This window comes from Sphingomonas sp. 2R-10 (genome assembly GCF_030062225.1).
Lineage (GTDB): Bacteria > Pseudomonadota > Alphaproteobacteria > Sphingomonadales > Sphingomonadaceae > Sphingomonas.
In genome coordinates, this window is the sequence record NZ_JASCXF010000019.1 from 1 (window position 1) to 81,855 (window position 81,855).

Consider the following 81,855-nt stretch of genomic DNA (forward strand, 5'->3'; position numbering starts at 1 on the left):
GGCGGGGTGGTGGCGGCGCTGCGCGGCGCCATCGCGCCGATCGTCGTGGTGACCGCATCGATCGCCGCCTGTTGCGTGACATCGCCGAACACCTGCACCTCGACCGGGCCGGAGGCGAGCAGCGGCGCCCACAGCGCCTTGAACGCCTGCGGGGTCAGCGCCTCGATCTCCTTGCGGTCGGGCGTGCCCCAGCGCGGATCGCCCGCGTGGAGCAACGCGTCGAGATCGCGCGCCATCACCCCGTCGGGCGAGGCGCCGAGCGCGTCGTAGCTGGCCAGCATCACCGCGCGGGCGCGGGCGACCGGTGCCGGGTCCCATGCCGGCGACTGGAGCTTGGCTGCGATCAGTTTCAGCTGGTCGGTCAGGTCGGCGGCGGTCGTGATGCCCGACAGGGTGAAGGCATCGTCGCCCATCCCGAACGACAAGCCGATCTGCCGCCCGCCGGTCAGCCGGTCGAGCTCCTCCTGCCCCAGCACGCCCTTGGGCGTCTGGATGCCCGAGGCGACCAGCGCGAGGTCGGCGGCGAAGGCCGGGGTGCGGCGATCGGTCGGCAGCGCGTTGACGCCACGGCCGAAGCGGACGCTGACATAGACCTTCCCCGTCTCCGATTCATTGGGGAAGAGCAGCAGCGACGACCCGTTGGCGAAGTCGACGCGTTCGACCGGCGGATCGGCCAGCGCCATGCTGCGCTGGGTGATCGTGCCGGGCTTGCCGAGCGGAGCCAGCCGGTCGAATCCGATCGCCCCCTGCCCGCCGCGCCGGGCCGCGCTGCCCGCGATCTTTTCCGACAGCGCGGCGGTCAGCCTGGCCTGCGCCGCCGGATCGGGGGTGCGGGTGTTGACGATGGCGCGGGTGGCGGTGCCGTCGAACACCTTCTTCGTCGCCGCCTGTACGCGCGCGGGGGTGAAGAACTTCTTCGTCACCGCGCCTTCGAAGATGCGCAGCGAGGTTTCGGGACCGGCCACCGTCTCGCGGATGTCGGTCGCGGAGATGAGGTTGTCGGCCAGTAGCGCCCCGGCGGTCACGGGCGCGGTGCGGACCTCGTTTTCCATGCCCGCGCGGATTTCGGCGACCTCGCGGTCGATCTCCGCCTGGGTCGGGGGGGTGCGCATCGCGTCGGCGATCGACTGGCGGACGTCGCGCAATGCCGCCGCCCAGTCGTCGCCCAGCGGGAGGATCGACAGCTGGGTGATGTTGGCGGATCGCGACACGTCGTCGAGGTTCGCACCCGCAGAGATATAGCTGCCCCCGGCGCGCGCGCGGCTTTCCAGCCGGCGGTTGAGGATGCGCAGCGCGATCTGGTCGATCATCCGTTCCTGGTTGAACAGGATCGTGTCGTCGCCGACGGTCCATGGCCGCAGGACCGCCATCTGGACCAGCGTCGGCATGGTCGGTTCGCTGACCGCCGCCGCGACCGGTTCGTTCGCCTTGGGCGCGCCGAATTTCGGGTCGGCGGGACCCGGGCCGGTGCCGGTCCAGGCGGAGAAATGCTTCTTCACCATCGCTTCGAGGATGGCGGGATCGGCGTCGCCGGCGATGACGATTATGGTGCGGTCGGGGCGGTACCAGCGGTCGTGGAACTTCTTTACGCTGTCGGCGGTCGCGGCCTGGAGCGTTTCGACGTTGCCGATCGGCGAGCGGTCGGACAGCGGCTGGCCCGCGAAGAACAGCTTGCGCACCGCATCGCCGAAGCGGACCTGCGGCCCGGGTTGCTCGCGCTGTTCAGAGAGGACGACCGGCCGTTCGGCGTCGAGCGCCGCCTGGCTGAGCGTCGGTTCGGCCATCATGCCCGACAGGATCTTCATGCTCTCGTCCAGCCCGGTGGGCGTCGCCGAGGGCAGGTCGAGCTTATATACGGTCTGCGTAAAGCTGGTCGAGGCGTTGCTGTCCGAACCGAACGTAACGCCCAGACGCTGCCACACCCGTTTCGATTCGCCGTCGGGCACGTGCACCGATCCGCGGAAGCTGAGATGTTCGATCAGGTGCGCGAAACCGCGCTCGCTGTCGGTTTCCATCAGCGAACCCGCGCCGATCGCGACACGGATCGCGACCTGCCCCGGCGGCACGCCGTTCCTGCGCACGGCATATTTCAGCCCGTTGGGCAGCACGCCGTACATCCACGACCGGTCGGGCGGAATATCGCTGCCCCTGAACAGCCACGGCGTGTCGGGCCCCTGCGCCACCGGTTCGAGCGGCGGCAATTGCCGGGCGGGAGCCGGCGACGCGGGCGCGGGCGATGCGGGCGGGGTCTGCGCGGCGAGCGGCGCGGCGATCAGGGCCAGGGTCGTGAAGCCACCCGTGGCCAGTCGATACAGGGATGCCATGGGCCAGGGTGTAGCGTCGTTGCAACGCCGCGACCAGTATCGACGGGATGACGGAAATATAAAGCTGCGAAGCGGCGTGCGTTCAGCCCCCGCTCAGCTTCGCGCTACCGTTCCTCGCGCCGCAGATAGAGATAGGAATCGTCGAATTCGGCCAGCGACCGCAAGCCGGCAAGGTCGTTGATCGACACCCGCCGTCCGCGGAATTCGACCAGCCCGCGTTCGCGCAGTTCGCGCAGCGTGCGGTTGACATGCACCGGGGTCAGCCCGGTGCAGTCCGACAGGCCGGCCTGCGTCAGCGGCAGCGCGAAGCCGGTGCCGTCGACCTCCCCGATCAGCCCCAGCCGGACCTGCAACTCGCAGATCAGGTGCGCGATACGCTGGATCGCGGTGCGCCGGCCCAGCGACAATTCCCATTCGCGGTGGATCGCGGCGTCGAGCGCGGTCAGGAACCAGTAGACCCGTGCCAGATGCGGATGCTTTTCGGTGATCTCGGTCAGCCTGGCATGCGGCACCAGCACCACGCGGCACGGCGTCAGCGTCATGACATTGTGGTCGAGCTGTTTCAGCGAAAAGCTGTGCAGGTCGAGAAAGTCGCCCGCGACGTGCAGTTCGGTGATCTGCCGTTCGCCGCCCGGCAGATCCTTGTACCGGTACATCAGCCCGTCGAGCAGCAGCGTGCTGGAATACAGCCGTTCGCCCGCGCGGATGCAGGTGTGGTTCGCAGGCAGGTCGCGGACCTCGCCCAGCGACGCCCGGATGACCGCTTCTTCCTCCGGCGAGATCGTGTCGCGTGCGCGCAGCTTCGCCAGATGCGTTTCGATCACCGGTCGTCATCCCCCTTGCCAGATCGTTACGGCTGGTAACGCAGCGCAGCGACGGAGGCAACGCGGCCATGCCGACGGGGCAACGCAGCGTTTCCGGCGGGCCGCCCTTGATCCCCCGTGCCCATGCCGCCACATGGGCGACATGTTGATCGAAACCGAATCCACGCCCAATCCGGCGACGCTGAAGTTCCTGCCGGGGCAGGTCGTCATGGATGCGGGCACCCGCGATTTCGCGAGCCCCGAGGAAGCGGAGGCATCGCCGCTCGCCACGCAGCTGTTCGCACTGGGTGACGTGGTCGGCGTGTTCTTTGGCCGCGACTTCGTGTCGGTGACCAAGGCGCCGGGCAGCGAATGGGCCGACCTGAAACCCGATGTGCTGGCGCTGCTGCTCGACCATTTCGGTGGGCGGATGCCGTTGTTCCACGCCACCGGCAGCGCCGGCTTCTCGGTCCCGGCGGAGGACAGCTTCACCGACGACCCGCAGGACGCCGACATCATCGAACAGATCAAGGAACTGATCGAGACGCGCGTGCGCCCCGCGGTCGCCAATGACGGCGGCGACATCGTCTATCGCGGGTTCGACCAGGGCAAGGTGTACCTGCAGTTGCAGGGTGCCTGTTCGGGCTGTCCGTCGTCCAGCGCGACGCTGAAGAACGGTATCGAGCAGCTGCTGAAATATTATGTCCCCGAAGTCACGGAGGTTCGTGCAGTCTGATGCCCAAGCTCGACGACCAGGCGCTCGACACGCTGTTCCGCACCGCCCGCACGTTCAACCATTATACCGGCCGGCCGGTGGACGACGCGACGCTGCACGCGATCTGGGACCTGATGAAATGGGGCCCGACCAGCGCCAACCAGCTGCCCGCACGGATCGTGTGGTGCACATCGCAGGACGCCAAGGACAAGCTGGCGGCCTGTGCCACGGGTGCCAATCCCGACAAGATTCGCGCCGCGCCGGTGACGGCGATCGTCGGCATGGACATCGAGTTTCACCAGCACCTGCCCGAACTGTTCCCGCATACTGATGCCAAGTCGTGGTTCGAGGGCAATGTCGAATTGCGACGGGCGTCGGCATTCCGCAATTCGTCGTTGCAGGGTGCGTATCTGATCCTTGCCGCGCGTGCGCTGGGGCTGGATACCGGGCCGATGACGGGGTTCGATGCCGGCGCGGTGGATGCGGCGTTCTTCGCCGACACGCCGTCGGTCCATGCCAATATGATCGCGACCGTGGGATATGGCGATCCCGCCAGCCTGCACCCGCGTTCGCCGCGTCCCGATTTCGCCAGGTTCAACCGGATCGCCTGACGCCGATCGTGCGCACGCTCGTCATCGAAACCGCCACTGCCGCCTGTTCGGTCGCGCTGATCGAGGACGGCGTGGTGATCGCGCGCGAGCATGTCGTGGTCGGGCGCGGCCATGCCGAACGGCTGGTGCCGATGATCGCCGCGCTGCCGGATAACGGCCGCGCCGACGCGATCCTCGTCGATTGCGGGCCGGGCAGCTTTACCGGCGTGCGCGTCGGGCTGGCGGCGGCGCGTGGCCTCGGCATCGGCTGGGGCGTGCCGGTCAGCGGCTATTCGTCGCTGGCGTCGATCGCGGCGGCGGCGCTGGCCGAGGCGCCGGGCGACGCGATCGTCGCGGTGCTGGACGGCGGCCATGGCGAGGTGTTCCAGCAGGCGTTCGATGCCGACCTGATCGCCGACGGGCCGGCGGTGTCGCGCAAGCCTGCCGATGCCGTCGCCGCGCTGCGCGGACGCCGCGTAGTCGGACAGGGACTGGCGCGGCTGCGCACGGTCGATGCCGCCCTGCCCGAGTCCAGCCGCCTGCCCGACGCCGCCTACGTGATGCTGCTGCCCGAAGCGCTGCGCACCCTGCCCCCCGCCCCGCTGTACGGCCGCGCACCCGATGCGGTGCCGAGCGTCCGCGCATGAGCGACACCCGCGACGCCATCGTGATCGGCAACGGCACCGCCGCCGATATCGCGGCGGTCGATGCGGTGATGCAGGCGGCGTTCGAGCCGCGCTTCGGCGAAGCGTGGACGCAGGCGCAGTGCCTGGGGATGCTGTCGCTGCCCGGCGTGTGGCTGACGCTGGCGCACGACGCCGAACTGCTGGTCGGCTTCGCGCTGACCCGCGCCATCGCCGACGACGCCGAATTGCTGCTGCTGGCGGTGCGGCCCGACCATCGCGGGCGCGGCATCGGCCGCGCGCTGCTGCGCCGGGCGATCGCCGACGCGCAGACGCGGGGCGCGGCGCGCCTCTGTCTTGAGATGCGCGCGGGCAACGATGCCACGCGACTATATGCCGGCGAGGGCTTCGTCCGGCACGGCGAGCGGCGCGATTATTATGCCGGGCGCGGCGGCGAGCGGTTCGATGCCCATACCTATGTGCGGCCGATCCCGCTGGTCTAGCGCGTGATGACGTCAAACGTAACCGTTCGTACCGAGTAGCCGCTGAGCTTGTCGAAGCGGCGTATCGAAGGACCGCCACGGGTGCGTCGATACGGGCCTTCGACAAGCTCAGTCCCTACTCAGCACGAACGATCCTACTTCAAGTCGTCAAACTCCGGCGCGGATCGACGGTTGCCGCAGCGGCCGGATCGCTCCCCTTCCCGACGGGCTGCCTTCGCACCCTCGCCTGCGCGGGGATACGGCAGATCGGGGCGGACGGTTCGACGTTCGCTGAGGCAGCCCGTCACGCGGGAAGAAGGCCTGCCGGATGGCGCCCGATCGCCCCGCCGGTTCCAAAAAAGCCGCATATAATGTTGCGCGACGTCCGGTCAGCGTCGATAGCGGGGGCGGCCAACGTACCGGCCGCGTATACGAGGAAGATTATGGATATGCCCGCCAGGCGCGAGGATACGCTCATCGCCCTGACCGCCGACATCGTCGCCGCCCATGTCGGCAACAACAACATCGACGTGGGCGAGATACCGACCCTGATCCGCGAGGTTCACGGTGCGCTCGCCACGCTGGGCACGCCCGCCGACGAACCCGCCGCCCGCCCCGAACCGGCGGTCGCGATCCGCGCGTCGATCAAGCCCGACTATATCGTCTGCCTCGAGGACGGGCGGAAGCTCAAGATGCTCAAGCGCCATCTGATGACGCACTTCAACATGACGCCCGAGCAATATCGCGCGAAGTGGAACCTGCCCGCCGACTATCCGATGGTCGCGCCCAACTATGCCGAGCAGCGCCGGACGCTGGCCAAGCAGATCGGGCTGGGGACGCAGCGCCGAAGCGCGTGATCCGGGTGCGGCGCGGTCAGGGTTTCGTCCATCCCGATTGAAACGGACGTCATCGCGGCGAAGACCGGGATCTCCCGGTGATAGCACGCAGCAGGAGCCGATGGAGACCCCGGCCTTCGCCGGGGTGACGGTTTCAGGCAGCCGGATCAGCCTTTGTCGTCACCCCGAGCCAGGCCCGGGGTGACGACAAGCCTGTGCATGTCGTGCCGGCCCGAGCGGTCGTTGGAAAACTTGCGAAAAAGCGCGTTTTGCCGCGACGCGTTTCCAAAGGGAATCTTAGCGGCTTTCGCTGGGCGGTCGGGCGCGCTAGAACGCGGTCACCGCCAGTCTGGACGTACAGGAATTCATGCCCCGCAAGATCGATCTCGAAGCGCTGTGTCACCAAAAGGGGCTGCGGATCACCGAGCAACGCCGGGTGATCGCCCGCGTGCTGTCCGAAGCCGACGACCATCCCGATGTCGAGAAGGTGTACGAGCGCGCATCGGCGATCGATCCGGGCATCTCGATCGCGACCGTGTATCGCACGGTGCGGCTGTTCGAGGAGGCCGGCATCCTCGACCGGCATGATTTCGGCGACGGGCGCGCGCGCTACGAACCCTCGCCCGAGGCGCATCACGACCACCTGATCGACGTGGAAACCGGCCGGGTGATCGAGTTCGTCGATCCCGAGCTGGAACTGTTGCAGAAGCAGATCGCCGAGCGGCTGGGCTTCCGCCTCGTCGACCATCGCATGGAACTCTACGGCGTCAGCCTCGACCGCAAGGACTGACGATGTCCCTGCCCGCGCGGCTACGGATGACAGCGCGGGCGGGCAGGATGCTGGCGGCGCTGCTCGGCTATCTGGTGCTGCACGGCAGCTGGCGGCTGGTCGGCGCGCGATCGCCGTGGCCGCCGCGCTTTCTGGGGGCGATCGCGCGGATCGTCGGGGTGCGGGTGACGGTCGTCGGCACGCCGGTGCCGCGCGACGTGCTGTACCTGTCTAACCATCGCAGCTGGATCGACATCCTCGCCATCGCCGGGGCCAGCGGCAGCGCGTTCGTCGCCAAGGGCGAGTTGCGCGACGCGCCGCTGGTCGGGTGGCTGTGCACGCTGAACCACACGCTGTTCGTCGATCGCGGCGACCGGCTGGGCGTCGCGCGGCAGATCGATACGCTGCGCCAGGCGCTGCTCGCCGACCATCCGGTCACCGTGTTTCCGGAAGGGACGACCGGCGCGCCGGGCGAGCTGCTGCCGTTCAAGGCGGCGCTGCTGGGCGCGATCGACCCGCCGCCGCCGGGGTTGCAGGTGCAGCCGGTCTATCTCGATTACGGCGACGCGCACGAGGTGACGTGGCTGGGCGACGAACCGGGCACGACCAATGCCGCGCGGGTGCTGGCGCGCGCCGGGCAGATCGGGCTGACGATCCATTTCCTCGCGCCGTTCGATCCGGCGGGCTTGGGGCGGAAGGCGGTGGCGACGCGGGCGCGGGCGGCGATCGCGGGGGCGATGGCCGGAACCGCCTAGCCGATCGTCACACCGGCGCAGGCCGGGGTGACGACCTGGCGTCTACTCGCTGAAATCCCCGACCGTCACCCGCCGCCCGAGCAGGAACGCGTCGTTGACGTGGACGAACGGCGACAGGTCGACGTCGCTCTTCCGGTCGCGAAGGCATTCGGCAAAGCGGCGGTAGAGCCGGGCATATTCCGCCTCGTCACCGACATCGACCGCGACGCCGTCGACCGCCATCCGCGACGCGCCCAGCGACAGGGTGAGGTGGCCGGCATCGGTCTCGACATCGATGTCCCACGTCTGCGGTCCGGTCTGGTCGAAGTCGAATTCGACGCGGACGGGCACCCCCGCGGTATCGGTGAAGTCGAGATCGGCGGCGATCGGCGCGTCGCGGTTGGCGGGGAAACGCAACTCGGCGGCGTCGAGCAGCAGGGCACGCGGCAGGATGTGGGTGATGACCGACAGCGCGTTGATGCCGGGGTCGAACACGCCGATGCCCGGTTCCCAGATCCATGCCTGCCCCGGATGCCAGACGCGCACGTCCTCCTTCCAGTTCACCGCGACGCGGCGGATGGTGCGCTGCGCCAGCCATTGCCGTGCAGGTTCGACCGCCGCCGCCTCGCGCGAATGCCAGGTCGCGAACAGCACCTTGCCCGCCTGCTCCGCCGCACGTGCGAACGCCTGCGCCTCCGAAAGCGTGGCGGCCGGCGGCTTTTCGATCATCACGTCGAGGCCGTGGTCGAGCGCCTGCTGGATCAGGTTCAGCCGGCCACGCGGCGGGGTGCAGATCGATATCGCCTGCACGTCGGGCATCGCCGCCATCATCGCGTCGATCGTCGGGAAACCGGGAACGCCGTCGGGCGCGGCATGGCCGGTGACGGCGGCGACCAGCTCGAAATCGGGGCTGGCGGCGATATGCGGGATATGCTGGTCGCGCGCGATCTTGCCGATACCGGCCAACGCGATGCGGGTCGGGTTAGCCAACGTCGCTCTCTCCTGAAATTATTTGTCCGACATAACGCGCGGACCCGCGGTCGGCAAGCGTCAGATACCGCCCGCCACCGGGTCGCGCCCCGCCGCCTGCAACTGCGCCGCCAGATCGGCGATACAGGCGTCAACGACCGCCGGATCGGTCGCGCGAACGACGAAGTTGGCGCCGGTACGCCCTTCGCGGAAGAACGGGTAGCTGCCGATCGCCACGCCGTCATGCGCGCGCTCGACGGCGCGCAGCAGTTCGGCGACCTCGCTCTCGCCCACCCAGCAGCCGAGCGTCGCCGAGACGACCGGGCGTCCGCCCTCCAGCGTGCCGGTCAGGCTGTCGAGCATCGCCGCGGCGATATGGGGCACGCCGGCCATGATGAAGATGTTCGCGACATGGATGCCCGGCGCCCCGGACATGCGGTTCTCGATCAGCGCGCCGCCCTGCGGCACCCGCGCCATGCGCAGCCGCGCGTCGGTCAGGCCGCCGCGGGTCTGGTAATAGGCGTCGAGGATCGCGCGCGCCTGCGGATGGATGACGACCGGCACGCCGAGCGCCGCCGCGATCGAATCGACGGTGATGTCGTCGTGCGTCGGGCCGATGCCGCCGGTGGTGAACAGATAGTCGTTGCGCGCACGCAGGGTGTTCACCGCCTCGACGATCGCATCCTCGCGGTCGGCGACGACGCGCACTTCGGCGAGGCGGATGCCCTGTACGTTCAGCCACGTCGCCAGCTGCGCGATATTGCGGTCCTGCGTCCGGCCGGACAGGATTTCGTCACCGATGACGATCAGGGCGGCGGTCCAGATGCGGTCAGTCATGGGTGGCGGCATAGCGCGGCGCCGCGCCCTCGCCTAGCGCCGCATCCTCGCCTATATGGCGGCGATGACCGAATATCAGACCGTCACCGCCGACATGCCGCTGGCCCGGACCGGCGCGATCAAGCTGCACGATGCCGCCGGCTTCGAAGGGATGCGCCGCGCCGGCCGCCTCGCCGCGCACATCCTCGACGAAATAACGCCGCACGTCGTGCCGGGCGTCACCACCGCCGAACTGGACGCGATCATCTATCGCCTGATGCGCGAGGGCGGCGCGGTGCCCGCCACGCTCGGCTATCGCGGCTATGCCTATTCGACCTGCATCTCGATCAACCATGTCGTGTGCCACGGCATCCCGTCGGACCGGACGCTGAAGGACGGCGACATCGCCAATATCGACGTCACCCCGCTGCTCGACGGGTGGCATGGCGACAGCAGCCGCACCTATCTGGTCGGCGACGTGCCGATTAAGGCACGCAAGCTGGTCGACGTCACCTATGAATGCCTGATGCTGGGCATCGAACAGGCGAAGCCCGGCAACCGGATGGGTGACGTGGCCCACGCGATCCAGCGCCACGCCGAGGCGCATCGCTATGGCGTCGTCCGCGATTTTTGCGGCCATGGCCTCGGGCAGCTGTTCCACGACGCGCCGGAGGTGATCCATGCCGGCCGTCCCGGTACGGGGCCGGAGCTGCGGCCGGGCATGTTCTTCACCATCGAACCGATGATCAATGTCGGTCGGCCCGACGTGAAGATGCTCGACGACGGCTGGACCGCGGTGACGCGCGACCGGTCGCTGTCGGCGCAGTTCGAGCATTCGATCGGGATCACCGAGGATGGGTGCGAGATCTTCACGCTGAGCCCGAAGGGCTTCACCAAGCCGCCTTACTGAGCGCGGGGAACGGTCATTGCCCTATCGCAGATAGCCGACCAGCCCGGCGAAGCCGCCACACGCCTACAACCCGGCGTTGACGCCGGCGAATACCATCACGCCGGTGGCCGTCGCCATCGCCCGGTTGATGAGAAGCGAAGACACGACAGGCGACAGCGCCGCTGCGATCAGCAGCGGCGCGTTGATGCCGAAGATCATGCTGGTTCCGGCCCCGCCAACGCCCAGACCCAATCCACCTTCCACAAACACCACCGCGCCCTGAATGTCGCCGGGGGTCAGTTCGCGGCGTCCGATCGAGCGGGCCTTATACACGCGGCCCGTGCTGGGAAAAGCGGTGGCGGCCCCGGTTCCGGACACGCTGCTGCCGCGGAACGATGGTCGGGGAACCCTCGGCAAGCGGACGCCGAACCCGACACCGCCACCCAATCCGCCATAATAGAAATGCCGGGTCCGACCGGAAGGATCAGCGAGGCACAAGGTGCCGCGCGATGCCGCGACAAACCCGATACCCACGGCTCCGCCAGCACTGGTGGCATATTGCCATGCGCTTTGTTCGAGTTCGATCAGGCCATTCCCTTCCTGACCAGCAATCCTCCCACCAGAAAACCGGCGCCCAGTACCACGAACACGATGACACCTGCCCAGACGCTTCCTATCGTATCGATCGACGGACCGATCCGGGGGCTTCGGGGATCGTATCGTACCGATACGCTGTCGCCGACGGCATAGCCGCCGATCCATCCCTTGCCGGGGAAGGTCACCATGTTGCCCTTTGCCGTGGCGAAGCGGACGACCGGGTGGCTACCGCCATGCGGCGTCGCGACCACGGTTCCGGCGACAACCGATGTGTCCTGAAGATAGCGGTACACGCCGAACGCCTGCACCACCGCAACGACCAGCAGCACACCGCCGGCGAAAGCGAAGAAGATTGCTCTCAACTCCGGTCTCCGTCGTAGCCTGGACGGAAAATTGCGGCATGGGCAGCGCCTGTCAACCGACACACGCCCCTGCCCGAAAAACCGGCACCCTGCCCCTTCTGTGGGCAATATCGACAGTCCCGGCCAAATCCCCGATGATCGTATCCGAGGCGAATCGCCGGTTGGCACGGTAATTGTTTAACAGGATGCAAACGGCCCGTCCGGGCCGGCACGTCCGAGGGGATCGGCAAGGCGCATGAAGAAGATCGAGGCCATCATCAAGCCGTTCAAGCTGGATGAGGTGAAGGAAGCGCTGCACGAAGTCGGCGTGAGCGGCATCACCGTGACCGAGGCCAAGGGCTTCGGCCGGCAGAAGGGCCATACCGAACTGTATCGCGGCGCCGAATATGTCGTCGACTTCCTGCCCAAGGTGAAGCTGGAGGTCGTGGTCGAGGACGGTCTGGCCGAGCGCGTCGTGGAGGCGATCGCCGCCGCCGCGCAGACCGGCCGGATCGGCGACGGAAAGATTTTCGTCATTCCGGTCGAGACCGCCTTGCGCATCCGCACCGGTGAGCGCAACGACGACGCGATCTGACGCAGCGCAGCAATATTTCGAATCGAGGGGCGTTCCGGGGCGTTTGATTGCGCCGGATCGCGGGGTTTAATCCAGAAAGGGCAGTTTCCGATGGCTATTACCGCCAGCACCATCCTGAAGCGGATCAAGGAAGAAGAGATCGAGTGGATCGACCTGCGCTTCACCGATCCCAAGGGCAAGTGGCAGCACCTGACCATGGTCGCGTCGATCCTGGGTGAGGACGAACTGACCGACGGCCTGATGTTCGACGGGTCGTCGATCGAGGGCTGGAAGGCGATCAACGAGTCCGACATGGTGCTCAAGCCCGATCTGGACGCGGTCTATACCGATCCGTTCTCGGCGACGCCGATGCTGGTCATCTTCTGCGACGTGGTCGAGCCGTCGACCGGCGAACTCTATGCCCGCGATCCGCGGTCGACCGCGAAGCGCGCCGAGGCGTATCTGAAGACCACCGGCATCGGCGACACCGTCTATGTCGGGCCGGAAGCCGAATTCTTCATGTTCGACGACGTTCGGTTCGAGAACAGCTATTCGACCAGCTATTACAAGATCGACGACATCGAGCTGCCGGGCAATTCGGGCCGCGAATACGAAGCCGGCAACATGGGCCACCGCCCGCGCGCCAAGGGCGGGTATTTCCCGGTCGCCCCGGTCGACAGCGCCGTCGACATCCGTGGCGAGATGGTGTCGACCATGCTCGAAATGGGCCTGCCGTGCGACAAGCACCACCACGAGGTCGCCGCCGCGCAGCACGAGCTGGGCCTGACCTTCGGCACGCTGACGACGACCGCCGATCGCATGCAGATCTACAAGTATGTCGTGCATCAGGTCGCGCACGCGTATGGCAAGACCGCGACGTTCATGCCCAAGCCGATCAAGGAAGACAACGGATCGGGGATGCACACCCACTTCTCGATCTGGAACGGCGGCAACCCGCTGTTCGCCGGGGACGGCTATGCCGGCCTGTCGGACATGTGCCTGTATTTCATCGGCGGCATCATCAAGCATGCCAAGTCGGTGAACGCGTTCACCAACCCGACGACCAACAGCTACAAGCGGCTGGTCCCGGGGTACGAAGCGCCGGTGCTGCTCGCCTATTCGGCGCGCAACCGGTCGGCATCGTGCCGCATCCCGTACGGCACGGGTCCGAAGTCGAAGCGCGTCGAAGTCCGCTTCCCCGACGCGATGGCCAACCCCTATCTCGCCTATGCGGCGCTGATGATGGCGGGCCTCGACGGCATCCAGAACAAGATCCATCCGGGCGAGGCGATGGACAAGAACCTGTACGACCTGCCGCCGGCAGAGCTGGCGCAGGTGCCGACGGTGTGCGGTTCGCTGCGCGAGGCGCTCGACAGCCTCGAGGCGGATCACGACTATCTGCTGAAGGGCGACGTGTTCTCGAAGGACCAGATCGAGGCCTATGTCGAGATCAAGCGCGGCGAAGTGGCGCGGTGGGAAATGACCCCGAGCCCGGTCGAGTATGATATGTACTACAGCGCCTGAGGTTGCCGTGCCGGCAACCGGTGGCACGCAGGCGTGCCACAGGCGCTGTCGGCCGGCTTCGCCGACCCGGCGAGGACCGACGACGTGGCTCTGCCACGTCGCGCGAGATGGAGGGGCGTCGGGCGTTGGTCCCGGCGCCTTTTCTTTTGGGTTGTTCGGAAAATTGCCGCCACGGTCCGGCTGCACTGCGCGGTACAGGCCGACACCATCGCCGTCACGCCGCACTTCGGGTCGAAACCTCTGCGAAAGCCTTCGATCCGTACCCCGGCGAAGGCCGGGGCGAGGTTGGGGGGCATTGGCACGATGCGGAAAAGCCTTTCCAACCGGACCCCGGCCTGCGCCGGGGCGACGTCCCGATTATGAAGGCGGGTGAAGTGTCCTGCCCTCGCGATGCCCCACCGACACACAACCGTCACATCGCCATGCTCAAGCCGCAGCACCCGCCCCCGATCAGGAACATCGCGCCCATGACCATCATCCTCGACCGCCGTACGTTGCTCGGCGGGTTCGCCATCGGTGCGGCGGGGCTGGGCGTGGCGCCGGCCGCGGCGCGGGCGCGCGATGCGAAGGGGTGCAGCTTCGCGGTGCTGGGCGACTGGGGGCGGGACACGCCCGAGCAGCATCATGTCGCGGCGGCGATGGGGCGGGCGGCGGCGGAGGCGGGCAGCGACTTCGTGCTGGCGATCGGCGACAATTTCTACAGCGACGGGGTGGCGTCGGTCGACGACCCGCTGTGGCAGTCGGTGTTCGAAGGGGTCTATACCCATCCGGCGTTGCAGGTGCCGTGGTACGCGCTGCTGGGCAATCACGACTATCGCGGCAATCCGCAGGCGCAGATCGACTATGCCGCGCGCAGTAAGCGGTGGCGGATGCCGGCGCGCTATTACCGGGTTGCAGACCCGGCGCTGGCGCGGGCTGATACCGAGCTGTTCGCGATCGATACGTCCCCGCTCGTCGAACGCTATCGCGCCGATGCGACCAAGGCGATCGGGCGCAACACGCTGTCGCAGGACACGGCGCAGCAGCTGGCATGGCTCGACGAGGCGCTGGCGCAGTCGCGCGCCAGGTGGAAGCTGGTGACCGGGCATCACCCGATCCGGTCGGGCGGCAGCGGCCATGGCGACCAGCCGGAGATCGTCGCGCGGGTGCTGCCGATCCTGAACCGGCACGGGGTGCAGGCCTATATCGCCGGGCACGACCACGACCTGCAGCATATCCGCCGCGACGGGATCGACATGATCCAGTGCGGCGGCGGCATGGAGGCGCGGCCGGTGGTGCCGGTCGAAGGGACCCGTTTCTGCCGCGCCGCCGCCGGATTCGGCATGGTGCGGATCGCGGGCGACCTGTTGTCGTTCGACCTGCGCGACGAACGCGGGGCAAGCCTCTACAACGCGTCGGTGCCGGTGCGCGCGCTGGCCTGAACGGGGCCAAAGGTCACGAAAGTCACACTCGCGCACGTTTGTTCGGGCATTTAGATACCCGATGCCGGTTGCGTTCGCACGGTCGGACGCGGCGATCCGAGCGGTTGGTTCGACGGGTCAAGGAGCGAGCGGCAGGGTGGCCGTTCGCGGCCGTGTAGGAAAGCGGATAGAGTTTGAACCATCTCCACTGAAACGGACGTCATCCCAGCGAAGGCTGGGATCTCCCGGTGGTAGCGCGCAGCAGGAGCCGATGGAGCCCCCAGCCTTCGCTGGGGTGACGGTTCCATATGGATGGATCAAACTTTCGCGCCGTGTCCGTTCGACAGGCAATGGAACGGACGCCCCGACCGGCGCGACGCTGCCCGAACCCGGCGGGTCTCGCCTGCCCGGTCAGTAATCCCGTGAAATGCGGACGTTGGTGCTCTGGCGGCCGATGGTCGAGATCGACGCGAGCAGCGACAGCCAGCGGGTGACCTGGAACTCGATACGGGTCGCGCTGTAGCCCTGCCCGTCGGTCACGATCTCGGCATAGAAGCGCCGCGTGAGATATTTGCCGGCGGCGACCGAGGTGCCCTGCCCCGTCTGCGGATCGGCGGGCAGGATGCGCAGGCGGTCGAGGCCGGCGGCGCGGCGGACGGCGTTGATCGGGTTCAGCCCGCCCTCGCCATTCTGGAGCGCCGCCACCGCCGCGGCGAGCTGCAACGCTTCGGGCGCCGACAGGTTGGTGATCGAGGTACCGAACAGCAGCCGCGAGAGCAGTTCGTCCTCGGGCAGCGCGGGCACGCTCTGGAAGCTGATCTCCGGCCGGGTCGCGGTGCCGGCGACGCGGATGGTGGCGTTCAGCCCCTGCGTATCGGCATTGGCGACGATGTCGAGCGCGGGGTCGGCCGGGCTTTCGCCGTTGAAGCGCAGCGCGCCGCGATCGAGCTGAAACTCGCGGCCGGCGAATTCATAGTCGCCGCGCACCAGATCGGCGCGGCCGTTGATGATCGGGTTCGTCGGTTCGCCGGTGATGGCGAGGTCGGCGGACCATTCGCTCGACAGGCCGAGGCCGGTGACGATCAAGCCGCCGGGGGCGCGGGCCTTCAGGTCGAGCTTCCACGGCACGACCGCCGCGCCCGCCTCTTCATCGCCATCAGGGCGGTTGATCTCGCGGATGTTGAGGCGCGGCAGCGGGGCGGTGGCGGTGGCGCGGCCGAGGCGGTAGCGGCTGCCGTCCATCCGCACCTCGCCCGAGATGATACCACCCGCGCCGTCGCTGCGCACGCGGATCGGGCCGGTGACGGTCGCGCCGATCGAATCGGTGTTGATGAGGCGGGCGCGATCGGCGTTGAGCGACAGGTCGATGCCGAAGCCGCGCACCGCGGCGAATTCGAACGCGCCGGTGCCGCTGACCCGGCCCTGTCGCCCGTCCTGCGCGTTGAAGCGGTCGATCACGAGGCGCGATCCGTCGAAGCGGCCCTGCGCCTCCACGCCGGTCAGCACGGTGCCGGTGATCGCGCTCTCGATCCGCGCACCGCTGGAGCGGACCACGCCGCGGATGCGGGGGTCGGCAAGGCGGCCGGTCACGTCGGCGCCGACCGATACCGGCCCGGACAGGTCGAACAGTTCGATGCCGGTCAGCCGCCACAGCGTGTCGGCGGGACCGCCATAGCGCAGCTGCGCGAACAGCGGCGCGTTGGTCAGGCGCGTGGCGAGGTCGCCCTGCCCCAGCGGCGCCAGCCGCGCCTGCGCCCGACCGATCGTCCGGCCGCCGCTGGCCATCACCGCGCGCACCCCGGCGCGGTTCGCGTCGAGCACCGCCGCGACGCCGACGTCGATCGGGGTCGACGACACGACCAGCCCCGACCGGCTGAGGCCACGCACCGTCATGTCGACCCGGCCGCCGGGCGTGTCGCCGCGCGTGGCATAGGCGATCCTGCCCGACGCGGTGCCGCTCAACCCCAGTCCCGGATAGCCGATGTCGAGCACGGCCAGCGGCATGCGCGCGACGTCGAGGGTCAGTTCGGTGGTGTCGGTGCCGAGCGCGCCGGCGACGGTCGCGGTGCCGCCGGAAAAACTGAACCGGGTGGGGTCGAGCCGCCAGCCCTCCCCTTCGCGGCGGAGCACGGCGGGGGTTTCGAGCTTGAGCGGACGGCGGTCCAGCGTTCCTTCCGCGCTGATGCGGTATGTGTCGGCCGAAACCTGGATCACGCTGCGGATCGAGAAGGCGCGGCCGCGCGATCCGGCGATCGCCGCGCGAACCTCGCCCACGCCGTCGACCAGCTTCGCGCTGCCCGCAAGCCGCGCGATCGACAGCTGGCCGCGACGGAACCCCTGCGCGGTGGCGGTCGCGTCGAGCGTCGTGCCGCCATCGGCCAGCACGATCGCCGCCTCCACCCGGGCGCGCCGCACCGATCCCGCCACGCCCAGCCGGGCGCGGGTGGCGTCGAGCGCGATGTCGATGCGCTGGTCGTCACCCTGCGGGCGGAAATCGATCGTGCCGGCGATACCGCCGCCATCGACGTTCAGCCGGCCGAGAAAGCCGTCGGGGACGATGTCGATCGCGCCGGTCGCGCGCGTGCCGCTGACCTCCAGCGCGTCGACCGCGATGCGCGCGGTGCCGCCGCTGGGCAACAGGATGCGGCCGTTCGCGGTGAACGGCCCGAGCCGCGATCCGCCCTGCGCGCGCCAGGCGAAGCCTTCGGCCGTCGGGTCGAGATGGGCGACGACATCGGACAGCCCCAGCGTCGCATTGGGTGCGGCGAAGCGCAGGTCGAGCGTCGGCTTCGAGATATTGCCGTCGAGGACGAGCTGGACCGGGCCATAGGTCGCCTGTCGCCCGCCCCCTTCGAAATGGAAAGTGCCGTCGCGGCGGCGATAACCGTTGCCGGTGAGCGTCAGCCCCGGCGAGGTCAGCCGCAGGCCGCGCAGGTAAAGGATGCCGTCGCGGCCAAGCTCCAGCCCGGTTTCGATCCGCGGCAGCCCCTGCGTCAGCGACCGGAAGAAGCCGTTGTCGAGCCGGCGGACCTGCGCCAGCCCGCGCCCGACGATGCGGGTGCCGCCGCCGGGGATCGGCACCGCGGTCAGCCGGGTCTGGACATCGACCAGCCCGAGGCCGGGGATCAGATAGCGTTGCAGCGCGCCGCTGATGCCGACCTCGTACCGGCCGGTCGCGAGGTCGAGCGTCAGCATGATGCGGCCGTTGAGCCTGTCCGACCGCACGATCAGGTCGTTGCCGACCAGCGTGCGCGCATCGACCGCGAGCCTGCCGGTCACCGACAGGTTGCGCAGGATGCCGCCCGCCACGTCGCCGACGCCGGTCACGCGCGCGGCGGCAAGGCGGATCGGCACGATCACCGGCGCCTTCGACAGGCGGCCCTGGCCCGCGGCGACCACCCCTTCGAACCCGGTCTGGTCGAACGCCAGCCGCGCGGCGCGCAGGCGGTAGTCGAAGCGCGCGGTGTCGAAGGCGCCGTCGAGGATCGCACGCAATTCGATATCGCGCCCGGACATGTTGGGGAACATCGCGGCGGGCCGCAGCAGCCGGGCGCGCAGCCGCAGGTCGCGGAACGCACCGGTGCCGAGATCGACGATCCCGTCCGCTTCGACCGCCAGCGCGGCGCTGCGCAGCGCCAGCACGCCGTCGATACGGCGATCGGCCAGCGTCGCGCTGCCGGTGACGCGGACGGTCGGCGCGGTCAGCCGCTGGAGCTTGCCCTGCAACAGCGACGAGGGCCGCAGCGTGCCGCCCAGCGTATAGCGCCCGGCACGCGCGCCGAGCGCGAGGTCGGCGATCCGCACGGTCCCGGCATCGGCGACCGCGCGCCCGTCCCATGCGGACCAGCGGCCGTCGCCCGTCACCTCGAGCGACAGGGCACGGCGGATGCCGCTGGCGGTGGCGAGCAGGCCGTCGGCGGCGCCCCGCGCGCGCAGGTCGACATCGAACCGGTCGCGATCGGGCTCGGCATCGAGGCGCAGGCGCACCCGGTCGCTGTTCGCGACATTGAGCGCGAGGTCGACCAGCGCGCGGCCCGAGCGGATATCCGCCTGCCCCGCCAGCCGGCCGGTGCGCGCGGTGCCGGTCACCCCCTTCGCGAGTTCGAGCCGGTCGACGCTCAGCCGGCCGATGCGGATGTCGAAGCCCGGCAGGATCGGCCCCTTGCGCCCGGTCGGGGTCGGCTGCGGCAGTTTGGCGAGGATCGCGCGCGGGATCGTCAGGCTGTCGATCGACAGGCGGTTCGAGAAGAACTCCCACGGACGCCAGTCGAGTTCGGCGAGCGGCGCGCGCAGCACCAGCCCCCGGGCATCGTAGATGCGGACGTCGATCAGCCGCGCGCGGCGGTAGATCGAGCCGTCGATCCGGCCGATGCGATAGCGCATGCCGTTGGCGGGCTTCATCGTCGCGATGCGATTGGCGATCAGCCGGTGGCCGGGGCCGGTGTCGATGACGACCAGCAGCCCGGCGATCAGGACGACGACCGCCAGCAGCAGCTGCCCAAGGCGTCGCGCCCAGCCGATCCGACGCCTGCGCTGCGCGGGCGCTGCGGGCGTTTCCGGCGCGGGATCGGTCAAAATGCCTGCCCCAGCGAGACATAGACCGCGATGCGCGGGTCACCGCGCTGCGGGTTGATCGGCGTGCCGACATCGACGCGGATCGGGCCGAAATTGCTGTAATAGCGCACGCCGACGCCCGCACCGTAGCGCATCCCCGAGAAGCGCGGCAGCGTCGAGGTATAGATGTTGCCGGCGTCGAGAAATGGCACGACGCCGAAATTGCCGAACGCCTTTACCCGCGCCTCCAGCGAAAATTCGGCGAGGCTGCGGCCGCCGATCGGATCGTTGTTGGGATCGCGCGGGCCGATATCCTGGAAACCATAGCCGCGCACCGACGCGCCGCCGCCGGCATAGAAGCGCCGCGACGGCGCCACCGCATCGCGCGGCGCGCCGAGGATCGAACCGATCCGCGTACGCGCGGCCAGCACGACGCGCGCGGTGACGGGGCGATAGACGCTCGCGTCGATCTGCGCCCGGGTATAGCCGAACACGTCACCCTGCAGCGAGACTTCGGGGCTGATCCGCCCGCCCAGCCGGAAGCCCTTCGTCGGGTTGAGCAGGTCGTCGGAGCCGTCATAGTTCAGGCTGGTGGGCAGCGCGCCGATGAAATAGGTGCGGCGGCGCGGTTCGCCGGTGGCGACGATCACGTCGCGTTCGTCGGTCGCGACCAGTTCCCCGCCCAGCGACCATGTCCACGTCTTTTGAAAGAAGATGTTGGTCTGTCGTTCCAGACCGGCCGACAGCGACACGGTGTTCGCCTCGAACGCGTTGCGCACGAGATGGGTGGCGGCGATCTGCGCGGTCAGCACCCGGTCACGCCCGTGGAAGTTGTTGCGGCGATAGGTGACGGCGGCGACCTGTTCCAGCGTGCCGAGCACGCCGCGCAGCGTCAGCGCACCTTCGGGCGGGAACAGGTTGCGGTGGGTCCAGCTGGCCTCGACCCGCGCGCCTTCGCCGGTGCCGTAGCCGATTTCGCCGGCGATGGTGCGCGGCGGGGCGGGCTCCATCGCGAGGTCGAGCTCGACGGTGCCCGGCGCCTGCCCCTCGACCGGGGTCAGCCGGACCTGCGACACGAGGCTGGTCTGGACGATCGCGCGGCGCAGATCGTCGACCAGCGCGGAATCATAGGTCTCGCCGGGTTTGAAGCGGGCGATGTCCTGCGCATGGTCGCCGTCGAAGACCCGGTTGGGCCGGGCGACGATCCGGCCGAAGCGCCGTTCGCCGCCCGGGGCCACGTCGACGTCGATTGTCGCGGTGCGGGTGGCGTGGTCGACGGTGATCTGGGGTTCGCCGACCCGGGCGAAGGGGAAGCCTTCGCGGCCGATGGTCGATGCCAGCCTGTCCTGCGCGGCGACGACGCTGTCGCCCTGGACCGGGGCCTCGGGCTTCAGGGCGAAGGCGTCGCGCAGTTCGTCGGCCTTCGCGCCCGCCGCGGCGATGCCGGGGGTGCGGACCTGTGCGAAGCGGTAGAGCTGGCCCGGCTCGACCTCCAGAAAGACGATCAGCCTGTCGCCTTCGGGACGGACGCTGGTGGCGATGCGCGCGTCGAAATAGCCTTCGTTGCGCAGCAGTTCGTCGAGCGTCCGCGCATCCTCGCGCGCGCGACGATCGATCTGCGCGGCGTTGGCCGGTTCGCCTTCATTGGCACGAAGGGTCGACAACTCGTTGAACCGCTGGCGGAAAAGATCGGTGTTGATCGCGTCGATGCCGGTGATGCGGTAATTGTAGCGGAACTCGCCACCGCTGCGCTGCGGGCCGGCGGTGGTCGCCGGATCGGCGGGGGCGACCGACAGATCGGGCCATGCCACGCCGATATCGGGCAGGTCGGTCATCGGCGCGTTCGGGTCGAGCGGCGTTTCCTGCGGCGCGGGCGTCGTTTGCGCGAACGCCGACGGACCCGCGAAAGCGAGCCATCCGGCGCTCAACAGCACGGCAAGCCGGCAGCTCGACATTCGATTGTCCTAGGGTCCAAACCCGATCATAACAAGGTCGTGACGGAGCGTATTTTGGTGCCGGGCCAGGAGTAAGGAGCGGAGCGGTGCTTTTGCATCGTGACCGACGCACGACGCCGCCCGGCATCAAAATACGCCCGCCGCTGCGCGGTCGGTCCTTGTTATGATCGGGTTTGGACCCTGGCGCGCCGGGACCACCCCCGCCAAGGGCAAACCCGCCCGGAGCGTCAGTGAATCGTACCGCAGGCGCCGGGATGTTCCAGCAGCGTGACGAGGCGGGCGACCTGTCGCCAGCGGCAGAACTGCACGACGTTGTCGCGGTCGCGCGCCTGACGGGCGCGGGCGGTGGCCTCGTCGGCCGCCGCCGGTCCGAACCCGCGCATCAGTTCGTTCGCCATCGTCAGGGCGGAACGGTCGGCGATATAGGGTACGGGGGTGTCGTGCATGGGACCTTTCGCTTCACGGACCGTGCCGGAACCGGCGCGACCGCGTGTCCCGCGCCTCTCGATCGTTAACGGCCGCGGCGCAATCCCGGATCGGGACGTTCCCCGTCCCGATCCGGCACGCGCGGGACGCGGTGGCGCGGCGCGGGGGAGTGTGGCAGAGCGATCGGCGATGAACAAACCTCCCCATAGTCCGAAAGCCGGCGGGATGCCGATCGCACTGGGCGTGATGGCCGGCGCGATCGGCGGCGCGGTGTTCGGCGAGGCGACCGCAGGGCTGCTGATCGGCCTGACCATCGGCATCGTCATCGCGCTGGTCATCTGGCAGCGGGACCGCGGCTGAACTGTCGCCGCTCGCTGGCGTAGAGACCGGGCAGCGTCTCGAACCCCGTCTTTACGCAGTCCTCGACCCGCGCGACCGACGTCGCACCTTCGGTACAGCGCAGACCGAGATCGCATATGGCCGTGTCGAGCGCCGGATCGCCGCTGGTGCGCCGGACGATGCAGCGATAGGCGCGGCGCCGGCGGTCGTATTTCACTGCGAACCGCATGTCGCGCATGCGCCGGCCGATTACGGTGATCTCGTCCTCGGGCGCGGCAGGTGGTGGTGCCGCCTGTTGCAGCATCAGCGCGAGCGCAGCCACAAGCATGTCAGAACCGCACCGGCACGCCGAGCGTCAGCGCGCGCGACACGCCGCCGACTTCGCGATAGTCGAGCCGCACCCCGACCCGGCGCGATAACCGATATTCCACGCCGCCGCCATAGCTGACGCCGCTCGACCAGCGATCGGCGCCGTCGACGCCCAACCCGTCGCGAAAGTCGTTCCGTTCGGCACCGAAGCCGGCGGCGGCATAGACCAGCGCGCGGTTGCCGACGACATAGCCGAGCCGCCCGCCGACGCGGTAGCCCCATTGCGGTTCCTCGCGGTAGCTGCGACTGCCGACCCGCGCGACCGGCGACCCCCCGCCCGCCACCAGCGCGACCTCCGCCCCCAGCCGCAGGCGCGACGCCAGCGCGAGGTCGTAGCCCGCGAACGCGCCGCCCCCGAAGCCGGTCGCGTCATAGGTGCGCGTTTCGGTGGTGCCGAAGCGCGGCTCGGTCAGTTCGAGCTGGAAGCGATGCTGACGGGCGCCAGCCTCGATCCCGACATAGCCGCCGGTGAACGCCGCGCCATCGGCCCGGGCCGAACGATCCCGGGCATGACCCGGAACCGCCGACACGACCATCGCCGCACCGGTCGCAACCAGCAATTTCACAAACATGGCTTGTACCTTTCCCCATGACGGACGGCGACTCTCGCCCCGTGCCGAATCATCGTGTAAGATAGAAATTTATTTCTGTAAAACAGAAAGAGTTTGATGCCAGACAGCTATTCCCTTACCCGCAGCCAGGCGCGGGCATGCCGGATCGTCGGCAGCCTGTTCATCGTCACGGCGGCGCTGCTGGCGCTGACGGGGCTGGTGCTGTCCTTTTCCGACGCCGCGTCGGATGCGATCTGCACCAAACCGGATTGCGGCTATTACGACAACGTCCTCGACATGCTGCCCAGCGAAGCGCGGGAGAAGGTCGACGTATCGCCCGCCGTCGCCGCCCGGCTGTCCGCCCATATCGAGGACTGGCGGGTCTATACCCCGCTCGACATCATGGCGACGATCGAGACGCTGCCAATGCTGGCGTTGCTGTGCTTCGTCGGGATCGCCCAGTTGCGGCTGGGCGCGCGGCAGGGCGACGTGCTCGCGCGGGCGCTGCCGTGGCTGCGCCATGCGGCATGGGCGGCGATGGCGATGGCGCTGCTGTCGCCGATCCTTACGAGCTTGCGCGTCATGCTGCTGATCCCGGCGGTCGATGGCTATCGCAGCTGGTATTTCTCGCTCGATCTGGGCGAGGTCGGCGCGAACCTGATGCTGGCCTTCGCCGCGCTGTCGGTCAGTTGGGCGTTGTCGGCGGGCAGCCGGGCGCAGGCCGATATCGCGGAGATCGTCTGATGCCGGTGACGGTGAACCTCGACGTCATGCTGGCCAAGCGCAAGGTGCGGTCGAACGAGCTGGCGCGCGCGATCGGGATCACCGAATCCAACCTGTCGCTGCTGAAATCGGGCAAGGTGAAGGGCGTACGCTTTTCGACAATCGCCGCGATCTGCCACTATCTGGAATGCGAGCCGGGCGACCTGTTCGGCTATGAACGATCCGATGACGACCGGATCGTCGAGGGCGAGCTATAGCGCGCGGGCGAGCCAGACGACCCGGCCGACGATATCGGGGCTGCCATCGACGGCGAGCGGCGGATAGGCGGGATTGTCGCTGAACAGCTCGACGCCGCCCGCCCCGCGCACCAGCCGCTTGACCAGCAGCAGCCCGTCATGGCGCACGACATGGATCGCGCCCGATACGCCGCGCCGGTCGCCGCGATCGACGAGGATCGCGTCGCCATCGGCCAGCGTCGGCAGCATCGAATCGCCCGCCACCGCGATCATCGACGCATCGGCGGGCCGGACGCGCAGCTCGCGCAGCAGCGCCGGATCGACCCGCAAGGCGCCGTCGCGCAAGTCGTGTTCGACCAGCCCGCCGGGACCGGCCGACGCCGCGACGTCGATCCGCGGCACCGCGATCCACGCGGTTTCGGACGGCCCGCCCAGGAACGATTCGGCAACGCCCAGATAGCGCGCCAGCGTCGCGCGGTCGGGTTCCGACAGGCGGCGCGGCGAACCGCGTTCGATATATTGCTGCACATAGGCGGGATTGCGCCCCAGCACCCGCGACAGCTCGGCAAAGCTGACGCCGCGTTCCCCGGCGATCCGCGCAAGCGCGGCACGGATGTCGACCGATTCCATCCCCGCATCCTAGCCATAGGATTTTTCCTAGACAAGTTGGATTTTACGGAACATTTCAGGAACAGAATCGAGTCGAGGGAGCGCGTGGGAGGTGATGGATGCACACGATATTGCAGCGGATCAGCCGGCATCTGGAGCAGACCGGCATGCCCGAAACGCTGTTCGGGCGACGGGCGGCGGGCGACCCGCGGCTGGTGGGCGACCTGCGCAACGGACGCCAGCCCCGCCCGCCGCTGGTCGCGCGGATCGAGGCCTATATCGACCGGCTGGAGCGCGGGGAATGAGCCGGGGACCGGACGCGACGACGCTGCTGGAACGGCGGCTGCGCATCGCGGCGGAGGCGGCCGGGGCGACGATCGCGATCGTCGCGGCGGACGCGACGCCATGGGCCAGCGCGACGTTCAACGGGGCGCGGCATCGGCTGACGCTGGCGGGCGGCGGTGCGGCGTTCGAGCGGTGGATCGCGGCGCTGCCCGAGGCCGACCTGCCGCTGCGCGGGCATCTGGTGGCGGACGTGCAGGTCGTGGGGCGGGCGGTGGCCGGTGCCGTCGGGCTGGAGGTGCTGACGGTCGAGGAGCGGTAGGTCGGTGACCCGGTCGTCCTTCCCCCCGGAGCGCGATGTTTGCGAAGGCCCCTCCCGCGTTGATCCATCCTCTGCCGTACCCCGTATCTTGCAGAGGTCCGGCCGGTCCAGGGATGACGCGGAGGCGCGTTACTCGCCTCCGGCCATGCGCCGCAGCGCGCCAAGGGCGGAGGCGAGGCCGGGCGATGGTTCGGACGCGGGCGGTGCCCGGTCGAGCCGTCGCCTTTGCAATCCCCGGTCGAGCCGGTCGAGCAGCGTCGCGATGCTGGGCGCAGGCGTAGTGGACGCCGCGGCCGGCGGCGCGACGGGTTCGACCGGCTCCGGAGCGGGGACGGACTGCACCCCGGCGAAAGGTTCCGGTTCGATCGCGGGTGCGTCGACGGGACCGGGATCGGCGATCGGGGCGAACTCCGCCAGCTCCGGCTCGGGATCGAGGGGGCGGAACAGCGGCCTTACCGTGGGCGGCGGCGCGGCGGGGACCTGGGGCAGCGCCTGCGGATCGAACATCGCCATCGGCGTGTCGAGGTCGCGCGGCAGGGCGATCTCCGCTTCGACGGGTTCGACGGAGTCGAGAAACGGCGCGCCGAGATCGCGCCCGGCGCGTACCGGCGGGCGCGGCGGGGCGTCGGGATGGGCATCGGCGCGGCGGACGCTGGGCGGCAATTCGTCCTCGGCCGCCTCGCTATAGGTCAGCGCGGTCGGGCGGGTGGCGCCGAGCAGCGTCAGCGCGACCCATAGCGGCAGCGCGACCAGCAGCGCGGCCAGCAGCATCAGCGCGGCGCGTGCGGTCCAGCCGAGCGGCGGCGCGGCGATCGGCAGGAATGCGGGCAGGCCGCTTTCCGACACGACCGTCTCGATCCGCCACGCCGGCACGAAGGCGATGGCGATCGCGACTGCCAGCCCGGCGACGGCGGCGAGGACGCGTGGCAGCGCGCGGTTCATGCGTCCACCATCGCGCGCCCGGATGTGGGCACGCCCGCCGCGCCGCGCCCGATCAGCCGCTGATAGAGCGGTTGATAGCGCGCGACGTTCGATGCCCAGTTGCGCTCCGCCTCGACAAAGGCGCGGCCGCGGTCGCGCATCGCGTCCCAGCCCGAACGGTCGGCGAGCAGCGCGGCGACGCGGCCGGCGAGCGCGGCGGGATCGTCGGGCGGGAACAGCGTGCCGGTATCGCCGTCGCGGATCAGTTCGCGGTGGCCGCCGACGTCGGAGGCGGCGACCAGCCGGCGCTGCGCCATCGCCTCCAGCGGCTTGAGCGGCGTGACCAGATCGGTCAGCCGCATCGCCTTGCGCGGATAAACCAGCAGGTCGACGAGGCCGTAATAGCGCTCGACCTCCTGATGCGGGACGCGGCCGATGAAGTGGATCGCATGGGCGACACTGGACGCGGCGGCCTGTGCGCGCAGGGCCGCCTCCATCGGGCCGCCGCCGACCATCAGCAGCCGCACGTCGGGGCGCGCGGCGACCAGCGCGGGCATCGCCGCGATCAGCGTGTCGAGCCCTTCGTAATCGTAGAAGCTGCCGAGATAGCCCAGCACCTCCTTGCCCGTAAGGCCCAGCCGTTCGGCGAGCGCCGCGTCGGGCGGGGGCGGATCGCCGAACAGCGTCAGGTCGACGCCGTTGGGCGACACCATGATCTTGTCCGCCGCGATCCCGCGCGCCACCAGATCGCGGCGCAACCCTTCGCAGATCACCGCGACCCCGTCCGCACGGCGCACCGCCCAGCTTTCGAGCGCGCGAGTCGCCCGGTAGCGCAGCGACCCTTCGGTCCCCGTGCCATTGCCGACCGCCGCGTCTTCCCAGAAGGCGCGGATCTCGTAGACCAGCGGCAGCTTGCGCCGCCGGGCGACGCGCAACGCCGCCAGCGCGTCGAGCACCGGCGAATGGGCGTGGAGGATGTCGGGCCGGAACGTGTCGACCACCCGGTCGATCGACGCGGCGAAGGCGCGGATTTCCGCCAGTTCGCCGAGCGGCGCCGGCAGCGCGCGCGGCGGCACGGTACGGTGGAAGTCGATGCCGTCGACCGTCTCGCGCGGGCACGTCGTCGCGCCCTGCCGCGCGCCGGTGACGGCCGCGACCTGCCACCCGCGCGCCATCTGCGCGGTCAGGATCGCCCGCGTGCGGAACGTGTACCCGCTATGCAGCGGCAGGCCATGGTCGAGGATATGGAGGACTCGCATGTCCGCGTTGTGCCACGACAGGGTTAAGGGAGACGTAACGCCAGCATAGCGCGGCGCTCAGTCCCCGGCAAAGGCGAACGGCGTCAGCCCGCCCTCGCGGTCGTCGAGCCGCATCGCGCGCGCCAGCGGCGGGGCGGAGCGTTGCGGGCAGTCGCCGCGGGTGCAGGCGCGGCATCCCGGCCCGACGGGCACGCCGCGCGCCGACAGATCGAGCCCGCGCGCCATGGCGAGGCCGGCGGCCTGGTCGGCGGCGATGCCGAGCATCACGACGAAGCGCGCCCGCACCTCCCCCGCCAGCGCGCCGGGCGGGGTGACGGTGCGGGCGATGGTCAGCCACCGGCCGCCCGCCTCGGGCTCGACCAGCTGGACGATCGCCTCGCCGCCGCGGGCGAAGGCATCGAACGCGCCGAGCAGCGGGCATGGCGCGCCCTCGACCAGCGGCGACTGGCTGGCGCCGGCGAAGCGCTTCGACACCTGTCCCGCGCGGTCGAGCCGGAGCAGGCAGAAGGACGCGCCGCGCGCACCGACGCGGTGGAGCGTGGTCAGGCGGTGCGCGACATGTTCGAACCCCGCCCCGAAGCGGCGGCCGAGCAGCGCGATGTCGTAGCCGGTCGCCTCGCACGCGCGCAGGAAGCGGGCATAGGGCATCATGACCGCGGCGGCGAAATAGCCGTGGAGGTGGCGACGCAGCCATTGTTCGGCGGTCCGGTCGGACAGGCCGGCGCCGCGCACCACCGCGTCCACCTCGCCCCGCGCCTCGGCATGGCCCAGCGCGCGGGCCAGCGCGAAACTGCGCGAGGCGGGGTCGAGCCGTTCGGACAGCTGCAACTGGCGGGCATGGAGGTCGGTGCGGTGCAGGCGGTCGGGCATCGCCTCCACCGGCAGCAGCCGGACCGACAGATGGTGGCGCACGCGCAGCCGGTCGGCCATCGCCGCCGCCGGATCGCCGCCGCTCTGGCGCAGGTCGTCGGCCAGCGCCTCCGCCTGCGCATCGAGGTCGGGGAAGTGGTTGCGCCAGCGTTCGATCGCGCCGCGCGCCTCGGCCGCGGGGTCGGCCGCGACCGGCTCCCCCGCCCCGCCCAGCCGGTCGAAGGCGCGGGCGAACGCCTCCGCCCCGCCCGGCGCGCTCGCCAGCCATTCGGCGATGTCGCCGCGATCGAGCGCGAGGTCGGCGAACATCGGATCGGCCAGCCGCCGCCGCAGCGCGTCGGCACCGCCGCCCGGCTCGCTCGCCGCCAGCGTCCGCGGGTCGAAGCCGAAGCGCTCGGCGAGGCCGACCAGCAGCGTGGCGGTGAGCGGGCGCTGGTTGCGCTCGATCAGGTTGAGATAGCTGGGCGAGACGCCGAGCAGTTCGGCCATCGCCGCCTGGGTCAGCGCCTGTCCGCGGCGCAGGCGGCGGACGGCATGGCCGGCGAACAATTTTGCTTCCATGGCCCCCGCCCGCGATTGTGAAGAAGCCACATGCTGACAGAAACGGGCGGCGGTTTGAAGCGGCGTTAGGGAGCCTCGCATCCTACCCGGCGGCAGCGGAGGTACGGCAGGATTACGGGTGCCTGCGGTACATTCGCCAAGTCCCGGCCATATCCGGGATGACGGCGCTTCGAAGCGGCCGGCGGACATTGGCGGCACGGCCTTTTCAGACGTTCCGGTATCGGTTATTCATTCTATAACAACGCCGGTTCGAAGATCGGGTTTGCAGGAGACGATGCGATGGATACCGACAGCCTGTTCCGCCTCGACGGACGCGTCGCGCTGGTCACCGGGGGATCGCGCGGCATCGGGCGGATGATCGCCGCGGGGTTCGTGGCGCAGGGGGCGACCGTGTTCATCTCGGCGCGCAAGGCCGACCAGTGCCTTGCGACCGCAGAGGCGATCGGCGCGACCGCGCTGCCGCAGGACGTGGCGAGCGTCGACGGATGCCGGGCGCTGGCCGACCGGCTGGCGAGCCATACCGACCGGCTCGACATCCTCGTCAACAATGCCGGCGCGGCGTGGGGCGAGGCGTTCGAGACGTTTCCGGAAGCCGGGTGGGACAAGGTCATGGACCTGAACGTCAAGTCGCCGTTCTTCCTGACGCAGGCGCTGCACCCGATGCTGATGGCGGCGGCATCGCGCGCGCGCCCGGCCAAGGTCATCAACATCACCTCGATCGACGGCCAGCGGGTCAATCCGTGGGAAACCTACAGCTATCAGGCGTCGAAGGCGGCGCTGATCCACCTGACCCGGCGGATGGCGGCGCGGCTGGTACGCGACGCGATCCACGTCACCTCGATCGCGCCCGGCGCCTTTGCCAGCGAGATGAACAAGGCGGCACGCGACCATGGCGACGGCGTGGCGAAGCGCATTCCCGCCGGGCGGATCGGGGGGGACGAGGATATGGCGGCGGCGGCGATCTACCTCGCATCGCGGGCCGGGGATTATGTGGTGGGCGAGACGATCACGGTCGATGGCGGGCTGGTCAATGCGTCGCTGGACGGGTCGATCGACGGATAACCGCCAAAGGTCACGAAAGTCACACTCGTGCGCAATGCGCACGCGGCGTGTCGCATCACCGATACCGGACGGCGATCGCGGGGGTGGCGAACGATGCGAAAGAACGAGCCCACCCTGACAGGCAGCATCCGTGTAGGAAAGTCAGGGGGCGATTTCCACTCCGTCCCACGCGAAGATGCGGCCGCTCTGTGCCGGGGTCAGCGTGTCGAGGACGGCGAGCAGGCGTTCGGCGCTATAGGCCGGAGTGAACAGCTTTTCCGCGGGGACGCCGCGCTGGAACGGCTTGCTCAGGCCCGTATCGACGGTGCCGGGATGGAGTGCGACGCACACCGCCTGCGGCCGGCTGCGTGCCAGTTCGATCGCGGCGGTGCGGACGATCTGGTTCAGTGCCGCCTTCGACGCGCGATAGCCGTACCAGCCGCCCAGCCGGTTGTCGGAAATGCTGCCGACACGGGCGGAGATACAGGCGATGGTCGACGGCTGGTCCTTTGCCAGTAGCGGCGCGAAATGTTTCAGCACCAGCGCCGGGCCGATGGTGTTGATCGCGAACAGGCGCGCCAGCCGGTCGGCGTCGAGGTCGCGCAGGCTGCGTTCGGGACCGGCCGCCTCGTCGTGCAGCGTGCCGGTGGCGACGATGACGCGGGTCAGCGGGGCGTCGATCCGTGCGGCGGCGGCCGCGATCGAGGCGGGGTCGGCGATATCGATCGGACGGTAGTCGACGTTCGCGGGGAGCGTCGCGGGTTCGCTCCGGGCGGCGGCGATGATGCGGTCGTAGCGGCCCGACGCCGCGAGGCCCGCGACCAGTGCCGACCCGATCCCGCCATTCGCGCCGATCACCAACGCCGTCTCTAACGCCATGTTTGTTGCTCCATTGCGAACGACAACGCTCGAAGTGCTGCTGCTTTCCCGACACGGCGCCTGCGGTTTGACCCGCCGGTCGGGGTTCTTACAACGCCCTCTCCTCCGGAAAGGTCTGTTGCATCGATGTCCATTGCCCGTTTCGCCGCCCTGACGCTGACCATCGTCGGTGCCGTTCCCGCCGCCGCACGGGACGCCGCCGACTATCCGCACATCCCCGAACCGATGGTGTTCGACATGGTTCGTCCGATGGGCGCGCGGCGCGGCGAACTGGAGACGAACGTCCTCGCGCTGTCGCCATTGTCGGGGCAGGAACGCGCGCTCGAATGGGCGCCGGAGATCGAATATGCCGTCGCCGACGGCTTCGCGCTGGAGTTCGAACTGCCGTTCGAGGGCACGCGGCTGGCCGAGTTGAAGATGGGTGCGCAGGCGACGTTCGGCACGTTCGACCAGGGTCGGATTGTGCATGGCGTCCAGTTCCTGGGCATCTACGAACGGGAGAGCGGGCGGACGTCGCAGGCGCTGCTCTACATGCTCGGGCGGCGGCACAACGAACGGTTGAGCACGATGTCGATGGTCGGGGTGGGCGATGTGCGGCTGGGCCAGTCGGAGAGCGATGCCGGGCTGCTGGTCAACCATTCGACCTTCTACGACCTGGGGCGGGACCGGGTCGCCGGGCTGGAGATCAACTACAAGTCGCACCGCGACGGCGGCCTTGCGCTGATCCCGCAATTCCATGCGCCGCTGGCGGACAAGGTGAACGTGCAGTTCGGCGCCGGCGTGGATCGCCAGCGCGGCGAACGTGCGCGACCGGTGGGCGGGGTGCGGTTGATCAAGGAGTTCTGAGGGGCGGCGTCGCCCCTGACGTTATCCGGCGATATTGCGCAATTCGCAGACCGCACCCCCGCGCAGGCGGGGGTCCAGAGCCAAGCAAAACAACGGTTTGCGTTCGTCACCCAGCCCCCCCCCCCGACTGCGCGGGGGTACGGCTGGAGCTTGATCCACTCATATCGAAACGGGCGTCATCCCGGCGAAGGCTGGGATCTCCCGGTGGTAGCGCGCGGCAGGAGCCGACGGAGACCCCAGCCTTCGCTGGGGTGACGTTTCCAGTCAGATGGATCAAACTCCAGGCCGTCAATGGCCTCGGGTATCCCGCCTTGCCGGTGGCAAATAAAAGAAGCGGGACCCGATCAAGTCCGGGGTGACGTTTCAGGCGGAAGGAGCGCTCGACCTACGAGCGCCCCCGCCCTCACCCCACCATGCCGCCTGCCGCCAGCACTGCCAGCGTCACCAGTTCGTTCGCCGTGCTGGTCATCGGGGCGATCTGCACCGGCTTTTCCATGCCGATCAACATCGGGCCGATCACGTCGTCCCCGCCCAGTTCGCGCAGCAGTTTCGCCGAGATGTTGGCCGATTGCAGTCCCGGCATGATGAGGACGTTGGCCGGACCCGACAGGCGGGCGAAGGGGAAGTTCGCCATCTGCCGCGGGTTGAGCGCGACGTCGGGGGCCATTTCGCCTTCATATTCGAAGCCGACCTGCCGCTTGTCGAGCGCGGCGACGCCGTCGCGGACATTGTCGATCCACTGCCCCTCGGGATTGCCGAAGGTCGAATAGCTGAGGAACGCGACGCGCGGTTCGTGGCCCATGCGACGGGCGACGGCGGCGGTGCGTTCGGCGATGTCGGCCAGTTCCTCGCCCGACGGGCGTTCGTTGATCGTCGTGTCCGACATGAACACGGTATGGCTCTGCCCGACCAGCAGGTGGATGCCGAACGGCACCTTGCCATCGATCGGGTCGATCACCCGGCGCACGTCGCGGAAGGTCTGGGCATAGGTGCGGGTGATGCCGGTAATCATCGCATCGGCGACGCCGAGTTGCAGCAGTACCGCGCCGAAGCTGTTGCGATCCTGATTGATGAGGCGTTCGGCGTCACGCTTCAGGTAGCCGCGGCGCTGAAGGCGTTCGTAGAGGAAGTCGACCATCTGCGGCACCATCTCGCTGGTGCGGCTGTTGTGGACTTCATATTCGTCCGGATTGGCGACGCCGAGCGCGCGCAGGCGGTCGTGGACATCCTCGCGGCCGACCAGGACGGGCACGCCGTAGCCACCTTCCTTGAACGCGATCGCCGCGCGCAGCACGACTTCCTCCTCGCCCTCCGCGAAAAGCACGCGCTTGGGATGCGCGCGGGCACCTTCATAGGCCATGGTCAGGACCGAGGTGGTCGGGTTGAGACGCGCGCGCAGCTGCTGGCGATACGCTTCCATGTCGAGGATCGGGCGGGTGGCGACACCCGAATCCATCGCCGCCTTCGCCACGGCCGACGGCACCAGTTCCATCAGCCGCGGGTCGAACGGCGCGGGGATGATGTATTCGGGGCCGAAGCTGTGCTGCGTGCCATAGGCCAGCGCCACTTCCTCCGGCACGCGCTGGCGCGCCAGTTCGGCGATGGCGTTCGCGGCGGCGATCTTCATCTCGTCGTTGATGCCGGTCGCGCGCACGTCGAGCGCACCGCGGAAGATGAAGGGGAAGCCGATGACGTTGTTGACCTGGTTCGGATAGTCCGAACGGCCGGTGGCGACGATCGCGTCGGGGCGCGCGGCCTTCGCCAGTTCGGGGCGGATTTCGGGTTCGGGATTGGCCATCGCGAAGATGATCGGCGAAGGCGCCATGTCCTTGACCATTTCGGGCTTGAGCGCGCCGGCGGCCGAGAGGCCGAGGAACACGTCGGCGCCGTGCAGCGCTTCGGTGAGCGTGCGGCGGTCGGTGGCGGCGGCGTGGGCCGACTGCCACTGGTTCACGTCGTCGCGACCCTGATAGATCACGCCGGTACGGTCGCACATGATGACGTTGTCGTGGGCGACGCCCATCGCCTTCATCAATTCGGTGCAGGCGATGGCGGCGGCCCCCGCCCCGTTCACCACGACCTTGACCTCGCTCAGCTTGCGATTGGTCAGCAGGCAGGCGTTGATGAGGCCGGCGGCGCAGATGATCGCGGTGCCGTGCTGGTCGTCGTGGAAGACGGGGATGTTCATGCGTTCGCGCAGCGTCTGCTCGATGATGAAGCATTCGGGCGACTTGATGTCTTCGAGGTTGATGCCGCCGAAGCTCGGCTCCATCAGCTCGACCGCGTCGATGAAGCGGTCGACATCCTCGGTCTTGAGCTCGATATCGATCGAATCGACGTCGGCGAAGCGCTTGAAGAGGACCGCCTTGCCCTCCATCACCGGCTTGGATGCCAGCGCGCCGAGATTGCCGAGGCCGAGAATGGCGGTGCCGTTGGAGATCACCGCGACCAGATTGCCCTTGGCGGTATAGTCGTAGGCGCAGGCGGGATCGTCGTAGATCGCCTTCACCGGCACCGCGACGCCGGGCGAATAGGCGAGTGCCAGGTCGCGCTGCGTCGCCATTGGTTTCGACGCGATGATCTCGATCTTGCCCGGCCGTCCCTCCGAATGGAACAGCAGCGCCTCGCGCTCGGAAAACTGGTCGGTGGTCTCGGACACTGGCGATCTCCCGTTTGGAGGCGCTTTACGCAGGGCAAGGCGGGTCGGGCAAGGGTGTAGCACGCGGCGGACACGCTTCGACACGCTTGCATGGGGGCGGCGCCGGGCGGTATCGGCAGACGATGGCGACCAAGGCTCGGGCGGACGATTCCCCCGCCCCCACCCCGATGATGCAGCAGTATCTGGCGTTGAAGGCGGAGGCCGACGACTGCCTGCTGTTTTACCGCATGGGCGACTTTTTCGAACTGTTCCATGACGATGCGAAGATCGCCGCTGCGTGCCTCGACATCGCGCTGACCGCGCGCGGCGAGCATGAGGGATCGAAAATCCCGATGTGCGGGGTGCCGGTGCATTCGGCAGAGGGGTATCTGGCGCGGCTCATCAAGGCCGGGCACCGCGTCGCGATCGCCGAACAGGTCGAAAGCCCGGAAGAGGCGAAACGCGCAAGGGGTTCCAAGGCGCTGGTCGCCCGCGCGATCGTTCGTGTCGTCACCGCCGGCACCCTGACCGAGGAAGCGTTGCTCGATGCGCGCGCGGCGAACTGGTGCGCGTGCATCGGCGAGGCGGCGGGCGGGGTCGCGATCGCCGCGGCCGATGTGTCGACGGGCCGGTTCGAGGTGATCGAGACCGATGCGATGGGGCTGACCGCGGCGCTCGCGCGGCTGCAGGCGGTCGAGGTGGTCGCGGCCGAGACGAGCGCCTTTGCCGAGGTCGCGACCTTGCTGCGCGGCAAGGCCGATTTCGACAGCGCGGCGGGCGAGGCGCGGCTGAAGACGCTGCACGGCGTCGCGACGCTCGACGGGTTCGGGCAGTTTTCGCGCGCGGCGCTGGCGGCGGCGGGCGGGCTGATCGCCTATCTCGACCATAATGCGCGCGGGCAGTTGCCGTTCCTGCGGCCGCCGGTGTGCGCGGCGGATGGCCAGTGCATGGCGATCGATGCGGCGACGCGCGAGAGCCTGGAGCTGACGCGGACCGCGGCGGGTGCGCGGGCGGGCAGTCTGCTGGCGGAGGTCGACCGGACGGTGACCGGCGCGGGCGCGCGGCTGCTGTCGAGCGATATCGCCGCGCCGCTGATGGACCGCTCCGCGATCGAGGGGCGGCTGGCGGCGGTCGGATGGGCGCATGACGATCCCGGTTTGCGCGATGAACTGCGCACCGCGTTGCGCGCGTTGCCCGATATCGGGCGGGCGCTGGGGCGGATCGCGGCGGGCCGCGGTTCGCCGCGCGATCTGGGGCAGTTGCGCGACGGGTTGAGCGCGGCGTGGACGCTGGGGCAGCGGCTGGAGCGGTTGCCGGCGGTGCCGCCGCTGGTTGCCGAGCTTGCGCCACGGCTGCGCGGGCATGGCGAGCTGATCGACCTGCTGACGCGCGGGCTGGTGCCGATGCCACCGATCGACGCCAATGCCGGCGGGTTCGTGGCCGAGGGGTTCGACGCCGCGCTCGACGCGCTGCGCGACACCGGTGCCGGCGGGCGGCGGGCGATCGCCGCGCTGGAGGCGCAGTATCGCGAACGCACCGGCATCTCGGCGCTCAAGATCCGGCATAACGGCGTGCTCGGCTATCATGTCGAGGTGCCGGCGCGCGCCGCCGACAAGCTGATGGCGGCCGACAGCGGCTTCACCCATCGCCAGACGCTGGCCGGCGTGGTGCGCTTCAACGCCCCCGACCTGCACGAGGCGGCGCTGAAGGTCACGCAGGCCGGTGCGCACGCGCTGGCGGCGGAGGCGGCGCATCTGGAGGCATTCACCGAGGCCGCGCTGGCGAGCCGGGAGAGCGTGGCGGCGACGGCGGACGCGCTGGCACGGATCGACGTCACCGCGGCGCTGGCCGAGCGCGCGGCGGAGGGCGGCTGGGCCCGGCCGCAGCTGGTCGATCACAGCTGCCTCGACATCGTCGGCGGGCGGCATCCGGTGGTCGAGAGCGCGGTGGCGCGGAGCGGCGGGCGGTTCGTCGCCAACGATTGCCGCCTGTCGGAACAGTCGCGGCTGTGGCTGGTGACCGGGCCGAACATGGGCGGCAAGTCGACCTTCCTGCGGCAGAACGCGCTGATAGTCGTGCTGGCACAGGCCGGGAGCTTCGTGCCGGCAATATCGGCGACGCTGGGGCTGGTCGACCGGCTGTTCAGCCGGGTCGGCGCGTCGGACAATTTGGCGCGGGGCCGATCGACCTTCATGGTCGAGATGGTCGAAACCGCCGCCATCCTCGCGCAGGCGACGCCGCGGTCGTTCGTCATCCTCGACGAGGTCGGGCGCGGTACATCGACCTATGACGGGCTGGCGATCGCATGGGCGGTGGTCGAGGCGATCCATGAGGACAATCGCTGCCGCTGCCTGTTCGCGACGCATTACCACGAACTAACGCGGCTGGCCGAACGGTGCGAGGCGCTGTCGCTGCACCATGTCCGCGCGCGCGAGTGGAAGGGTGACTTGGTGCTGCTGCACGAACTGGCCGAGGGGCCGGCGGATCGCAGCTACGGCATCGCGGTGGCGCGCCTCGCCGGCCTGCCCCCCGCGACGCTGCAACGGGCCAAGGCGGTGCTGGCGAAGCTGGAGGCGGGCAAGGCGAAGACCGGCGGGATCGCGGCGGGCCTCGACGACCTGCCGCTGTTCGCGGCGATGGCGGTGGTGGAGGAAGCGCCGGTCGACGGGCTGCGTGCGGCGCTGGCGGGGCTGGATGTGGACGCCATGTCGCCGCGCGAGGCGATGGAGGCGCTCTACCGGTTGAAGGGGCTGGCTTGAGGCGAACCGGCCGGCGGCCGGACGGTTGCCCGACCGCCGGCCGACGAATCAGCTCTGGCGGTTCGCCGCCTGGAACTCGGTCCGGGTGACGCGGCCGTCGCCGTTGCGGTCGAGCGCCGCAAAGGCGGCATGCATGGTGGCGATCAGCTGGCCCTTCCCGGCCGGCGTCCGCAGCGCCAGCCGGCGATCGGCGTTGGCGGCGATCACGTCCAGTTCGCGGCGGTCGACGACGTCGTTGCGGTTGCTGTCGTAGTTATGGAAGAAGTTGACCTCGTTCTCGTACGCGACCGTCTCGACTCCCTGATATGGATAGGACTGCGCGTGATGCGTGCCACCGGCGGGCACGGACTGGAGCAACAGGGCAAGCAGGGCGGCAGCGGACATCGTCATTCTCCATGGCAACCGGGTGAGTGTGCCGGACCCGGCGGCGTCCGGCAAGCGCCGGTTCGGCGAAACGAGCGTTCTTTCCTACCGGATCCAACCACTTAGCCACGGACCAGTTCCCGTTTCGCGATCCTCGACGGATTCCGCGGCGTCGCGGCTCTGATGGTCGTGCTGCTCCACCTGTGCGAGCCGCTCGCGCAGGGCGATCCGCAAGTGCAGGTCATCAACAACGGGTATCTGGCGGTCGATTTCTTCTTCCTGCTGTAGGGCTTCGTCGTTGCCTATGCCTATGACGATCGCTGGGGCCGGATGACGGCCCGGAAGTTCTGGAAGCAGCGGCTGATCCGGCTGCAGGCGATGGTGATGCTGGGCGGGGCGATCGGCGCGGGCGACAAGGGTGCCGACGGTCCGGCGGTGCGCATCGCGCGCGGCTTCGGCGGGCTGTCCTTTCCGCTCTACATCACCCGTTTTCCGCTGATCTAATGCTACACCGCATGGGTGGCCGATGCGAAGCCGGCGCCGGTCGCGGGTGCGCTGGTCGGGGCAGGCGTGCTGGCGGCGGCGCTGCTGATCGCCCGTGCCGGTCTGAAGCTGTACGACGAGCCGGTGCGGCGGCGGCTGGCGGCGCGGCTTCTGCGCAAGGAGTGAACGGACGCTTCCGCCGTCGGGCGCCGTCGCCTACACCCCACCCCCATGGACCTCTCCACCATCGTTGCCGATATCGCCGCCGAAATGGCCGATGCCCCCGACCGGGGCACGCCGGCCGACTATATCCCGCCGCTTGCCCGCGTGGACCCGAAGCGGTTCGGCATGGCGGTGATCGAGGCGGACGGGACGTGTCACCTTGCAGGCGATGCCGAGGAGGCGTTCTCGATCCAGTCGGTGTCGAAGGTGTTCGCGTTGACGCTGGCGCTGGGCGCGGTCGGGGACCAGCTGTGGCGGCGGGTCGGGCGCGAGCCGTCGGGGAGTGCGTTCAATTCGATCGTGCAGCTGGAAAGCGAGCACGGCATCCCGCGCAACCCGTTCATCAACGCCGGCGCGATCGTGGTCGCCGACATCCTGCTCGGCCGCTACGAACCGCGCGAGGCGCTGGGCGAGTTGCTGCGCTTCGTCCGCGCGGCGGCGGGCGAGGACGGCATCTTCATCGACGAGGGCGTGGCGAAGGCCGAGCAGGACACGGGGTTCCGCAATCTGGCGCTGGCCAGCTACATGCGCGCGTTCGGCAACCTGCACCATGATCCGCAGGTGACATTGGGGGTATATTTCCACCAGTGCGCGCTGGCGATGAGCTGTCGGCAACTGGCGCTGGCCGGACGGTATCTGATGGCGGGCGGGGTCAATCCGACGACCGGGCACCATGTCGTGTCGGCGCAGCGCGCGCGGCGGATCAACGCGCTGATGCTGACCTGCGGCCATTATGACGGATCGGGCGAATTTGCGTTCCGGGTCGGGCTGCCGGGCAAGAGCGGCGTCGGCGGCGGCATCCTTGCGATCGTGCCGGGGATCGCGTCGGTCGCGGTATGGTCTCCGGGGCTGAACGAACGCGGCAATTCGCAGCTGGGGACGGTAGCGCTGGAGCGGCTGGTGCAGCGGACCGGGTGGTCGGTGTTCGAGCCGCGATAGAATCCGGTCCGCATGCATCACTCCCACACAAGCTGGAGTCTCACGGTAACGAAGCGCGCTCCTCGCCGCGGGAGACCCCAGCCTGCGCCGGGGTGACGATTGGCGTGTGTTACCGCTGGGCCGGCGGCTGGGGCGTGAAGCTGGTGACGTTCGCCATGCCGTTCGCGCCGAAGGTGATGATGTGGCGCGATCCTTCCTGACAGGTGGCGACCCAGCTGCCGGGCTTCTCGCCCTTTTCCGACTTCGTCACGCCCTGGCACGGCAGGCCGGCGTCGCGGATCGCGCGGATAAACACGCCGTCGCGCTGGCCGGGCGTCAGGGCGTCGACCCGGGTCGCGGTCTCCTGCGCCTCCTGCGCATTGGCGATCGCCACGGCGTTCGCCTGCGCCTGCTGTTCGGCACTCGGCCCGCAGGCGGCCAGCATCAGCGATCCGCCCAGCATCACCAGCACTGTCCGCATGTCATATCCTTTCCGTAGCTGCGCCCGAGGCGCCGTCGTTGCGGACAAACAACGACGGCGCCCGCGGGTTCCTCATCCTTAGCGCTGATACGCCTTGGGCAGCCCCTGCTCCGTCGGCACGAGGTAGCGGTCACGCAGGCGGGTCTGGCGGTTGGTGAGCGGCTGTTCGATGCCGTCGATGAACAGTTGCGTCGGGACCGAGCCGATCTCCAGCGGATCGCCGTCCCAGATCACCACGTCGCCGCGGCGGCCCGGGGTGAGCGAGCCGATCTCCCCCTCCATCCCGATCGTGCGCGCGGGCAGCGAGCTGATCGTCGCGAAGGCGGCGCCCCAGTCGAGCCCGGCCGCGCCCGGGATCTTCGACAGCGCGACGAGGTTGCCGGCATATTGCCGCACCAGCCGCGCCTGCCGCGCTTCGTCGTCGCCGATCGTGCCGATGCCGACGACGACCCCGGCGGCCTTCATCCGGCCGATGTTCGACTGGGTGGCGGCGAGTTGTTCGAAGCTGGCGGGCAGGTCGGACAGCGCGCTGGCCAGCACCGGCACGTTCGCCGCCGCGATCTGCCGCGCCACGGTCCAGCCCTCGCTCGCGCCGACCAGCACGGGCTTCAGGCCGGCGAATTCGCGCTTCAACGCCAGCACGCCGAGGATGTCGGAGGCGCGCTCGACATGGATCAGCAGCGGCACCTGTCCCGACAGCACGCGCTGCAACGCTTCGGCATCGGTGCGGGTGAGCAGCGCTTCCTTGCCGCGATCGGCGAAGCTGGCGGGGTTGCGGGCATAGGCCTGCGCCTCGAACAGCGCGTTGCGGAACATCGCCATCGCCGCCGGCCGGCTGCCGCCAGCCGCGCGCGCGCCGGCCTCGCCCCATTCCATGAACTGGAAGGCGCGGGGCTTCGTCACGGCGTCCATGTCGTTGCCGAGGTCGATGACCGCCCCCTGCCCGGCAAAGATCGATCCGCCATTGTCGGGGGCGACCACGGCGCGGGTCACCCCGTCGGCGCGGTTGATCGCGATCGGCGTCGCGCGCGGATTCAGGCCGGCGGTTACGTCCAGCCCGGCGTTGAACACGCTGTTGCCCGCCGACGCGTCGTTCGTGGCCGACACGCCGTCGACCTCGATGATGCCCAGCCGCGTGAAGCCGGCGACGATGCCCGGCGTGACATAGCGTCCGCCGGCGTCGATCGTCGTGCCGCCACCGGCCGCGCCGCCGCGCCCGGCCGAGACGACGCGGCCGCCGCGGATGACGACGGTGCCGCCCTCGATCGGGGCCGATCCGTCGCCGAGCACCAGCTTCGCATTGGTGATGGTCACGTCCTGCGCGGCGGCAGGAACGGCAGTGGCGCCGGCGAACAGCGCGGCGAGGAACAGGCGCTTCACTTCACATCCCCTTCGCCGGGCTGGCCGAGTTCGAAATCGGACACCGGGCGTATCCGCGGATCGTTGGCATCGAACAGCAGCGCGCCGTCGACCCACACCTTTTCGGGGCGGGTGTAGACGCTGAACGGATCGCCGTTCCACAGCACGACATCGGCCATCTTGCCGGGTTTGAGCGAACCGGTGACGTTGTCGACGCCCAGCGCGCGCGCCGGGTTGATCGCCAGCCACGTCCACGCATGTTCGGGCGTGACCGCCATGCCGGCGCGCCTTGCCGAGGCGATGACCTTCGCCACTTCCTGATTCAGCCGCTGGATGCCGTTGGCGTCGTCCGAATGGATCATCGCGCAGGCGCCCTGCCGGTCGAGGATCGCGAGATTTTCGCCGATCGCGTCGTAGCTTTCCATCTTGAAGCCGTACCAATCGGCCCAGACGGCGGAACAGACGCCGCGCGCCTTCAGCAGGTCGGCGATCTTGTAGCTTTCGACGGCGTGGTGGAAGGCGGTGACCTTGTACCCCATCTCCTGCGCCATATCCATGACGATGGCCATTTCGTCGGCACGGTAGCAATGGTTGTGGACGAGGATCTCGCCGTCCAGCACGCCGCGCAGCGTGTCCATGGCGATATCGCGGCTGGGCGCCTCGCCGCCATCGACCTCGTACTTGTCCCATTTGCGGTCGTATTCGCGCGCCTTGAGCCACGTTGCGCGGTCGACCGCGACATTGCCCATGCGGGTCGAGGGCATACGGCCCTTAGACCCGTAGACGCGCTTCGGGTTTTCGCCGCAGGCCATCTTGAGGCCATAGGGCGCGCCGGGGAACTTCATCGCCTGCATCGTGCGGCCATAGACGTTCTTGAGCGTGACCGAGCGGCCGCCCATCAGGTTGGCGGAACCGGGCAGGACCTGCAGCGTGGTCACGCCGCCGTTGGTCAGCGCGCGGGCGAAGCCGGGGTCCTGCGGCCAGACGCTGTGTTCGGCCCAGACCTCCGCCGTCACCGGGCCGGTCATCTCGTTGCCGTCGCTGTGCGCTTCCACGCCGGGGCTGGGATAGTCGCCCAGATGGCTGTGGACGTCGATGATGCCGGGCGTCACCCATTTGCCCTGCCCGTCGATCACGGTCACGCCATCGGCGGCGGCGATCGACTGGCCGACCTCGACGATCCTGCCGTCGCGGAACAGCACCGACCCGCCATTGATCCGCCCGCCCTCGCCGTCGAGGATCGTGACGTTGGTCACCAGCGTCGGCCGCCCCGGATAGGCGCGATAGGTCGAGGGGAAGGGATCGTGGTCGTACCCCTTGCCCGCGCCCGGCCCCTTGCCCTTCGGCGCGTCGGCCGACGCGGAGCGGACGTCCTTGCCATCGCCGGTACAGGCGACCAGCCCGGCGGCCAGCGCCACCATCGTCAATGTTCGGATCACGCGGAAATTCCCCTTTTCAACTTGTTGTCTCAGGCGAAGACGTCGGACAGGTCGTGGCTGCCCGCCCCTTCCTTCGCGGTGCGCACTTCGTGATAGACGGCGGCGGCACCGGCGGCCTGCACCATGCCGCTGAGCGTTCCGGTGATCGCGCTGCCGATCGCCTGCGGCCAGACACCGTTCACGCCACCGATGGCGAAGGCCACCCCCTGTCCCAGCGCGGCCAGCAGCAGCCACAGGACCAGCACGATCAGCAGCAACAGCAACAGGCGCCAGCGCATGCCGCGCATCAGTTCGCCGCTGCGCGCGAAACAGTCGAACACGCCGCGCCCCTCGGCCGTCAGCACCGGCACGACGACGAACCAGGTCAGCAACAGGATGATCCCGGGCACCACGAAGAGCAGCGTGCCCACTATGATGCCCATCGCGGTGAGAATGGCCAACCCCAGCGCCGGCAACAGCCGCCGCCCGGCCAGTGCGAACGCCGCCCCCGGATCGGCGGCATGGCCGCCGAGCGTATCGAGCGCCAGCCGGGTCAACGCGACCTGCACGAACGGCCAGAACAGCAGCCCGGCGATGCCGATGCCCGCCATCGCCGGCCATTGCCCGCTGAAATCGGTCCCGACCAGCGGCGGCAGCAGCGCGGATGCCGCGTTGAGAAGGAAGCTGGCACCGAGGAAGATCAGCGGCGCGCCGCCGATCGCGGTGAAACTGTTCGAGATGACGCGTCCGATGCCGAACGTGTCGGGCGATCGACGCCCCTCCCGCCACGCCCCGACCAGAATGATCGCGAGGGCGATGACGGGGATAAGCAGGACGAACAGCCCGAGTGCCATGATGGCCGTCATTCCATTCCCCCCGGCCGCCGCCCCTTGCGTCCCACGCCGGGAAACTAGGGTGGAAAAGCGTTGCATGTAAATCGCCGATTTGCTCCAAGCGTGCCGACGACAGCTGGGCGCATGCGGGGGAACGGCATTTGGCGGGGGATCAGGGCGCGGGGAGCATGGGCCATGCCGCCGCGTCGGCGCCGCCGATCGATTCCGGACAGGTCGACGCCGCGTGGAAGGCGATCCGCGCCGACGGATCGATCCAGTTCGACCTGCCCGAAAAGGTCGTCGAGCCGCGCGACCCGCCGCCCGAATGGCTGGAACCGGTGCTGCGCGCGATCGGCAACTTCGTCCAGTGGGTCGGCGGCGGCTGGCGGGTGATCCTGTGGATCGTCGGCATCGTCATCGTCGTCGCGCTGCTGTTCGCGTGTCTGCCGGGGTTGCGCGAATGGCTGGCCGAAAGGCTGGGACGGCGACAGGTGGTCGAGGAGGCGCCGGTATGGGTCCCGACCGAAACGCGTGCGCGCGCGCTGCTGGAGGATGCCGACGCGCTGGCGGCGGCGGGCAAGTTCGACGCGGCGGTCCATCTGCTGCTGTTCCGCAGCATCGACGATATCGTCGCGTGGCGCGGCGACGTGGTGCGCCCGGCCGATACCAGCCGCGACATCGCCCGCGCCGATGCCCTGCCGCCACACGCCCGCGGCGTGTTCGCCGGCATCGTCGCGGCGGTCGAGCGCAGCCTGTTCGGCGGACGCGCGCTGGACGCGGGTGACTGGCAGCGCGCGCGGTCCGACTATGCCGGCTTCGCACTGAAGGGCGCGCGATGAGCCAGCCGTCGCCCTTCGCCGTCCGCACGGTCGTGATCCTGGTGATCGGCGGCGCGCTGCTGCTGCTCGCGTCGATCCTGATGTCGGGGTTCGGCGACGAGATCGCGCGGGTGGCGGGCGACGCCCCCGCCGCCGACCGCAAGGATGGGGCGGGCTATCATGCGTTCAAGCGGCTGGTCGATGCGGTGCAGCCGCCACGCAGCGCGCCCGAGGAACCGGAAGTGGCTTCGGCGATCCTGATCCTGACCCCGACCGAGGCGACCCGCCCGGCGGACGTGAAGGCGATCGTCGACAAGCGCATCGCGCTGGCGGCGGCAATGACCGGCGGCGAGGATTTCGTGCGCAAGGAAGGGCGTCCGCTGATGCGCTATCCGACGCTCATCATCCTGCCGAAATGGCAGGTCGAGAAGCTGCCGTTGCAGGACCGGGTGCAGCGCAGCGGCGAACTGAACAGCTACAAGCTGCAGCAGCTGATCCCGGCCGAGGCGCGGTGGCATGTCGAGGACCGCGACGACGTTGCCGTCGCCGCCGCGGACTATCCCGGCCTGCGATCGTTCGCGCTGCCCGACCGGCCGGTGAACGCTGTGCTGGGCAAGACGATCTATCCGCTGATAGGCGCGCGCGACGGGGCGGCGGTGCTGGGACAGATCGGCAGCAGCGACACGTTCGTGCTGGTCGATCCCGACCTGGTCAACAACCGCGCGCTGGCCGACGCGCGCAACGCGAAGGCGGCGCTGGCGATGCTGCGCGCGATCGATCCCGAGAATGACGGGCGCGCGGTGTTCGACCGGTCGCTGCACTATGCGCGCGGCGACCGCAATCTGGTCAAGCTGCTGTTCCTGCCGCCGTTCCTGGGGGTCACGCTGGCGCTGATCGCGGCCGCCGTGCTGGCCGGGATCGCGGCGGCCGGGCGGTTCGGGCCACCGATCGCCGAAAAGCGCGCGGTGGCGGCGGGCAAACGCGCGCTGATCGACAATATCGTGGCGCTGACCCGGCTGGCGGGACGCACGCCGCAGGTGGGGCCGCGCTATGCCGACACGATGCTGGAGGTCGTGTCGCGCCGGCTGCTGATGGGCGAGACCCCGTCGGCCGAGCGGCTCGACCGGATCCATCCCGGCTATTCGGATATCGACCGTCGCCTGCGCGATGCCCGCACCGAGGGTGAGGCACTGGCAGCGGCGCAGGACCTGCACGCATGGAAGAAGGAAACAGGCGCATGACGCTCGACGAGGTACGGTCGCTGGGATCGGCGATCGACCGGGAGATCGCGAAGGCGGTGGTGGGACAGGCCAGCGCCGTCCGGCTGCTGACCATTGCGCTGTTCTCGGCCGGTCACGTCCTGCTGGAAGGGCCGCCGGGCACCGCCAAGACGCTGCTGGCGCAAAGTTTCGCGCGGACGCTGGGCCTCGATTTCGGGCGCATCCAGTTCACGCCCGACCTGATGCCGGGCGACATCATCGGGTCGAACCTGTTCAATTTCCAGACGTCGCAATTCGCGCTGACCCGTGGCCCGGTGTTCTGCGAACTGCTGCTGGCCGACGAGATCAACCGCACCCCGCCCAAGACGCAGGCGGCGCTGCTGGAGGCGATGCAGGAACGCCGCATCACCATCGACGGGCGGACCGAGCATCTGTCCGACCGCTTCACCGTGGTCGCGACGCAGAACCCGATCGAACAGCAGGGCGTGTACCCGCTGCCCGAGGCGCAGCTCGACCGGTTCCTGTTCAAGATCGCGATCGGCTGGCCCGAGCTCGACGCCGAGCGCGCGATCGTCGCGCAATATGGCACGCGCACCGGCACCCCCGCCCCGCAGGATTCGGGGGTCGAACAGGTCGCCGATGCCGGCGCGATCGCCGCGGCGATCGATGCGGTGGGTCAGGTGCGGCTGGTCGACGAGGTCGTCGACTATATCGTCCGGCTGATCCGGGCGACGCGCGAACATGGCGACCTGTCGTCGGGTGCGTCGCCGCGGGCCGCGACCGCGCTGGCGGCGGCGGCGCGGGCGTGCGCCGCCCTCGACGGGCGCGACTATGTGCTGCCCGACGACGTCAAGACGCTGGCGCCCCCGCTGCTGCGCCACCGCCTGATCCTGTCGCCCAGCGCCGAGATCGACGGGCGGCGGGTCGAGGACGTCGTCGCCAGCCTGATCGCGTCGGTCGAAGCGCCGCGATGATCGTGCCGACGCCCCGCGCGATCCAGCTGACCGCGCTCGCCGCGCCGGTCGGGCTGGCGCTGGGCGTCATGGCACCGGCGGCGTGGATCGCCGCGCCGATCTGGATCGTCGGCGTGGCGGCGCTGATCGTCGCCGATGCGGCACTGGCGAGCAAGCCGGTGGTGGAGATGCCGGGCGGGTTGCCGGCGACGCTCAACATCGGCGAGGGGTTTGGACTGGGCAGCGACGACGTCGCCGCCGATTTCGACGGACCGGTCGAACGGACCGCGCCAGGCAGCTTCCGCGCGGCGCGGCGCGGCAAGGCGCAGCTGCGGCGGCTATGGGCACGGCGGGCCGGACCGATGGGGCTGGCGTGGCGGCAGGCGAGCGCGAAGGCCGACCGCGCCATCGTCGTGCTGCCCGACATCCGCCCGGTCCGCGACCAGGGGATGCGCCAGTTCCTCAACAGCGTGTCGCAGGGCAACCGGCTGCGCCGCGACCATGGCGACGGGCAGGATTTCCAGGTCCTGACCGAGTTCCAGCCGGGCATGGAGCGCCGCGCGATCGACTGGAAGGCGTCGGCGCGCCACGCGTCGCTGCTGGCGCGCGAGTTCCATATCGAACGCGACAACATGATCGTGTTCGCGGTCGATGCCGGCCGGGCGATGACCGATCCGGTCGGCGACGTGCCGCGGATCGACCGGGCGGTATCCTCCGCGCTGCTGGCCGCGTTCGTGGCGCTGAAGTCGGGCGACCGGGTGCGGCTGTATTCGTTCGCGGCACGCCCGCAGTTCGACAGCGGCAGCATCAGCGGCGGTACGCGCGGCTTCGCGCGGCTGCACCATGCCGCCGCCGACATCGATTACGGCGTGGAGGAGAGCAACTATACGCTCGGCCTCGTCACGCTCGACCAGAAGCTCGACCGGCGCGCGCTGATCGTGCTGTTCACCGAGTTCACCGATACCACCAGCGCCGAGCTGATGCTGGCGGCGGCGCAGCGGATGCTGAAGCGCCACCGGGTGCTGTTCGTGCTGTTCCGCGATACCGAACTGGAAGCGTTGCGCGACGGCGAACCGCACGGCGCCGACGACCTGGTCCGCGCGAACGTCGCCCAGCTGCTGCTGCGCGACCGGGCGATCGTCATCGAACGGCTGCGGCGAATGGGCATCGACGTGATCGAGGCTACGGCGGACGCGATGCCGCTGGCGCTGGTCGAACGCTATGTGAACCACCGGGAGCGCGGCCGATGACCGTCACCTTTGCCACGCGCCATTTCCGTGCCGAGCGCGAGGCCGACTGGGCGCGGCTGGAGGAACTGCTGGGCAAGCTGGAGGCGAAGTCGCCGCGCCGGCTGTCCGACGAGGATCTGGTCGACCTGCCCCGCCTGTACCGCGCCACGCTGTCGTCGCTGTCGATCGCGCGTGCGACCTCGCTCGACGCATCGCTGGTCGGCTATCTGGAAGCGCTGTCGACCCGCGCCTATTTCGCGCTCTATTCGGCGCGCGAGCCGTGGTTGCGGCAGGTGAAGGCGTTCTTCACGACGCTGTGGCCGCGATCGGTGCGGGCGATCGGCCCCGAACTGCTGCTGGCGGTCGCGTTGCTGGTGCTGAGCGCGGTCGCCGCCTATCACCTCGTCCGCACCGAACCGGCATGGTTCTCGGCGATGATCTCCCCCGAAATGGCCAGTGGCCGCGACATGAACGCCAGTGCGGCGTCGCTGCGCGAATCGATCTATGGCGCACCGACCGAGGGGGGGCTGGAGATCTTCGCGACGTTCCTGTTCACCCACAATTCGCAGGTGTCGATCATGGCGTTCGCGCTCGGCTTCCTGTTCGGTATCCCCACGATCATCCTCGCGGTGCAGAACGGCGCGCTGGCCGGGGCGATGTTCGCCGCGTTCGTGCCGCATGGCCTGGGCTGGGGGTTCTTCGCGTGGCTGATGATCCACGGCACGACCGAGATCGGGGCGATCGCCCTCGCCACCGCCGCGGGCATGCATATCGGGCGCGCGGTCGCGTTTCCGGGCGAACGGACGCGCATGGCGGCGGCGGCCGATGCCGGCACGCGCGGCGCGATCGTGATGATCGGCGTCATCCTGATGTTGCTGGTCGCCGGCCTGCTCGAAGGGTTCGCGCGCCAGCTGGTGACCGACGACAGCGCGCGCCTGGCGATCGGGGCCATGATGCTGGCGCTGTGGACGGTGTACTTCACCTTCGGGGGCCGGCGTGGCGCGGCGTGAGCGCAAGGCGCGCCCGCCGCGCCCGCCCCGCACGCTCGAGAGGCAGCTGGTTACGCCCGAAGGCGTGCCGCTGAACCTGCGGCTGGGGTCGGCGGGGTCGCGGGCCGGCGCGTTCCTGATCGATGCGATCATCATGCTGGCGGTGCTGATCGGGGCGTCGCTGCTGATCCTGGCGCTGGTCAACGGCAGCCCGGGCAGCGCGTCGTCGCTGTACGGCGTCGTATGGCTGCTGGGCTTCTTCCTGCTGCGCAACTTCTATTTCGTGCTGTTCGAGGCGGGGCGGCGCGCGGCGACGCCGGGCAAGCGGCTGATGAAGCTGCGCGTCGTGTCGCGCAGCGGCGCACGCCTCACCGGATCGGCGGTGATGGCGCGCAACCTGATGCGCGAGATCGAGGTGTTCCTGCCGCTGTTCTTCCTCGTCTTCGCCTTTGCCGAGGGGATGGCGACCGCGTGGACGGCGACGCTGGCACTGGGATGGGCGCTGATCCTGTTGTTCCTGCCCGTCTTCAACCGCGACCGGCTTCGCGCGGGCGACCTGATCGCCGGCACCTGGGTCGTGGAACGCGAGGTACGCAAGCTGGGCGAGGACCTGCTGATCCAGACCGCGCACGAAAAGGACATGGCGCGGATCGCGCCGTTCACCGCCGCCGAGCTCGACGCGTATGGTGCGTTCGAGTTGCAGCGGCTGGAGGACGTGTTGCGCAGGAACGACCGCGCGGACCTGTTCGCGGTGGCAAGTGCGATCCGTCGCAAGCTGGACCGGAGCGACGAGGGCGCCGACCTGGCGTTCCTCGAAGCCTATTACGCCGCGCTTCGCCACCATCTTGAACGAAAATTGCTGTTCGGGCAGCGCAAGCGCGACAAATACCACCAAATTGGCGCCAATTCGTAACAGGTTACACTTGGCATTAACGCCCGCGGTCGCATGAAGCCGCCATGGCGACCTGGCTCAACAGACAACGGATCGGGCTCTTTACCGCCGTGGTCTATTTTCTGCTTGCCGGGTTCGCGATGGCGATGAACCGGCATGGCGGGCTGTCGGCGATGTCGCCCGCCACGCCGTTCCTGCTGGCGATGCTGATCGGGCGGGCCCGGCGGCAATGGGGTCCGATCCTGATCGGCGCGGCGATCGGCAGCGTGGCGGCATCCAGCATCTTCGGCTTCGGTGCGTTCCTGGCGCTGCCGATGGCGGCGGCGCGGGTCGGCGAGGTCGGGGTGGCGGCATGGCTGTTCAACCGGCTGCGCGTCCGGCGCGGGTTCCTCGGCTCGCTGGAGCGGGTCGGACGGTTCGTCGCCGCGGTCGGCATCGCCGGACCGGCACTGGGCGGGACGATCGCCGCGGCGACGGTCGCCATCGCCTATGACCTGCCGTTCGACCGGCAGTGGCGGCTGTGGTTCGTCGGCCATAGCCTTAGCATGATCTCGCTGACCCCGGTCATCTCGCTGGTCCTGTCGGGCGCGGTGCGGCGGTGGTGGCGCGATGCGCCGCACCCGCTGCGGCTGGAGGGCGCGTTGCTGGTCGGGGCGACGACCGTCGTCGCCGTCGGCGTGTTCGGGCAGGACCGGGTGCCGCTGCTGTTCCTGCCGATCCTGCCGCTCATGCTGACGACGTTCCGGCTGGGCCTTATCGGTGCGGGCGCGTCGTCGATCGTGCTGGCGCTGGTCGGTGGCTATGCGACGCTGCACGAGATGGGCCCGGCCAATTTCCTGGGCGGCGACATGCAGTCGCGGATGGAGTTCCTGCAACTCTATCTGGCCTGCACCGTCCTGACCGCCTTTCCGGTCGCCGCCGACCTCAGCCGGCGGCAGGCGCTGTACCGCCGGCTGGGCGAGAGCGAGGCGCGCTATCGCCTGCTGGCCGATCATTCGACCGACATCATGATGGGCATCGATGCCGAGGGGCGGATCAAGTATCTGTCGCCGTCGTTCGAACAGATTACCGGACGCGACCCGGCGGATTTCACCGGGCGGCAGGCGTTCGAACTGGTCCATCCGCTCGACCGGACGGCGGTGACGGCCGCGCATCGCGACGCGATCGCCGATCCCGGGGGCATGCAGATCGTCGAATATCGCGCGCAGATGAACGACGGCGCGCAACGCTGGTTCGAATCGCACATCCGCGCGGTGCTGGACGGCGACGGCATGGTCAGCGGCACGGTGTCGATGATCCGCGACGTGTCGCACCGCAAGTCGCGCGAGGCCGAGTTGTCGCGCGCGGCGTCGACTGATCCCCTGACCGGCCTCGCCAACCGCCGGGCATTCGACGCGGCGCTGGCGGATCGCATCGCCGCCCCCGGGCCGGGCACGCTCGCCGGCTGTGTCGCGGTGTTCGACATCGACCATTTCAAGACGGTCAACGACCGGTTCGGCCACGATGCCGGCGACAAGGTGTTGCAGGCGTTCGCGCGGATGGCGCGCGGGGTGATGCGCGAGGGCGATGTGGTCGCGCGGCTGGGCGGGGAGGAGTTCGGCATCCTGTTCCCCGACACCGGCATCGACCATGCGCACGCGCTGTGCGAACGGCTGCGCACCACGCTGGCCGCGACCAGGCTGCGCCAGGGGCCGTCGATCGTCGAGCTGACGGTCAGCGCCGGGATCGCGGCGATCGACGGCAGCGACAGTGCGACGGCGGTGCTGCGCGCGGCCGACCGCGCGCTCTATGCCGCCAAGGCCGAAGGGCGCGACCGGTTGCGGCGCGCCGCCTGAATACCGCCCCGATCCGGTACGCCGTCGGGCAACAGGCGGGTCGACGGCCCGGCGATCGCTGCTAGGATGGTCGGTCAGGCGGACACAGGGGAGAGACCGGTTGCGCGACACATGGTATCGCGATCCACGACTGGGACTGGCGGCGGGCGCGGTCGCCGCGCTGGCGGTCGGGATCGCCGCGGCATCGGGCGGGCAACCGGGGTGGCGGACGCTGCTGCTGGCGCTCGCGGGCTTCGCCCTGGTCGCATGGGGCTGGTTCGCGATCCAGGGGACCGGCTGGCTGTGGCAACGGCCCGACCGGGGCGAGGTGCTGCGCGCGCTGACGCTGCAACGCAGCCAGCACGGCTTCAACCATGCCGCATGGGCGCGGTTCGACCGCGACGCGGCGATGCTGCGGATGCTGCTGGCCGAACGCGCGCTGCTGCCGATCGAGGCGGAGCTGGTGCGCCACGCCATGGCGGTCGAGCGGTTCGATGCGGTCGCGGCGACGCTGCCCGATTTCTCGCAGGCGGCGGCGCACTGGTACGACATCGCGTCGCAGGGCCATGCCGGCCTGCCCCCCGCGACCCCGGTGCCGAGCAGCGCCGCGCTGGACGAGGCTGCGCAGCAACTGCCGGCGGCGGCGCTGTCGGAGGAAGACCGGCGGGCGGCGCTGCATTACCTCGCGGTGCGCAAGCGGCTGGCGGCGGACCGCGCGGCGGTGGAGCGCGAGCGGACCGCGGCGCTGCGCAAGCTGGCGGCCCCACCGCCTGCGCCGCCGGTGGCGTAGGGCGAACTCCTCCCCGGCACGGGGAGGATATCAGTCTTTTGCCAGCGCCAGGATGCGTTTCGCCTGTTTCAGGTGCGGGGCGTCGACCATGCGGCAGTCGACCTGTAGCGCGCCGGCACCCGGGTTCGCGGCGAAGGCGTCGACGATCGCCTGTGCCCGCGCGACGGCGGCGGCATCGGGGGTGAAGGCGGCGTTGATCGTCGCGACCTGTGCCGGGTGCAGCGCCATCATGCCGGTGAAGCCGTCGCGGGCGGCACGTCCGGCATAGGCGGCGAGGCCGGCATCGTCGCGGATCGCGGGATAGACGGTATCGATCGCCGCCACTCCCGCGGCGTGTGCGCCGAACAGGGTGAGCGACCGGGCCAGCTCATAGGGCGCGGTGTAGCGGCCGTCGGCCTCGCGCGAGGTCGCGGCGCCGATCGCGGCGGGCAAATCCTCCGCGCCCCACGTCAGCCCGGCGAGGCGGTGGGCGACCGCGCCGTAGCTGCCGAGCTGGAAGATCGCCGCCGGGGTTTCGGTAGCGATCGGCAGCAGCGGCGCGTCGGCCAGCCCGTGCGCCGCCAGCAGCGCGTCGAGCGCGGTGATCGTCGCCGCGCCTTCGGCCTTGGGCACCATGATCGCGTCCGGACGCGTGCCGGCGAGCGCAGTCAGGTCGGCGGCGACGAGCGGGCCATCGACCGGGTTGATCCGGACGATGCGCGGCAGCGACGCCCCCTGCCCCAGCCAGTCGCGTACGGCGGCGCGGGCGGTGTCCTTCGCCGGGGCGGCAACGGCATCCTCGAGGTCGAGGATCAGCGCATCGGCGCCGCTCGCCGCCGCCCTGGCGAAGCGATCGGGGCGGTCGCCGGGGACGAACAGGAGCGAGCGGAGCTTCACGGCCGGCGCTTCAGCAGGGCGGTGCGCAGGCAGCGGCAGACGATCTCGCCCCGCTGGTTGTGCAGTTCGTGGGTGAAGGTGACGATGCCGGCATCGGGACGCGAGCGGCTGTCCTTGAGCGCCGTCACCTCGGTCGTGGCGCGCAGCGTATCGCCGAGGAACACGGGCTTGGGCATCACCAGCTGGTCGTAGCCGAGATTCGCGACCAGCGTGCCGAGCGTCGTTTCGCCCACCGACAGCCCGACCATCAGCGCGAAGGTGAAGGTGCCGTTGACGAGGATCTGGCCGAACTCCGACGCCCGTGCCGCCTCCGCATCGATATGCAGCGGCTGCGGGTTGTGGGTCATCGCCGAGAACAGGAGATTGTCGGTCTCGGTCACGGTGCGGCGGATCGGGTGATCGATGCGGTCGCCGACCTGCCAGTCGTCATAATAGCGTCCGGTCATGCGGCGTCCTTTTCGATGCGGGCGAGCAGCACCCCTTCGGCGACCTGCGCGCCCTGCGTCGCGGACAGGTCGGCGACGATGCCGTCGAACGGGCTGAGCAGCGCCTGTTCCATCTTCATCGCCTCCAGCACCACCAGCCGCTGTCCGGCGGTGACGCGGTCGCCCGCCGCCACCTCGACCGCGACGATGCGGCCGGGCATCGGCGACAGGATCGCGCCGTCGCCGGCCGCGGCTCCGCCGCCCTGCCCCGCGACGGGCGCGGCGAAGGGGAAGGCTTCCCCGTCGGCGAACAGCACGCGCTCGCCGCCGACCCGTGCGATCGTGCCGCCGGGTGCAGGGGTGGCGATGCGGGTGCCACCGGCGATCGTCACCGCGACGCGGGCGTCGGGTGCCGCGTTCAGGCGGAAGCCGGCGAGTGCGCGCCACGGGTCGCCCGGATCGGTCGCGACCAGTGCGGCGGCGGCGGCGCTGGCGACCCGATCCGACGCGCTGCCGTCTGGCACCAGCCGGTCGGCGTGGCGTTCGATGAAGCCGGTGTCGATGCGTTCGGCGACGAAGTCGGGATCGGCGGCGCAGCGGGCAAGGAAGGCGGCGTTGGTGCGTACCGGCCAGACCTGTACCGACGCGGCGGCGCGGGCGAGCTTTCCGGCGGCGGCGGCTCGATTAGGGGCGTGGACGATCAGCTTCGCGATCATCGGGTCGTAATGCGGGGTGACCGCATCGCCCGGCTCCACCCCGGCATCGACGCGGATGTCGGCAGGGAGCTTCAGATGGGTCAGCGGCCCGGTGGAGGGCAGGAAGCCGGTCGCCGGATTCTCGGCATAGAGGCGTGCCTCCATCGCCCAGCCGGTGATCGACAGTTCGTCCTGCCGTTTCGGCAACGGCTCGCCCGATGCCACGCGCAGTTGCCATTCGACGAGGTCGGTGCCGGTGATCGCTTCGGTCACCGGGTGTTCGACCTGTAGCCGGGTGTTCATTTCCATGAACCAGATGCGGTCGGCGCGTAGGCCGGCGGAAGCGTCGGCGATGAATTCGATCGTGCCCGCGCCGACATAGTCGACCGCGCGGGCGGCGCGGACGGCGGCGTCGCAGACCGAGGCGCGCGTCTCCGCATCCATGCCGGGGGCCGGGGCTTCCTCGATCACCTTCTGGTGGCGGCGTTGCAGCGAGCAGTCGCGTTCGAACAGGTGGACGGCCTGTCCATGGGTGTCGCCGAAGACCTGCACCTCGATATGGCGGGGCGACAGGATGTATTTCTCGATAAGGACGCGGTCGTCGCCGAACGAGGCGGCGGCTTCGCGGCGGCAGCTGTCGAGCGCGTCGGCAAAGGCGGTCGCGTCGTCGACACGGCGCATCCCCTTGCCCCCGCCACCGGCCACCGCCTTGATGAGCACCGGAAAGCCGATCGCTTCGGCCTCTGCCCGCAGGCGTTCGGGCGACTGGTCCTCGCCCAGATAGCCCGGCGTCACGGGCACGCCGGCGGCGATCATGCGCGCCTTGGCGGCGTCCTTGAGCCCCATCGCGCGGATCGCGGCGGCGGGCGCACCGACCCAGACGAGGCCGGCGGCGACGACGGCTTCGGCGAACCCGGCGTTTTCGGAGAGGAAGCCATAGCCGGGGTGGATCGCCGCGGCGTTGGTGGCGCGGGCGGCGGCGAGGATCTTCGCCTGATCGAGATAGCTGTCGCGCGCCGGGGCGGGGCCGATGCAGACCGCCTCGTCGGCTTCCCGGACGAACGGCAGGCCGGCGTCGACGTCGCTGTGGACGGCGATGGTGCGCACGCCCAGCCGGCGCGCGGTGCGGATGATGCGGCGCGCGATCTCGCCGCGGTTGGCGATCAGCAGCGATTCGATCATCGCGCCGCTCCAAAGGTCACGAAAGTCACACTAGTGCGCAATTCGGCACATGCGTGACACTGGCGTGCGGCGGAACGTCCCGCGCGATGGTCTGACACGGACCGGGGGCTGTAGGAAAGGGTCATGGATGCGCCTCCGGAAAGCCGTGACGGATGTGGAGCGCATGCAGCAAGCGCTTCAGATCGCTGACGAAATGGGTGCCGTCGTGCCGCCCGTCGGCCAGCGCCGGATCGGCATTGGGGGCGAGGACGAGTAGCGGCAGGTTCTGATGCGCCTCCCCCGCCACCGCGACCACCGCGTCGCGGGGGCGGGGATAGGGGATGCGGATGACGTCCAGCATCGTCGCCTTGTCCGGGAAGCGGGCGAGCAGCCCGTCGAGGGTGATGCAGTCGCGGCAATAGAAGCTGCGGCCGGGATGGGCCGGATCGTCGAACTGCGGGTCGAGCAGGTAGAGGCGGTCGCGCATGGGCTGTTCCGTGGAGGCGGGGTCGCGGTCCGGATCGGTCGCGAGCGGGGTGGACGTCGGGGTCGGGCGGTCGGGATCGACGCGGCCGCCGAGCATCGCCGCGGCGGCGAGTGCCAGGTCGCGGGCGCTGACCTCCGCCGGGGTGGCCGGCGGCGGTTGCAGCGGATCGGCGATGGCGGCGCGGGCGGCGACGGGGTCGGCGGCGAGCGTGGCGGCGAGGCGCCGGGCGATCGCTTCGGACAGGGTGGCGGTCGGCGCGGGCGTGCCGGCGGTGGTGCCGTCCGGTGCGCCGTCCGATACCGACGTCGCGGGCCGGGCGGCAAGCTGCGCCTCCACCTCCGCCGTCACGCGGGCGACGGTGGCGATGAAGCTGGACAGCGCCATGCCGGGCGGCAGGCTGGCGATGGCGCGGGTGACCATCGCCACGATCGCGTCATAGGCGACGGTGTCGATGCCGGGCGGGGTCGTGGGGGTGGAAGCCGGCGTTGTCGTCGGCGGGGCCTTGCCGGGGACGATCGCGGGGCCCTGTGGACCGGGCGGGCGAATGGGTGGGAGGCCGGAGATGGCGGTCATGCCGATACCCCTCCCCCGCCGCCGACGTACCCCCGCGCAGGCGGGGGTCCATTTGCGGGCCGGGTGCGGTCATGCGGCGGCGTTGCCCGACTGGGCCCCGGCCTTCGCCGGGGTACGTCCAGTTTTGGGTGGCAAATGTCGCGCGACACGACCACGTACCCCCGCGCAGGCGGGGGGCCAGGGTTGTCGAGCGCTGGCGTCGCCGTTTGCGGCCCTGGATCCCCGCCTGCGCGGGGATACGTAAAGGAGAGGCAGGCAGCCGCCATCACATCCGGAAGATGCCGAACTGGGCGCGATCCGCGATCGGCGCGTTGAGCGTCGCCGACAGCGCCAATCCCAGCGCGTCGCGGGTCTGTTCGGGCAGGAGGATGCCGTCGTCCCACAACCGTGCGGTTGCGTAGTACGGGCTGCCCTCCGCCTCGTAGCGGTCGCGGACCGGGGCCTTGAACGCTTCGGCTTCCTCCGGCGTCCAGCTTTCGGCATCGCGGTGGACGGTCGCCAGCACGCTTGCCGCCTGTTCGCCGCCCATCACCGAGATGCGGCTGTTCGGCCAGGTGAACAGGAAGCGCGGGGAATAGGCGCGACCGCACATGCCGTAATTGCCCGCGCCGAAGCTGCCGCCGATCAGCACGGTGATCTTGGGCACCTGCGCCGTGGCGACGGCGGTGACCAGCTTCGCGCCATGTTTGGCAATGCCTTCCGCCTCGTACTTGCCACCGACCATGAAGCCGGAAATGTTCTGGAGGAACAGCAGCGGCGTGCGGCGCTGGCAGGCGAGTTCGATGAAATGCGCGCCCTTCTGCGCGCTTTCGGAAAACAGCACGCCGTTGTTGGCGAGGATTGCGACCGGCATTCCCCAGATGCGCGCGAAGCCGCAGACCAGCGTCGTGCCGTAGAGTGGCTTGAATTCGTGGAACTCCGAACCGTCGACGATTCGGCCGATCACCTCGCGCACGTCATAGGGCGCGCGGACGTCGGTCGGGACGATGCCGGCGAGGTCGGCGGGGTCGTGGAGCGGCGGGCGCGGATCGGCCAGCGCCATTTCGGCGCGGCGCGGCGGCGCAAGCGTCGCCACGATGTCGCGGACGATCAGCAGCGCCTGTTCGTCGTCGTCGGCGACATGATCGACCACGCCCGACCTGCGGCCATGGGTGTCGGCCCCGCCCAGTTCCTCGGCGCTGATGACCTCGCCGGTCGCCGCCTTTACCAGCGGCGGGCCGGCGAGGAAGATCGTCCCCTGCCCGCGCACGATCACCGTCTCGTCGGACATGGCGGGCACGTACGCGCCGCCGGCGGTGCAACTGCCGAGCACGCAGGCGATCTGCGGGATGCCCTTGGCCGACATCTGCGCCTGGTTGAAGAAGATGCGGCCGAAATGGTCGCGGTCGGGAAAGACCTCCGCCTGATGCGGCAGGTTCGCGCCGCCGCTGTCGACCAGATAGATGCACGGCAGGTGATTCTCGGTCGCGATCTCCTGCGCGCGCAGGTGCTTCTTGACCGTCATCGGGAAGTACGCGCCGCCCTTCACGGTGGGATCGTTGGCGACGACCATCACCTGCCGGCCATGCACCTGCCCGATGCCGGCGATGACGCCCGCCGCCGGGGCCTCGTCGCCATACATGCCGTTTGCCGCCAGCGCGCCGATTTCGAGGAACGGCGATCCGGCGTCGAGCACGCGGTGGATGCGGTCGCGCGGCAGCAGTTTCCCGCGCGACACATGGCGCTCGCGGCTGCGCTCCGGCCCGCCCAGCGACGTGGTGGCAACCCGCTCGCGCAGGTCTTCGGCCAGTGCCGCATTGTGCGCGGCATTGGTGGCGAAACCGTCCGAGCTTCGGTCGATCAGCGTCGGCAGCACCGTCATTGTGCGCGCGTCCCCTCGCCCAGCAATTCGCGACCGATCAGCATCCGGCGAACTTCGTTGGTCCCGGCACCGATGTCGAGCAGCTTCGCATCGCGATAATAGCGTTCGACCGGCCAGTCCTTCGTATAGCCCGCGCCGCCCAGCGCCTGGATCGCGTCGTTGGCGACCTTCACCGCATTTTCCGACGCCAGCAGGATCGCACCCGCAGCGTCGTGGCGGGTGGTGCGGCCGGCGTCGCACGCCTTCGCCACGGCATAGACGTACGCGCGGGCGGAGTTGAGCGCGACCGACATGTCGGCGATCTTGCCCTGCATCAGCTGGAACGCGCCGATCGGTTTGCCGAACTGCTTGCGCTCGGCGACGAAGGGCAGGACGGTGTCGAGGCACGCCTGCATCAGCCCAAGCTGGATGCCCGACAGCACGACGCGTTCGTAATCGAGGCCCGACATCAGCACGCCGACGCCGCCGTTGAGCGGCCCCATGACGTTCTCGGCAGGGACGAAACAGTCGTCGAACACCAGCTCGGCGGTCGGCGATCCGCGCATCCCCATCTTGTCGATCTTCTGACCGATCGAGAAGCCGGCGAAATCCTGTTCGATCAGGAAGGCGGTGATTCCCTTCGATCCGGCATCCGGCTGGGTCTTCGCATAGACGACCAAGGTCGCGGCATAGGGGGCGTTGGTGATCCAGAATTTCGTGCCGTTCAGCCGCCAGCCGCCCTCCACCTTGTCGGCGCGTAGCTTCATCGAGACGACGTCGGACCCGGCGCCGGCTTCGGACATGGCCAGCGATCCGACATGGTCGCCGCTGATGAGTTTGGGCAGATATTTGGCCTTCTGCTCCGCATTGCCCCAGCGCGCGATCTGGTTGACGCACAGATTGGAGTGCGCGCCGTAGGACAGGCCGACGGATGCCGAAGCCCGCGCCACTTCCTCGCACGCGACGACATGTTCGAGATAGCCGAGGCCGAGGCCGCCATCCTCTTCCTTCACGGTGATGCCGTGCAGGCCGAGCGCGCCCATTTCAGGCCACAGCTCGACCGGGAATCGATCGTCGGCATCGACCGCCGCCGCGATCGGCGCGATCCGGTCGGCGGCGAAGCGCTGCGTGGTCTCGCGGATGGCGTCCGCCATCTCGCCGAGCGCGAAATCGAGCATGTCTCTCTCCAGTTGTCCGGCCGTTGCCGGATCGTATATGTCGTTACCATTAGGCCGGGTGGGCCGGTCAACGCAAGGCGTTGCCCGCCGGCGTGTCGAGGCAGCGCAGGATCGCGGCGCGGTCGAAGGCGGGGGGCGGCGGTGCGGTGAAGGGGGCGATATCGATCGGGCGGCCGATCGCGACGGCGCCGAAGCGGCGGTCGCCCTGCCCGGCGCAACGCCTGGCGGCGGTCAGCAATTTCGGCGGGGTGGCCCAGCCTTCGTAGGACAGGCGGAACGTGCCCCAGTGGATCGCCATCCCCCGCGACGCACCCAGCCGCCGGAACACGTCGAGCGCGTCGACCGGGCCGATATGCGCGCCGCTGGCCATCTGGCCGGGCTGGAAGCGGAACGCGCCAATGGGGATCAGCGCGAGGCGGATCGGGCCGAGCGCCGCCGCCTCGCGCACCCATGCACCGTCGCCCATGCCGGTGTCGCCCGCGAAGAACAGGTTGCCGCCGGGCAGTTCGACGACGAACGCCGACCACAGCGCACGGTTGCGGTCGACGAACCAGCGGCTCGACCAATGGTGGTTGCGCACGACATGGACGGTCGCCCCGCCGATCCGCTCCGCCTGTCGCCAGTCGAGCGCGGTCGCAGTCATGCCGGCGCTGCGCAGGATCGCGTCGTTGCCGTGGGCTGTGACGATCGCGGGCCGGTCGCGATCCCAGAGGCGCCTGAGCGTCGACAGGTCGAGATGGTCGTAATGGTTATGGCTGATGAGGATCAGGTCGATCTTCGGCAGGTCGGCGAGCGCGATGCCGGGATCGGCCACGCGCTTCGGCCCGAAGCCGAACGGGCCGGCGCGGTCGCTCCAGACCGGATCGGTCAGGATGTTGAGGCCGGGCACCTGCACCAGCACGCTGGCATGGCCGACCCACGTGACGCGCATCGGCGTTCGTGCCGGATCGCGCGGCCGGAGGGTCGCGGGGGCGAGCAGTTCGGCGGGCTTCGCCGCCGCCACCGGCACCCGGGCAGGCCATGCCGGCCGCCCGTCGCTGCCGGTCGCCTGCCGCCAGAAGTAGCCGCGGCGGCTGCCCCCCGGGGGCACACTGGTATCGTCGCCATCGGGATTGAAGAAGCGCGCGCCGTCGAAATGGTCGCCGGCCACGCCGCGATAATAGATCCGGTCGAGGAAGCGCGGCGCGATCGTCACCGCGAGGCACAGCGCCGCCACGATCCAGACCAGCCCCCAGCCGACGATGTGTATGACGCGACCCATCGCTGCTGAACGCCGTATGATCGGAAACGCTGCACCATCGGTCACCGGTGGTCGCATGGCAAGCTGCCGCGCTTCATTTGTTGTGTTTACGCAATACAACAATGTCGATACACATCGATTCGAATGCACAACCGTATCGCCCTGTTCCGTGCCGACCATCGCCTGTCGCGCCGCGATCTGGCGGAAGCGGTCGGCGTCAATCCACAGACGATCGGCTATCTCGAACGGGGCGACTACAAGCCCAGCCTCGAACTGGCGCTGCGCATCGCGGAACGGTTCGCGGTGCCGGTCGAGTTGCTGTTTTCGCTTACCCCCTTCCCCCCGATGGCCGACGCGCTGCGTCGCGAAGGAGACAGCAGATGACCGAGCACGGCGTATCGGCGACCGGTGGCTATGATCCCCATGCGCCGACCATTCCCGGTCGGTCGGGACGGACGCGCTGGCTGTTGCTCGCGGCGGCGATCCTTGCAGTGGCGCTGCCGGTGATCGAACTGCGCGCCGATGGCGATCCGGCGGCGTGGCTGCCCGAAGTGACCCCCGCGATCTTCCCGTCGATTATGGCGATGGCGATGTCGCCGTTCGGCCGGAGCACGCGGGCGTTGCCGCTCGACGAGTTCGAACGCGATGCGCTGGCGCGAGCGAGCGTGCGGGCGAATCTCGTGATCGTGCTTGGCATCGCCGCGCTGTTCGTCTGGCTTGCACTGGCCTCGCGGCTCGGCTGGCCGATGCCGACGCAGCCGCGGCACTGGATGGCGCTGGGCATCGCGGCGACCGGCATCGCCGCGAGCCTGCCGGTACTGTTCGCGGAATGGATGATACCGTTGCCGCCCGCCGGGGAATAGGCGCAGCGATCCGCTCCGCCCTCCCCTTGTGTTGCCCATATATCACACCATATCGCCGGCAACAGCACAGGGGAGCATCCCATGAACCTAGAGAAATTCACCGACCGCGCGAAAGGCTTTCTGCAGGCCGCGCAGACGGTGGCGATCCGCAACAGTCACCAGCGGATCAGCCCCGAACATATCCTGAAGGCGCTGCTCGACGACGATCAGGGCATGGCGTCCGGCCTGATCGCCGCCGCCGGGGGCGATGCGCGCCGGGCCAATGCCGAAACCGACGCCGCGCTGACGAAGGTGCCGTCGGTGTCGGGGTCGGGCGCGCAGAGCTCGCCGGGCCTCGACAACGATACCGTGCGGCTGCTCGATCAGGCCGAACAGATCGCGACCAAGGCGGGCGACAGCTTCGTCACCGTCGAGCGGCTGCTGCTGGCGCTGACGCTGTCGCCGGGGGGGGCGGGCAAGGCGCTGGCCACGGCCGGTGTCACGCCGCAGGGGCTGAACACCGCGATCGACAAGTTGCGTGGCGGGCGCAGCGCCGACACCGCCGGGGCCGAGGATCGGTACGATGCGCTGAAGAAATTCGCGCGCGACCTGACGGCGGCGGCGCGCGACGGCAAGCTCGATCCTGTCATCGGCCGCGACGAGGAGATCCGCCGCACGATCCAGATCCTGGCGCGGCGGACCAAGAACAATCCGGTGCTGATCGGCGAACCCGGCGTCGGCAAGACCGCGATCGCCGAAGGCCTCGCGCTGCGCATCGCCAATGGCGACGTGCCCGAGGGGCTGAAGGACCGCGCGCTGATGTCGCTCGACATGGGATCGCTGATCGCCGGCGCCAAATATCGCGGGGAGTTCGAGGAACGGCTGAAGGGCGTGCTCGACGAGGTGAAGGGCGCCGACGGACAGATCATCCTGTTCATCGACGAGATGCACCAGCTGATCGGCGCCGGCAAATCCGAAGGGGCGATGGACGCCGGCAACCTGCTGAAACCCGCGCTCGCGCGCGGCGAGCTGCATTGCATCGGCGCGACGACGCTCGACGAATATCGCAAGCATGTCGAAAAGGACCCCGCGCTCCAGCGGCGGTTCCAGCCGGTGTTCGTCGGCGAGCCGACCGTCGAAGACACGATCAGCATCCTGCGCGGGCTGAAGGAAAAATACGAGCTGCACCATGGCGTGCGGATCACCGACGGTGCATTGGTGTCGGCGGCGACGCTTTCGAACCGCTACATCACCGACCGCTTCCTGCCCGACAAGGCGATCGACCTGATGGACGAGGCCGCCAGCCGCATCCGGATGGAGGTGGAGAGCAAGCCCGAGGAGATCGAGAGCCTCGACCGTCGCATCCTGCGCATGAAGATCGAGCGCGAGGCGCTGAAGCGCGAAAGCGACGCGGCGAGTGTCGACCGGCTCGACACGCTGGAGGAGGAACTGGCCAATGCCGAGCAGGTGCTGGCCGGGCTGACGACGCGCTGGCAGGCCGAGCGCGACAAGATCGCATCGGAGGCGAAGCTCAAGGAACAGCTCGACGCCGCGCGCATGGCGCTGGAACAGGCGCAGCGCTCGGGCGACCTCGCGAAGATGTCCGAGCTGACCTATGGCACCATCCCGACGCTGGAAAAGCAGCTGGCCGAGGCGGCGGGCGCATCGGCGGGCGCGATGCTGCGCGAGGAGGTGACCGCCGACGACATCGCCGGCGTCGTCAGCCGCTGGACCGGGATTCCGGTCGACCGGATGCTGGAGGGCGAGCGCGAGAAGCTGCTCCAGATGGAAAAGATGCTGGGCAAGCGGGTGATCGGACAGGCCGAGGCGGTGCGCGCCGTCGCCACCGCCGTGCGTCGTTCGCGCGCGGGGCTACAGGACCCGAACCGGCCGCTGGGGTCGTTCCTGTTCCTGGGACCGACCGGCGTCGGCAAGACCGAGCTGACCAAGAGCCTCGCCGAGTTCCTGTTCGACGATCCGAACGCGATGGTCCGCATCGACATGAGCGAGTTCATGGAAAAGCACGCGGTCGCGCGGCTGATCGGCGCCCCGCCGGGCTATGTCGGCTATGAGGAAGGCGGCGTGCTGACCGAGGCGGTGCGCAGGCGGCCCTATCAGGTCGTGCTGTTCGACGAGGTGGAGAAGGCGCATGGCGACGTCTTCAACATCCTGTTGCAGGTGCTGGACGACGGCCGGCTGACCGATGGCCAGGGGCGCACGGTCGATTTCTCGAACACGATCATCATCCTGACGTCGAACCTGGGTTCGCAGTACCTGACCAACCTGGCCGACGGGCAGCCGGTCGAGGAGGTCGAGCCGCAGGTGATGGACGTGGTCCGCGCGCATTTCCGGCCGGAATTCCTCAACCGGCTGGACGAGATCATCCTGTTCCACCGGTTGGCCGCCGATCACATGGCGCCGATCGTCGATATCGAGGTCGGTCGCGTCGGCCGGCTGCTGGCCGAGCGCAAGGTGAAGGTGGAACTGAGCGACGCGGCGCGGGCGTGGCTGGGCCGGGTCGGTTACGATCCGGTCTATGGCGCGCGGCCATTGAAGCGCGCGGTGCAACGCTACCTGCAGGACCCGCTGGCCGACCTGATCCTGCGCGGCGAGGTCCGCGACGGGGCGACGGTGCGGGTGGACGAGGGCGATGGGCGGCTGGAGTTGCGGGTGGGGTGACGAAGAAAGGCGGCGGGGATCGCTCCCCGCCGCCTCCAGTTTTGCAGTTTAACTGGTTTGCATCAGAAACGCAGGCCCGCCGAGACGAATGCGCGACGACCAATGACGTCGTACAACGACGGATCGGTGCCCGACTGCACGTTGGGCTGGTAGGCCGGCGGCTTGCGATCGAAGGCGTTGTTGACGCCCAGACGCAGCGTCATGTTCTCGATCTCGGCCGCAATGCTGAAATCGAAATACCACACCGCTTCGGCGCCGGTGAACGAACGCTCGCCGAGATAGATACGCGATGCCCGGTTCTCCATCTTGTCAATGTAACGGATACGGCTGACGAACGAGAGTTCCTTGCTGAACGCCAGCGAGGTGTTCAGCGTACCACGCCACTTCGGCGACGACGCACCCAAGCCCGCACCGAAGAACGCGACGGTCCCGTTGTAATCGATCGCGGGAAGGTCGGTGAACTCCTTCTGCTTGTAGTCGATCACGCGGGTCGCGAGCAGATCGGTGGTGAGGGCCGCGCCATCACCCAGGAACGGCAGGTCGAAGCCATAGCCGAGCTGGAAGTCGATACCGGACGTCTTGACGAAACCGCCATTGATGCCCGGGAACGGATCGCCACCATTGGCGCCGACGCCCAGGACTTCGCCGCCCGCGCGGACCAGGAAGGTGCAGCTGTTCTGCGTCGCGCTGTAGTTCGAGTTGCGACCGAAGTAGTTATAGCAATCGGCGACCAGCAGATTCGGATCCGGCGAGAGGATCACGTCCTTGATCTTGATGTTGTAGTAATCGACCGATGCGCGCAGACGACGGAGACCACCCGAGAAGCCGCTGAACACGACGCCGCCGGTGAAGGTGTCGGCCGTTTCCGGCTTAAGATTGGTGTTGCCTGCGACTTCCAGCGAAATCTGCGTACCCGGCGTCTGGACGAACGAACCGGGCGATCCGACGCCGGTATTGGCGCACAGGGTGGCCAGCTGGGCCGCAGCCGCACCGGTGCGTGCCGTGCTGGTGACCGAGCAGGGGTCGAAATATTGCGGGTTGTTTCCGCCGCCGTCGAACAGTTCAGCGAAGTTCGGCGCACGAACCGCACGCTGGTAGCTGCCGCGCAGACGGACTTCGTCGATCGGCGCATAGGTCAGTTCGGCCTTGTACGACCAGTCGGTGCCGCTGCGGCCGTCAATGCCCTTGACCGTGTCACGCACCGAGTTGCGCGAGGCGCGCACGCCCAGCGACAGTTCGAGCGTCTTTGCCCATGCCGCATCTTTGACGAACGGCAGCAGGACTTCGCCGAAATAGTCGGTGAAGTTGTTGGTTCCGCCGGCCGGGTTCTGCGCGTTGAAGCCCGAGATCGGGCCGCTCAGCGCACCCGGATCGAAGTCGTAACGGAACTTGCGGCTTTCGATACCGGCGACCGCAGTGACGGTGCCGCCGGGCAGTTCGGCGAGGTCGGCAGTCAGGTACCCTTGCGCAATACGCTGGGTGAACGAGGTTTGCAGCGTGGCATTCACCGACAGATAGGTGATGCACGCCTCGCTCAGCGGCTGGCGACCGAACGGATTGAAACCGCCGGCGCACAGGCTGTTACCGCCGTCCGCGGCTTCCAGCATGTTCTGCAGCCGCTGGGTATCGATGTTCCCGCTCTGCGTCTGCGTGATGACCGTCTTGCCGTAGCTGTACGATGCTTCGTAGCGCAGCCAGTCGGTCAGGTCGCCGCGCAGGCCACCGACGATCTGGTAGACTTCGTTGTCGTACCGCGATTCACGCAGACCCGCCGCCAGCGTGCGCTGCCGCATCAGGAACGGCTCGGTCGCGCCGCTGCCGACCAGATTCGCGTTATCGCCGGTCCGTGTCGCCAGCAGCGCGCGGAAGGCAGCCGGGATGAACGGGTTGCTGACCGGAATGATCAGCTGGTTGCTGGTGACCGATCCGCCGGTCGGAATCAGCGCGGTCTTCACGCGGATCGGGTTGGTGCCGGACAGCGACTGCGCAGCTACGGTCGGGATCGGCGTCGGCGCGAGCGCGGTCGTAGCGTTGTAGCTGGCGTAATTGCCCTGCACGAACGCTTCGATGTGGTCGGTAATCTCGAAGCGTGTCTTGGCAAACGCCGACTTGCGCTCGAGTGGCAGCGTCAGGATGTTCACCGCGTCGAAATTGTACGAATAGACGTCGGGGAACAGGTTGGCATTGACCGCGGTGTCGATCGGATAGCGGAAATTGACGACGTTCGCCGGGCTGTTGAACACGCCGCGCGAGAACAGCGAGCCGTCATTGTTGAAGCCGATCAGCGAACTGCCGCGCGCGACCGAACCGGCCGCCGCACCGAACTGCGCGAAATAAGAGTCGATCGCCGCCTGGGTCGGGGCGTTGCCCGACGGGGCATACAGGCCTTCGGGCAGGAACGACGTGGTTGCGGTCGCATTCGCGGCGAAGGCGCGCTGGCTCTTGATAAGCCCCTGACGCTGCGAATAATCGCCGCCGATGGTGATATTGCCGCGATCGTCGGCGAAGTTGTATCCGGCGACTGCCGAGAACTGATACTCGCGCGCATCGGTGTACGGCACCGAGTTGGCGTAGGACACGCGGGCGTCGAGGCCCTTGAAGTCGCGCTTTGTAATGATGTTCACAACGCCTGCGACGGCGTCGGCGCCGTAGGTCGCGCCGGCACCACCGGTGATGACGTCGATGCGATCGATCAGCGCCTGCGGGATCGTGTTGATATCGACCGTCTGGTTCGACGCCGACACCATTGCGCGGCGACCGTCGATCAGCACCAGATTGCGGTTCGCGCCGAGGCCGCGAAGATCGATATTCGCCTGGCCGCCGTTGCCGGGATTGTTCGACGTCGTCGTACCCGCCGGGTTCACGCCGGGTAGCGTGTTCAGGTAGGTGTCGAGCGTGATGTCGGCGTTAGCGACGGTCTGGTCGCCGGTCACGACCTTGATCGGGCTGTTCGATACCAGGTTCGGACGCGCGATGCGCGATCCGGTGACGACGATCGCATCGTCGCCCGCATCGGCACCGGCGGTAGCCGGCACGTCCTGCGCCATCGCCGGCGCTGCGAACCCGATTATCAACGTCGATGCCAACAAGGTGGCACGCACGGTTTGCTTCATTTTTTTCCCTGTTCCCTCACCACACCGCAATGACGGTGCCACATTGCAAGACTAGTGAGCAAAAAACTTAGTTAGCAATCGGTAGCACGCTGCAATGAAACGAAATCATAATGACGTGGTTTTTTAGTAACAGTGGATATTTCATCCGTTAAATACAACTGTATTGCTTTTATCTATCTGCTCTTACTCAAGAAGCTATAGATCACATTGATATTTATATGCCCTGGTTTTGCATATCTTTTTTTGATTAACGATATGCAAAATACATTGAGTATCGGCTTCGTAGAGCAATTCACCACTCCGCTGAGCGGCCCGATATGATACTGACTGCGAAAACTGCCCCGGCCTTGCACGAATCGATGGTCACCTTGCCGCACCGATCCACGACACAGATACCGAACGATCGGATTTGATGGGGCCACCCCGCCGGACACAAAAAGGGCCGCTTCCCGGTTGGGAAGCGGCCCGCAAAGGCTGCGATGGTGGTGCGCCTAGAAGCCGAACTTCGCACCGGCGCGGAAGCTGCGGCCGAAGATGCCGTTGCCGCCCTGGACCGGGTTGTAGAGGTGCGCGCCGTAGGTGACCACGTCGAGCGGCGGGAGCCGGTCGAAGATGTTCAACGCGTTGACGTAGAAGGTGACCTTGTCGTTGACGTTGAAGCTGACGTTCATGTCGGCCGTGATGTAGCTCTTCACGCGGCAGTCGACATATTCCGGCGCCAGCGAGCAGTCGCGATAGTCGCCACCCTGGTCTTCCGCCGAAAGGTCGTAGCCCGAGACGTAGTTCACGGTGCCGGTCACGTCGACGCGGTCGAACGAGAAGGTGTTCGACCAGTTGCCGCGCCACTTGAACGTGCCGTTGCCCGCCGTCAGGTTGAAGTTGCCGAGCGTGTCGACATAGGTTTCCTTCGAACCGTCCGGGAAGGTCGTGCTGAGTTCGAGCAGCAGGCTGGCATTCGCCGCGGTCCGCCACTGGAAGCCACCGAAGTCGACGCGGCCGGTCAGACCGAAGTCGAGACCTTCCGAAGTGATCGTGTCGGAGTTGATCAGCTGCGATTCGACGAAGCCGATACGCGGGCGGCCGTTGGGCAGGTTGACGTCCGGGGCGTCCGGAATGACGTTGAACCCGGCCGGGATTGGCTGACCTGCATAATAGGCGGCGATCGCGGCAGCGTTCGACGGCGAGGTGATCGCGCCGGTCTTCTTGATGTTGAAGTAGTCGACCGTGAACGTGAAGTTCGGGATCGGGGTGAACTGCACGCCGGCGGTGAAGCTGCGCGACTTTTCCGGCTGCAGGTTCGGCGAGGCGAGCGTGGTCGACCCGATCGAATAGGCGGTCAGATAGGTCGGGCACGCGGTCGATGCCGTCGCATCGTTGGCACAGGCCGCGCCGTACTGCGCACGGAAGCTGGCCGGCACGTTGGCGATCGACTGGCTGACATAGCCCGTCGTCGGCAGCGCGTTGGCTTCCGCGAAGCTCGGGATACGGAAACCGCGCGACCACGTGCCGCGGATCGTCAGCTGGCGGAACGGCTTGAACCGGGCCCCTGCCTTCGGCGAGAAGTTGCTCTGACCGCTCGAATAGTGATCGTAGCGCCCCGACAGGTTGACATCGAGCATGTCGAAGATCGGCGCCTGGATTTCACCGAAGGCCGAACTGACGGTACGATTGCCTTCGGTACCGAACGCGTTGATCGTGAAGTAGCGCTGCGCCGGGCCATTGGTGTCCGGGTTGGCGCTGGGCGCGTCGACCGCTTCGTAGAAGATCGACCCGCCGACGCCGAGCTGCAGCGGACCGCCGGGCAGTTCGAACAGCGACTTCGTGAAGGTCACCTGCGCCTGGTACAGATCCGACGACGCGTCGGTGATGTTCACCGGGGTGACATAGTCCTTCACCGCCTGGCTGTTCTGGCCCGGGTTGACGAAGTTGTACGACCCGTCGGCGATGACGTTCAGCAGGTTCTGGATGAAGACGTAGCCGTCCTGCGTACGACGCAGGTCGGTGTGCATTGCGGTCGCGTTGAAGTTGTAGTCGATGTCGCTGAAGATCGTGCCCGACAGGCCGAAGGCGGCACGATACACGCGGCTGCGCGTCTCGTTATACTGCAGTTCCTGGTTGCGGCCGAGGATCTGCGCGGTCTGGCCGGCGGCGGCGAACGGGTTGTTCGGGTTCAGGCGACCATTGGCCGCGGTGCAGTTCACCCGCGCGGCGCAGACGAATACCGGCAGCGTCAGGATGGCCGAGCCGGGTGCGAAGGTCGCTGCGCCCGACGAGGTCGAGAATTGCGGGAACAGGATGCCGGTCGGCGCATTGCCGCGGATCGTGCCGGTCGAACCGTAATAGCTCGAACGGGTCTGCTGGAAGTTGACCGACAGGAACGCTTCCGACGAATCGCCTACCTTGGCGGTGACGCGTGCCGAACCGCCGAAGCGTTCGATGTCCGGCGTCACGTTGCCGTAGTTGTAGGTGAAGTCTTCCTGGCAGACGTTCGAAACCGGCAGTGCCGCGTTGACCGGCTGGCCCGCTGCGTTGACACGGACCAGGTCGGCAGCGGTCGGCGTGACCGAAGGTCCGGCAAAGCAACCAGCGCCCGGGTTGAGGATCTGGTAGCGGCCCGACGTGCCCGGACGGACGTAGAAGGTGCTGCCGACGTTGAAGCCGTTGATTTCGCCGGCGGCGTTCTGGCCGTTGAACACGCCGTTCGGACCGCCGATGCTGCGCTGGTCGTCGGTGGCGAACAGGCCCGGCAGGTCGCGGTTCTTCACGCCTTCGCTGCGGAAATAGAAGCCGCTGATATAGGCGTTGTAGCCCTTTTCATCGAGATCGCCGGTGCCGGCGGTCAGCGTGATGCGCTGGTTCGCGGCGACGCCGTCTTCCGAGATGCCGGCTTCGACGCGGCCCGAAACGCCGTTGAACGCGCGCTTCGTGATGATGTTGACCACGCCCGCGATCGCGTCGGCGCCGTAGCTCGACGACGCGCCGTCGCGCAGCACTTCGACGCGGTCGACGATGTCGTCGGGGATGGTGTTCAGGTCGACGAAGTTACGCGAACCGTCGTCGGCGAGCGGGTAGTAGGCGGCGCGCAGGCCGTCGAACAGCACCAGCGTCGAGCTGGTCGACAGGCCGCGCAGCGAGACCGCCGATGCACCGCCGGCGAACGCGCCGTTGGCGGTGAACGAGTTGGTCAGCGCCGGGCCGTTGTTCGACGACAGCAGCTGGATCGCGTCCTGCACCGTGTTGATGCCGCGCGCGTCGAGGTTTTCCGCGGTCAGCGTGGTGACCGGCGAGATGCCGCTGTCGGCGCCGCGCAGGATCGAACCGGTGACGACGATATCCTGCGTCGTGTCGGCTTCCGGCGTCTGCGGCACGGGAACGGTGGTGCCCGCGGGAGCGACGTCCTGCGCAAAGGCCGGCGCGGCGAAGAGGCCGGCGGTGGCGATCACCGACAAGGCGGTGCCGCGACGCAGCGATGCGCGCATCATGGTAGCAATCATTCGTAGGAGCCCTTGTTTTTCCGCCTTTTCAGGCTTTTGGACAGTCCCCTCGCCTCCCTGAAAGGCTCGGTTCACGTCCCAAGGTATCGGGCTATCGTACGACGACTGTAAATACGTATAGCAGGATTGAATCACACTTTCGTATCGGGTGTAACGAATAAGCAACACCACGAAATGAATACGGGCGTATCGACATCACAGGAAACTGGCGCGCAGCCCGTCGATCACGAACTGTGCGGCCAGCGCCGCCAGCAGCACGCCGAGCAGCCGGGTGATGACCGCCTCGATCCGCGCGCCCAGCAACTGCATGATCGGACCCGCGGCAAGGAGCGCGAGCAGCGTCATCAGCAGGATGGTGCCGAGCGCCCCCAGCACGACCGCGCGCGCCGTCCAGTCGCCGACCTGGCTCATCAGCAGCATGACCGATGCGATCGACCCCGGCCCGGCGATCATCGGCATCGCCATGGGGAAGGTCGACACGTCCTCGACCTCCGGCGTCTCGATGATCTTCTGCGCGCGATCCTCGCGGCGCTGGGTCCGCTTTTCGAACACCATTTCCAGCGCGATCAGGAACAGCATGATGCCGCCGGCGATGCGGAAGCTGTCGAGGCTGATGCCCAGCGCCTTGAGCAGCGCCTGTCCGAACAGCGCGAAGACCAGCAGGATCGCGGTGGCGATGCCGACCGCGCGGATCGCCATCGCACGCCGCTGCACGTCGGACGCGCCGGTGGTGAGGCCGGCATAGATCGGCGCGCAGCCCGGCGGGTCGATCACCACGAAGAAGGTGATGAGCGACGAGACGAACAGCTCGATCATAGCGTCTTGTCGTCGAAAGCGATGCCTTCCCGGCGATGCGCGGCGACCAGCGTGTTGCGCAGCAGGCACGCGATGGTCATCGGGCCGACGCCGCCGGGCACCGGGGTGATCGCACCCGCCACCGCAACGGCCGGGGCGAAGTCGACATCGCCGACAAGGCCCCCGTCGGTGCGGTTGATGCCGACGTCGATGACGGTTGCACCGGGCTTCAGCCAGTCGCCGCGCACGAAGTTCGCGCGACCGACGGCGGCGACGACGATATCGGCACGGCGGACATGGTCGGCGAGGTCGCGGGTGCGCGAATGGGCGATGGTGACGGTGCAGCTCGCGGCGGTCAGCAGCGCCGCCATCGGCTTGCCGACGATGTTCGACCGCCCGACCACCACCGCGTCCAGCCCCGACAGGTCGCCCAGCACGTCGCGCAAAAGCAACAGGCAACCATAAGGGGTGCACGGCACCATGCCCGGCAGCCCGGTCGCCAGCCGCCCGGCATTGACCGGGTGGAAGCCGTCGACATCCTTTTCGGGATCGATCGTCAGCAGCACCGCGTCGCTGTCGAGATGTTTGGGCAGCGGCAGCTGGACGAGGATGCCGTCGACCGCGGGATCGGCGTTGAGCCGTTCGACCAGTGCGATCAGCTCGTCCTGCGCCACGTCGGCTGGCAGGCGGTGTTCGAAGCTGGCCATGCCCGCCTCGCGCGTCGCCTTGCCCTTCGAGCGGACATAGACCGACGAGGCCGCATCCTCGCCGACCAGCACGACCGCGAGGCCGGCGGGACGGCCGGCGGTGTCCGCGAAGGCGGCGGCATGGGTGGCGACCCGCGCGCGCAACGTGGCGGCGAAGGCTTTTCCGTCGATGATCCGGGCTGTCATGGGTGGTGTGCATAAAGCGTGCGGCGGGGGTTCGCCACCCCTTGGATGGGTAAGAGCCCCCTCCCCTCACCGTCATCCCGGACCTGACCCGGGCCTGAGTTCACAAACGAAGTGCAGCACCTGAGACAGGTGCTGCCATGTCGACTTACTGCCAGCTCACGCTTGAGGAACGCTGTTCGATCGCTCCGGCAGATCGCTGCAGCTCTGGATCGCGAGCCGTCGACCGTCTCGCGCGAGTTGAGGCGCAATGCCGGCGCAAAGATCGGCTACCGGCCCGCTTATGCCCGGACACCGCCTGCGGCACGCCGCTGGCGCGGCTGTCGCCTGGAGCGCGAGGACGCGTTGCGCGAGACCATCCTCGATCGTCTCGCCACTGGCTGGTCGCCCGAGCAGGTCTCGGGTCGCTTGCGCCGTGAGGCAGGGCACCCGGTCATCAGCCACGAGACGATCTACCGCTTCGTCCATGCCCAGCTCAGGCGCACCAACGACCAGCGCCGGGGCGACGGTGAGGTCAGCTCAGGCCGCGTTCGGCTCCGCCGTCAGCGCGTCGATGAACCGCTTGCGCCACCAGATCACATCTTCCTCGACGACATTGTCGATCATCGCCTGCCACCGGTCGATCCGTTCGGCGCGCGGCATCCGCAGCGCCTTGTCGATGCCGTCGGCGATATCCTCGGCGCTGTAGGGGTTAATGAGGATCGCGCCGACCGACAGCTGCTGCGCGGCGCCGGCGAAGCGCGACAGGATCAGCACGCCGGGATCGCGCGGGTCCTGTGCCGCGACATATTCCTTCGCGACCAGGTTCATGCCGTCGCGCAAGGGCGTGACCAGCCCGATGCGCGCCGCACGGTAGATGCCGGCCAGCACCTCGCGCGGATAGCCCTTGTTCACATAGCGGATCGGCACCCAGTCGGTATCGGCATAGGCGCCGTTGATCCGCCCCGACATCTGTTCCAGCGTGTTGCGGATGTCGCGGTACGTCTGCACCGCGGTGCGCGACGGCGGGGCGATCTGCAGCAGATACACCAGCGCGCGCCGGTCGGGATGGTTCTGCAGGAAGCGTTCGTAGCCGGCGAAGCGTTCGGGCAGCCCCTTCGAATAGTCCAGCCGGTCGACGCCGACGATCAGGCTGCGCCCGACCGCGCTCTCGAGCTGGTTGAGCTGCGCCGCCTTGGCGACGGGTCCGTTCGCGCCGGCCATGAAGTCCTTTGCCTCGATCCCGATCGGGCAGCTGATCGCACAGATCGTGCGGCCGCCGACCGTCACCGAATTGCCGTCGATCGACCCGCCCATCTCCTCGCGGACATAGTTGAAGAAGCTGTCGAGCCATTCCTCGTTCTGGAACCCCACCACGTCATAGGCGAACAGCGCCTCCACCATCCGGCGATGGTCGGGCAGCGCGGTCAGCAGCCGGCGCGGCGGCCACGGGATGTGGAGGAAGAAGCCCATGCGGTTGGTCACGCCCTGCTGGCGCAATACCCAGCCGAGCGGGATCATGTGATAGTCATGGACCCAGATCAGGTCGTCGGGTTCGATATGCGGGCCGATGCGTTCGCCGAACACGCGGTTGACGCGTTCGTAGCCGCCCTGGAAATCGCGTTCGAACTCGGTCAGGTCGAGCCGGTAGTGGAACAGCGGCCACAGCGTCCGGTTGGCATAGCCGTCGTAATATTCCTCGACGTCCTGTTCGGACAGATCCATCACCGCGCTGGTCACGCCGCCATAGGTCTGGAAGCGCAGCTCGCGATTGTCGCTGGTATCCCCCGACCAGCCGAACCAGATACCGTCCTCTTCGGCCAGCGCGGCGTTCAGCGCGACGGCGAGGCCGCCCTGCGCACCGCCGCCGGTGCCCGGCTGCGGGGCCTGCACCCGGTTCGAGATGACGATCAAGCGACTCATCTGACGACGTTCCATGACTTGCTCAGCAGGACGGCGGAATTGATCATGCCGACCAGCGAGTAGGTTTGCGGGTAGTTACCCCATAATTCCCCGGTTTCGGGGTCGATATCCTCCGACAGCAGCCCGGCGGGCGTGCAGCGCGACAGCATCTCCTCCAGCAGTTCGCGCGCGTCCTCGTCGCGGCCGGTCGCGTGCAGCGCCTCGATCAGCCAGAAGGTGCACACGTTGAAAGCGGTATGCGGCAGGCCGAAATCATCCTCGGTCGCATAGCGCAGCATGTGGCTGCCGCGCCGCAGCCCCCGCTCCACCGCCTCCAGCGTGCCGACGAAGCGCGGATCGTCGGGTTCGAGGAAGCGCAGGTCGAGCAGCTGGATGATGCTGGCGTCGAGATCGTCGCCGCCGAAGGTCGCCGACATGCGGTTCGTCTCGGGCCGCCATGCCTCGCGCTCGATCTTGGTGCGCATCGCGGTCGCGCGGTCGCGCCAGAACATCTCGCGCTCGGAAAGCCCCAGCGTGCCGGCGACATTGGCGAGGCGGTCGCACGCCGCCCAGCACATCGCCGCGCTGTAGGTATGAACGTGGCTCTTGGTGCGCAGCTCCCACAGGCCGGCATCGGGCTTGTCATACGCCGCCCATGCCCGCTCGCCGATCGGCTCCAGCGCCTCGAAATCGGCCTGCTTGCCGACGCGGAACAGCCGCTGGTCGAAAAATCCCTGCGCGTTCGACAGGATGATCTGGCCGTAGGCGTCGTGCTGGACCTGCTCGTACGCCTGGTTGCCGACGCGCACCGGCCCCATGCCGCGATAGCCGTCGAGCCCCTCGGCCTCGCGCTCGACCAGCGTCGCTTCTCCGCCCACGCCATAGAGCGGCTGGATCTGTCCGTCGGCGGCGTTGTCGACGATGTTGCGCAGATATTCGAGATACCCCTCCAGCACGTCCAGCGCACCAAGGCGGTTGAGCGCCTGTACGGTGTAATAGGCGTCGCGGATCCAGCAGTAGCGGTAGTCCCAGTTGCGCCCGCTATCGGCATGTTCGGGGATCGAGGTGGTCAGCGCCGCGACGATCGCGCCGGTTTCCTCATGCTGGCACAGTTTCAGCGTGATCGCGCTGCGGATCACCGCCTGCTGCCATTCGACCGGCGTGGCGAGGCCGCGCACCCAGTGGCGCCATTCCTCGATCGTGTTCTTCAGCATCCGCTCGACCGACGCGGGCAGTTCGTCGGAAAAGCTCTCGTCCGGCCCGAGGAAGAAATGCAGCGTGCGCTCGACGCGGAACAGCCGCTCGTCCTCGACCCAGCCGACCGGGGCGCTGGTCGACAGGCGGATCGCCTCCTGGTCGAGCAGGTAGCGGATATGGTTCGACCCGCGCGTGCGTGCCGCCTGTGCGCTGCCCCAGCCGACCGACGGGCGGAGCCGGACCCGGATTCGCGGAGACCCGGCAAGCGGCCGTACGATCCGGCAGAAGGCGACCGGGCGATACATCCGGTCGTGCCGCTTGAAGCGCGGACAGAAGTCGACGACCTCGATCGCATTGCCCGCCGCATCGGTGTGGCGCGTCACCAGCACCGGGGTGTTGCGGATATAGGTCTGCTGCGTGTCGACACAGCCGTCGAGGTCGATCTCCCAGAAACCGAACGCCCCGTCCGACCCGCGCCGCCGGTCGTCGAGCAGCGAGGAGAAGGCCGGGTCGCCATCGACCCGCGGCAGACAGCCCCAGACGAAGCGCCCGTTGCGGTCGACCAGCGCCGACACCTGGCAGTTTCCGATCGGCCAAAGATCCATCGTCGCGGTCATGCATTCAGCTCCAGCCAGTCGAGAAAGGCGGCGACGTCGTCCAGCCGGTACGCCGCCGCGGTATCGCGCATCGGCCCGATCAGGATGCCCACCCCGCCATGATGCGCGGCGACGACCATGCCGGGTTCGTCGGTCAGGTCGTCGCCGACGAACACCGGCGCATGGCCCGCAAAGGGCGGACCTTCGCACAGGGTCGCGATCGCGGTGCCCTTGTCATGGCCGTCCATGCGCAGTTCGATCATCATCTTGCCGCCTTGCGCGGTCAGCCCGTCGCGCTGGGCAAAGGCGTCGACCAGCGCATGGGCTTCCTGTTCCACCTCCGGCGCGCCGCGATAATGGATCGCGACGCCCAGCGTCTTGCTCTCGATCACGACCCGCGGATCGTCGCCGAACCGGTCGGCGAACGCGCGCTCGGCCGCGGCCAGGCTGGCGGGACGATCGGGCAGAAGGGTCGTGCCGCCGGCGGGACGGATTTCCGCGCCATGGCTGCCGACCACGGCGAAGCGGGCGATGGTGTCGCCGAGAAAGCCGTCGATCTGCGCGACCGACCGCCCGCTGACGATCGCGACCCGCCCGTCCAGCCGGTCGGGCAACCGCGCGAGCAGCGCGCGGAGCCGGTCGCCGACCACGACCCCTTCGGGCCGGTCGGCAAGGTCGACCAGCGTGCCGTCGAAATCGAGGAACAGGCCGGCATCGTCGAGCAGGCCTGCGGGCGGGGGAGGAAGGTCTTGGTGCGCCATCGGGTCGGTGAACGCGGCGCGCAACGAAATCGTTTCGCAGGTGCGGGGTATTTTGACGTAGCGGCGCATCACCTGCGCCGCTATGTCACCCCGGGTTTGACCTCGGGCCCCGCTTCTTCTTGTTTCTGACGATGACGAAAGAGGGGAAGGACGGCTGGATGTATATCATGGCCGACCGCTATCGTGGCGCGACGTATGTCGGCGTCACGGCCGACCTCGCTACCCGCATCCACCAGCACCGCAACGGCGGCGGCTCCGTTCACTGCGCAAAGCATAACCTCGACCGCCTCGTCTGGGCGGAACGCGGCGACGACATCCTGTCCTGCATCGCCCACGAAAAGCGCATGAAGCGCTGGCATCGCAATTGGAAGTTCGAGCTGATCGAACGGACGAACCCGCAGTGGCGTGAACTTTCCCCAACCATCATTTGATCCATCCATATGGAAACGTCATCCCCGCGCAGGCTGGGATGTGGATTCACGTTTGAAGTGCATCGGGTGAGAGGATGTCGAGGTCGGTTTTGCGGGGCAGCAGGCGTCGCAGGCGGCCGATGGTGTTCTCGACCCCGCCCTTCTGCCAGGGGCTTCGTACATCGCAGAAGGTCTGCAGCCCAAGGTGCCGCAGGCGATGGTGTTCTGCGAACTCGGTACCATTGTCGAAGCTGATGGTCCGTCGCAACGGCTGGGGGATATCGCGAAGTTGCCGGGCGATACGCCGAGCGGTCATCGATGCCCTGCGGTGGGGTGGCTGATCCGGCATGGTGAAGCGGATGGTGCGCTCGTGGAGGACGAGGATGTTGTCGCCGTAGCGCGAGAACAGCATGTAGTCGGCTTCCCAATGGCCCGGCTGACGTCGGTCCCGTGCCGCGGGCGAGCGTTCGTGGTTGGAGCGGCGGTGCTTGATGAAGCTGGCGGGACTGCCGCCTTGCAGACGGTACCGTCCACGGCGCGACCTGGCGCGGGGTAGCAGGCGATGCCAGTAATCCTTCTGGGCCGAGCGGAACGACGAAGCGGTAGATTGACCCATGACTGATGACGGTACGACCAGCCTCGCGCGCCAGTCGGCCGGCGATCTGCTCGGGCGGACGATGCGTCAAACATGCCCCCGGGCATGTTTGACGCATCGTCCCCATCGCAAGGCTTTGCCTGATGCGGTCGCGCAGGTCCGGCTGGCGCACCAGCTGCCACCCTATCGGCGGTGCACTTCTTTCGTGAACCCGTCGGGTCCAGAGCCAAGCAAAGCACAGGCTTGCGCATTTGGCCCTGGATCCCCGCCTGCGCGGGGATACGCTGGAGTGGACTTTCGCCGCGATACTGCCTTCGCCGACAATGACGAACGTCGAAGCGATCAAACCCCCTCCAGCAACCGCTCCTTCGCGATCTTCTCGCGCCACACCAGCGGCGCGAGGTGGTGGACGTTCTGCCCTTCGCTATCGACCGCGACGGTGACGGGGAAGTCCTGCACCTCGAACTCGTAGATCGCCTCCATCCCGAGATCGGCGAAGCCGACGACCTTCGACCCCTTGATCGCGCGCGCGACGAGGTACGCGGCACCGCCGACCGCCATCAGATAGGCCGATTTCGCCTCGGCGATCGCCTTCGTCGCATCCACGCCGCGTTCCGCCTTGCCGACCATCGCCAGCAAGCCCTGGTCGAGCATCATGCGGGTGAACTTGTCCATGCGGGTCGCGGTGGTGGGGCCGGCCGGGCCGACCACTTCCTCGCCGACCGGATCCACGGGTCCGACATAATAGATCACGCGCCCGCGGAAATCGACGGGCAGCTGCTCGCCCTTCGCCAGCATGTCGGCGATGCGCTTGTGCGCGGCGTCGCGGCCGGTCAGCATCTTGCCATTGAGGAGCAGCCGGTCGCCATGCTTCCACGTCGCGACGACTTCCGGGGTCAGCGTATCGAGGTCGACGCGGATCGCCGCCTTGTCCGGGGTCCAGTTGACGTCGGGCCAGTCGGCGAGGTTCGGCTGTTCCAGATAGGCCGGCCCCGAACCGTCCAGCGTGAAATGCGCGTGGCGGGTCGCGGCGCAGTTCGGGATCATCGCCACCGGCTTCGATGCGGCATGCGTCGGCCAGTCGAGGATCTTGACGTCGAGCACGGTCGACAGCCCGCCTAGCCCCTGCGCACCGATGCCCAGCGCATTGACCTTGTCCATCAGCTCGATGCGCAGCGCCTCCACGTCGGTCTGCGCGCCGCGTGCCTTCAGCTGGCCCATGTCGATCGGCGCCATCAGCGATTCCTTGGCGAGCAGCATCGCCTTTTCAGCGGTGCCGCCGATGCCGATGCCGAGCATCCCGGGCGGACACCAACCGGCGCCCATCTGCGGCAGCATCTCCAGCACCCAGTCGACGATCGAATCGCTGGGGTTCATCATCTTGAACTTCGACTTGTTCTCCGACCCGCCGCCCTTGGCCGCGACGTCGACCGACACCGTGCTGCCCGGCACCATTTCGACGTGCAGCACCGACGGCGTATTGTCCTTCGTGTTCCGCCGGGTGAAGGCCGGATCGGCGAGGATCGAGGCGCGCAGCTTGTTGTCGGGATGCAGGTACGCGCGGCGCACGCCCTCGTCCACGACCTCCTGCAACGAATGGTCGCTGTCGAGGCGGCAGTCCTGCCCCCATTTGACGAACACGGTGACGATGCCGGTATCCTGGCAGATCGGGCGATGCCCCTCCGCACACATCCGGCTGTTGGTCAGGATCTGCGCGATCGCGTCCTTGGCGGCCGGCGACGTCTCGGCGGCATAGGCCTCGCCCAGCGCGCGGATATAGTCCATCGGGTGGTAATAGCTGATGAACTGCAGCGCATCGGCGACGCTGTCGATCAGATCGGCTTCGGTGATGGTGACGGTCATCGCATGATATCCATATCGGCTCGAAATTTCTTCCCGCCCTACAGGGTGGAGCGTGCCGGTTGCAAAGAATTCGTTCACGATGCCGCGCTACGGTCGGCATGGGACATGAAAGGAAGCGCATTGGCGAACGGTGGGTTGAAGGCGGCGTTGCGATCGTGGGTCCAGCGGCCCGACGATGCCGAACGCCTGCCCGCCGACCGTGCCGCCCGCCTGCTGCACGAGGCCGAAAACCATGGTCCCAACTGGTTCTGGCAGACCGATCGCCACGGACGGCTGACCTATCTGAGCGACAAGATCGCCGCGGTGTTCGCCGCCGCGGGCATCGATCCGATCGGCGCGCCGCTGACCGACATGCTGCGGATCGCCGGCGGCGAATCGATCGGCGACGACGCCGAACGGACGATCGCCTTCCACCTGTCGGCCCGCACCGCCTTTACCGACTATGCCGTCGCCCCCGCCGCGCCGGGGGAGAGCGAGCGCAGCTGGACCGTGTCGGGCAGCCCGTTTGCCGATCCGTACGGCCGGTTCGAGGGGTTCGTCGGCACCGGGACCGACATGGCGGCGGTGCGGCGATCGGATGCGGCGATCACCCGGCTCGCGCTGTTCGACAGCCTGACCGGCCTCGCCAATCGCCAGCGGATGCGCATCTCGCTCGAGCAGACGCTGGCGCAGCCGGCCTATGACGGCACCGCGCTGTTCCTGCTCGACCTCGACCGGTTCAAGGCGGTCAACGACACGATGGGTCATCCGGTTGGCGACGCGCTGCTCAGCCAGGTCGCGCAGCGGCTGCTGCGCGTCGTCGCCGATGCCGGGCTGGTCGGGCGGCTGGGCGGCGACGAGTTCGAGGTGATCCTGCCGCGCATCGGCAGCCGGACGGACATGGCGACGCTGGCGCAGGCGATCATCGCCAGCCTGTCGCAACCCTATTTCATCAACGGCAGCGCGGTATCGATCGGCTGTTCGATCGGTATAGCGGTATCCCCCGACCATGGCACGACGCCCGACGTGCTGGTCGCCAATGCCGACCTCGCGCTCTATGCCGCCAAGGATGCCGGGCGCGGCGTCGCCCGCTTCTTCAACGACGCGATGCTCGACGGCGCGCGCATCCGGCGCCAGATGGAGGACGACCTGCGCCTCGCCCTCTCGCTCGACCAGCTGCGCATCGTCTATCAGCCGGTCGTGTCGCTCGACGGCGGGCGGATCACCGGGTTCGAGGCGCTGCTGCGCTGGGAGCATCCGACGCGCGGGCTGCTGATCCCCGCCGACTTCCTGTGCGTCGCGGAGGAATCGAAGCTGATCGAGCCGATCGGCGAGTGGGTGCTGCGCACCGCCTGTCACGACGCCGCCGCCTGGCCGGGCGAGACCCGGCTGTCGGTGAACTTGTCGGCGGCGCAGTTCGCCAATCCCGCGCTGCCCGCGATCATCGCCAACGCGCTCGCCCGCGCCGGCCTGGCGCCCGGGCGGCTGGAGGTGGATATCGAGGAGGCGAGCCTGCTGCGCGACATGCGCGCGGCGATCACCGTCTTCGCCGCGCTGCGCGGGATCGGCGTCCGCCTCGCGCTCAACGATTTCGGGGCGGGACAGGCGTCGATGTCGTGCCTGCGCCGACTGGCGTTCGACCGGATCAAGATCGATTCGTCGTTCGTGCGCGGCGTCAGCGATCCCGAAGGGCGCAACGCCGCGGTCATCCGCGCCATCGCGACGCTGGCCGACATGCTGGGCATCGACACGACCGCCAAGGGCATCGAATATCACGACGAGCTGGCGGCCCTGCGCGAGCTTGGCTGCAACGACGTGCAGGGCTTCGTCTATGGCGCGCCGGTCGACACCGCCGAGGCCGCGGCGCGGCTGATGGCGGAGGGCGGCGCGCTGACCCCCAACGGTCCGAAGGCGGAGCGCGCGCCGCGTACCCGCATGCTGCGCTCGACCACGATCGAGGTGAACGGCGAACGCCGCTCGGCCCGCATCCGCGACCTGTCCACCACGGGGGCGCTGATCGACCTCGTCGATTTCGACGACGGGGCGATCGGATCGACCGTCCGCATCGACACCGGCGGCGGCAACTGGACCGCGGCGACGCTGCGCTGGGCGGAGGACGGCCGCGCGGGGCTGCATTTCGAATATCCGATCACGGTCGAACGCCGCATGACGATACGCCGGCGATAGTCTGCGCGGGGGAAGGGTTCGCAGCCGGGTTCCTCGTGCCGGCCAGCTCTCCCCGTTCGGTTCGAGCAGCTTCGGGCGTAGTCGAGAACGGGTAGTTCGGGGACACCCCCTTCTCGACTACGGTTCTCGACAGGCGCGAACCGGCGCTCGAAGCAAACGGAAAGCCATGCAGACCGGGATCGCCCGCCCC

The 81,855-nt window shown here is 68.7% G+C and carries 72 protein-coding genes and 2 pseudogenes; 36 read left to right on the plus strand and 38 right to left on the minus strand.

The window, feature by feature from the left end; all coding sequences use genetic code 11:
• Together QLH51_RS10250 and QLH51_RS10255 are read right to left on the minus strand one after the other, a co-directional pair.
• A partial coding sequence (locus QLH51_RS10250) for a M16 family metallopeptidase (protein ID WP_283514544.1) occupies window positions 1–2,324 on the minus strand: 2,324 nt, incomplete at its 3' end.
• 104 nt (window positions 2,325–2,428) lie between these two features.
• A complete protein-coding gene (locus QLH51_RS10255) occupies window positions 2,429–3,148 on the minus strand; it encodes a Crp/Fnr family transcriptional regulator (protein WP_125654412.1) in 720 nt (239 codons plus the stop codon).
• A 142-nt stretch (window positions 3,149–3,290) separates the two neighbouring features.
• On the opposite strand from QLH51_RS10255, the gene QLH51_RS10260 reads away from it, so the two are divergent.
• From QLH51_RS10260 to QLH51_RS10290, 7 genes are all read left to right on the plus strand, one after another.
• Window positions 3,291–3,863, plus strand: coding sequence for a NifU family protein (locus tag QLH51_RS10260; RefSeq protein WP_125654410.1), 573 nt, complete (start codon window positions 3,291–3,293; stop codon window positions 3,861–3,863).
• Complete coding sequence (locus QLH51_RS10265) at window positions 3,863–4,453, plus strand: malonic semialdehyde reductase (protein ID WP_206428776.1); 591 nt, start codon at window positions 3,863–3,865, stop codon at window positions 4,451–4,453. The genes QLH51_RS10260 and QLH51_RS10265 overlap by 1 nt, the downstream gene beginning before the upstream one ends.
• A gap of 8 nt (window positions 4,454–4,461) precedes the next feature.
• Window positions 4,462–5,079 (plus strand): tRNA (adenosine(37)-N6)-threonylcarbamoyltransferase complex dimerization subunit type 1 TsaB, encoded by a 618-nt coding sequence (gene tsaB / locus QLH51_RS10270; protein ID WP_125654406.1) that lies wholly within the window; start codon window positions 4,462–4,464, stop codon window positions 5,077–5,079.
• Entirely contained in the window at window positions 5,076–5,558 is a 483-nt protein-coding gene (locus tag QLH51_RS10275) for a GNAT family N-acetyltransferase (protein ID WP_125654404.1), read from the plus strand. Before tsaB ends, QLH51_RS10275 begins: the two co-directional genes overlap by 4 nt.
• A gap of 422 nt (window positions 5,559–5,980) precedes the next feature.
• Window positions 5,981–6,394: a MucR family transcriptional regulator gene (locus QLH51_RS10280; RefSeq protein WP_125654402.1), complete on the plus strand. Its 414-nt coding sequence runs from the start codon at window positions 5,981–5,983 to the stop codon at window positions 6,392–6,394.
• A gap of 346 nt (window positions 6,395–6,740) precedes the next feature.
• On the plus strand, window positions 6,741–7,163 hold the full coding sequence (locus QLH51_RS10285; RefSeq protein WP_125654400.1) for a Fur family transcriptional regulator: 423 nt from the start codon (window positions 6,741–6,743) through the stop codon (window positions 7,161–7,163).
• 2 nt (window positions 7,164–7,165) lie between these two features.
• Window positions 7,166–7,897: a lysophospholipid acyltransferase family protein gene (locus QLH51_RS10290; RefSeq protein ID WP_206428775.1), complete on the plus strand. Its 732-nt coding sequence runs from the start codon at window positions 7,166–7,168 to the stop codon at window positions 7,895–7,897.
• Window positions 7,898–7,939: 42 nt separating this feature from the next.
• On the opposite strand, the gene QLH51_RS10295 is transcribed toward QLH51_RS10290, so the two are convergent.
• Both QLH51_RS10295 and QLH51_RS10300 read right to left on the minus strand, forming a co-directional pair.
• Entirely contained in the window at window positions 7,940–8,866 is a 927-nt protein-coding gene (locus tag QLH51_RS10295) for a Gfo/Idh/MocA family protein (RefSeq protein WP_125654397.1), read from the minus strand.
• A gap of 60 nt (window positions 8,867–8,926) precedes the next feature.
• On the minus strand, window positions 8,927–9,682 hold the full coding sequence (locus QLH51_RS10300; protein WP_125654395.1) for a competence/damage-inducible protein A: 756 nt from the start codon (window positions 9,680–9,682) through the stop codon (window positions 8,927–8,929).
• A 64-nt stretch (window positions 9,683–9,746) separates the two neighbouring features.
• On the opposite strand from QLH51_RS10300, the gene map reads away from it, so the two are divergent.
• Window positions 9,747–10,571, plus strand: coding sequence for a type I methionyl aminopeptidase (gene map / locus QLH51_RS10305; RefSeq protein WP_125654393.1), 825 nt, complete (start codon window positions 9,747–9,749; stop codon window positions 10,569–10,571).
• A 63-nt stretch (window positions 10,572–10,634) separates the two neighbouring features.
• Here the strand turns inward: map and QLH51_RS10310 are convergent, their stop codons facing one another.
• Both QLH51_RS10310 and QLH51_RS10315 read right to left on the minus strand, forming a co-directional pair.
• On the minus strand, window positions 10,635–10,928 hold the full coding sequence (locus QLH51_RS10310; RefSeq protein ID WP_125654391.1) for a hypothetical protein: 294 nt from the start codon (window positions 10,926–10,928) through the stop codon (window positions 10,635–10,637).
• Between the two features lie 206 nt (window positions 10,929–11,134).
• Window positions 11,135–11,509: a DUF3592 domain-containing protein gene (locus tag QLH51_RS10315; RefSeq protein WP_164516047.1), complete on the minus strand. Its 375-nt coding sequence runs from the start codon at window positions 11,507–11,509 to the stop codon at window positions 11,135–11,137.
• Window positions 11,510–11,744: 235 nt separating this feature from the next.
• On the opposite strand from QLH51_RS10315, the gene QLH51_RS10320 reads away from it, so the two are divergent.
• From QLH51_RS10320 to QLH51_RS10330, 3 genes are all read left to right on the plus strand, one after another.
• On the plus strand, window positions 11,745–12,083 hold the full coding sequence (locus QLH51_RS10320) for a P-II family nitrogen regulator (protein ID WP_055759592.1): 339 nt from the start codon (window positions 11,745–11,747) through the stop codon (window positions 12,081–12,083).
• 90 nt (window positions 12,084–12,173) lie between these two features.
• Window positions 12,174–13,586 carry a type I glutamate--ammonia ligase gene (glnA, locus tag QLH51_RS10325; protein ID WP_125654387.1) on the plus strand — a complete coding sequence of 471 codons (1,413 nt, stop codon included), beginning with the start codon at window positions 12,174–12,176 and terminating at the stop codon, window positions 13,584–13,586.
• A gap of 467 nt (window positions 13,587–14,053) precedes the next feature.
• On the plus strand, window positions 14,054–15,007 hold the full coding sequence (locus QLH51_RS10330) for a metallophosphoesterase (RefSeq protein ID WP_164516046.1): 954 nt from the start codon (window positions 14,054–14,056) through the stop codon (window positions 15,005–15,007).
• 390 nt (window positions 15,008–15,397) lie between these two features.
• Here QLH51_RS10330 and QLH51_RS10335 read toward each other — a convergent pair whose 3' ends face one another.
• From QLH51_RS10335 to QLH51_RS10345, 3 genes are all read right to left on the minus strand, one after another.
• Window positions 15,398–19,561, minus strand: a complete 4,164-nt coding sequence (locus QLH51_RS10335) for a translocation/assembly module TamB domain-containing protein (RefSeq protein ID WP_206428774.1) — start codon at window positions 19,559–19,561, stop codon at window positions 15,398–15,400.
• Complete coding sequence (locus QLH51_RS10340; RefSeq protein WP_125654383.1) at window positions 19,558–21,495, minus strand: autotransporter assembly complex protein TamA; 1,938 nt, start codon at window positions 21,493–21,495, stop codon at window positions 19,558–19,560. Before QLH51_RS10340 ends, QLH51_RS10335 begins: the two co-directional genes overlap by 4 nt.
• A gap of 227 nt (window positions 21,496–21,722) precedes the next feature.
• Entirely contained in the window at window positions 21,723–21,941 is a 219-nt protein-coding gene (locus tag QLH51_RS10345) for a hypothetical protein (protein ID WP_125654381.1), read from the minus strand.
• 205 nt (window positions 21,942–22,146) lie between these two features.
• On the opposite strand from QLH51_RS10345, the gene QLH51_RS10350 reads away from it, so the two are divergent.
• Entirely contained in the window at window positions 22,147–22,281 is a 135-nt protein-coding gene (locus QLH51_RS10350; protein ID WP_283514545.1) for a hypothetical protein, read from the plus strand.
• On the opposite strand, the gene QLH51_RS10355 is transcribed toward QLH51_RS10350, so the two are convergent.
• Together QLH51_RS10355 and QLH51_RS10360 are read right to left on the minus strand one after the other, a co-directional pair.
• On the minus strand, window positions 22,256–22,588 hold the full coding sequence (locus QLH51_RS10355) for a hypothetical protein (RefSeq protein ID WP_125654379.1): 333 nt from the start codon (window positions 22,586–22,588) through the stop codon (window positions 22,256–22,258). The two genes, QLH51_RS10350 and QLH51_RS10355, sit on opposite strands and share 26 nt — an antisense overlap.
• A gap of 1 nt (window position 22,589) precedes the next feature.
• Complete coding sequence (locus QLH51_RS10360) at window positions 22,590–23,201, minus strand: outer membrane protein (protein ID WP_125654377.1); 612 nt, start codon at window positions 23,199–23,201, stop codon at window positions 22,590–22,592.
• Window positions 23,202–23,297: 96 nt separating this feature from the next.
• Between QLH51_RS10360 and QLH51_RS10365 the strand changes: the two genes are divergently transcribed.
• Together QLH51_RS10365 and QLH51_RS10370 are read left to right on the plus strand one after the other, a co-directional pair.
• Window positions 23,298–23,924, plus strand: coding sequence for a hypothetical protein (locus QLH51_RS10365; RefSeq protein ID WP_125654375.1), 627 nt, complete (start codon window positions 23,298–23,300; stop codon window positions 23,922–23,924).
• Window positions 23,924–24,160: a helix-turn-helix domain-containing protein gene (locus QLH51_RS10370; protein WP_125654373.1), complete on the plus strand. Its 237-nt coding sequence runs from the start codon at window positions 23,924–23,926 to the stop codon at window positions 24,158–24,160. The genes QLH51_RS10365 and QLH51_RS10370 overlap by 1 nt, the downstream gene beginning before the upstream one ends.
• On the opposite strand, the gene QLH51_RS10375 is transcribed toward QLH51_RS10370, so the two are convergent.
• A complete protein-coding gene (locus tag QLH51_RS10375) occupies window positions 24,155–24,769 on the minus strand; it encodes a S24 family peptidase (RefSeq protein ID WP_125654372.1) in 615 nt (204 codons plus the stop codon). The two genes, QLH51_RS10370 and QLH51_RS10375, sit on opposite strands and share 6 nt — an antisense overlap.
• A 98-nt stretch (window positions 24,770–24,867) precedes the next feature.
• Between QLH51_RS10375 and QLH51_RS10380 the strand changes: the two genes are divergently transcribed.
• Window positions 24,868–25,053 (plus strand): hypothetical protein, encoded by a 186-nt coding sequence (locus tag QLH51_RS10380; RefSeq protein ID WP_125654370.1) that lies wholly within the window; start codon window positions 24,868–24,870, stop codon window positions 25,051–25,053.
• Window positions 25,050–25,352, plus strand: coding sequence for a hypothetical protein (locus tag QLH51_RS10385; RefSeq protein WP_125654368.1), 303 nt, complete (start codon window positions 25,050–25,052; stop codon window positions 25,350–25,352). The genes QLH51_RS10380 and QLH51_RS10385 overlap by 4 nt, the downstream gene beginning before the upstream one ends.
• 129 nt (window positions 25,353–25,481) lie before the next feature.
• Here QLH51_RS10385 and QLH51_RS10390 read toward each other — a convergent pair whose 3' ends face one another.
• The 3 genes from QLH51_RS10390 to QLH51_RS10400 are packed head-to-tail and all read right to left on the minus strand — an operon-like array spanning window position 25,482 to window position 28,963.
• Window positions 25,482–26,294, minus strand: coding sequence for a hypothetical protein (locus QLH51_RS10390; RefSeq protein WP_125654366.1), 813 nt, complete (start codon window positions 26,292–26,294; stop codon window positions 25,482–25,484).
• Entirely contained in the window at window positions 26,291–27,532 is a 1,242-nt protein-coding gene (locus QLH51_RS10395) for a TIGR04063 family PEP-CTERM/XrtA system glycosyltransferase (protein ID WP_125654364.1), read from the minus strand. Before QLH51_RS10395 ends, QLH51_RS10390 begins: the two co-directional genes overlap by 4 nt.
• Window positions 27,533–27,589: 57 nt before the next feature.
• Complete coding sequence (locus QLH51_RS10400) at window positions 27,590–28,963, minus strand: helix-turn-helix domain-containing protein (protein WP_125654362.1); 1,374 nt, start codon at window positions 28,961–28,963, stop codon at window positions 27,590–27,592.
• Window positions 28,964–29,242: 279 nt separating this feature from the next.
• On the opposite strand from QLH51_RS10400, the gene QLH51_RS10405 reads away from it, so the two are divergent.
• A complete protein-coding gene (locus tag QLH51_RS10405; protein WP_125654360.1) occupies window positions 29,243–30,025 on the plus strand; it encodes an SDR family oxidoreductase in 783 nt (260 codons plus the stop codon).
• A 141-nt stretch (window positions 30,026–30,166) separates the two neighbouring features.
• On the opposite strand, the gene QLH51_RS10410 is transcribed toward QLH51_RS10405, so the two are convergent.
• On the minus strand, window positions 30,167–30,883 hold the full coding sequence (locus QLH51_RS10410; RefSeq protein ID WP_125654358.1) for an SDR family NAD(P)-dependent oxidoreductase: 717 nt from the start codon (window positions 30,881–30,883) through the stop codon (window positions 30,167–30,169).
• A 126-nt stretch (window positions 30,884–31,009) separates the two neighbouring features.
• On the opposite strand from QLH51_RS10410, the gene QLH51_RS10415 reads away from it, so the two are divergent.
• Entirely contained in the window at window positions 31,010–31,729 is a 720-nt protein-coding gene (locus QLH51_RS10415) for a hypothetical protein (RefSeq protein ID WP_206428773.1), read from the plus strand.
• A 403-nt stretch (window positions 31,730–32,132) separates the two neighbouring features.
• Here the strand turns inward: QLH51_RS10415 and QLH51_RS10420 are convergent, their stop codons facing one another.
• A complete protein-coding gene (locus tag QLH51_RS10420) occupies window positions 32,133–34,388 on the minus strand; it encodes an NADP-dependent malic enzyme (protein WP_125654356.1) in 2,256 nt (751 codons plus the stop codon).
• A 167-nt stretch (window positions 34,389–34,555) separates the two neighbouring features.
• Between QLH51_RS10420 and mutS the strand changes: the two genes are divergently transcribed.
• Window positions 34,556–37,126, plus strand: coding sequence for a DNA mismatch repair protein MutS (gene mutS / locus QLH51_RS10425; RefSeq protein ID WP_125654673.1), 2,571 nt, complete (start codon window positions 34,556–34,558; stop codon window positions 37,124–37,126).
• A 48-nt stretch (window positions 37,127–37,174) separates the two neighbouring features.
• Here mutS and QLH51_RS10430 read toward each other — a convergent pair whose 3' ends face one another.
• Window positions 37,175–37,510: an EF-hand domain-containing protein gene (locus QLH51_RS10430; protein WP_164516045.1), complete on the minus strand. Its 336-nt coding sequence runs from the start codon at window positions 37,508–37,510 to the stop codon at window positions 37,175–37,177.
• Between the two features lie 309 nt (window positions 37,511–37,819).
• Here QLH51_RS10430 and QLH51_RS10435 point away from each other — a divergent pair, with 309 nt between their 5' ends.
• From QLH51_RS10435 to QLH51_RS10445, 3 genes are read left to right on the plus strand one after another with little or no spacing between them, the layout of a single operon-like run.
• Window positions 37,820–37,993 (plus strand): hypothetical protein, encoded by a 174-nt coding sequence (locus tag QLH51_RS10435; protein ID WP_206428771.1) that lies wholly within the window; start codon window positions 37,820–37,822, stop codon window positions 37,991–37,993.
• Between the two features lie 15 nt (window positions 37,994–38,008).
• Window positions 38,009–38,158, plus strand: coding sequence for a hypothetical protein (locus tag QLH51_RS10440; protein ID WP_206428770.1), 150 nt, complete (start codon window positions 38,009–38,011; stop codon window positions 38,156–38,158).
• A 45-nt stretch (window positions 38,159–38,203) separates the two neighbouring features.
• Entirely contained in the window at window positions 38,204–39,133 is a 930-nt protein-coding gene (locus QLH51_RS10445; protein WP_125654352.1) for a glutaminase, read from the plus strand.
• A gap of 109 nt (window positions 39,134–39,242) precedes the next feature.
• On the opposite strand, the gene QLH51_RS10450 is transcribed toward QLH51_RS10445, so the two are convergent.
• The 4 genes from QLH51_RS10450 to QLH51_RS10465 form a co-directional block, all read right to left on the minus strand.
• On the minus strand, window positions 39,243–39,593 hold the full coding sequence (locus QLH51_RS10450) for a hypothetical protein (RefSeq protein ID WP_125654350.1): 351 nt from the start codon (window positions 39,591–39,593) through the stop codon (window positions 39,243–39,245).
• Between the two features lie 78 nt (window positions 39,594–39,671).
• Window positions 39,672–40,973 (minus strand): amidohydrolase family protein, encoded by a 1,302-nt coding sequence (locus QLH51_RS10455; protein ID WP_125654348.1) that lies wholly within the window; start codon window positions 40,971–40,973, stop codon window positions 39,672–39,674.
• Entirely contained in the window at window positions 40,970–42,373 is a 1,404-nt protein-coding gene (locus tag QLH51_RS10460; protein WP_125654671.1) for an amidohydrolase, read from the minus strand. Before QLH51_RS10460 ends, QLH51_RS10455 begins: the two co-directional genes overlap by 4 nt.
• A gap of 47 nt (window positions 42,374–42,420) precedes the next feature.
• Window positions 42,421–43,236 (minus strand): hypothetical protein, encoded by an 816-nt coding sequence (locus tag QLH51_RS10465; protein WP_125654346.1) that lies wholly within the window; start codon window positions 43,234–43,236, stop codon window positions 42,421–42,423.
• Window positions 43,237–43,391: 155 nt separating this feature from the next.
• Here QLH51_RS10465 and QLH51_RS10470 point away from each other — a divergent pair, with 155 nt between their 5' ends.
• The 8 genes from QLH51_RS10470 to QLH51_RS10505 all read left to right on the plus strand — a co-directional run bounded on the left by QLH51_RS10470 (window position 43,392) and on the right by QLH51_RS10505 (window position 51,908).
• Window positions 43,392–44,042 (plus strand): DUF4129 domain-containing protein, encoded by a 651-nt coding sequence (locus QLH51_RS10470; protein WP_125654344.1) that lies wholly within the window; start codon window positions 43,392–43,394, stop codon window positions 44,040–44,042.
• Window positions 44,039–45,262, plus strand: a complete 1,224-nt coding sequence (locus QLH51_RS10475; protein WP_125654342.1) for a hypothetical protein — start codon at window positions 44,039–44,041, stop codon at window positions 45,260–45,262. The genes QLH51_RS10470 and QLH51_RS10475 overlap by 4 nt, the downstream gene beginning before the upstream one ends.
• Window positions 45,259–46,215, plus strand: coding sequence for an AAA family ATPase (locus QLH51_RS10480; RefSeq protein ID WP_125654340.1), 957 nt, complete (start codon window positions 45,259–45,261; stop codon window positions 46,213–46,215). Before QLH51_RS10475 ends, QLH51_RS10480 begins: the two co-directional genes overlap by 4 nt.
• On the plus strand, window positions 46,212–47,444 hold the full coding sequence (locus QLH51_RS10485; RefSeq protein ID WP_125654338.1) for a DUF58 domain-containing protein: 1,233 nt from the start codon (window positions 46,212–46,214) through the stop codon (window positions 47,442–47,444). The genes QLH51_RS10480 and QLH51_RS10485 overlap by 4 nt, the downstream gene beginning before the upstream one ends.
• Complete coding sequence (locus tag QLH51_RS10490; protein ID WP_125654336.1) at window positions 47,441–48,433, plus strand: stage II sporulation protein M; 993 nt, start codon at window positions 47,441–47,443, stop codon at window positions 48,431–48,433. Before QLH51_RS10485 ends, QLH51_RS10490 begins: the two co-directional genes overlap by 4 nt.
• Complete coding sequence (locus tag QLH51_RS10495) at window positions 48,420–49,325, plus strand: RDD family protein (RefSeq protein ID WP_125654334.1); 906 nt, start codon at window positions 48,420–48,422, stop codon at window positions 49,323–49,325. The genes QLH51_RS10490 and QLH51_RS10495 overlap by 14 nt, the downstream gene beginning before the upstream one ends.
• A gap of 44 nt (window positions 49,326–49,369) precedes the next feature.
• Window positions 49,370–51,139, plus strand: a complete 1,770-nt coding sequence (locus QLH51_RS10500; RefSeq protein WP_125654332.1) for a sensor domain-containing diguanylate cyclase — start codon at window positions 49,370–49,372, stop codon at window positions 51,137–51,139.
• A 100-nt stretch (window positions 51,140–51,239) separates the two neighbouring features.
• On the plus strand, window positions 51,240–51,908 hold the full coding sequence (locus QLH51_RS10505; RefSeq protein ID WP_125654330.1) for a hypothetical protein: 669 nt from the start codon (window positions 51,240–51,242) through the stop codon (window positions 51,906–51,908).
• Between the two features lie 30 nt (window positions 51,909–51,938).
• Here QLH51_RS10505 and QLH51_RS10510 read toward each other — a convergent pair whose 3' ends face one another.
• The 7 genes from QLH51_RS10510 to QLH51_RS10540 all read right to left on the minus strand — a co-directional run bounded on the left by QLH51_RS10510 (window position 51,939) and on the right by QLH51_RS10540 (window position 60,404).
• Window positions 51,939–52,784, minus strand: a complete 846-nt coding sequence (locus QLH51_RS10510; protein ID WP_125654328.1) for an HpcH/HpaI aldolase/citrate lyase family protein — start codon at window positions 52,782–52,784, stop codon at window positions 51,939–51,941.
• A complete protein-coding gene (locus QLH51_RS10515) occupies window positions 52,781–53,230 on the minus strand; it encodes a MaoC family dehydratase (protein ID WP_125654326.1) in 450 nt (149 codons plus the stop codon). The genes QLH51_RS10510 and QLH51_RS10515 overlap by 4 nt, the downstream gene beginning before the upstream one ends.
• Window positions 53,227–55,086 (minus strand): acetyl/propionyl/methylcrotonyl-CoA carboxylase subunit alpha, encoded by a 1,860-nt coding sequence (locus tag QLH51_RS10520; RefSeq protein ID WP_125654324.1) that lies wholly within the window; start codon window positions 55,084–55,086, stop codon window positions 53,227–53,229. The genes QLH51_RS10515 and QLH51_RS10520 overlap by 4 nt, the downstream gene beginning before the upstream one ends.
• Window positions 55,087–55,207: 121 nt before the next feature.
• The gene (locus QLH51_RS10525) at window positions 55,208–56,125 is read right to left on the minus strand and encodes a DUF3088 domain-containing protein (RefSeq protein ID WP_206428768.1); all 918 of its coding nucleotides are present in this window, start codon (window positions 56,123–56,125) and stop codon (window positions 55,208–55,210) included.
• Between the two features lie 265 nt (window positions 56,126–56,390).
• Window positions 56,391–57,986 (minus strand): carboxyl transferase domain-containing protein, encoded by a 1,596-nt coding sequence (locus QLH51_RS10530; protein ID WP_125654322.1) that lies wholly within the window; start codon window positions 57,984–57,986, stop codon window positions 56,391–56,393.
• Window positions 57,983–59,143: an acyl-CoA dehydrogenase family protein gene (locus tag QLH51_RS10535; RefSeq protein WP_125654320.1), complete on the minus strand. Its 1,161-nt coding sequence runs from the start codon at window positions 59,141–59,143 to the stop codon at window positions 57,983–57,985. Before QLH51_RS10535 ends, QLH51_RS10530 begins: the two co-directional genes overlap by 4 nt.
• A 67-nt stretch (window positions 59,144–59,210) precedes the next feature.
• On the minus strand, window positions 59,211–60,404 hold the full coding sequence (locus QLH51_RS10540; RefSeq protein ID WP_125654318.1) for an MBL fold metallo-hydrolase: 1,194 nt from the start codon (window positions 60,402–60,404) through the stop codon (window positions 59,211–59,213).
• 123 nt (window positions 60,405–60,527) lie between these two features.
• Between QLH51_RS10540 and QLH51_RS10545 the strand changes: the two genes are divergently transcribed.
• From QLH51_RS10545 to clpB, 3 genes are all read left to right on the plus strand, one after another.
• Window positions 60,528–60,767 carry a helix-turn-helix transcriptional regulator gene (locus QLH51_RS10545; protein WP_125654316.1) on the plus strand — a complete coding sequence of 80 codons (240 nt, stop codon included), beginning with the start codon at window positions 60,528–60,530 and terminating at the stop codon, window positions 60,765–60,767.
• Entirely contained in the window at window positions 60,764–61,246 is a 483-nt protein-coding gene (locus tag QLH51_RS10550) for a hypothetical protein (protein WP_125654314.1), read from the plus strand. Before QLH51_RS10545 ends, QLH51_RS10550 begins: the two co-directional genes overlap by 4 nt.
• Before the next feature lie 81 nt (window positions 61,247–61,327).
• Window positions 61,328–63,904, plus strand: coding sequence for an ATP-dependent chaperone ClpB (gene clpB / locus QLH51_RS10555; RefSeq protein ID WP_125654312.1), 2,577 nt, complete (start codon window positions 61,328–61,330; stop codon window positions 63,902–63,904).
• Between the two features lie 62 nt (window positions 63,905–63,966).
• Here clpB and QLH51_RS10560 read toward each other — a convergent pair whose 3' ends face one another.
• The 4 genes from QLH51_RS10560 to folD form a co-directional block, all read right to left on the minus strand.
• Complete coding sequence (locus QLH51_RS10560; RefSeq protein WP_125654310.1) at window positions 63,967–67,017, minus strand: TonB-dependent receptor domain-containing protein; 3,051 nt, start codon at window positions 67,015–67,017, stop codon at window positions 63,967–63,969.
• 491 nt (window positions 67,018–67,508) lie between these two features.
• Window positions 67,509–70,499, minus strand: coding sequence for a TonB-dependent receptor domain-containing protein (locus QLH51_RS10565; protein ID WP_125654308.1), 2,991 nt, complete (start codon window positions 70,497–70,499; stop codon window positions 67,509–67,511).
• A 207-nt stretch (window positions 70,500–70,706) separates the two neighbouring features.
• Window positions 70,707–71,327: a MarC family protein gene (locus QLH51_RS10570; RefSeq protein WP_125654306.1), complete on the minus strand. Its 621-nt coding sequence runs from the start codon at window positions 71,325–71,327 to the stop codon at window positions 70,707–70,709.
• Window positions 71,324–72,199 (minus strand): bifunctional methylenetetrahydrofolate dehydrogenase/methenyltetrahydrofolate cyclohydrolase FolD, encoded by an 876-nt coding sequence (gene folD / locus QLH51_RS10575; protein WP_125654304.1) that lies wholly within the window; start codon window positions 72,197–72,199, stop codon window positions 71,324–71,326. The genes QLH51_RS10570 and folD overlap by 4 nt, the downstream gene beginning before the upstream one ends.
• A 111-nt stretch (window positions 72,200–72,310) precedes the next feature.
• Between folD and QLH51_RS19945 the strand changes: the two are divergent.
• Window positions 72,311–72,688 (plus strand): annotated as a pseudogene (locus QLH51_RS19945) (transposase); the annotation flags it as partial.
• A gap of 27 nt (window positions 72,689–72,715) precedes the next feature.
• Here QLH51_RS19945 and QLH51_RS10585 read toward each other — a convergent pair.
• From QLH51_RS10585 to otsB, 3 genes are read right to left on the minus strand one after another with little or no spacing between them, the layout of a single operon-like run.
• The gene (locus QLH51_RS10585; RefSeq protein ID WP_125654302.1) at window positions 72,716–74,098 is read right to left on the minus strand and encodes an alpha,alpha-trehalose-phosphate synthase (UDP-forming); all 1,383 of its coding nucleotides are present in this window, start codon (window positions 74,096–74,098) and stop codon (window positions 72,716–72,718) included.
• Window positions 74,095–75,891 (minus strand): glycoside hydrolase family 15 protein, encoded by a 1,797-nt coding sequence (locus QLH51_RS10590; protein ID WP_125654300.1) that lies wholly within the window; start codon window positions 75,889–75,891, stop codon window positions 74,095–74,097. The genes QLH51_RS10585 and QLH51_RS10590 overlap by 4 nt, the downstream gene beginning before the upstream one ends.
• Window positions 75,888–76,655, minus strand: a complete 768-nt coding sequence (gene otsB, locus QLH51_RS10595; protein WP_206428767.1) for a trehalose-phosphatase — start codon at window positions 76,653–76,655, stop codon at window positions 75,888–75,890. The genes QLH51_RS10590 and otsB overlap by 4 nt, the downstream gene beginning before the upstream one ends.
• Before the next feature lie 107 nt (window positions 76,656–76,762).
• On the opposite strand from otsB, the gene QLH51_RS10600 reads away from it, so the two are divergent.
• Entirely contained in the window at window positions 76,763–77,062 is a 300-nt protein-coding gene (locus tag QLH51_RS10600; RefSeq protein ID WP_125654665.1) for a GIY-YIG nuclease family protein, read from the plus strand.
• A gap of 67 nt (window positions 77,063–77,129) precedes the next feature.
• Here QLH51_RS10600 and QLH51_RS10605 read toward each other — a convergent pair.
• Together QLH51_RS10605 and QLH51_RS10610 are read right to left on the minus strand one after the other, a co-directional pair.
• Window positions 77,130–77,850, minus strand: a pseudogene (locus QLH51_RS10605) (IS30 family transposase); the annotation flags it as partial.
• 128 nt (window positions 77,851–77,978) lie between these two features.
• Window positions 77,979–79,499, minus strand: a complete 1,521-nt coding sequence (locus QLH51_RS10610; protein ID WP_125654296.1) for a fumarate hydratase — start codon at window positions 79,497–79,499, stop codon at window positions 77,979–77,981.
• Between the two features lie 120 nt (window positions 79,500–79,619).
• Between QLH51_RS10610 and QLH51_RS10615 the strand changes: the two genes are divergently transcribed.
• Window positions 79,620–81,665: an EAL domain-containing protein gene (locus tag QLH51_RS10615; protein WP_164516044.1), complete on the plus strand. Its 2,046-nt coding sequence runs from the start codon at window positions 79,620–79,622 to the stop codon at window positions 81,663–81,665.
• Window positions 81,666–81,855: the final 190 nt, after the last annotated feature.

Coding starts and splice junctions, on each gene's coding strand:
- folD (WP_125654304.1), bottom strand. CDS start 72,199: ATGACAGCCCGGATCATCGACGGAAAAGCCTTCGCCGCCACGTTGCGC.
- QLH51_RS10260 (WP_125654410.1), top strand. CDS start 3,291: ATGTTGATCGAAACCGAATCCACGCCCAATCCGGCGACGCTGAAGTTC.
- mutS (WP_125654673.1), top strand. CDS start 34,556: ATGATGCAGCAGTATCTGGCGTTGAAGGCGGAGGCCGACGACTGCCTG.
- QLH51_RS10525 (WP_206428768.1), bottom strand. CDS start 56,125: ATGACCGCCATCTCCGGCCTCCCACCCATTCGCCCGCCCGGTCCACAG.
- QLH51_RS10445 (WP_125654352.1), top strand. CDS start 38,204: ATGGACCTCTCCACCATCGTTGCCGATATCGCCGCCGAAATGGCCGAT.
- QLH51_RS10515 (WP_125654326.1), bottom strand. CDS start 53,230: ATGACCGGACGCTATTATGACGACTGGCAGGTCGGCGACCGCATCGAT.
- QLH51_RS10385 (WP_125654368.1), top strand. CDS start 25,050: ATGAGCCGGGGACCGGACGCGACGACGCTGCTGGAACGGCGGCTGCGC.
- QLH51_RS10570 (WP_125654306.1), bottom strand. CDS start 71,327: ATGATCGAGCTGTTCGTCTCGTCGCTCATCACCTTCTTCGTGGTGATC.
- QLH51_RS10435 (WP_206428771.1), top strand. CDS start 37,820: ATGACGGCCCGGAAGTTCTGGAAGCAGCGGCTGATCCGGCTGCAGGCG.
- QLH51_RS10600 (WP_125654665.1), top strand. CDS start 76,763: ATGACGAAAGAGGGGAAGGACGGCTGGATGTATATCATGGCCGACCGC.
- QLH51_RS10590 (WP_125654300.1), bottom strand. CDS start 75,891: ATGACCGCGACGATGGATCTTTGGCCGATCGGAAACTGCCAGGTGTCG.
- QLH51_RS10485 (WP_125654338.1), top strand. CDS start 46,212: ATGATCGTGCCGACGCCCCGCGCGATCCAGCTGACCGCGCTCGCCGCG.
- QLH51_RS10545 (WP_125654316.1), top strand. CDS start 60,528: ATGCACAACCGTATCGCCCTGTTCCGTGCCGACCATCGCCTGTCGCGC.
- QLH51_RS10415 (WP_206428773.1), top strand. CDS start 31,010: ATGTCCATTGCCCGTTTCGCCGCCCTGACGCTGACCATCGTCGGTGCC.
- map (WP_125654393.1), top strand. CDS start 9,747: ATGACCGAATATCAGACCGTCACCGCCGACATGCCGCTGGCCCGGACC.
- QLH51_RS10450 (WP_125654350.1), bottom strand. CDS start 39,593: ATGCGGACAGTGCTGGTGATGCTGGGCGGATCGCTGATGCTGGCCGCC.
- QLH51_RS10460 (WP_125654671.1), bottom strand. CDS start 42,373: ATGGTGGCGCTGGCCGCCGGGCTGGTCGCCTGTACCGGCGATGGCAAG.
- QLH51_RS10390 (WP_125654366.1), bottom strand. CDS start 26,294: ATGAACCGCGCGCTGCCACGCGTCCTCGCCGCCGTCGCCGGGCTGGCA.
- QLH51_RS10550 (WP_125654314.1), top strand. CDS start 60,764: ATGACCGAGCACGGCGTATCGGCGACCGGTGGCTATGATCCCCATGCG.
- QLH51_RS10565 (WP_125654308.1), bottom strand. CDS start 70,499: ATGATGCGCGCATCGCTGCGTCGCGGCACCGCCTTGTCGGTGATCGCC.
- QLH51_RS10360 (WP_125654377.1), bottom strand. CDS start 23,201: ATGTTTGTGAAATTGCTGGTTGCGACCGGTGCGGCGATGGTCGTGTCG.
- glnA (WP_125654387.1), top strand. CDS start 12,174: ATGGCTATTACCGCCAGCACCATCCTGAAGCGGATCAAGGAAGAAGAG.
- QLH51_RS10265 (WP_206428776.1), top strand. CDS start 3,863: ATGCCCAAGCTCGACGACCAGGCGCTCGACACGCTGTTCCGCACCGCC.
- QLH51_RS10410 (WP_125654358.1), bottom strand. CDS start 30,883: ATGGCGTTAGAGACGGCGTTGGTGATCGGCGCGAATGGCGGGATCGGG.
- QLH51_RS10290 (WP_206428775.1), top strand. CDS start 7,166: ATGTCCCTGCCCGCGCGGCTACGGATGACAGCGCGGGCGGGCAGGATG.
- QLH51_RS10610 (WP_125654296.1), bottom strand. CDS start 79,499: ATGACCGTCACCATCACCGAAGCCGATCTGATCGACAGCGTCGCCGAT.
- clpB (WP_125654312.1), top strand. CDS start 61,328: ATGAACCTAGAGAAATTCACCGACCGCGCGAAAGGCTTTCTGCAGGCC.
- QLH51_RS10500 (WP_125654332.1), top strand. CDS start 49,370: ATGGCGACCTGGCTCAACAGACAACGGATCGGGCTCTTTACCGCCGTG.
- QLH51_RS10480 (WP_125654340.1), top strand. CDS start 45,259: ATGACGCTCGACGAGGTACGGTCGCTGGGATCGGCGATCGACCGGGAG.
- QLH51_RS10345 (WP_125654381.1), bottom strand. CDS start 21,941: ATGCACGACACCCCCGTACCCTATATCGCCGACCGTTCCGCCCTGACG.
- QLH51_RS10540 (WP_125654318.1), bottom strand. CDS start 60,404: ATGGGTCGCGTCATACACATCGTCGGCTGGGGGCTGGTCTGGATCGTG.
- QLH51_RS10465 (WP_125654346.1), bottom strand. CDS start 43,236: ATGACGGCCATCATGGCACTCGGGCTGTTCGTCCTGCTTATCCCCGTC.
- QLH51_RS10530 (WP_125654322.1), bottom strand. CDS start 57,986: ATGACGGTGCTGCCGACGCTGATCGACCGAAGCTCGGACGGTTTCGCC.
- QLH51_RS10350 (WP_283514545.1), top strand. CDS start 22,147: ATGCCGATCGCACTGGGCGTGATGGCCGGCGCGATCGGCGGCGCGGTG.
- QLH51_RS10405 (WP_125654360.1), top strand. CDS start 29,243: ATGGATACCGACAGCCTGTTCCGCCTCGACGGACGCGTCGCGCTGGTC.
- QLH51_RS10285 (WP_125654400.1), top strand. CDS start 6,741: ATGCCCCGCAAGATCGATCTCGAAGCGCTGTGTCACCAAAAGGGGCTG.
- QLH51_RS10320 (WP_055759592.1), top strand. CDS start 11,745: ATGAAGAAGATCGAGGCCATCATCAAGCCGTTCAAGCTGGATGAGGTG.
- QLH51_RS10585 (WP_125654302.1), bottom strand. CDS start 74,098: ATGAGTCGCTTGATCGTCATCTCGAACCGGGTGCAGGCCCCGCAGCCG.
- QLH51_RS10300 (WP_125654395.1), bottom strand. CDS start 9,682: ATGACTGACCGCATCTGGACCGCCGCCCTGATCGTCATCGGTGACGAA.
- QLH51_RS10330 (WP_164516046.1), top strand. CDS start 14,054: ATGACCATCATCCTCGACCGCCGTACGTTGCTCGGCGGGTTCGCCATC.
- QLH51_RS10380 (WP_125654370.1), top strand. CDS start 24,868: ATGCACACGATATTGCAGCGGATCAGCCGGCATCTGGAGCAGACCGGC.
- QLH51_RS10470 (WP_125654344.1), top strand. CDS start 43,392: ATGGGCCATGCCGCCGCGTCGGCGCCGCCGATCGATTCCGGACAGGTC.
- QLH51_RS10490 (WP_125654336.1), top strand. CDS start 47,441: ATGACCGTCACCTTTGCCACGCGCCATTTCCGTGCCGAGCGCGAGGCC.
- QLH51_RS10375 (WP_125654372.1), bottom strand. CDS start 24,769: ATGGAATCGGTCGACATCCGTGCCGCGCTTGCGCGGATCGCCGGGGAA.
- QLH51_RS10535 (WP_125654320.1), bottom strand. CDS start 59,143: ATGCTCGATTTCGCGCTCGGCGAGATGGCGGACGCCATCCGCGAGACC.
- QLH51_RS10400 (WP_125654362.1), bottom strand. CDS start 28,963: ATGGAAGCAAAATTGTTCGCCGGCCATGCCGTCCGCCGCCTGCGCCGC.
- QLH51_RS10395 (WP_125654364.1), bottom strand. CDS start 27,532: ATGCGAGTCCTCCATATCCTCGACCATGGCCTGCCGCTGCATAGCGGG.
- QLH51_RS10520 (WP_125654324.1), bottom strand. CDS start 55,086: ATGATCGAATCGCTGCTGATCGCCAACCGCGGCGAGATCGCGCGCCGC.
- QLH51_RS10370 (WP_125654373.1), top strand. CDS start 23,924: ATGCCGGTGACGGTGAACCTCGACGTCATGCTGGCCAAGCGCAAGGTG.
- QLH51_RS10365 (WP_125654375.1), top strand. CDS start 23,298: ATGCCAGACAGCTATTCCCTTACCCGCAGCCAGGCGCGGGCATGCCGG.
- QLH51_RS10475 (WP_125654342.1), top strand. CDS start 44,039: ATGAGCCAGCCGTCGCCCTTCGCCGTCCGCACGGTCGTGATCCTGGTG.
- QLH51_RS10340 (WP_125654383.1), bottom strand. CDS start 21,495: ATGTCGAGCTGCCGGCTTGCCGTGCTGTTGAGCGCCGGATGGCTCGCT.
- QLH51_RS10280 (WP_125654402.1), top strand. CDS start 5,981: ATGGATATGCCCGCCAGGCGCGAGGATACGCTCATCGCCCTGACCGCC.
- QLH51_RS10275 (WP_125654404.1), top strand. CDS start 5,076: ATGAGCGACACCCGCGACGCCATCGTGATCGGCAACGGCACCGCCGCC.
- QLH51_RS10430 (WP_164516045.1), bottom strand. CDS start 37,510: ATGTCCGCTGCCGCCCTGCTTGCCCTGTTGCTCCAGTCCGTGCCCGCC.
- QLH51_RS10355 (WP_125654379.1), bottom strand. CDS start 22,588: ATGCTTGTGGCTGCGCTCGCGCTGATGCTGCAACAGGCGGCACCACCA.
- QLH51_RS10560 (WP_125654310.1), bottom strand. CDS start 67,017: ATGAAGCAAACCGTGCGTGCCACCTTGTTGGCATCGACGTTGATAATC.